Genomic DNA, 112,419 nt, shown 5'->3' on the forward strand with positions numbered 1-112,419 from the left:
AGCCAGAATACGGGTGCATCCCTGCTCAACCAGTTTGTCGAGACCATTCGAAAGCACCGGATTGGCAAATTCAAGATAGCCGTAATCAACCGGCCAATCAGGAAAGCGCGGGCGCAGGCGCTCGGCCAGTTTGGCAAACTGGTCTACAGCTTCCTTGTTGCGACTGCCATGGCCGCAAATCATCAGGCCTAGTTTTTCTTCGTGATTGGAACTGGTCATTCTGGTCCCCTGTGGTTTTCTCATCATGAGCCGCAATGGCTCCTTGTCTGGTTTTCAGCAGGGGGTTGAAACAGTCCGGCCGCGAACGATCCGATCTCTTTCTTCCAACCTGCAGGTCAGTCTTGGCATCCGGCTTGGATCGGCCTCACTGACTTGATTTTCAGCCCCCGTCATGGGAGGCGCTGCAAAGCATTGGGCCGGGTTTTCATCTCCCGGCAGTTGGTTTGGTGTCATCTCATCAAAAGATCTGACCATTCTCCATTTTTACGGTTCGCGTCACGACCTTTTCCCGAAAGGCGCGATCGTGGCTGACGATAATCATTGCCTGTGGCAGCGAAAGAAGTATTTCGATAAGCCGAATGCGTGTCTTCTCATCCAGATCGTTCGTCGGCTCATCAAGCAGCAGAATATCTGGCTTCATGGCGATGACCGTTGCCAGCGCGACCAGCCTTTTCTGTCCGCCAGATAGCCGATGCGTGACCCGCTCTTTGAGGTGAGACAGGTTCAAAAGCGCCAAAGTCTCCTCAACGATAGCATCCGCCTCAGCGCGGCTGTAGCCCAAATTGAGCGGACCGAAGGCGATGTCTTCCTTGACGGTCGGACAGAAGAGCTGGTCATCAGGATCCTGGAACACCAACCCGACACGACGGCGTAGCTGGATGAAGTCCTCTTCGGTCACAAAATCCTGCCCGAATGCGGTGATGCGTCCATCGTGGGACTTATAAAGGCCCACCAGCACCTGCAAAAAGGTACTCTTGCCGACCCCATTGTCGCCGACCAGTCCGACCCTTTCGCCTTCTTCAAGCGCGAGTGACGCGCCGCTCAGACATGGTGCGCCGCCATGATAGGCATAGCTCAGCTTATCTGTTTCAAGCAGCAACGACATGCAACATCTCCAAGGCCAAGAGCGACAGCACGAAAAGGCACGCTATCATCGAAAAGGTAAAATCGCGTCTTGTATAGTCGAAATCCTTGAGCAAATGAAATTGTCCGTTAAATCCCCGGCATTTCATTGCCATAAGAATGCGCTCGGAGCGCTCGAAAGACCGAATGAGCAGCATGCCGACAAGATAGCCGACGCTCTTGTAGGTGTGCAGATTGTTGCCGGGAGCAAATCCTCTGCATTTCATCGCCGTTTTGAGCCGCAGATATTCGGCGTGCAGCACCTCGATATAGCGCACAGTAAACAGCAACAGATGTACGAGCCTTTCGGGCACCTTCAATTTGGCCAGCGCTTGCCCGAAGGTAACAGCATCAATGGTTGCCAACAGCGCCAGAGAGGCCATAACAATGGCATTGGCGCGCAACAGAATGACAATGGCCTGCCTCAAGCCTTCATAACTGGCAGAGAAGCCAAAGACAGATGCCATTTCTGTACCGGGCGTCGTAAAAGGCAGCATGACAAGCAACAGAATGATGAAACTATCCACCGTCAAAACCCGTTTGAGGGAGGTGACAAAAGGCATTCTTGCTTGCAGCAGCAGAAACAGACCACCCAAAAAGGCAATCCCCAGGGGAAGGAGTTTGTCCAATTGGACCACGCAAATGGAGAAGACAAACACGGCGACAATTCTCACGCGCGGATCCAGTTCACGGATCCAGAGGCGATGAGAAAAGATTGCGCCAATGCTGTTTGCCTCTGCCCTGCCCAGCCCTTTGGCTCGACCTGCATCCCCCAGAATATCGCTCATGCGGTTTCCTTCGCTGTAGCCGACAGTTTCTTGCGCTCACCGCGCGCGGCGACATAAAAGCCGATGCCGAACAATCCGCAGATGTAGCCGATACCACCAAGGATCGCCTGCATATCGTTCTTCTCCGTATATTCAGAGATCACTTTACGCAGTGGCTTGGTCTCGTTGCGCACAGCTTTGGCAAATTCTGGTTTGAAAGTTTCGAGCTGTTGGCGAACCTCTGCCGCAATGAGTTTCTGCAAGGCTTCCGGGCTGAGGCCTGCGGTTGCTGCCGCATCACCATCTGTGCCTTCACTGATCTCTTCGAGAACAGCGGACACCTCTGCTATCGCCTCACTTTCTTTTGCGTCACCCCCGATCGCATCGGGAAGTTCATCAACAGCCATATGGTAAGTGCCAATATGCCCAGCACCAAGATTGGCCTTGAAAGTCAGAGGCACCTTCACGGTTGGCGTATATCGGAATATGCCGTCTTCGTCTGTTTTGGTTTCACCAAGTTTGGCACCGTCATCAGCAAACACTTCAACCGTTGTATCCGACGACATATCACCGTTGGAAAATCCTAATTCTCCCTCGATGGCTTCACCATCCGCATAAGCGGACATAATAACCTTGTGGGCCAATGCTGGAGAGGCAAATGCGCAAACAAGAAGAAGCAGGCCTGCCGTCGCCATTTGTTTCAATCGGATCATCGGGCTCCCCCCTTGTTCATTGCATGCAAAAGTTCCGGCTTCACTTTGTGGATGAGGTAGATGGCCGCAGCCGACAGAAGCCCCTCAATGATCATGATCGGGATATGAGCCACGAAGACAATTTTCGCCTGAAGTGCAAAATTGTCACCTGAGAAGCCAAGTGCCAGAGCAACAAAGAGCGTCGTCAAGGCGATGGCCAATGCTCCGGCAACGCCACCAAATACAGCAGCAAGACTGGACGATGTGGTTCGGATCAAAAACGGATTGACCATCAAACCAACCAATACGGCGGGCGCGGCAATATTCAGGGTATTCACCCCGAGCACCGATATACCTCCGAAGGCGAAAAAGACGGCTTGCAGAAGCAACGCCACGAACAATGCGGGAAATGCAGCCCAGCCGAGAATAATCCCGGCCAGACCGTTCAGGATGAGATGCACGCTCGAAAATCCCAGCGGAACATGGATCAGCGATGCAACAAAAAATGTTGCACTGAGCACACCCGCAGCCGGAATGAGGTCCATCGTCAACTTCCGCAAGCCTACGACGATGCCAACTGCGGACATAGCGGACCCCACAATCAGCACCTCGTTGGAAAGAGCACCATCAACGATATGCATGGCGCACCCTCCGGCTGTGACATGGAAGGCTATTTGAGGTCATAAGCTCTCACCCAAATAACAGCATCCTGAGAAAGCTCCTTGCCTTCAAACTCGGTATCAGGCCCTATACCAAGAGCCGCAAAGCCCCAGAAGCCAGCCTTTGGAATACCGAAGGTGAAATAGCCATTCTCATCGGAAAGAGCGACCACAGCGCCACCCGGAGCAGGATCCACGCTCACTTCGCCTGGAGTGTTGGTTTCCATGTTTGGCGCAGCTGCGATATATTCAATTTCGATTTCAGCACCTGCCACCGGCTTGCCTTGCGAAAGGACGCGCCCGGTAAAAGTGGATCCGGCAAGAATATTGGTCGGCTTGTTGAGCGGGACTATTTCGGTTTTGAGCCCAGCGGGTTCATTCCAATCAGTGGGAAGCCCGCCCTTATTCAGATAGCTCTTAGCGATCTGCTGGATATAGATATCTTCGCTCTCTTCATAATAGGGAGCAGGCCGCACGACGAGCGTATAGTCGCCGCTGCGCTTAACCTTCACACTGGCGTCGAACGCATCTGCGTCATTGGCTGAGCCCTGAAAACGCATGGGCACCAGTGTGTCCATCAGGTCAATCTTCTTGCCTTTATGCAGGGCATAAAAGGCTTCCGGCGTGCCCATATCCATAACATGGCCATTTTCAAACGGATGCCAGAATATGAGTTTCAGCGGAACATCGCCCGCTTTGACCAGATTAACCTGTGGGGTATAGACCAGCTGAAAATGCGCATTAGCGGCGCTGGAAACCATGAGGGCGGAAGCTAAAAGCGCCCCTGTCAGTAATTTATGCATAGAGTCATCTCCTGTCGGCAACAAGCCAATTTGGAGACGCTGTGGGAATGGAAGTATCGGCAAGGGACTGCTGGTGTAAAATAGGGCACCAGACTATCTCTCTACCCAACGCTCACCCCGGCGTCTTGTTTAGAGGCGGCAAGGCTGACTATTCAGCCTGTACCAGTCTGATGGCAGGTCTCCTGGCTCACGGGTCATAGCAATTGACTAAACCTTCCCAACACCCCGGTGTCAGTGGATTTCTCTAATCAATCGCTCGCCGCTTACAGTTGCGGGGGCAGCCATGGAGTCGGTCCCTGATGGGTAAGCCTCACCATGTTCCCTTTTCATTTTCTCATCACGCCTGGACGAGAAAAACCATCGAACAATTCATGTGTAGGATTGCAAGCAAGGCATGTCAACTCGCCTTTGGCCCGCCCTATGATTTGGACACAGAAAAGCTGAATTAAATCAGCAATTTTCCTAATACTCGATGCCTTCCTGTGCCTTGATACCAGACCGGAACGGATGCTTGATCAGCGTCATTTCGGTCACCAGATCCGCAATTTCAATTAGCTCATCCTTTGCGTTGCGACCGGTGATAACAACATGGGTATCATCTGGCTTTTCTTCGCTCAGGAACTCCACGATTTCCTCAATCGGCAGATAGTCATAACGCAAGACGATGTTTAACTCATCCAGCAGCACGAAGCGGTTTTCCGGATCGAGAATCGCTTCCTTTGCCGCGTCCCATGCTGCGCGGGCATTGGCGATGTCCTTGTTACGATCCTGCGTCTCCCAAGTGAAGCCCTCGCCCATGGCCTTGATCGTTACCTGCTCGGGGAACTTTTCCAGCATGCGCTTTTCGCCCGAATCCCAAGCACCCTTGACGAACTGGATGACGGCGATCTTATGCCCGTGTCCGATGGAGCGGAAGGCCATGCCGAAGGCGGCGGTGGATTTGCCCTTGCCCTTGCCCGTATGAACGATGATCAGGCCTTTTTCCTCGGTCTTGGTGGCGAGGATTTTTTCACGCGCGGCCTTTTTCTTTTTCATCTTTTCTGCATGGCGAGCGTCGAGCTCTTCCTGCGTCATACCGTCTGTCTTTTTCATAGGAACTCCCCTTCCTGCTGAGTGGCTGGTTTCTTGTTTTCTTCCAGATTGAATCGGGCACTGTTAGACTTGGGCGTCCAGAGGCCTCGATCAAGCGCCTCCAAAAAGCGATCAATCATATCATCATAAGCGGGCCGGTTCTTGTCCTTGAGGAAATCGGCAACAGCATCATCCTCGATATAGGCCTCATAGAGCTGATCGAAATGGTGATCGCCAACGGCGTTGGTCGTCGCGGCAAAGGCAAACAGGTAATCAAGCGTTGCTGCGATTTCGAACGCGCCCTTATAGCCATGGCGCATCACACCGGCGATCCATTTCGGGTTCGCCGCCCGCCCACGCACAACGCGTGCGATTTCCTCATCCAGCGTGCGAATAACGGGGCGCTCGGCGCGGGAATGATCATTGTGATAGACCTTCGGTGCAGCGCCACGGAAGCTCTCGACACTGGCAGCAAGCCCGCCTTCAAACTGGTAATAGTCGTCCGAGTCGAGCAGATCATGCTCGCGATTATCCTGATTCTGGATCACCGCATCGACTTTTGACAAACGGCGCTTGAGACTGTCGGCGGCACGGTCACCATATTGCCCGGCGCCATAGGCAAATCCACCCCATGCCACAAAGGCCTCGGCAAAGTCCGAGCGCTTGTCCCAGATTTTCTCGTCGATCAGCGCCTGAAGCCCCGCCCCATAAGCCCCCGGCATGGACCCGAACACACGGAACGTAGATTGCCTGCGGGCCAGATCAGCGTCAACGCCCTGCGCTTCGGCCTCGGCCCTTTCGCGGCGCACACGGGCGGCCAGCGGGTTGGCGTCCTCGTCTTCATCTAACTCGGATACCTGCCGCACGGCGCTATCGAACAGATCGATCTGATGGGGAAAAGCATCGCGGAAGAAGCCCGAAATGCGCAAGGTCACATCCACGCGCGGGCGCCGCAATTCTTCAAGCCGCAGCACCTCTATGCCTGTCACACGTCCCGATGCCGGTTCCCAGACCGGACGGACACCCAGCAGGGCCAGCGCCTGTGCAATATCATCGCCACCTGTGCGCATGTTGGACGTGCCCCAACAGGTCAGTACGATGGCTTGAAGCCATTCCCCCTCATCCTGAAAGTGGCGTTCCATCAGCCGCTCGGCAGAGAGTTCTCCGATGGCCCAAGCCGTTTTGGAAGGCACGGAGCGCACATCGACTGCAAAGAAATTGCGTCCCGTTGGCAGAACGTCCGGCCGGCCTCTTGTGGGGGCTCCCGAGGGACCGGGCGGCACAAACCGTCCGCCAAGGCCGGCCAACAGATGACTGGTTTCTTCGGGCCCGCAGGCATCAATCGCTGCGCTGAGGTCTCCCTCTACCCAATTGAGCACAGCCTTTGTTGCCTCAAACCCGTCAGGGCAGACCACCTCACCTGCAACCAACGCCTTGGCGAGCAGCTCGATCCGCTCGACCGTATCGCCGCAATGGCGCCACAGGGCGTCTGAAAGACGGGCAAGAAGATCAGGGCGCGGACCGTCCCATGCTTTGGCAAAATCGCAATCCAGAGGATCGAAGCGGACGCCAGCCACTGTAAGGTCGAGATCCGCAGCTATGGCGCGGTGGAGAGACTGCTGAGCGGGTTCGTTGCCGCGCGGCACGCGCGCTATGGCGACCAGCAAATCGGTTCGGTAGCCCCCTTCAGGCGAGGCACCCAGAATATGCAAGCCATCGCGGATTTGCAGCTCTTTCAGGTCGCACAAATGGGTGTCCAGTTGCTGCAGTGCGGTCTGGTTGTCATCATCCGCCCCCACGCCAGCATCCTTATCAAGGCCGGTTCGGCTGGCCAGAAAGCGGATTTCCTCCAGCAGCTTGTCCGATCGGCGCGGATCCACCCCTTGCGCGGTGTAGAATTCATCCACCAGCGCTTCCAGCTCTTCGCCTGCGCCATGGCTTTCGGCGCGGGTGAGCGGCGGTGTCAGATGATCAATGATCACCGCGCTGGTGCGGCGCTTGGCCTGACAGCCTTCGCCGGGGTCATTGACGATGAAGGGATAGAGATGCGGCACAGGCCCGAGCACGGCTTCGGGATAGCAAGCTTCACTGAGCGCGAGGGCCTTGCCCGGCAGCCATTCAAGATTGCCATGCTTGCCTGCGTGAATGACCGCATGAACGCCATAGACACGCCGCAGCCAGAAATAGAAGGCGAAGTAATTGTGCGGCGGAACCAAATCTGGATCGTGATAGGTATCTTTGGGGTCGATATTATACCCACGGGCGGGCTGCACACCGATGGCCAGATTACCAAAGGTGAGGATCGCTAGCTGGAACGCTTCGCCGGTGACCATAGGGTCATTATCTGGCGGCCCCCAGCGGGTCACGACGCCGTTCTGAACGGCCTCAGGCAGTGCCTCAAACATGGCCCTATAGTCGGCCAGAGTCAGCTGGTTCTCGCTCTGGCGGATGGCCTTGCCCAGTGCGTTGGTCGGCCCTTTGAGGATCTGCTGCATCAGCGCGTCGGCATCTTCGGGCACAGGGCCAACCTTATAACCCGCATGTTGCATCGCCCTCATCAAGGCGACAACGGAGGCTGGACTATCCAGCCCAACCCCATTGGCGATGCGGCTGTCCTTGTTGGGATAGTTTGCCAACACCACGCCAACCTTGCTGCTTTTGGGTTCGGAACTGCGCAAGCGCGCCCAGCCTTTCGCCAAGGCAGCGACATACGCAATCCTGTCGCCATGTGGAACCAATTCGACGGGCTTATAGTACGTCTTGCTATCCAGCGCGCCCTCTTCCTTGAAGGCTATGGCGCGGCTAAGAATGCGTCCATCCAACTCGGGCAGAACCACATGCATGGCCAGATCTCGCGCAGAGAGACCGCGCGGGCTTTCTTCCCACGCCAGCTTGCTGGAACCAGAGAGAATGACCTGGAGCACCGGACAATCATACTGATCCAGAATGGTAGGCTCGTAAGCCTGCCCGGCCTTGGATAGAGCAAAAGCGGTGCAATTGAGCAATACAGCGGGTGGCAACTGGGCTAAAGCGCCTTGTAGGAATTCCTGCGCCTCGAAGTCCTTCAAGCTCGGTAGAAAGATCGGCAAGGCATGCAGCCCGTTTGCCTCAAGCGCTTCTGCAAGCGCATCAATCGGCGCCGTCATAGCGCTTTGCACGTAAGACCGGTAAAAGAGAATTGGCACCACAGCTTTTTGCGTTTCATTGGCTACATCAGCCAAATAGCGCTGTAGACCCTCCTCGCCGCTAAAGCTCTCCCCGTGTTTGAGAATGCCCACGCGCGGCAAAGGCACAGGATGGGGCACAGCCTCTATGTCCCCCGCGATCAACGCCTCGGCAAACCGAAGCGCAAGGGCCATATTCTCTGCTCCCCCCTCAACGCAATAGCGCCAGAGTTGCCGCACAATGGTCACCGGTTCGCTCGACCATTCTGCCAGGCTTTCATCCCACTTGTCATCGCCGGGCATGACGAGCAATTTGACATCATAGCCGCGCGAGAGCTTCTTGAGCTGCTCTAACCCGTAACGCCAATATTCAACACCGCCAAGAAGGCGCAGCACGATGACTTTTGCGTGGCTCGCGGTTTGATCCACATAGAGATCAACCGAATAGGGATGCCCCAGCGCCATAAGGTTGGCCAGACGCACCGAAGCGGCCTCATCAGGGCGAGACCGTGCCGACATGGCAAATGCTGAAAGTTCGCTATCAGCAGAAGACAGAATGAGGATATCACCGGGGGTCTGCCCCAGATCTACGGCTTCTTCGCCGTCATCAATCCGTCCTGCATCAGGCGCCAGTATATGCATGTGGGTACGGTCCTTATTGTCTTTGGCCTTATTATCGTTGGTCTTCTTTAGCCCAGTGTCTTGTTGGCGCGATCAAGATCGAAATCCTTAAGACCAATGACCACCAGCCCAGTCGAGCTCTCAGCCCCCGGATCAAACCAGCTTTCCACGCGGCGCCCGACCGCTTGCACCACAACGCGTGCTTTTTTGCCTTCAATCGCCGCATAGCCTTTGACGCGCAGGACACCGGACTGAGCCAGAACATCTGATACGGCCTGTTTAAGCGCATCCATCGAGGCAAAGGCGCGCGGCGCGACTACTGCGGAATGGAAGTCATCATGGTCGTGATGGTGGTGATGATGGTGGTGGTCATGATCATCATCGTGCTCGTGATCGTGATCATGGTCGTCATTGTGATGGTGATGATCATGCGCGGCTTCTCGGCTGTCGAGATCTTCTTCCGCGCCCGCTTCAAGGCCCAAAAGCACAGCGGTCGAAACATTGCCATTGGCCGAGTGAATGGTTTTCACCCCATCGCGCCGATGCTCCGCAATGATCGCTTCCACCCTCGCCATGGCATCTTCATCAATGAGATCAGCCTTGGAAATCACAATCATGTCCGCGCATTTGAGCTGATCATTGAAGAGCTCATCAATCGGATTTTCGTGATCGATTGAGTCATCCTGTTCCCGTTGACGCACAACGGCCTCTTCATCGACGCTATAGTGGCCTTCGCTCAGCGCTGCGGCATCGGCGATGGTAATCACGCCGTCGACGGTCACTGAAGCGCGCACGCTGGGCCATTGGAAGGCCTGAACAAGAGGCAGAGGCAATGCAAGACCAGACGTTTCGATAACGATATGCTCCGGACGCGGTTCGCGCTTGAGCAACATTTCCATGGTCGGCAGGAATTCGTCGGCCACCGTGCAGCAGATGCAGCCGTTTTTCAGTTCGACAACATCGTCTTCGGTGCAATTGGGATTGCCGCAGCTGGAAATCATTTCGCCGTCGAACCCCATATCGCCAAATTCATTGACGATGAGAGCAATTTTCTTGTCCCCGGCCTGTTCAATCAGATGGCGGATAAGCGTGGTTTTGCCGGAGCCGAGAAAGCCGGTCACAACGGTGGCTGGAATTTTGGGCGATGACAGAGGAGCCTTGAAAGACATGATGAGCCTCTAGGAGTCGTTTGAGAATTCAGAAGGGAAAGGATGTAACCGGGCGATGGTGTTCTTGCGAATATGCTGCGGGCGTTCGCGCCATTGCGGCAAGCCGTCTTCAGCCTCGACATAGCTTTTTGCAAAGGCAACAAGATCGTCGACCCTGTCGGCGCTGCTGTCGAGTTCTCCGACGACGAACTGATATTTGTCCTTTGCCAGAAGAGCGACAACACAGCTGCGCTTGCAGCTGCTCATGCAACGGGCGGCCTGAATGACGAGTTGGCCATCCAGATCGGCATCGGCCTTCACAGCGGAATGCACCGCGCCAAGCAGCTTCTCGCCCTCAGGACATTCTGTGGCTAGTCTTTCCGGATTCTGTTTGACTGCCGCGCTGTTGCAAGTGCTGCAGATTTGCAAAATTGCCTTATTTTTCAAAGCATGATCCTAACTTCGCATCAAAGCATGAAGGCTTTTGATACCGAGTTCAACGAAACACGCCGATAGCAGGGAGGGAAAAGCAAGGAAGCAAAAATCAATTTGCCTCATCTCCGATACACCCCGACCGGTTAGTGAGAATAGTGGTGGCTGGCAGGTCTCCTGGCTCACGGTCTTGCGCCCTGCTCCCTTCCCAAACCCTTTGGTTCAGTGGTTACAAAACAAGGCAATCCGCTTACAGTTGCGGGGGCAGCCATGGCATAGGCCCCGAGTTGGGTCGTCCGCACCATGTTCCCTTTTCATCTTCCCTGAGTCTGTCTAGGGAAGAACCATCCGATCTCTTTTTGCGTGATTGGCCCGCTGATGTCAATCTTGTTCAAAATCATTATGGTGCCTGAGGCTGGAATTTCTCCAAAGTGATACTGCGGCAAATTCGAGACCAAGACAAAGAAAAAGCCCGATACCGGATGGATCGGACTTTTCACGATAAATCGAAGCGTAGCGGCTATTTAGAGGCACTCAACAACGCTTTCGGCTTGCCTTCATGCCGGACTAGCGGTTACGCGCATCCAATTCGTCAACAGCATTGACGTTGCCTGCGGAGCGCCCGTTGACATCAAAGAATTCCGTATTTTCAAAAAAGGTATCCGCAATGGTTTTTGCCAATTCAGCACCGATCACCCGTGCGCCCATCGTGATAATCTGGGCATTGTTGGAAAGCGCAGCGCGCTCGGCGGAATAAGTATCATGGCATTGTGCAGCCCGGATGCCGTGCACCTTGTTGGCTGACATGGCAACCCCGATACCGGTGCCGCAGCAAAGAATAGCGCGATCATATTCGCCCTTCACAACGGCAGTCGCGACGCGTTCTGCCATGTTGGCGTAGAATGGATCGGCTTGGCCCGCAACCCTTGAGACCTCGGACACCTCATATTTGCCCTGGCCTGCAAGATATTCTGCCAAAATGTGAGCAAGACCTTCGCCTGCACTATCACCGGCAACAGCAATTTTCATGATATTTCTCCCTATTCTAACTGCTGGTCATGAACAGCGACACACTCTCCCAGGCTTTCGAAACAATCAGAAAGCTTCCATGCAATGAACCCTGACGGGGAGACATTGCCGTGTGGTCGCTGGGTCGTTCTCCGGTTACCGGCACACTTTAAGGCAAGCCGGGCCAGAGAATATGAGGAGGCATGAGCACGCGCAGGGAAAACTGCAGCGCACGCCTCAAGGGGCCGAAGAGCAAACTGCATTTGCTCGGAAAGGAACCCGCACCAATTGACCGCAGCAAGAAAGGGAGAGGTCATGCACCCTCCCGGTTTGCTGCATCAGCAATGGTCAAACTGAGGCCAGCTCCCTCAATGGCAGACAGGGCACCAGCAGAGGGCGCAGTGTCTGTTATAATGTGATCAAACTCTTCAAGGTCGGCGAGTTTGTGCAAGGCGGTGTGATCAAAGCGTGCGTGATTAACCAGCAGACAGCACTTGGTGCCCGAGCGCATCATGGCGCGTTTGCTTTTGACCACCACGTCATCCATATGGAAGACTTCCAGCCCTGAAATAGCTGGCGTGGAGATGAAGGAAATATCAGCGCGCAAATTGGCAAGACAGGTTTCTGTCAGACTACCAAAATAGGCGTTGAATTTGCTCGAATAGCTTCCCCCTAGAGAAATCATTTTGATACCGGATTCTGCCCTGAGGGAATCCAGAATTGCGGCGTTGTTGGTGATCACGGTCAACGGGCGTTTTCTTGGCAGGTATTTGCCCAGAAATGCTGCCATTGAGCCATCATTGACCATGACGGTCATGCCCGGATCGATCAGGTTCAACGCAGCTTCTGCCATCGCCATTTTCGCGCCTTGGCTTTGCCTTTCACGATATCTGAAGTCGCTTTCAAAGCGGGTGCCGGACTCTATGGTCGCGCCACCGCGGATCTTGCGGATCATGCCTTCGGCTTCCAGATCATCCAGATCGCGGTGAATGGTCATTTTCGAGACAACAAACTGCTCTGACAGCTTGTCGACCTCAACCTCACCCTGGGTGACCAGAAGGTCCATGATCGCCTTTTGACGGTCCTCGCGCTTCATACGGGCTCCTTTCGAATCCATCTGTTGTTACGCAATGGGCGACTATCGGACAGACTCGAGAAAAATTCAACATAACACCTATTTCACAACAAATAACACATTGCAAATGTTATTTTGAGATTTTTTATTGCATTGTTTTTCACAAAGGAGTAGTCCAAAGGCAACATGGAGGGAAAAATATGTCTGCCTATTCTTCTAAGACAGCGCTTGAACACGCACGCCGCGATGCATTGGCCTTTTCTCTGGCCAACTGCATTCGGGCACTGAGCATCGATGCCGTGGAGGCCGCCAATTCGGGCCACCCCGGTGCGCCCATGGGCATGGCTGATGCGGCTACGGTACTCTATAAGAACCATCTCAAATTCGATGCCACTGCGCCTGATTGGCCAGATCGCGATCGTGTGGTTCTTTCCAATGGCCACGCCTCGGCCATGCTTTATAGCCTGTTGCATCTGACCGGTTATGAAGACATGACCAAGGAACAGCTGAAAAACTTCCGCCAAAAGGGAGCCATCACGGCGGGCCATCCTGAATATGGCCACGCCAAAGGCATAGAAACGACCACCGGTCCGCTTGGTCAGGGTATAGCCAGCGCCGTGGGCATGGCCCTCGCCGAACAGATCATGGCCAAGGATTTCGGCCCGGATCTTGTTGATCACCATACTTATGTGTTCATGGGTGACGGCTGTCTGGAAGAAGGCATCGGACAGGAAGCCATTTCCCTTGCAGGGCATCTCGGTCTTGGCAAACTGATCGTGCTATATGACGACAATGGCATCACCATTGATGGCCCGACATCGGTTTCCTTCTCTGATAACATACCCAAACGCCTGTCGGCCTGTGGCTGGCATGTCCAGAGCTGCGACGGGCATGATGCAGCCTCCATCGATGCGGCCCTGACCCTTGCCAAAGCAACCACAGACAAGCCGTCTTTGATTGCCATGAAGACGGTGATCGGGCTCGGCTCGCCAAACAAGGCAGGCACAGAATCCTGCCATGGGTCTCCACTTGGTGCGCAAGAAGCCGCCGCAGCCAAAGCAGCGCTTGACTGGACAGCGGAGCCCTTTGAAATTCCGGGCAATCTGTTGCAGGAATGGCGGATTATCGGCTCCAAGGGCAAGGAAGTACGGATGGCATGGGAAAGCCGTCTGGCACAGTCTGATGAGGCGCTGCAAGCTGAATTTCTGCGCCGCACGGCCCGCACCCTGCCCGCCGAGTTCAAGGCCGCTGTAGCGGATGCACGCAAAGCACTGTTTGACAAGCCACAAAAGGTCGCCACCCGCAAAGCCAGCCAGATGGCCCTTGAAGCGCTGGCGCCAGTATTGCCGGAATTGATCGGAGGCTCAGCTGACCTGACCGGTTCCAACCTGACGCGCGTCCCCGCAGTCGACAGCCAGTTCAAAAGAGGCGAACCCGGCCGCTATATCGGCTATGGCGTACGTGAATTTGCCATGGCCGCAGCCATGAATGGCATGATGGCGCATGGAGGCATCATTCCTTATGGCGGCACCTTCATGGTCTTCTCCGATTATGCCCGCAACGGCATTCGCCTGTCAGCTCTCATGGGGATCGGCACCATTTATGTGATGACCCACGATTCCATCGGCCTTGGGGAAGATGGCCCAACTCACCAGCCGGTGGAGCATCTGGCCTCTTTGCGCGCCATGCCAAACCTGTTGACCTTCCGCCCGGCAGATGCGCTTGAAACGCTGGAATGCTGGGAGCTGGCCATTCGGAACCGCAACCGGCCTTCGCTGCTGGCCTTGTCCCGTCAGGCAGTGCCGCAGCTGCGACTGGAGGAAAGCGGCCAAAATCTTGCCGCACGCGGGGCCTATATTCTTAGGCAGGTCGGAGACGGCGAACGCGCCTTGACGCTGCTCGCGACAGGAACCGAAGTCAGCCTTGCGCTGGAAGCTGCTGAAAAGCTTACCAAAGACAAGGGCATCGCCGTGGCTGTGGTCTCCATGCCAAGCTGGGAGCTGTTCAAGGAGCAGGATGCCGACTATCGCGCCAACGTTCTTGGCACTTGCCCGCGTATTGCTGTGGAAGCAGCCGCCAAATTCGGCTGGGCCACCTTTGTTGGTGACGAAGACAATGTCATCGGCATGGACAGCTTCGGCGCCTCCGCTCCGGCAGAAGAACTGTACGAGACATTCGGCATAACAAGCGACGCCATCATCGCGCGCGCCAAAGCGCTTCTCGGACTTTAACGCGCCTTGCGTGGCGCACTGTGTTGTCGCCACGCATACACAAGACTTGAAACGCATGTCCTATGCCCTCGCCACTCCCCCTTTGCGAGAGACGACATGCCAATGGGAGAGAGAGAATGAAATTTTTCGTTGATACCGCTATCATTGAAGACATTATCGAGCTTAATGACTATGGTCTGCTTGATGGTGTGACAACCAACCCGAGCCTGATTGCCAAATCCGGACGAGACTTCAAGGAAGTCATCGCCGAGATCTGCGGCGTGGTCAGCGGACCGGTTTCCGCTGAAGTCGCCTCGATGGACTTTGACACCATGATGGCCGAAGCCGATTGCCTGAGCAAGATCGCCTCAAACGTCGTGATCAAGCTGCCGCTGACGCTTGATGGCCTCAAAGCCTGCCGTACACTGACCGATAAGGGCATCAAGACCAATGTTACCCTTTGCTTTGCAGCCAATCAGGCCCTTCTGGCCGCCAAGGCCGGTGCAACCTACATTTCGCCGTTCGTCGGTCGTCTTGATGATCTCAATCTGGATGGCATGGATCTTATCCGCGAGATCCGCGCTATCTATGACAATTACGACTTCAAGACCGAAATTCTCGCAGCCTCCATCCGCTCGGCCAATCATGTGAAGGAAGCAGCATTGGCAGGCGCTGACGTGGCCACCATTCCACCATCCGTCATCAAGAGCCTGGCAAATCATGCCCTGACGGACAAAGGCCTTGATCAGTTTTCCAAGGATTGGGCTGCGACAGGTCAATCCATTCTGTGATTAGGTTCTTGTGATTGGAGCCCTTTAATTGGGCTAAGATTCAATAACATCCTCCAAGAAGAAGAGATGAAGCGGGGAAAAGCAGCCTCTGTTCCCGCTTCACATTATCGGGCTTCCTTCAATCCTATCCAGTAGGAGCCCCACCTCCCCGTATAAGCAACCAGATCCAATTGTCGTTCTCACGGCAATTGGTTTTTTTGCATCGTCGATTGCAACAATCTGTTCGATCCGAGCATAAAAAATCGGCAGCCCTTAACAAAAGGACTGCCGAGTGAGGTATCTGTCATGGAGAACAGATAGCTTCTTTTTGTGGGGGGTGGGGAATTTCTATCAGCCTTGCATACGCTGCTTAATGCCCTTGGCAAGAGTTTGCAGGATGAGGCAGCAGGAGGTAGCACCAGCATCCAAAACGCCGCGGGAGCGTTCACCAAGGCGAGATGCGCGCCCGACCTTGGCCACCATATCGACCGTGGCATCGCGCCCCTTTTCGGCGGCAGCTGACATCGTATCAAGGCTTTCGGCAAAATCCTTGCCGGAACGCCACGCTTCATCAAAGGCCTCTGTTGCCGGATAAAGCGCATCAAGAAGGGTCTTGTCACCGACATCCGCAGAGCCGATTTCCTTGACGCCCTCAAAGGCGGCATGCATCATTTTGGCAAAGACCTCGGCATCAAGCCTTTCCTGACCTTCCAGCTCATCAGCCATACTCGAGAAGAGATAGCCGTAAAGTGGCCCCATGGAACCACCCAGATCTTCAATTAGGGTTTCGCTGAGGGTATTGAGGGCATCCGGCAAGGAAGGCAACGGATCGCCCAGCTTTGCGCCGGCCGCCGTGAAGCCCTTGCTCATGTTGATGCCATGGTCGCCATCACCGATGGCGCCGTCAATCTCGGATAGCCAGCCACGGTTGGCGTTGATCGCCTCAATGAGTTCAACGACCAGGCCGCCAGCGTCCTTTATAGCAATGGATGCAGTCATGATTAAATCCTCGTCAGACCAAGAGAACGCGCAGGTGCGGACAACAGACGATCAAGCTCGCTATCCAGCCGCATCATCGTCAGGGTGACGCCCTGCATTTCAAGTGAAGTGAAATAGTTGCCAATGAAGAGATGGCGCGTATTCATGCCACGAGCTTGCAACACCTCAGCCAGACGATCATAGAGAATATAAAGCTCCATGATTGGGGTCGCGCCAAGTCCGGAAACCAGCAAGGCAACGTCATCATCTTTTTCAAACGGCAGATCCGGCAGGATGTGGTCAAGCATCAGATCGGCAATTTCATTGGCCGGTTTGATTGGCATAACTGCAACACCCGGTTCACCATGGTGCCCGATGCCGACTTCCATGTGCCCATCTTCGATGGAGAAATTGGGCTTGCCAACAGCAGGTATGGTGCAGGGTGAAAGGCCGATACCGATGCTGCGGGTTGCGTCTATCGCCTTCTGGGCAGAAGCAATCACTTCATCAAGATCAGCGCCTTCGTCTGCGCGGGCACCGCCCACCTTCCACATGAGGATTTCGCCAGCCACACCACGCCGCTTCTTGATTTCATCCTTGGGAGCGGATGGAACATCGTCATTGGCCACGACCGTCTTGACGGTCAGGTCATGTTTTGCGGCCTGTTTGACGGCAAGTTTCACATTCATGTTGTCGCCCGCATAGTTGCCATAGAGGCAAGCAACACCGCGCCCGCCATCAGCAGCAACGAAGGCATCGTGGAAGGCTTTGGCAGAAGGCGAGGAAAAGATTTCACCAACGGCAACGGCATCCACCATGCCATCACCGACATATCCCAGAAAGGCGGGCTCATGGCCAGACCCGCCACCCGTCACGATGCCAACCTTGTCCTTTTGCGGGGCTAGCGGACGCCGCAATACACGCGCATTCTCTGTGGCCGCGAGAATATCCGGGTGGGCTTTCAAATAGCCGCGGACAGCATCTTCCACGACGAAATCGGGATTGTTAAAGATCCGGTTCATTTGCTTTCTCCATCGTACTTTTCATGGGAGAGTTTGATATCGCAGAGGCAGACATATCGCCGACAATGCGCCCCAGCGCCCTGAGGCTACTGCTGGCTTCTGGTCACCCCATAGTGCATCTGTTTCATTTGGTTCATGACGCGCACCATCTCTTCACTAGAGAGAACAGGCGGCTCACCCATCTGGCGCGCGGTGATATACATATGCGCCAGCGTTTCCACCTCGATCGCCAAGGCGAATGCCTGCTTGATTGTTCCACCCAGAGCGATCTGACCATGCTGGCCAAGCAGACAGGCCTTGCGTCCTTCAAGGGCTTCAAGAGCGGAGTCCGAAAGCGCCTGCGTGCCGAACGTTGCGTATGGGGCACAACGGATATCGTTTCCTCCGGCAACAGCGACCATATAGTGGAAGCTTTCGATCCCCATCTGATGGCAGGCAAGAGCTGTGGCATGCGTCGAATGGCAATGCATCACAGCATCGACATCAAGGCGATTGGTAAGGATATCGTGATGAAACCGCCACTCGGACGACGGCTTGCGTTTGCCTTCAAAATTGCCATCCGCATCCATCGCAACGATGTCCTCGGCCTCCATCTCGTCATAAGGCAATGAGGTTGGCGTAATCAGGATCTTGTCACCGCTCCGGGCTGAAATGTTTCCTGATGTTCCCTGATTGAGGCCAATGTCATTCATTCGTCGACATGCCGCAACCATCTCTTGCCGCAGCTCTAATTCTTCCATCGTCCTTCCTCCAGTTTGGACGGAGCGGCTGGTCTTCTAGAAAATCAGCACAGATCTCCTGTTTCCGGCGCCAAGGGCATTCCCCTGCCCTTGTTAGCGCCAGATTGAACGGTTTGTTTCGTTCTGAATTGTAGGTGGTCCTACCCGCTTACTTCAGGTCAGCGTTCAGCTGGCCATTGGCAAGGTGGGGGCCGAATTCATGAGTTTTTCGGTTTCTTCAAAGCTGACGATACCCGCGTCCGAGCCAAGGCCAGTGGAGACCAATGCGCCACAAGCGGAAGCAAATCGTGCTGCCTTTTCGATATCCCAATCGTGGTTCAACCCTGCAATCAACCCTGCCGTAAAGGCGTCGCCGCAGCCGGTCGTATCCTTGACGTCAATATCAAAAGCAGGCAGCCGGAACATGGCGTCCTGTGTCGCCACGATGCAGCCGTCTCCGCCCATGGTCAGGCAGCAATTGGTTGCGCCGGCATCCAGGAAGAATTTGGCCGCATCTTCAGGAACGCTCAGGCCACACATGGCTTCGGCATCTTCGATGCTGGGAACGAAATAGTCGACAAATGGCAGCGATGGTTTGAGAACATCCAGCGTCTCTGCTGTAGCGGACAAAAGGTCAAACGTCGTCTGGCAGCCTGCGTCCTTGGCTGCTTTCAGCAATGCGGTGGTCGGGGCTCCATCCAGCTTGGCCAGCAGTGGCATTCCGCCGACATGCACGAATTTGGCATCCAGAATGGCCGGATAGTCCTTTTCGCCAAGGGTCAGCTCATCAGATGCACCACGGCGATGCAACGCCGGACGGTCACCGTTGGGGCGGACATTAAGAATAGTGGATGATGTGGGCACACCGGTTAGCTTGCGCATTTCGGCGATATCGACGCCGAAGCCGGTCAGCGTGTGCAGAATGAAATCGCCCTTCTCATCGTCACCGATGGCACCAACCGCACGGGTATTGAGCCCGAGTTTGGCACAATCGATTGCCGATCCCCCTGCCGTACCAGCGACGGTCAAGCGGATCTCGTCGATGAAGCGTAGCTGTCCTCCCGGCGGGATTTCTTCTACGGGTCGGCCAAGGATATCCAGAATATACAGTCCAACCACACTTACATCAAAAGCCATGATTTTCCTCCTTGCAGTAGACTTTGCGATTATAGCATCGGCGCGCATTATTCAGCCTCCCGCACCATGGCCATATCTTTGATTTCAGGGTCTCCGGCCAGCTTCTCCCTTAAAGGAGCAAGCGCTGACCGGTATAACATTCAATGCCGGTTTGGCTTTTCAACCATACGCCTCATCAGCGGTTTGACGAGTTGGCGAAAAGAGCCCCGGCCAGGATGATGAAACATCCGATAACAAACGTTTGCCAGGTGCTCGGGATGCCAGCCAGAATGAGGACATTGTCGACCAGCGTGATCAACACGACCCCGAGCATGGCGCCGATGACCGTGCCGCCACCGCCGGTTATCCGCGCTCCGCCCAGAACGACGGCTGCAATCACATTCAGCTCATTGCCAGAGAGATCAAACGGGTTTGCCAGACGGTTACTCGCCACATGGATCACACCTGCGATACCGGCCAGCAGCCCAGCATAGGCAAAGACGAAAACCTGTACTTTGCGATGATCATAGCCAAGCCTCTCGGCGATTCCTGCGCTGCCGCCGACAGCAAAGATGGCGCGGCCCATCAGCGTACGGTTTAAAATCCACCATGTGACCAGTGCAGCAACAACCAGCACCAGAACATAGGCTGGCAGAATGGCGATTGAGCCACTTTGCGTGCCGACCCGCATCAGTTCGGCTTTGCCGAAATTCTCCATTGAGAGAGGAATGTTGACGAACAGTTCCGTGCCGATGAAGGTCAGAAGGAAGCCATGGATGACATATTGCGTGCCGATGGTCACGATGAGAGCCGGAGCCTTGAGGTAGTGCACCAGCAGGCCGTTGCCGACACCAATGATCATGCCCCCTAGAGCTGCCATCAGAATGATGACCGGCATCGGCAGCCATGGCATATAGGCGGCAACGGCTGTGGTGATCCAATACATCATCAGACCGGCAATGGCAGCAAAGGACATATCGATGCCACCAGCGGCCAGAATGACCAGAAAGCCAAGTCCGAACAATCCTGTTACCACAGATGCACGGGCAATATCGAAGATGTTGGAAATCTGCCAGAATTCCGGAGATATCGTGCCGATCACGACACAGACGACCACGATCAAGAGCAGAGTGAATATCGGCGGATAGCGGATCATCCAGCTCGCAATACGGGAGATCTGGCTATCGCTTTTCTCACCGTTGATGCTGTCTATTGTAAAATCACTCATGACCGTTTCCCCGTTGGATTTTCCGCTACCATTGCCTGGTAAAGGGTATTTTCTTCCAGATTTTCCGCTTCGAATGTTTCAACCACCCTGCCCCGACGCATGACGAGGATTCGGTCACAGTTCTGAAGCAACTCGGGCAAGTCATCGCTCACGATGATCACGCCCATGCCCTGACTGGCGAGCTTTTGAATGATGCGGAAAATTGTGTCCTTTGACCCGACATCAACGCCCACGGTCGGTCCGTGCAAGACGAAGACCTTCGGCACGATGGTAAGCCCGCGCCCGATCAGAACGCGCTGCTGGTTGCCACCCGAGAGGGATTGAACCGGATCATTGAGATTGGCGATCACGATCTGCAGGTCCTTGACCAGTCGCTCGGCCATCTTCTTGCTACGTAGCTTGCTGACCATGCCCATCTTGTCACGCAAATCATCCAGGATCTGGGCAATGATGTTGGATTGAATGGGTTTGGTCAGGAACAGCCCTTCCGAAAGGCGATCCTCCGGCACATAGCCGATCTGTTCCTTAATGGCATCCACCGGTCGGCGCAGATGAATGGTCTTGCCATCCAGCACGACTGAGCCCCCGTCAGCCGGTTCAACGCCAGCCAGGGCACGTGCCAGCTCATTGCGCCCCGAGTCCAGCAACCCCGTAACACCGATGATCTCGCCATGAGCCAGAGAGAAGGACACATCCGCAAAGGCGTTGCGCCGCTTCAGCCCATCGACAACAAGCAGATCCTTCTCACCGATCTCCGTTGAACGATAGCGCACGACATCAATCTTGCGCCCGGTCATCCAGTAGCTCAAATCGCTCTTCTGATGCCCGGCAACGTCGCCTTCCTGTACCTTTTCACCATCACGCATGATAATGAAATGGCCACCAATGGACATCACCTCATCGAGCTTGTGGGTCACGAACAGCACAGCGACACCACGACTGCGCAACTGGTCCACGATTTCAATCAGATTGTCGACTTCGCGCTTGGTCAGCGCGGCGGTCGGTTCATCCATGATCACGAGTTTGGCGTCCGAAGCGATGGCGCGCGCAATCGCGATCAACTGCCGGGTCGCAATGGGAAGCCTGGAGACTTCCGTAGAACAGAAACGTGCGTCTGTCGGCAAATTCACGGATTTCAGCGCCCGCGTTGCTGTTTCTTTCAACTTGCCAAGATCAAGACCTCGCGACAGCTTGCCATCTGCGCCCACCAGCTGTTCCGAAAGAGCAATATTCTCGGTGACGGTGAGGTTTGGCAGAAGCGACAGATCCTGATACACGGTCTCGATGCCGTTTCTCAGAGCGCCAAGAGGATCCAACCCCGAAACCTTTTCTCCACTGATCAGGATTTCCCCTTCATCAGCAGGCTGCGCACCGGAAATGATTTTGATGAGCGTACTCTTGCCGCAGCCATTTTCACCCATGAGGTGATATATTTGCCCCGGATGGATGCAAAGATCGATACCGCGCAGGGCATGGACGCCGCCAAAGCGCTTATGAATCCCACGAACTTCCAGAAATGGCGTTTCATCCTGAGATGCTTCCGCATCAACCTGAGAAAACTTGGGAATGGTGCCTATGCTATTCATGCTATATCCCGCAAACCCTCGGTTCCTCGCGATCAGCTCCGGTTTTACGAAAAAGGGGCCAAATCTGAACGGAGAGACGACCGTTCGACACAGACCAAGAGGGTTTTGTGTCTATGAGTAAACCTTAGCGCCGTGTCCTCATGGCGTGGCGCCAATTTTGATGCAGCCCCTCTGCCCTGCTTCCCTTTGTGCTTTCCAATGCGCTCAAAGTGAGAAGTAGGTTCTTGTGATTGGCTGCATCCTTTGGCCTGAAGAGCGTCACCCGTTGCCGGAAGACGCTCTCCCGGGGAGATTTTCGCGAAAGGAACCGTTGCTGGCTGCTGCGCGAAAAAACTCCATCAACCTTCAAGACTCTGTCTTAGAATTGATATTCGTCGACATTGTCCTTGTTGATGTCGAGCCAAGCCTGACCAACAAGAAGAACCCCTTTACCCGGGCCTTTTTTCAGTTTCATGTTGGTGTAGCCAGGTACACCCAGATCCATGCCGTCTTTGAGTTCTTCACCATTGAGAACCAGATGCGCGATCTTGTTCATGATGAAGCCGGCGTCTTTCGGATCCCAAAGGCTGATGCCGGTGACAGCACCACTCTTGAGGTAGCGGCTCGTATCGGTAGGCATGCCGATACCATAGACACAAACCTTACCGGTCAGCCCGGCTTCCTCGATGGCGCGACCGATGCCGATCACGTCAACAGCAGAACCACCCTGGAAGCCTTTGATGTCAGGATACTTTTTCAGAAGTTCCTTGGCTTTGTTATAAGCGGTGTTTGCATCGTTGAACGACTCATTCTTTGCGGAGACGAGTTTCATATTCGGATATTTTTCTTTGGCGTTTGCCGCAGAAGCATCAGCCCACTGTACGTGGGTCAGGCTGCCGAGCGAGCCAACGAAAGATGTCCAGGTGCCTTCTTCGCCCATGCATTTGGCGATCTGGTCGTTGAAGTGCGCACCAAAGGCATCATTATCGAACGCTTCCATGTCGACCTGGGTGTTTTTCAGGTTGGAGGCTTCGTGTGTAATGACGGTGATGCCGCGATCCATGGCGCGTTTCAGAGCACCTTCCATCATGGGCGGATCAAATGGTACGACCGCGATGGCGTCTACGCCTTTTGCGATCAGGTCTTCGACGAGACGGACCTGCTGGGCAGCATCGCCTTTACCCGGGCCGATTTCCTTGGTGGTTACGCCTTCGGTAACTTTACCATATTCTGTTACGCCCACATCCATACGACGGAACCAGGTTTCGCCGAGCAGCTTGACAACGGTAACGATTTCCTTGTCGTCCTGTGCAACAGCCTGACCTCCCGAGAACATCGTTCCCACCATCAGGGCGCACATTGCGAGTTTGTTCAGTTTAGACATTGCGGTAGTTCCTTTCTCTCCCTAAAACCTTAAAGAACTCCCTCTGGCTCAAATGCCCGGCATCGAGGGTGCCTGCCGGACAGACCGGTCCTTCCCCTTTCAAGATTTGGTGAGGCGCCAGACCCTGAGGTCAAACTTGGACACAGCCAAGAAGACCAGCAGAAGAACGCCCCAGGCGAAGTCCCGGAAAAAGTTCGAGATGTTCAGAAAATTGAACATGCTCGATAGAATCTGCAGCGCAGCTGCTGACAGAATCACGCATGAGATGCGGCCATATCCCCCTTCAGGCTTTACGCCTGCCATCACAACGATCAGGATGGCGATGAGGACATAAGAGGTACCATAGTCCCATTTGACGCTCGAAATGCGCGCAGCAATGATGAAACCAGCAACCGAGGCCAACATTCCGGAAATGGTGTAGGCCGTCAGAAACAGTCTCTTTTCATTAAAACCGGCGAAGCGAGCGGCTTTCGGATTACTTCCAAGGAGGAAGAGCCGCGTTCCGAATGGCGTGAAACGCAGAACAGCACCGATAATGATGGCAATGACCAAGAACAGGGCAAAGCACATCGGAACTCCCATGATGGGCGAATGGCCGAAAGCATCAAGTGGCTCGATATAGCCCAGACGTACACCAGACCCGTTGGTCAGAACGACACTCACCCCTGTAAAGGCAAGCGAAGTGCCGAGCGTTGCGATAATCGGCGTCAGATTGGCACGAGACACCAACAGACCATTGACGATGCCACCTACAAAGCCAACACACAGACAGACAAATCCGAAGACGAAGACATATGTCATCGGACTATCGTCAGGTGATATGAATTGAGGGACCAGCAAGGCTGCGGTGATGCCTGAAAGGTTGGCCAACGCGATGCCAGACAAATCAATGCCACCGTTGCCCGAAATCATCGCCAGGGTCACGCCAATTGCGAGAAGCCCGAGCTCGGGGATCTGGATAGCCATCGATTGAAGGTTATAGGCGTTGACAAAGTCAATTCCAGAAATGGAGACCGCGGCGGTTAAAACCAGCAGATTGACAACAACAAGAAAATTGAACTGGCGGTCGGACGTGACGGATTGCCACAGAGACCTGTTCGACACACTATTGGACATGTATTCCTCCCTTATTGTGACGCAAACCCAACAACCAGGTTCGCGGCCCAATGAATTTTGTTCGCTCGGACCTCACCCCGATTGAACCTGCCAATGCCCTTTGCAAGATCCCTTCCCCCACACATTCGACAAGCCAAACATCTCCCGTTAACTGACGAGCCCATCGACTCCCAGTTGGACTTTGACTTGACCGAACTCGGGTAAAACACCTATTACAGCAGCAAAAGCAGTTGTGACGTTTGGATACCGTTATCCTCACGTCATATGGACGGTAACCTTTGTCAGATATTTTTGTCAAGTGTCAAAATAGGAATAGTAACCGCACAAATCCCTTGATTTATTTGGGATTGCAACCACAATGACTTTTGCTATAATAATTTGACAATTGAAAAATATAAGTTCGGGAAGGCCTAAGGGATATGAAATCGCCGACAAAAACACAGTCTGGGAAAACGGCTTCGGTGGGGAAACCACCGGCGGCGAATGGCGTTGCAACACCGGCGACCTATCAGAACGACCCTAGATTGTGGGCGGCATGGCTTTATTACCATGACGAATTAACTCAGAACCAGATCGCGTCGCTATTAGGCGTGTCGCGCGCAACTGTTGTCAATTACCTACAAGAAGCACGTGCTAACCACTATATCAAGATCTCGGTACGTAGTGATCTACTCACTAGCATCAATCTGGCACAGACCCTCAAGGATAAATTCGGCCTGAAAGAATGCATGGTCATACCCGATGATGGCGGCCTGCTTTCCCCGACACAACGCATAGGCAAAGCCGGAGCAAGTTTTGTTGAAGGGGCGCTGGCGCCTGATGATGTGGTTGGGGTTGCCTGGGGCCGCACCGTGCAGGCACTCGCCAACAATCTGACCGACCAGTCCATGTCGAATCTCTACGTGGTTCAGGTCGTTGGTAGCCAGCGCGGCACATCGGACGGCTTCAGTTCAGAGGAGTGTGTATCCCTCATTTCTCTCAAGCTGCACGCAAAGACTGCCAATCTCCATGCACCGGCCGCTCTGAGCAACAAGGAATTGCGCGATGCCTTGCTGAAGGAAACCATCATACAGGAACAGTTCGCACGCATTCGCTCCTGCAACAAGATCCTGTTTGGCGTCTGTTCGGTCAAGGACAACAGCCTTGTCTTTGCCAGTGGATTGACCAACGCCGAGGAAAGCAAATATTACATTGCAAACGGTGCTGTCGGAGTGATTTCCGGGCGCTTCTTTGACGCGAATGGCAACTGGATTCAAGGACCACTGGATGACCGCCTGATGGGCATCACGCTTGATGAGGTCAGGCAGGTTCCCACACGCATCGCCGTTGCTGGCGGCACCGACAAGACCGCCTCCATGCTCGGCGCGTTGCGAGGGGATTTCATCAATGTGCTTGTTACCGACGAACAAACGGCCCTGAGCATTCTCGACAAAGCCTGACAGTCTGGCCATTACAACGTTTCCGTCCAAGAGCGAGCGATGCTATTTGAAAGTCCTTTCACTGAGCGGAAGACTGAATATCCGCTCAGTGCAAAGACGCTGAAATTCTGCTTCTGCATCGGACGCGCGCCGTTTGGGATTGGAGACCAAATAGACATCCACAGGCGGCAGATTTTCATAGGGGGGCAATTGGTACAACAGCCCCCGCTCCACATCCCTTCTGGCAACATGGACCGGCAAAGCACCAATTCCGATATTGGCGACGATCATGCGGCGCACCTCGACAAGGTTGGATGAGACCCCATGCCAGCGAGTCGCGGCCTGAACCCGCGCCCGCAGATTCGCCACAGGCTCCAGAGCCCCCCCTTCCACTTCTGTTTGGAAGGATACGCTGGGCTCGCCGATCAATTCCGCAACATCTATGTCTTTCTGTCTGAAGAGCCGGTGGTTCGGACCACAATAAAGAGCGAAATACTCGCGATAGAGAATCTCCGCATCCAGCGTCTCGGCGCTGTTGTTGACGAGGCAGACGCCGAAGCTGGCGCGATTCTGCCCCACCCGACTGACGATCTCTTCACTATCAGCCACAGAGATAGAAAAGGTCACCTTGTCGTGCAGACGGGCATATTGTGCCAACACTTCGTCGAATTGGGGACAAACCACATGGCTTGCAACAACCAACGTAATGTGTCCTCTGAGCTCATCCTCACCACGATCCAATAGAGAGGGAAGCTGGGACACACTGCCGAAGATCGTAGAGCATTCATAATATAGAATATCTCCGGCCCTGGTTACCCTGAACTGGTTGGGTTTGCGCACAATCAGCTTGTGGCCCGTTATTTCTTCAAGCCTTTTAAGCGCAGCACTGACCGTAGGTTGTTTCAACCCCAAGAAATCTGCAGCTTTGGTGATGCTTTTTTGCTCAACCACAACCATGAAGGTTCGGAGCAGGTTCCAATCAAGATTCCAGGGAAACCGCTGTTCATAGGGCCTCATCATAGATCCAATCTATACTCATCATTGGAATTATTTATTTGCTTGATGATACATCCCATGCAACCTTCAAGACAAGGTGGCAAAAATTTAGTCACTGCTAAAAATTAGGCAAAACGCCAGGGAACAGTTTTCGCTTCAAACAGGAGAATCTTAATGATCAACCGTCGCAGCTTGTTGAAGTTTGTCGCAGCCACCGGCACGCTCGTGCTGGCAAGCCTTAGCATTTCCGCTCCGGTTCTCGCCGACGAACTCGACACCATCAAGGAAAAAGGCGTAATTCGCATTGCCATGAGTGGCGCCTATCCTCCATTCAACTTTGTCAATGACGCCAACGAAGTGGTCGGCTTCGACCCGGCCATCGGCACCGAAATCGCCAAGCGCATGGGCCTTGAAGTTGAAATCATCACCACCGCATGGGACGGCATCATCGGCGGCCTCTTGGCCAACAAGTATGACGCGATCGTCGGCTCCATGACAATCACCGAAGAACGCGACAAAGTTGTTGACTTTGTTGGTCCTTACTATGCCACCAAGCGCGCCATCTTCACCAAGGAAGGCTCTGAAATCACAAGCGTATCTCAGCTTGATGATGCCACTCTGGGCGTTACTCTGGGTGAGACCCACGAACAGTGGGCCCGTGAAGCCGGCTACAAGATCCGCACCTATAAAGGCCTGCCGGAATTGCTCATGGAACTGGACAATGGCCGTGTTGATGCGATCGTCAACGACCGTATCGCAGCCATGCTCGCCATCAAGGAAAACGGCTACAAAATGGTTGAACTGCCAGACCTTGATACCGAGGCCTTTGGTGCTGGTATTGCCATCCGCGAAGGCAACCCGGATCTGAAAGCAGCCATGCAGAAGGCACTGGATGACTTGATGGCTGACGGCACCTACCTCGAAATTGCCAACAAATGGGTTGGCGGCGACATTCGCTAATTTCAAAACCAAATATTTTTCAAAATAATATGGTCCGCAGGTTTTCTGCGGGCCAATTTTTCCCGAAAGACTTTTCTCATGCAGACTGACTATGGCAAGCTCAGCTGGGAAGAGGTGCGCGATATCGACAAAGACCGCGTCGTGATTCTCAACGTTTCAGCAACAGAAGATCACGGGCCCCACATGCCTCTTGATACCGATACGGTTCTGGGCATGGCGGTTGCAGAAGGTGTAGCCAAAGCCATACCTGATCAGGTTCTTGTCATGCCGCCCATTTCCTATGGCTTCAATGAGCATCACAAGGATTTTCCGGGTGTTATCTGGATACAGCCCGAAACACTGATTGCATTCGTGACCGATGTAACCAAATCCCTCGCGCATCATGGTTTCCGGCGCATACTGCTGCTCAATTCTCATGGGTCCAATCACCCGGTTCTGGATTTGGCAGCGCGAAAAACCGTCATTGAAACCGGCATTCTTTGTGTTTCGGCCTCTTACTGGAACCTGTGCTCGGACAAGATCAATGCGGTTCGCGCGTCCGATATCGGCGGCATCGCCCATGCAGGCGAATTTGAAGCGGCGATCTACAAATATCTGCATCCGGATCTGGTGCATCTGGAAAAGGCCCAGAACCAGAATCTGCATGATGGCAAGAGCAAATTCTTCAACCTCGATTTGGCGCGTGGAGGTGGCAAGGCGATGTTGATGCGCTGGTGGTCTTCGGTGTCCCCTGATGGCACCATGGGCGATCCTGCGCTCGCAACAGCCGAAAATGGCGAAGCTTTCCTGAAAGCTGCGATTGAAGAAACAGCCGATCTGGTGCGTGAAATCCGGGAGCTACCGCTTCTGGAGCGCAAGGATCATCATTGAGGACTGCACTATATGGATATTGATCTTATCCTCCGGGTCTATCCCCACTTTCTCAAGGCGGCCGTACTGACCATCGAACTGTCGGTTCTCACGGCTATTCTTGGCCTTATCTGTGGTTCACTGGGCGCAGCGGCGCGACTGTCGCGCCTTAAGGCAATCCGTTTCATCGGAGCAGCCTATGTTAGTCTGTTTCGTGGCACCCCTGCCCTCATCCAGTTATTTTTGCTCTATTTCGGTGGTCCGCAGATCGGCATTCAGTTGGATGCCTTTCAAGCCGGCGTTATCGGGCTCGGTCTCAATATCGGGGCCTATATGACAGAAACCATTCGTGGCGCCATCATTTCGGTTCACAAGGGCCAGACAGAAGCGGCCAGAACGTTGGGCATGAGTCGTTGGCAGGCCACGCGCTATGTGATCTTGCCGCAAGCCTTTCGCCTGATGGTGCGCCCGCTGGGCGTTAACATCAATGCGCTCATCAAGGGCACGGCCCTAGTTGCGGCAATCTCGGTTGTCGAGCTTACCTATACCGCTCAGCGCTATATCGGCTCAACCTACAAGCCATTTGAAATGTTCATTCTGGCTGGTGTTCTTTACATGATCATCATCTATGCAACCGGACGCGGCATCAGCTGGCTCGACAAGAAGGTGCGGATTCAATGATTTTTCAAGATTTGATTGGAGGCCGTCATGGGGCTTGATTTTTCGGTCGTACCCGGCTTCTTCGACGTCATCATGCAAGGCGTCTTCTGGACAATTGCCATTACGGTGGCGGCAGCTGTTCTCAGTTTCTTTGGCGGCATCTTTTTCGCCGTTATCGCGCTTTATGCGCCGCGTGTGATCAGTTGGCCGATGAAGGGCTTTGAATGGCTCTTCATGGGAACACCACTACTGCTTCAGCTGTTTCTCATCTATTTCGGTCTCATTCAGATCGGCATTGACCTTCCTGCCTTTGTGGCCGGATCGCTAGGGCTCGGACTGCATTTCGCGGTTTATAACTCGGAACTGATCCAGACCAGTATTCTGGCGGTGGACAAGGGCCAGATGGAAGCTGCGCGAACCCTCGGACTCAGCCGCGGCCAATCCCTGCGCTATATCGTGATCCCGCAGGCTGTGCGCGATGTCATTCCGCCGATCGGCAACAATATGATCGCTCTTTTGAAGGACTCGGCGCTGGTCTCGGTTATCGGCGTTACGGAGCTGACCCTGTCGGCGCAGCTGGCCATCGGGCGCACATACCGGCCGTTTGAATTCTACGCGGTTGCCGCGGTTTGCTACTACATCATCAATCTGGGCATGGAAGCGGTGTTGCGTCGTCTCGAACGCCGTGTTCAAGCCTCTCGTTAAGCCTGTCGGAAGGATCATTCCATGACGCATCATCGTCCCTTTGTCGATATTTGCCACGCCCAGAAATGCTTTGGTGAGCTGGAAGTTCTCAAGGATATCAGTCTGCAGGTCGAGCAGCAGCAAATCGTTGCCATCATCGGCCCCAGTGGCTCGGGCAAATCCACGCTCCTGCGCGCAATCAACGATCTTGATCCGCTGACCTCCGGCGAGGTCTGGCTGGATGGGGTTCAGGTCAACAAGCTGTTGCCACACGCCCAATATGAAAAGCATATCAATCAGGTACGCCAGCAAATCGGCATGGTGTTCCAGCATTTCAATCTGTTCCCTCACCTGACCGTGCGGGAAAATATCACGCTGGCACCCAAGCTGCTCAAGGGTGTTTCCGATGATGAAGCCAATGCGCTCGCCGAGCAGCAGCTCGAGCATGTCGGGCTCATCGACCGGATTGACTATCACCCCTCGCAATTGTCTGGCGGCCAGAAGCAGCGCGTGGCTATTGCGCGCGCGCTCGCCATGAAACCCAAACTGATGCTGTTTGACGAAGCAACGTCAGCGCTTGACCCGGAACTGGTCGAAGAGGTCAACCAGGTCATGAAAATGTTGGCTGAGGAAGCCATGACCATGATCATCGTCACCCACGAAATGGGATTTGCCGAGAGCGTTTGCGATCGGGTTCTGTTCATGGATGGCGGTGTCGTCGTCGAGGAAGGCGCCCCTGAGGTTGTCTTCCACAATCCGACGCAAGACAGAACCAAGAATTTCCTTAGAAAGCATCTCGAAGGCGCAAAATGAGCAACAAGACGTCTAATCTCTTCTACCAATCCCGTGCTCCAAGGCCATTTCTGGACCGCGCAGAAGGGATCTATATGTATGACCAATCCGGAAAACGCTATATCGATGGCTCTTCCGGCGCCATGGTTTCCAATATCGGGCATTCCAACCCCAATGTGCTGGAAGCGATGAAAGCGCAGATGGACAAGTCCACCTTCGGCTATCGCCTGCATTTCCGCACGGAACCGTCCGAAGATCTGGCTTCCATGGTGGCAGAACGCATGCCGGGCAATCTGGATCGCGTGTTCTTTGTCTCAGGCGGCTCAGAAGCCGTTGAAAGCGCCATCAAACTGGCGCGCCAATATGCCATCACGCAGGGCCAATCGAGCCGCTGGAAGGTCATTTCCCGTTTTCCGTCCTATCATGGCAGCACCTTCGGAGCGCTGGCTCTGACCGGTTATGATCCGCTTGCCCGCCCATTTGACCCCATGATGCGGGATATGCCCAAGATCGCGGCGCCTGCATGCTATCTGGATCGGGACAACCTGACGGATGAACAAAGTGGTCTGAAATATGCCGAACTGCTGCGCGATGAAATCATCAAGCAGGGCCCGGAAACTGTTCTCGCCTTCATCATGGAGCCGATTGGAGGCGCTTCTACCGGCGCTCTGGTTGCCCCAGACAGCTATTACGGACGCATTGCCGAAATCTGCAAGGAATTCGGCATCCTGCTGATCTATGACGAAGTCATGACCGGTGTTGGCCGCACGGGGTCTTTCCTTGCTGCCAATCACTGGGATATCGAACCGGACATCGTGGCGATGTCCAAAGGCTTTGCCGCCGGCTACGCGCCGCTTGGGGCTGTGGTTGCCCGCGAAACCATGGTCGAAGCGTTGCTCGATGCCGGCGGCTTCCTGCACGGCTATACCTATGCTGGCAATCCGCTTGCCTGTGCGGCCGGTGTCGCTGTGCTCAAGGAAATTGATCGGCTAAGCCTCATCGACAATTGTGCCGCCATGGGCGCCCTTCTCAAGTCCCGTCTTGAAGGCCTTATGGAGCGCTATCCCTTTATTGGCGATGTCCGTGGCAAGGGCTTGCTGCTGGCGTTTGAACTTGTCAGCGACAAGGACAGCATGACGCCGCTCCCCAAGGAATATAACTGCTATCTCGAACTGGTCGAGTTGGCTTATGAGCGTGGCCTCATCATCTATTCGCGCCGCACGCGTGGAGGAGTGGAAGGAGATCACTTCCTCGTTGCTCCGGCCATGATTGTCAATGAATCCCAGATTGACGAAATCATGGGTATCCTCATCGAGAGCCTTGATGCTCTTGCGGCGAAATTCGATTTGCCAGTGAATGCCTCATGAGACTGCCTCAAAAAGAGCACTCCATTGAAGATGCCGTCGCCCAAATCAGCGACGGCGCTTCCATCATGGTGGGCGGATTCGGCGTGCCGGGCACGCCTTTCAACCTGATTGCCGAGTTGGTACGGCAGGGGCAGAAAGATCTGACCCTCGTCAAGAATGACGCCAACGAGGCTGGCATGGGCATCGACCATCTGCTGGCCAATGGGCAGGTGCGCAAGCTGATCGTCACCCATCTGGGGCTCAATGGCCACGCCATCGAGATGATGAATAGTGGCGCGCTGGAAGTGGAATTCTGCGCACAGGGCATTCTGGCTGAACGCATTCGGGCTGGCGGCGCTGGCCTTGCCGGTTTCATCTCGGATATCGGCATCGGCACGGAGCTTGCCGAGGGCAAGCAGATCGTCTCCGTAGACGGCAAGGATTTTGTTCTGGAAACAGCCCTGCGCACGGATGTGGCGCTGGTGCATGCAGAACAGTGCGATGCTTACGGCAATTTGTGCTTTGCCAAAACCGCACGCAATTTCAACCCGTTGATGGCAATGGCAGCCGATTGCGTTATCGCCGAAAGCCAGAATTGCCTGCCTATCGGCGATCTTGATCCGGATGCCATCCATACCCCTGGCCCCTTTGTCGATCATGTGGTCGCCCTTAAAGACTTGCACAAGGAATATGCCATTGTCCGACGCTAGACAAAGAATGGTTGCCCGCGCGGCCCGTGCGATTGAGCCGGGCATGCTGGTCAATCTCGGGATCGGTTTGCCGACTCGTGTCGTCAATTACCTCTCTTCGGACATGGAAGTGGGGCTGCATACGGAAAATGGTCTTGTGGGTGTCGGCCCGACGCAGGATTACGACCATGCAGATCGCGATCTGATTGACGCCGGTGGGGCTTATATCAGCGCCCTACCCGGAGGTGCCTTCATCGACAGCGCGGTGTCCTTTGCCATCGTACGGTCCGGCAGGTTGGACCTGACCATGCTGGGCGCCTTCGAGGTGGCCCAGAATGGCGATCTGGCGAACTGGAAAATTCCGGGCAAATTTTCTCCCGGCGTTGGCGGCGGCATCGAGCTGGCACAAAAGGCTGCCCATGTCATGGTGCTGACAACCCATACAGACCGCAAGGGCAATCCCAAGCTGCTTGAGCGATGCTCCTTGCCTCTGACCGCGAAGGGATCGGTTGAGCGCATCTTCACAGATATGGCCGTTGTGGATGTCACCCCTGAAGGCTTTGCCCTTAAAGAACTGGCAGAAGGCGTCTCGCTTGATGACGTTATTGCAGCGACGGGTGCGCCGCTGATCATTCCGGAAGGTGATATTCCCACCTTCTGATCCGATCACACAAAATATTGGAGGGAGCGACAATGGAAAAGGACATTGCACTCAAAATTCTTTCCGCAGTTGAAGCCAACTTTGACAAGCAAACGGATTTTCTTTCCGAACTAGTCAGTCATCCTTCCACGCGCGGTCAGGAACAATCGGCCCAGGCCTATATGGCTGACGCTTTGTCAGAACGCGGTTATTCAGTGGATCGCTGGCAGATCAATGTTGATGATATCCGCCAATTGCCGGGCTTTTCACCTGTCATCGGTTCCTATGATGATGCGGTCAATGTGGTCGGCACCCATAAAAGCGCAACCAGCAAGGGGCGTTCCCTGATCCTTAATGGCCATATCGATGTGGTGCCCGCGGGTCCACTTGATATGTGGGAAACGCCGCCCTTCTCTCCCAAGGTTGAAGGGGACTGGCTTTATGGGCGCGGCGCTGGCGACATGAAAGCCGGTTTGGTTGCCAACCTGTTTGCTCTTGATGCCCTGCGGTCTGCCGGTTTTGCCCCAGCCGCAGATGTGTTTTTCCAATCGGTGGTCGAAGAAGAATGCACCGGCAATGGCGCTTTGGCATGTTTGCAACGAGGCTACAAGGCTGATGCAGTCCTCATCCCCGAACCCTTCGATGAAACACTGGTCAAGGCCCAGACAGGCGTCATCTGGTTTCAGGTCCATCTCAAGGGGCTGCCCACCCATGTGGCCTATGCGGGCGATGGGGCCAACGCCATCGAAGCGGCCGTGCCTCTGATCAATGCCTTGCACGCGCTTGAAAAACGCTGGAATGCGCCAGAGCATCGGCATCATGATTTCGCCCATCATGATCACGCCCTCAACCTCAATGTCGGCAAGATTGTCGGCGGCGATTGGGCCAGCTCTGTACCGGCATGGTGCGTGTTTGACGTACGCATGGGCGTGTTCCCCGGACAGGACTTGGAGGCAGCCCGCGCTGATATCGAGACCACCTTGCTGCAAGCAGCTGAGGAAAACAGCTTCCTGAGAGAGAATAAACCCACAGTTGTTTACCACGGGTTCATGGCTGAAGGGTATGCCTTATCAGACGATAAGAGTGAACAGGCATCCAGTGCAATCAAGGCGCTTGGCGCAGCCCATAAGGCCGTTACCAACAAGGACCTTGAGCAGATGGCGATCACCTGCACCACGGACACGCGGTTCTTCGGACTTTATGCCAATACACCAGCGCTCGTTTATGGCCCGCATGCCGAAGCCATCCATGGTTTTAATGAGCGTGTCTCGCTGGAAAGCATCAAGCGCGTAACCATGGCTACGGCCCTGTTCATCGCCGACTGGTGCGGATTGGAAGCTCAATAACATATGCTGGCGGCCCCGCCGCTGGCGTCAAAGCCGATCAAAAATCAAAGCGTTGCCCTTTTCGCCCAAGGCTGGCATGTAAGCAACGCCGAGGGAGACAAATATGCGCCAAGCCGTCATTGTTTCAACAGCCCGCACTCCCATTGGCAAGGCCTATCGTGGCGCATTCAACAATCTTGAAGGGCCAAGTCTTGCAGCCCATGCGGTAAAGGCGGCCATGGAACGCGCGTCGCTTGAGGGCGATGCGCTGGAGGAAATCACCTTCGGCTCGGCTTTGACCCAAGGCAGCACGGGCATCAATGTGGGGCGCCATATCGTGCTTGCGGCAGGGTTGCCGGACACGGTGGCCGGCTCCACGATCGACAGACAATGTGCATCTGGCCTTAATGCCATAGCCATCGCGGCGCACATGATCATCAACGAAGGTGTCGATGTCGCCATTGGCGGCGGACTAGACAGCATCTCTTTGGTACAGCTGGAGCAATATTGGAACCAGTATCGTTATCGCGATCCCAATGTGCGCGACAGCTATTATATGTCTATGATCGAAACAGCCGAGCTGGTGGCCGAGCGCTATGGCATCACCCGCGCAGCACAAGACGCTTATGCCCTGCAAAGCCAACAACGCACGGCCCAAGCGCAGAAGGACGGGCGATTCGACGAAGAAATCACTCCCGTAGAAGCGGTCAAGGTTTCTCGAGACAAAGAAACCGGTGTTTCTCAGGAAGAGCGCGTGACGCTGTCGCAGGATGAGTGCAACCGGCCGCAAACCACGCCAGAAGGACTTGCACGTCTCAAACCCGTACTGGGGGCAGACAAGAGCATCACGGCAGGCAATGCCAGCCAGCTCTCCGATGGCGCGGCAGCCTGTGTTCTGATGGAGGCTGAGGAAGCCAAACGACGCGGATTGAAACCTCTTGGCATTTTCCGCGGCTTTGCTGTGGCAGGCTGTGCAGCAGAAGAAATGGGCATCGGTCCCGTGCGTGCCATCCCGAAATTGCTGGCCCGAAACGGCCTGAAGGTTGAGGATATCGACCTCTGGGAAATCAACGAAGCCTTCGCCTCGCAGCTTCTTTATTGCCGCGATAGCCTTGGCATCGATAATGACAAACTGAATGTCAATGGCGGTGCCATTTCCATCGGGCATCCTTACGGTATGTCCGGAGCACGCATGGCAGGGCATCTTTTGATCGAAGGCCGCCGTCGGGGGGCGAAATATGGCGTGGCAAGCATGTGCATTGGTGGCGGCCAAGGGGCAGCCGGTCTGTTCGAGATCCTTGCCGACTAGGCTGCAATCTAACGCGGATTGGGGGGCCTTGCCTCCTCTTCGCTTCACTTGCGCAGCAGTACGGCACGCTCGATCATGAATTTTTCCGCTTCGATCATATGCTCACGCATGATGGCACTGGCCAGCAGAGCATCCCCCATTTTTAGCGCACGCAGCAATTTGACCTGATAGTTCACGCCCATTTCCCTTTGCCCCCAGGGTGTCGGCTCTGAATAGATAGCGCGACATTCGGACTTATCCTGCAACAGGCTATGCAAAAAACGACAGACGAATCCCATCAGGCGGTTCTTGCTGAGATTGGCCAAACCGGAATGGAAGTCCAGCTCGGCCAAGCGCTGACGATATTCGTCTTCGGCTGATACGGGTTCATCCTGATAGAGATAAATCAGCGACTGCAGATGGACAAACTGCTCGTTAGACAAGGTTCCCGCCACCTCTGCGGCCAGCACGGGCTCAAGCTGCTTACGCAAGGCATAAATATCAGAGATGGATGGCGGCTCGGCGAGAAAAAGATTGTCCAGAAACCGGATGGCGTCTTCCGGATCGATGGAGGAGACGAACAAACCGCCCCCCGGCCCTGTCTTGGTGACGATGAGGCCCTCAATCTCAAGGATCTTGAGCGCTTCACGCACCGTGCCTCTGGACGCATTGAGGGTTTCGGGGGTCACCCAGTCTGCCGGAATACGATCCCCAACCCGCAGGTCGGCGGTCACGATCTGGTCCCTCACCTTATCGGCAATCACATCGGGGCGCTTGCGTCGACGGCTGGACAGAGTGTGATGGGGCGAAACGGCTCTCCGCCCCAGATCGTCTTCGATAGACATCTAGTCTTTGTTCTCCGGATTGAAACAGGCGCTGAGGTGATCGGCCTTTTTGCCCGCTGCGTCAAGTTTGGGTGCCTCGTTTGTGCACATATCCAACCGTCTTGGACAACGCGCATAAAAGGCACAGCCCGGTGGCGGATTATAAGGGTCGGGCAGCTCGGTGTTCGCATCTTCAGGCAACATCGACTTGCGCCCGGGTACGGGAGCGGACTTTAACAAAAGACGGGAATAGGGATGATGTGCCTCTGCAAAGACATCCGCAGCATCGCCCAGTTCGACCATGCGCCCAAAATACATGACCGCAACGCGATCACTGATGCTTTCGACGACAGACAGGTCATGGCTAATAAAAATGTAGGTCAGGCCGAATTTTTCTTTCAGATCATCGAGGATATTCAGCACCTGAGCCTGAACGGATACGTCCAACGCCGAAACCGGCTCATCTAGCACGATCAGTTCGGGGTCAGCCGCAAGGGCACGAGCGATGCCGATACGCTGCGCCTGACCGCCGGAGAATTCATGCGGATAGCGGTCAAGGAATTCCGGGGCCAGATTGACCGCTTCCATCAGCTCCACCAGCCGCGCTTCCCTCTCTTCTGCATTCAGCTTCAAGAGCTGGATCAATGGCGCTTCCAGAATGGTGCGGATCTTTTTGCGCGGATTGAGCGAGGCAACAGGATCCTGAAACACATATTGCACCTTGCGGGCCATCTGCCGACGGTCTTTCTTGACCTCAGCCACCATGTCCTTGCCCGCAAAAGTGATCGCACCGCCTGTTGGGAGATCGAGCCCAACAACCAAACGAGCAAGCGTTGACTTGCCACAGCCGGATTCGCCAACGATGCCTAGCGTTTCGCCCTCGCGGACCTTGATATTGACGTTCTGCACCGCATGGACAGCTGGCAAGACTTTGCCGAACAGGCTTTTGCCACCACCAAACAGGCGGCTGACATCACTGATTTCGAGAAGCGTATCGGCTTGGTTCATGGTCATGCTCTCAGACATCGCGCTCTCCTTGCTTTGCCTTGTCGCCGGACACCGGATAGAGACAACGCACCGAGCGCCCCTCACCCAGATCTGTCAAAGCGAGGTCGCCCTTGCGGCAATCGTCTTTGGCATAAGGACAACGCTCGGCAAAGGCGCAGCCATCAGGCAGTGCGTTGACAACGGGCGGGCGTCCCTCGATCGCGTCAAGGCGCCGGTCCGGTTGCCCAAGCACAGGCACGCAGGCTATGAGCTTTTCTGTATAGGGATGGGTCGGAGAGGAAAGAATTTCCTCCGTCGTACCCGTTTCCACGATCTTGCCGCCATACATCACCGCAATCCGGTCGCACATGGTGGAGACCACACCGAAATCATGGGTGATGAAGAGAATGCCGACATTGCGTTCCTGCCGCAATTTATTGAGTAGCGAAAGCACCTGCGCTTGCACAGTGACGTCGAGCGCGGTGGTTGGTTCGTCGGCGATGATCAGCTTGACGTCGTTGGCCAGTGCCATGGCTATGCAAACCCGCTGACGCATACCGCCCGACAATTCATGCGGATAGACCTTTAAACGCTCGGCGGGGTTCGGGATACGAACCGTCTTGAGCAGTTCTTCAGCCCTTGCCATGGCATCCTTGTGCGAGATCACCTGATGGGCTCGGATGGCTTCCACCAACTGATCACCTATGGTAAAGAGCGGATGCAAGGTTGAGAGCGGATCCTGAAACACATGGCTGACGGCGAGCCCACGCAATAGGCGGATTTCTTCGTCGCTCTTGGAAAACAGATCCTCGCCCTCAAGCAGCGCAGCACCACCCACGATACGGCCGGGAGGCGTTGGCACCAGACCCATGATGGACATGGCAGTCACGGACTTGCCCGAGCCGGATTCTCCTACAAGGCCAAGGCACTCCCCTTGGCGCACTTTGAGATCCACGCCGCCAACAGCCTTGTAGACATCTGAACCGACATGGAACTCGGTTTTAAGCCCCTGCATATCAAGGGTCGCGTCTTCCTGCGGGGCAACGTCTGGCACCTGGTTGCGCATGACGGCAGTCCGCATGACAGGCCGCGCCAGAGCACCTGATTTCAAACGCGGATCCAGCACATCGCGCACACCATCGCCCAGCAGGTTGATGCTCATCACGAGGATGAAGATCATCACACCGGGAATGATGGAAACATGCGGTGCCGTAAAGAGAATCTTGCGCCCATCCCCCAGCATGGAGCCAAGGTCAGCCTGCGGCGGCTGTGCCCCGAGACCGAGGAAGGAAAGACCGGCAGTTTCAAGGATCATCCAGCCAATGGTGGTGGACATGGTGATAATGATCACCGGCAGCACATTGGGCAGGATCTCGCCAAACAGGATCGACGCATTCGACTTGCCCGAAAGCCTTGCCGCGTCGACAAATTCCCGCCGGGAAAGTCCGACGGTGATGCCCCTGATATTGCGGGCAAAGAAAGGGATATTGACAACGGCAATGGCATATAGCGCGTTGAGCAGCCCCGGCCCCAGCGCAGCCACGATGGCCAGCGCCAACAGGATATAGGGAAAGGCCATGATCATGTCGATGCCGCGCATAAGGAGATTATCCGTACGCCCTCCGGCATAGCCAGCAACCAGACCGATCAGAGAGCCGATGCAGGCGGCGATCAATGTGGCTGAGACGCCCACAGCGAGACTAACACGCGTCCCCCAGATCAAACGGGAAAGGATGTCCCGCCCCAGCGCGTCTGTTCCCAAAAGATGACCATCAGCGAAAAGGGGTTGCAGGCGATTGGCAGGCTCTGTCACATCGGGGTTGACCAGTGGCAACAAGGGAGCTGCCAGCGCCACAACAAAGACGAACGCCAGCACAACGAGCCCAGCGGTTGCCAGCGTGTTGTTCAGCAGCAGACGCAAAGTGCTCGGTCTGCCGCCGGATTTCTTCTTTTTGGTGGGTGTTTCGATCGTGGTCTCGGACATCAGCGCAACCTCGGATCAAGAATGGACTGGATGACATCGACCAGCAGATTGAATAGCACATAAGCGGCGGCAACAACGAGCACCCCGCCCTGCACCAGCAAAAGGTCGCGCGTGGAAATGGCCTTGACCAGCATGGAGCCGATGCCCGGCCACTGGAACACCGTTTCGATATAGACCGCACCGCCGAGCACGAAACCGGCCTGAATACCAATCACAGGAATGACGCTGACCATGGCGGCCTTGAAGGCATGAACATAGATGACGCGCCGTTCCTTGATGCCCTTGGCGCGGGCCGTGCGGATATAATCCTGCCGCAGCACTTCAAGCATGGAGGTGCGCGTGAGGCGCGCAATAACGCCCGTGGCGACAACAGCCAATGTAATGGCTGGCAGTGTGAGATGATGGATGAGATCAGGCAGATCGCCGCCGCCATAGATCGCATACATGCCGCTTGGCGGGAACAGCCGCCATTTCACGGCAAAGGAAAAGATCAGGAGCAGGCCAAGCCAGAAAGACGGCATGGAAATGCCAATGAGCACCGTGAAGGTTAAGCCCTTGTCAGCCCAGCTATATTGTTTCACCGCCGAGATAACCCCGGCCAACAGCCCGAAAATGGAACACAGCACCAGCGCAGGCCCGGCCAGAATAAGAGTGGCGGAGAAGCGCTCTAGTACTTCATCGATCACAGGCCGGTTGAGCGTGTAGGAACGGCCGAAGTCGCCCTGCAGCATGTTGCCCAGCCAAATAAAATATTGTTGCACCATCGGCTTGTCGAGGCCGAGATCCTGATTGAGCTTGGCAACATTCTCAGGCGTGGCAAAAGAGCCAAGGATCGCCAGAGCCGGATCGCCCGGAATCAGAGCCATGATGACGAAAACAATGATGGATAGTCCGAACAGAACCGGAATCGCAGCAAGCAGTCTCTTTGCGACATAGGCACCCATGGCCCTACTCCGAGTTTTTGAAAATGGCCGCCCCGCCCTGTCGTCAAATATGACAAACAGGGGTCGAAATGCGGGACAGCGGATCGGCGTTGGTCAGATTATGGCTCCCCCTTCGCCATATGTTGGAGACGGGGGAACCGGAGCTCTCACGGTTTGGCAACATCCTGCAGCATCAGGAAGAAGGATGGCTGCAGCTTGAAGTTCTCGACAGTGGCGCTGGTTACAGCATTCTGTTTCCAGTTGGCCACGAAGACCCAAGGGGCATCTTCATGAACGATCTGTTGCATTTCCTTATAGAGCTTGGCGCGCTCTTCCTGCGACGTGGAGGTCCGTGCACTTTCTAGCAGTTCGTCCACTTTCGGGTTGGAATAATAGCCCGAGTTGAACCCGCCCTTATCCGGGAAGGCTTCCGTGCGCAGGGCAAGGAACGGCAAGGTGTCCGGGTCATTGGTCATCCAAGCCATTTCAGCCATATCGGCTTTGCCTTCAAGACCCGGATTGACCTTACCAAGGAAGGTGTTCCATTCGTAGGTCTCGATTTTAACCTTCATGCCAACGGCTTCAAGATCGGCCTGAATGGCGGTGCCCATGGCAGTCGGGTCGAGCATGCCGGATCCACCTTCGGTGACATAGAAGGTCACTTCGGAGCCATCATAGCCAGCCTCTTTCAGCATGGATTTGGCTTTTTCCGGATCGTAAGGGTAAGGCTCAAGAGTCTCGTCATAAGCCCATGCAAAGGCCGGAGGCGTCGGACCTGCGGCCACTTCAGCCGTGCCCTGCAAGATATTGTCGACCAGCGCGGTCTTGTTGATGGCATAGTTGGCTGCCTGACGGATTTCCTTTTTCGCGAAAGGGCCTTCCTTGGCATTGAGAATCAGGAACCACAGATGTGGGCCTGCCTGCTCATGCACGGCGAAGGCATCATTGTCACGGAATTGGGCAAGATTATCAGGTGGCACCTCAACCATCACATCCAGACCACCAGCGAGCATTTCGGCGACACGGGTGTTGGCGTCCGTGATCGGACGGTAGATGACGGCTTCAAGCGCAGGAGCACCATCCCAATAGTCGGCATTCTTTTCCAGAACGACCTTGGCGTTGGATTCCCATTCGGCGAACTTGTAGGCGCCTGTGCCTGCCGGATGACGGCCCACTTCCTTGCCATATTCCTCAACGGCGGCCGGAGAAATCATCAGGCCTGTCGGGTATGCAAGGTTGGAAAGGAAGGGCGCATAAGGCGCGTTCAGTTCGAACTTGACGGTCAGAGGATCAACTGCGGTCACTTCCTTGACCGAAGAGAAGAAGAAAGCAAGCGGGAACGGCCCCGTGTCATGATAGGGGTGATCGTCCTTTAGCATGCGATCGAAATTGAATTTCACGGCTTCTGCGTTGAAGTCCGTTCCGTCGTGAAATTTAACCCCTTCACGCAATTTGAAGATGTAGGTCATTCCATCGTCGGAAATGGTCCAGCTTTTGGCCAGAGAAGGCTCCACTTCGAGCGTGCCATCCTTATAGCGCACCAGACCGTCATACATATTGACCAGAATACGGAAATCATTGACTGCCGTATCGGCGGCCGGATCAAGGGATTTCGGTTCTGCAATTTGTCCAACAATCAAAACATTGGGTGGGGTTTGTGTATAGCCCGGAGAGGCAAACAGCAATGAGGCCGCGGCAAGTGCTGCGGCTAGAAATCGTTTCATGACGTTCTCCCTCAATTATTATCAGGAACAATTAGGGCGCAGAATTGTTTATTTTTCAAGCATTGATTATGATAAATTAGGACCAATCGGATAATTGATTATAATTTATGCAAACTCGTTTAAATTGAGCAGTCCCAACTTTCAATTTGAACAGTCCGCAAACAGAAAAGAGGCTGGCATGTCTGATATCTCCCCCAAGATCAACTCCGAGCGCCTGAAACGCCTCTTCGACAGCATCAACAAATTCGGACTCAATGTTGAAACCGGCGGCTATAATCGCATCGGCTTTTCGGACGCGGATCTGTCCGTGCGCAAGTGGTTTAGCGAGCAGATGAAAGGTGATGGCCTTGCGGTCCATAGCGATGCTGCGGGTAATCTGTTTGGTCGATTGGGGGATGCGGACAAGCCCTGCGTCATGGCGGGCTCTCATCTGGACACAGTGCCTGAAGGCGGTGCCTTTGACGGCGCGCTAGGCGTAGCTGTGGCGCTCGAATGCGCCCGCAGCATCAAGGATGCCGGAATAGAGCCGACGGTGCCGCTTGTCGTGGTGGCCACTTCAGAAGAAGAAGGCCGGTTCGGCGGCATGCTCGGGTCTCAGACGATCAGCGGACAGCTGCCCGCCGGTTGGGTCGAGGCAGCAACCGATGCCGAAGGGGTCAAGCTCACTGAAGCGATGACGGTTCAGGGCTATGCCCCCGAAGCTCTCGAAGAAGCGGCTTGGAACAAAGACAGCATTCGCGCCTTTCTGGAGCTGCATATCGAGCAAGGCCCCGTGCTTGAAAGCGAAAATCTTTCAGTCGGCATCGTAGAAGGCATCTCTGGCGTTCTGGTGCTTGGCGTCAATCTGAAGGGCGAAGCCAATCACTCCGGCACAACGCCGATGCATTTGCGCGCCGATGCCTTCACCGGCCTAGCAACCATTGGAGCGGCCATCCCCGGAGTGATTGATCGATTGGGAGGGGAGCAGTCGCGGATCACCATCGGCAAGGTCGACATCAAACCGAACTTTCCTCATACGATTCCCGGTGAGGCAGATTTCACGATTATCATTCGCGATACCTCTGCAGACATTATGGCAAACTTGCGCAAGGCCATTGAAACGGTCGTGGAAACTGTCGCAGAGCGCAACCGCCTTTCCTTCACCATCAAGGAACGCAGCTATCTACCGCCGCAAGAGCTGGATGAGAACATCCGCGAGGCTTTTGTGGCAGAGGCCAAAAAACGGACACCTTCCTATACTGTCATGCCGTCTGGCGCGGGCCATGATGCGCAGACCATGCAGGCATTTTGTCCTTCCGGCTTGATTTTCGTACCCAGTCGCAATGGCATCAGCCACGCGCCGCAAGAATGGACAGAATGGGCGGATATTGAAAATGGTGCACAATTGATGCTCGACATGATCGTCCGCCTCATAACCAAGAAGGATTAGCATATGTGCCAATTCTGCGACTATACCATCCACGCGGCACATCATCATTTTGGCTGGGATAATTCCATTGAGCCGGTAGCGCGTATCATGCCGGGTCAGACGGCTGAATTCACCTGCATTGACGCATCGGCCGGACAGATCATCCGCTCCAGCACGGTTGATGATCTGATGGCACGCGATGCCTCCAAGGTCAATCCGGTGACGGGACCGGTCTATATTGAAGGCGCAGAAGCTGGCGACATACTGAAGGTCAAGATCGAACAGTTCGTCCCTTCAGGCTTTGGTTGGACGGCCAACATCCCCGGTTTTGGTCTATTGGCGGATCAGTTCACCGAACCAGCCCTGCATATCTGGAACTATGACGGCGAAGGTCTGACCCCTGCCCTTTATGCGCCCAATGCACGCGTTCCGCTCAAGCCTTTCGCAGGCACCATGGGCAATGCGCCAGCGGCCAGCGGCCGCCACGACATCATCCCGCCGCGTCGGGTTGGCGGCAATCTGGACATCAAGGATCTGAGTGCAGGCAGCGTGTTGTATCTGCCGGTCGAAGTGAAAGGTGCGCTCCTCTCGGTTGGTGATACGCATGCTGCACAAGGCGATGGTGAAGTGTGTGGCACAGCCATTGAAAGCCCGATGAATATCGTTCTGACCTTCGACCTCATAAAGCAGTCACCACTCAAGATGCCACGTTTCACCACTCCGGGTCCTGTGAGCAATCACCTCGACAGCAAAGGCTATGAAGTCACCACCGGGGTTGGCCCTGACCTGATGAGTGGCGCCAGAGATGCTGTTGCTGGTATGATCGATCTGATTACAGCCGAGCATGGCATGTCTGCGGTGGACGCTTATATGCTCTGCTCGGTTTGTGGCGATCTGCGCGTCAGCGAAGTGGTGGACGCCCCCAACTGGGTGGTATCCTTCTACTTCCCGCGCGTGGTTTTTGACTGACACGGACGATCAGGCTTGCGGGCCGAGATCATCGTTGTCCGCATCCTTGGTCAGATATTGTTCGGCCTCATCAACCGGCTGCTTGGTAAAGCCTACGATCCCCTCGGTTGTTGGCTCGAAGTCGCGCTGTATCTCAACGTGACTGCCAACATAGGCGGTGATCAGCTCTGAAAGCGAACGCAAGGCATGCATATGGATGCGCTCATAGCCGTGGGACGCATCGACACCAAAGGTAATCAGCGCAGTGCGCACATCTGCCCCCGCCTCTATGGCACTGGCCGAATCCGAACGGTAATATTTGAAGATATCCTTCTGGTAGCGAATATCATTTTCCTTGCAGAGGCTGACCAGCTTGCGATTGAGATGATAATCAAACGGGCCGGTCTGATCTGCCATGGCGATGGTCACACCAAATTCGGAAGAGTTCTGCCCCGGCGCAGAGGTGCCATTGTCTACAGAGATCATGGAAGCGACTTCCGGCGTCAGAACCGACGATGCCCCCACCCCGACTTCCTCGGCAATGGTGAACAGAAAATGGATATCGACCGGCGTCACCTGATGGGCGTCCTTCATGGCCTTGAGCGCAGTGAGCGCCACGGCTACACCGGCCTTGTTATCCAGATGACGTGAAACGATGAAGCCGTTGTCGATAAATTCTGTCTGCGGATCAATGGCGACGATATCGCCAACCTCGATACCGAGACGCTCGAAATCCTCGAAATTGCGCGCCAAAGCATCAACACGCAGCTCCACATAATCCCAGCCGATTGGAGCCGTGTCGACTTCTTCATTGAAGGTGTGCCCGGATGCTTTGAGAGGCAAGATCGTGCCGCGATAGGCCCCTTCTTCGGAAAAAATGGTCGCCCGTGCGCCTTCGGCAAACCGCGCTGACCAGTGACCAACCGGCACAAGCGCCAGTCGGCCATTTTCCTTGAGGGCCTTGACCTGTGCTCCCAGTGTATCCAGATGCGTGACGATGGCTCGAGCCCCCTTACGGCGCGACCCTTGCCTTATGGCACAAATCGCACCGCGTCGGGTAAGAGAGGCCTCAAGCCCCAGTTCCTTCAACTCGCTCGTCACAAAGCGGACAATCGAGTCGGTGTAGCCAGTAGGGCTGGGGATGGACAGAAGCTTATCAAGGGTTTTCTGCAGATATTCCGTGTCTATCGCCAGCATTGTCATCACTCACGCTCTTTCCATTGCTCAAACCTTCGGTCAGGTTGAGTTTGTTTCTCGATTCTGAAGCTCCTGTCGCGCAGATGCAGGCATGGACCTTGGGAAAAGAAGATCGACAAACCGCTCTGCCGTGGGCTGAGGCTCATGGTTGGCAAGGCCTGGCCGCTCATTGGCTTCGATGAATACATAATCCGGTTGTCTGTGATCTTTGACCATAAAGTCAATACCCGTTACGGGGATATCAATGGCTTTGGCCGCCTGAATGGCAGCATAGACGAGCTGCGGATGCACTTCTTCGGTCACATCGACAATCGTGCCGCCGGTGTGCAAATTGGCGGTTTTACGCACCATTAGCTCCACACCAGCCTCGGGAATGGCATCCATTTCGTAGCCAGCCAAAGCGACGCAGCGTTCCGTTTCCGCATCCTTGGGAATAACGCTCTCTCCACCGGTAGCGGCAGATCGTCTACGGCTTTGCTTTTCAATCAGCTGTTCAACGGTGCTGCGTCCATCGCCGATCACGCGAGCGGGCAGACGCAAGGCTGCGGCAACGAGCTTGTCGTTGATAATGACCAGTCGCAGATCATGGCCCTGATAGCATTCTTCCAGAAGAACATCCTCACAGACCTGAGCGGCTCTCTCGATGGCTTCGCGCACTTCTGCAGGCTTGGTCAGGCCGACGGAAATGCCTTTGCCCTGCTCGCCTCTTGCCGGTTTGACCACCAGCTGCTCATGCTTTTCCAAAAAGGCCTTCAGAGCTTCATCATCACTATATTCAAGCTGTTCGGGCACGCGCACACCAGCGGCTTCCACCACATTGCGTGTCATGCGCTTGTCGTCACAAATGGACATCGCCACAGCGCTGGTCAAATCGGTCAGGGATTCGCGACAGCGGACAGAGCGCCCGCCGTGGCTGAGACGGAAAAAACCATTGGCAGCGTCGTTGACTTCCACATGGATTCCACGGCGCAGCGCCTCATTGACGATGATCTTCGCATAAGGGTTGAGCTCGGTTTCCGTCTGTTCGCCAACGAACAGCTTTTCGTTGATCTCGTTCTTGCGCTTGACCGCAAAGACATTGACCCTGCGAAACCCCAATTTCTCATATAGGGCAATCGCCTGCTCATTATTGTGGAGCACCGAGAGATCCATATAGGAAGCACCGCGTGCCTTGAATTGTTCGGCCAGGCGACGCACGAGAGATTCACCCAATCCGGAATGCGGAGCACTCGGCGAGACAGCCAGACACCAGAGCGATGACCCTTTATCGGGATCATCGAAGGCCTTGGCGTGATCAACGCCCATGACAGACCCCAGTATTTCGCCCGTTTGTGCATCTTCAGCCACCAACATAGTTACCGTTCCGGCATCCCTGTGGGACCAAAAGAATTCTGGAGGCACCGTAACCATTCCACGCTCGGCAAGAATGGTATTGATCGCATCAGCATCGGCTTGCGTGGAGAGGCGACGAATATGAAACGTCGTTTTGCGTTGCCGTGCTGGCCGATACACAGAAAGATCCAGCCGATAGGTGTGGGATGGGTCGAGGAAATATTCCTGCGGAGCCTGCGCCAGTACCACATGCGGGTCGCGAACGTAAAATGCGATATCGCGCTGATCCGGCCGCTCCTTACGCATCTCGTTTATCAGATCCTCAGGGGTTTCAAACGTGTTGCCGAAGATCAGACGCCCCCAGCCGCAATCCAGAGCGACATTCTGATGCGTGAGCTTGTGGGATGAGTAGAGTGTACTCATCCCTTCCTGCCTGATACGGCGCAGTCGGTGCTGCCCCAATGGTTTGGACTTTTCACGATCAGTAGACATGGCCCTAATCCTCCAGTGCCTGCAACCACATTTCCAGAAGCGCAACCTGCCACAGCTCGGACCCACGCAGCGGTGTGATATGATCCGATGGTGCGGCGAACAATGTATCCAGATAAGACTGCTGGAAGATGCCACGATCCTTAGCCGCCTGCGAAGTCAGAGCATCTTTGACCATTTCCAGATACGGCCCTTCGATATATTTGAGCGCCGGAACAGGGAAATAGCCCTTGGGCCGGTCAATCACTGCTGAAGGAATGACTTTTCGCGCGGCTTCCTTGAGTACGCCCTTGCCACCATGGGCAAGCTTGTGACGGCTTGGCATGCGGCCAGCCAGCTCGACCACTTCATGATCAAGGAAAGGCACACGCGCCTCAAGCCCCCAGGCCATGGTCATGTTGTCCACGCGCTTGACCGGATCGTCCACCAGCATCACGTTGGTATCAAGGCGCAGGGCCTTGTCGACCGGATCAGGCGCGCCCGGACGAGAGAAATGCTCGGCGACAAAGGCCAGGCTGGCATTGTGATCGGCCAGATAGTCCGGATTGAGATGGCTCGCCATGGCTTTCTGGTTCCGGTCAAAGAAGGAAAGTGCATAGCTTTCTACCGGACTGGAGGTCGCCTGCAGCGGTGGATACCAGTGATAGCCGCCAAAGACTTCGTCTGCCCCCTGCCCGGACTGCACGACCTTGATCGATTTGGCGACTTCGCGGCTCAACAGATAGAAGCCGATATTGTCATAGGAAACCATCGGTTCGGACATCGCCTTGATGGCGCCAGGCAGATTTTCCATCATCTCGCTGGAGGGGATGTGGATCTTGTGGTGGTTGGTACCATAATGCTTGGCGATCAGGTCCGAATATTCAAATTCGTTGCCCTTTTCGTTATTGGCATCTTCAAAGCCAATCGAATAAGTGGAAAGGCCCGTCTGCCCCTGTTCGGCCAACAGGCCAACGATCATGGAGCTGTCCACGCCACCCGAAAGCAGCACACCAACCGGCACGTCACATACCATGCGACGCTGAACCGAGGTGCGCAGGCCATCGAGCAACAGGTCACACCATTCTTCTTCGCTGCGCTCTTCATCTTCCTGAGAGCGTTCAAAGGTAGGCACCCAATATTGTTTCTCACTGGAAGTGCCATCAGCCTCGACAATGCGAATGGTTGCAGCGGGCAGCTTACGCACACCTTCCAGAATGGTGCGCGGCGCCGGCACGACAGCATGCCATGTCATATAGTGGTGAAGCGCCACTCGGTCGATCGAACGATCTACATCGCCACCAGCCAGAATAGACTGCAGCGAAGAAGCAAAGCGCAGATGCTTGTCGCTTTCGTTTAGATAGAGCGGTTTGATGCCAAAGCGGTCGCGCACCAGAATGGTTCGCCCGCTCAGCTCTTCATGGATTACAAAGGCAAACATGCCCTGAAGGCGCGGAATAGCGTCCTCGCCCCACTCGGCCCATGCCTTGAGAATGACCTCGGTATCGCCAGAGGATTTGAATGTGTGCCCCTTGCCTTCCAGCTCGGACCGCAACTCTGGGTAATTATAGATACAGCCATTAAAGACCATCGCAAGGCCGGTTGACTGATCAACAAACGGCTGCGCCGATGCATCGGACAGGTCGATGATTTTCAATCGTCGATGGCCCATGCCCATGTTGTTTCTGAAAAAAGTCCCTGATGCGTCTGGCCCTCTTGAGGCCAGGCGGTCTGTCATCGACTCGATTTTTTCAACATTAGGACTGGATCCATCGAATCTGACTTCGCCGCAAATACCACACATAAGCTCTATCATTCTCCTTCTGATTGTTTGACTAGTAATTATTAGTACACTAATCTTTAATATACAACAGTTTGGACAAAATTTGGTTCCATCAAAAAATAGATAGTAAAAATGACGCCGAATGAAGAAATGCGTGTCGTGCTTCAATCCATCCGCACGATCGCCAGAGCCCTTGATATCCATTCCCGCTTCCTGAACAAGAAAAGCGGGCTGACCCTGCCCCAACTCATCATTCTGCGCTGTGTGCGCGATTTGGGAGACCCCACCGGGAGTGCCATATCGAAACAGGTCGATCTGTCACCGCCGACCGTGCTGGGTATTCTTGACAAACTGGCCGCAAAAAGGCTTATCGAGCGTATTCGGCCCGCAAACAATCGCCGCGTGGTGATCTCAACCCTAACCGATGCAGGAAAAGCCCTTCTGGAGCAGGCGCCTTCGCCGCTGGGGGACACATTTGCAAGGCATTATTTCGATCTACCCGACACTGAGCGCGAACGGATCATGACGACCCTGCTGCATGTCGCCGAACTGACCAAAGACGATGGATTCGAGCAGAAAGCCAAGCTGGTCGATACCACCAAAGGGCATGAGAATCTGCACGCCTGAGAGCCCATCTCGCCTACAGAGCCCAAAAGAAGGCTCTCATATGTGGTCATAAAAAGAGGGGCAGGATCTGCAAAGACCCGCCCCGAGTTTAACCAGCCCTTATCGAACCAGTCCGTGTTTTTCTATTCTATCAGGCCTCAAAAGCTGGGATGATCTTCTCGCCATATTCAGCGATGATCTGTTCTTCCTTACCGTTGTCCAGATAGATATTGAACTGGGTGACGCCCGCGTCCTTCAAAACACCAAGCTTGGCGATATGTTGCTCGGCAGCGCCCAGAACACTGAAGCCCTCAATAATTTCATCAGTAATGAAATCAAGATACGGATTATCGCTCTGGCCATGCTTAGAATAGTCATAGCCCTTTCGGTCCTTGATATAGGCGGTGAGCGCTTCGGGGATATCGTCCCGCTCTGTGCCGTATTTCTCAACGATGTCAGCCACATGGTTGCCCACCATGGCAGGGAACCAGCGGGTTGCGGCGATGCATTCTTCCTTCGTGCCGAAATAGGCTGGCGCGGCGGACATGACCTTGAAGTTGGACATGTCGCGGCCAGCTTTTTCGCCCTCTGCGATGGCCGTGCTTGCCAGCCATTTGACAATGCTTGGCTCGGCGATCTGCAGGATGAGACCATCCCCAACCCGTCCGGCGGAGCTTAACGCTTTTGGACCATAGGCAGCCACCCAGATTGGCAGTTCATAACCCTCAGCCCAAGGAAATTTGACCGGCTCGGGGCATTCGCCATATTGCGCTTCGTCACCGCGCACCAAGGCCTTGACCACATGGGTGAATTCTTCCAGACGCTTCAGCGGTGCGGGCTTGAGCCCCATGACACGCACTGCGCTATCGCCTCGGCCAAGGCCAATGTCGAACCGGCCTTCCGACTGCTTGGCAAGAGAGCCAAACATCGAAGCAGCAAGCGACCAGTCACGGGTGTTCGGATTGGTCACGCATGGACCGAAGCGCATTTTGGTCGTGTGCTCCATGCACATGGCCATCGCCATGTAGCTTTCGCGCCAAAGGATGTGGCTATCGTAAAACCAGCAATAGGTAAAGCCGGCGTTCTCGGCCTGTCGCACAAGGGCGCGGGCACGCTTGGGCTCGACGAAGCCTTTAAAGCAAATACCGAATTCCATCTCTCTCTCCTGTCCTTGTTCTTCAAGTCTTTTCAAAGGTCGGTTTGGTGATTGTTCTGTTTATCAGTGAGCCGGGGCCTGAATCTTCACACCGGCATGGGTGAAGGGCACCTGCTTGGAAATATTGATGCGAATGAGAATGGGCGTGATCGCCTCGATGCAGCGAGCAGCTTCAGCGTCGCCAGCATTGTAAGCGACGACACCGAGCGTCTCGACCAGCGCCATGACCTTCTTGCGGGCGGGAAGCGAATTGCCACACACCAGAATATCGCAGTTGATATCCCATTCGAGGGTCTTCAGCGTGGTTGCGGACACATTGTGCAAGGCCCCGACGACGGGAATATCCGGCCCAAGCAGCGCTTGGGCTGCTTCTGTCGCCGAGCCTTCGGGCGGCATCTCGACCTTTTTCGGGTCGCCCTCTTTCAGAGGCACGACGATATCGACAAGGATCTTGCCTTCCAGATGCGGCTTGAGCGCTGCCAGCGTGGCGTTGTGGCCAGCAAAGGGCACCGCGAGAATGACCAACTCATCAGCCATCATAACGGCTTCCTCGTTCGCAACACCCGTAATTGGAGCGGCGGCGGCGTCCAACTGCGCGCGCAGGGCAACGCCGATTTCCGCGGCACGCGTGGCATCACGCGAGCCCAGAGCCACTGGCACACCGGCGCGCGCAAATCTCAAGGCAAGCCCCTGCCCTTGCGGCCCTGTGCCGCCAATGATTGCGATCGTCATCTGAACATATCCTCTTGTTTTCCTCTCAACAGATCCTCGGCCTTGCTCCGGGACGGGCTCCAGTCGAGCCCACGGAACAAAACGAGGGGTGTTTTTGCAGCCTTCTTGACCACGAGACCGGAGGCAGCTGCCAGCTCATCAGCAAAGGCCGCCTCAGTCACTTTCATTGTGCGGCCCCATGCATCTTCGTTGCCCTGCTCACGCAAGGTGGCAGGCACACCAGCCAGCCCTATGGCCACATTGACCTGCGCGATGCGCCAAGGCCTACCAAAGGTGTCTGTCATCACCACACCAATGCGACAGCCGAAGCGAGCTTCCAGCGCGTCCCGCATGGCAACCACGCTCGCGTCGGGGTCCGGCGGCAGCGTCATGGCGGCATCCGTTTCTGCAATGTTGGATTCATCAACAGCGGCATTGGCCGAAATGAAGCCCAGCCTGTGGCGGCAAATCATGGTGCCTTCGCTTTGACCGGGGTGGCGGAAGGCACGCACAACTTCGGCGCTTTCCCGCAGCACGATTTCCACCTTGCGCGGGTCCTTGCCCAGCTCTTCGGCGTAACGCAATGCTTCGGGCGATGGCGTAATGGTCGAAAGCGGATAGATACAGCCTTCAGCTTTGGAAAAGATCTTTTGCGCTACGCAAAGGATGTCCCCTTCAACGGGCATATGTCTGCTTGCCAAAAGGCAATCGCCAACAATCGCCGCCAGATCGTCGCCCTCGACAATATCAGGCACATTGGGGATGGCGGTGATGCAAAGAGAAGACGCCATGCTATCTGTCATGCTTCCTCCCTGCTCATGATGCCGAGGGTCCGGTTGTCATCGAGATAATCCAGATCGGCCAGGGTATCAATATCCCGGCGCAGGCTCTTGAGCGGCAGGATGACCGGCATGAGCCCACGGTCCGCAGCCAGACTGAAATGTCGTGTGAAAGACTCTGGTCCGAAGGCAAAAGGCATCGGACTTGGCAGGGTTACGACCAGCGCATTGGTCCCCAAATCCTGTGACGGACAAAGGGCTATCGTCCCCTCGTCTACCGGATATGAAAGCAGCCGCATAATGTCTGAAGCCGATGGGTCGGCTAGATCACCGGGAAGAATGCACAGGCGCTTATAGCCGCGCCAACTGGCTTTTGCCGCAGCTTCTTCCACCGCAGCGACCAGACCGGCTCCAGCCTCTTCCGCCAGATAGATGATCCCGAGGTCAGCGGCGATGTCTTCGATAGTCTTGCTGCTCGAGACGACCGCGATTTCAATGACCTTGTGAGGATTGCCAGCCTTTTTGATGCTTTGGACGGCCCCCATGACTTGCGCCACAACACCCTTGAACAAAGCCAGAGCCAAAGCCGAGCGCTCCCTATCGCTCAACACAGTTTTGAGGCGTGACTTGGCTTGCGTGGGTGCCTTCATGGGAATGAGGACCAGCACTCGTTCGCTCATGCCGCCGCTCCATTCTGCCCTTGATCTCTGTCGAGTTGGACAATTTCTGAGGCGAGCCGCATCTTGTCAGACATATCCTTCATCATGATGTCCGTGCAGTGAGGCTCGATGGAAAGGTCCAAGATCTCTGCAGACAGAGCCACATCCTGATGATCAATCAGCAAGATATCGGCGAGCCCCAGATAGCGGGTGGCCACACCAACAGCGTCTGCGCGCATCCCCAGAGCGCTCATCATTCTGTCAGCAGGTCCCTTGACCACCTTTCCGGCAATTAGCGGACTGACAGCGATGGACGGCACTGCACGCTTTTTCAAGGCCTCGCGAATGCCCTTGATGGCAAGGATCGGTTCGATGCTGACCAGCGGGTTTGAGGGTGCAATGACCAGCAGTTCTGCGCTCGCAATGGCTTCCAGAGCTTCAGGTGTTGCGCTCGCCTCTTCGATACCAGCAAATTCCAGCGCCTTGACAGCGGGGGCGCATTTTTCCTTGACGAAATATTCCTGGAAACTGAGCCAACCCTGTTCCGTCTTGACCCGCGTTTGAACCACATCGTTGGTTGGCAGCAGGATTTTGGATTTGACGCCGAAGGCCTTGGCCACATCGGCGGCGATATCGCTCGGCCTATCCCCCTTCATTCTGCGCATGGTGCGGTAGATATGCAGGCCGAAATCCCTGTCCCCCAACATCATCCATGTATCTTCGCCCAAGCTTGTCAGAGTCTCTAGCGCGCGTGTGCCTTCGTCCGCCAGCCCCCAGCCCTGCTGACGGTTGATCCTGCCCGAGAGGGTATAGGTCATGGTGTCGATATCCGGTGATACCCACAGACCGTGAAACGCCTCATCATCAGCCACGTTGCCGATGATAGTGAGATCGACGTCCTCCAGCGAAGCAAAGCCTTCGGCCATCTTCGCCCCGCCGACCCCGCCGGCCAGCAGGGTAACCTTTAGCTTCTGTTTCTCGCTCATTCGGCCGCCTCCAGCCCCGAGGAGGCATCCGGGAACATCTTGAGGAAGTCGAGAGGATCCTTGTCACCCCGCTCGATCAGCGGTGCAAGCGGTTGCGGGTCATGATCGTCGTAAATATCCAGAATACGATAATCGCTTGAGCGGCGCGCTGGCGTGCGCCCCGACGCCCGTACGATCTGCGTCAGTTCATAGGCCGTGATCTCTTGCCCATGATCAGCTCCGGCGGCGCGCGAGATGCTCTCTTCCATCAAGGTTCCGCCCATGTCGTTGGCGCCACGGTTGAGCATGGCCATGGCATGGTCTGGCCCCAATTTGGTCCAGGAGACCTGAATATTGTCAATGAACCCATGCAGCATGATGCGGGAAACCGCATGCATCTTGTCGATTTCATCCGTGCTCGGCCCCATGCGCACCTTGCCCGGATTTTCGGAATAGAGAGCGGTGCCCACATGCTGATAGGACAGCGGCACAAATTCGGTAAAGCCGCCGGTATCTTTCTGAATGGATCGCAATAAATCGATATGTGCAGCCCAATGCTCCGGCGCGTCGATATGGCCATACATGATGGTGGCAGTTGTCTTGATGCCAACCTCATGAGCGGTGCGGATGATCTCGACCCATTTCTCCGTGCTGAGCTTGTCCTTGGTCAGCTGTTTGCGGATCTCGGTATCAAGAATTTCAGCGGCCGTGCCCGGCATGGTGCCCAGACCGGCATCTTTAAGCCCTTGCAGAAACTCTCGGTAAGGCTTGCGGCTTTTCGATGCGCCATACCAGACTTCAAAGGGCGAGAAAGCATGAAGATGCATATCCGGGAGCTCGGCCTTGATGGCGCGGCAGAGCTCTTCATAATAGGTGCCGGGAAGCTTGGGGTGGAGCCCACCCTGAATGCAGACTTCGGTCGCGCCACGGTCCCAGGCCTCATGGCAGCGGCGTAGCACCTCTTCCACCGAGTGCCATTGGGCATCTTCTTCGTCGGCGCGTTTGGCAAAGTTGCAGAACTTGCACCCCATATAGCAGACATTGGTGAAATTGATGTTCCGGTTGACGGCAAAGGTCACCAGATCACCATTGGCTTTTTGGCGCAACAGATCCGCGGTGTGATAGATCGCCTGCTTGTCGGCATGCCCATTTGCCTTGAACAGCGTGACAGCCTCCATTTGCGTAATCTCACGCCCTTCCAATGCCTTATCAAGAACATCTCTGACGGGATGGGAGATAGCAGACGCATCAATCTCAATATCATTCTCAATATAATTTACTATTTCATTGGTCATGATCTTATTCTCCCTGCATCAGGTGTCGTTGTTCTTGAGCCAGACCGTCGCGTGCAGCCATTGCAGCGACGCGGTCTTGCAGTTGAGGGCTTAAAAATGCGGAGCCCCGTTTCAAATAGTCGGGATAAATGGGAAGGCGTTCCTTGAGCGCAAAGCCAGCGCTTTTGCAGCTCTCGGCCAAGACATCGATTTGCGGCCAGACATGCTGGGGATTGATGAAATCGATGGTAACCGGTGAGATGCCACCCCAGTCGTTGATACCTGCATCGAGATAGGCGATGTGGCGGGCGCTAAGATTTGGTGGCGCCTGCAAGCTGATATCGGGCGACAGAATGAGCCGAGCGGCAGCGATGGTTCTGAGCATATCCTCAAGGCCGGGTTCCTTATGGTGCGCCATGGCGATATCTGGTTTGGTCTGGAAATTCTGGATAATGACTTCCTGAATGTGACCGTGGCGCTTGTGACTCTCATTGATGGCGTGGAGTGCCTCTATGCGCTCTTCCCATGTTTCGCCGATACCAATGAGCAGGCCGGTGGTAAAGGGCACCTTGCGTTCCCCTGCCCTCTCCAGCGTACGCAGGCGCTGCAAGGGCACCTTGTCCGGACAGGCATAATGCGCCCCGCCCTTATGCATCAGACGACGGGAGATGGTTTCGAGCATCATGCCCATGGAAGCGGAAACCGGGCGCAGCTTTTCCAATTCTTCATCGCTGAGCGTGCCCGCATTGACGTGGGGCAGCATGGCGGTTTCTTCCAACACCAGCGCGCACATATCCGCCAGATAGTCGGTCATGCTTTCATAGCCCAGCAGAGAGAGTGCAGCCCTTGCGCGCTCATAGCGCAATTCAGGCTTTTCTCCCAAGCTGAAGAGCAATTCCTTGCAGCCTTGCGCCTCACCTTTGCGTGCCGTTTCCAGCACCTGTTCGGGCGACATGATATTGGCGTCGGGATGGTCGGGATGCTTGACAAAGGTGCAGTAGGCGCAGGTATCCCGGCACATGTTGGTGAGCGGAACAAAAGCCTTGCGCGAATAGGTCACAGTGCGGCCCCAACGCGCCTCACGAATGACACAGGCCCGCGCCATCAGGCTTTTCAGATCGGCCTTTTGCAGATATCGCGCTTTATCATAAAGCTCGCGGGTTCCCGTTGAGAGGGCCGCATAAACTTCATGAGATCGACTGTTGCGTTCACTCTGTACCAGCATCTTGTCGCACATGCCCTTTTTGAAAAATCAAACTGTTTCGAACAATCTCCTGACAGGGTTACCTGCCCTGAAATTGAGACAAAGCGGTCCTGTTCGCGCAAAACCGGTCCATATGCCCCGGAAAGCCTGCACGGTATCAGATGTCTTTTATTGTTCGGTGCCTTTGGGGCTCTCTCTCTCCGCATCCGAGACAAACCCGGATGCGGATCAAGTCAGACCACTTTATTGCTGAGCTGGCTTACTTCAGAGCCAGATCGGTAATCTTGTGGGTCCAGGCGCCTTCTGGTGCCTTGGAGATAACCGGAGCAGAACCGCCGCTCATCAGGGTCTTGACGGTGCGCTCATAGTCGGCCGGATCAAGAGCGCCGTTGGAGCCTGCGGTCAACTTGGCAACTTCGGCCATCATACGCTTCTGGTGCTTTTCGGTCTGGGCACCGGTTTCGTCATATTCCAGAACAATCTCGGCGGCTTCATCGGGATTGGATTCCGCCCATTTCCAGCCTTTCATGGAGGCTTTCACGAAGCGGGCTAGTTTGTCGACTTCGGCATCGTCAGCCAGCTTGTCTTCGAGCACATAGAGGCCGTCTTCCAGCGTTGCAACGCCCTGGTCTTCATATTTGAAGGTGATCAGTTCATCTTCAGAGATGCCAGCATCAATCACCTGCCAATATTCGTTGTAGGTCATGGTGGAGATACAGGAAGCCTGTTTCTGGAGCAAAGGATCGACGTTGAAGCCCTGCTTGAGGACGGTTACGCCATCATCACCGCCTTCGGTGGGAATGCCCAGAATGCTCATCCAGCTGAGGAATGGATACTCGTTGCCGAAGAACCAGACACCAAGGGTTTTGCCCGGGAAGTCTTCAGGGGTCTTTACGCCGCTTTCCTTAAGGCAAGTCAGCATCATGCCGGAGGATTTGTAAGGCTGAGCGATGTTCACCAGCGGCAGGCCCTTTTCGCGAGCAGCCAGAGCGGATGGCATCCAGTCGACCACGACATCAGCACCGCCACCAGCAAGGATCTGCGTGGGAGCAATATCTGGACCGCCCGGTTTGATGGTGACATTGAGGTCTTCTTCTTCATAGAAGCCCTTTTCCAGCGCAACATAATAGCCGGCAAACTGGGCCTGAGTCACCCATTTCAGCTGAAGGGTAAAGTCATCTGCCGCGTTGGCTCCGGTGGCTGCAAAGATCGAGGCAGCTGCACATGCGCCAATCGCAAAAGTCTTGAAAGTGTCTCTCATCTTCTATTCCCTTTGGTGTTCCATTAAGGATTTTGGTTAAGGTGTTGCTTTTCTTAGGTTATTAAATGGGGTCTTTTAGCCCCTTTGAGAGGGATGCCAGAAAGTCACCCCTTTTTCGATTACGGCCACAGCTCCATAAAAAAGAGAGCCGGCGATAGCCGCAACCGTAATTTCTGCCCAGACCATATCGAGCCCGAGCTTGCCGACCTCGGTTGAGATACGAAATCCCATGCCGACAATCGGAGAGCCAAAGAATTCAGCCACAATCGCGCCGATGAGCGCCGAGGTGGTGGAAATTTTCAGACCATTGAAAATGAATGGCATTGCCGCAGGCAGGCGCAGCTTGAGCAATGTATCGGCGTAGCTCGCCGCATAAGTCTTCATCAGATCGCGCTGCATGCTGCCTGTATCTGAAAGTCCCTGCACGCAGTTAACCAGCATGGGGAAGAAAACCATCACCACGACCACGGCTGCCTTGGAATGCCAGTCAAAGCCGAACCACATGACAAGGATTGGCGCAATACCAACAATGGGCAACGCGGCCACGAAGTTGCCAACCGGGAGCAGGCCAAGCTGCAGGAAAGGGACGCGGTCGATCAGGATCGCCGTCAGGAAAGCCGCTCCGCAGCCCATGATATAGCCAGTCAGCGCGCCCTTTACAAAGGTCTGCACGAAATCGAGCCACAGGATGTCGATAGATGCAGCAAAGCGCGTGGCGATGGCCGATGGCGGCGGCAGGATGACCGACGGGATTTGAAGTCCACGCGCCAGCAGTTCCCACGCCACGATGATAGTGACGCCGAAAATAAAGGGCACCAGAAACCGCACAAGAAGCGTGTTATGGGCCGAGGATCGGGACAGCTTCACATTGATCCATGAAGCCACGATCCAGATGACAATTGCAGTCAAAACCAGAGTCATCGCACCATCCCCATTTTCTTAAGAACAGATTTCTCAGCCAATCCGACGAGCGCCACAAGGCCGGCTGCCAGCAGGGCTGCGGCGAACAGCGCTGCCCACATCTGGATGGTCTGGCCATAATAGGACCCCGTCAAAAGACGTGCACCCAGCCCGCGTATCGCACCGGTTGGCAATTCACCCACGATGGTACCGACCAGCGAGGCCGCTATACCCACCTTCATGGAGGTGAAGAGATAAGGCACTGAAGACGGCAGGCGCAGCTTGTAGAATGCGTCGCTCTTGGAGGCGTTGTAGGTCTTGAGCAAATCCATCTGCATATGATCGGGCGCGCGCAAGCCTTTCACCATGCCAACCAACACAGGAAAGAAGCTCAGATAGGCCGAGATAATCGCCTTGGGGATCAAGCCCTGAATGCCGACAGAGTTGAGCACGACGATGATCATCGGTGCGATGGCCAGAATGGGCACAGTCTGGGAGGCAATGGCCCAGGGCATGACGCTCATGTCCATGGCGCGGATATAGATGATGCCAACCGAAAGCGCTATGCCCAGCAACGTGCCAGTGATAAAGCCCAGCAAGGTCGCCTCAAGCGTGATCCAGCCATGAAAAATAAGAGACCGCTTGGAGGTAATCTTCTTGCCAACCGTCGTTTTCCAGAGCTCGGTCATCACCTGATGCGGCGCTGGCAGAACCGGACGCTCCTGCGCCCAGGTGTCTTTGACCAGTTCCGAGAAAGAGATCTCGACCTTGGCGCGGGCGGCCTGATCATAGGCCCATTTGGCGTTCATCTTCACTGCGGCGGCATACCAGATCGCAACGATGACCAGAACGACAGTGAAAACAGCAAACAGCTTACGCATCATTCGCTCCATCGCCATGACCAGCTCTCAGGCCCTCGCGCACGCGATGGGCAATGTCGATGAATTCCTGACTGTCACGGATGGAAAGCGGGCGGTCCTTGGGAAGCGTGCTCTCGATGACATCCGTGATACGGCCCGGACGTGGGCTCATGACAACAATCTTGGTAGAAAGATAAACAGCCTCTGGAATGGAATGGGTCACAAAGCCGATGGTCTTGCCCGTGCTCGACCAGAGCTTGAGAAGCTGTTCGTTGAGATGGTCTCGTACGATCTCGTCCAATGCCCCGAAGGGTTCATCCATCAGCAGGATATCAGCATCGAATGACAGTGCGCGCGCAATGGAGGCGCGCTGCTGCATGCCGCCGGAAAGCTGCCATGGGAACTTGTTGCCAAAGCCTTCCAGATCCACCAGCTTGAGCACCCGTTCGACCCGCTCATTCTGCTCGGCTCTGGTGAAGCCCATGATCTCAAGGGGCAATTTGATGTTGCGCGCAATCGTGCGCCATGGGTAGAGGCCAGCGGCCTGAAACACATAGCCGTAGGCGCGGTCTTTTCGCGCCAGTTCGGGCGTCGTACCATTCACCGTCAGCTCGCCGGAGGTGGGATTTTCCAAAGCAGCGATGGCACGCAAAAAGGTTGTCTTGCCACAGCCGGACGGGCCAATGAAACTGACAAAATCGCCCTTGTCTATTTGTAAATTGACATCCTTGAGCGCATGGACCGGCCCATCATTGGTCTGAAAGGTCAGACAGAGGTCTTTGGCTGAGACCACATGGAAGTCGGAGTGCATCATCGTTGCTTGTTCCCGTTCGGAGTATGCTTGTTATCGTCATTCTTCAATCTATCCTGCGGACGCATAAGGCACCCGCAGGCTATTTGTTGACTCAGCGTGCGTCAGAGCTACGCTTAGACGCCACTTGGCGGAATGCCTGAGCGGGCGATCGGACGCGGCGAAACCAGTTCCTTCCAGGTGGAAAGCGCCTTGTTGACTGCCGTGTAAGGCTGGCGCGCTACGAATTCGCCGTGACCCTCTTCAGTCTTCAATGTGCTTTCCTCGACCATCACCTTGCCTCGCGACAAGGTGAAGCGTGGCAGGCCAGTGACTTCCTTGCCTTCGAAGACGCTGTAATCGATGGTGGATACCTGATTGGCCGCAGTGATGGTTTTGGAGCGCTTGGGATCCCAAACCACGATATCGGCATCAGCCCCAACAAGGATAGCGCCCTTCTTCGGGTACATATTGAGGATCTTGGCGATGTTGGTTGAGGTGACAGCAACAAACTCATTCATCGTCAGACGACCGGTGCCGACACCATAGGTCCAAAGCATCGGCAGGCGATCTTCAAGGCCGCCGGTGCCGTTCGGGATCTTGGTGAAATCACCCACGCCGTAGCGCTTCTGATCGGTTGTAAAGGCGCAGTGGTCTGTTGCCACACAGGAAAGAGAACCGGCCTGCAAGCCTGCCCAGAGGCTATCCTGATGCATCTTGTTGCGGAATGGCGGGCTCATCACACGACGGGCGGCGTGATCCCAGTCCTTGTCGAAATATTCGCTCTCATCAAGCGTCAGATGCTGAATGAGCGGCTCACCATAGACGCGCATGCCTTTCTGTCGGGCACGGCGGATGGCTTCGTGGCTCTGCTCGCAGGAGGTATGCACCACATAGAGCGGGACGCCTGCCATATCGGCCAGCATGATGGCGCGGTTGGTGGCTTCCCCTTCCACTTCCGGCGGACGGGAATAAGCATGGGCTTCTGGTCCGACATTGCCCTCTTCCAGCAGCTTGGCAGACATGGAGGCAACCACATCTCCATTTTCAGCGTGAACCAGCGGCATAGCCCCCAGTTCGGCACATCGCTGGAACGAAGCGAACAACTCGTCATCATTGACCATCAACGAGCCTTTATAGGCAAGGAAATGCTTGAAGGTGTTGATGCCCTTCTCACGCACGACGGTCTCCATTTCATTGAAGACCTGCTCGCCCCACCATGTGATGGCCATGTGGAAGGAATAATCGCATGTAGCAAGGGTGGATTTGTTATCCCAGCGCATCAGGGCGTCCATCAGGCTCTGTCCCGGATCAGGCAAGCAGAAGTCTACCACCATGGTCGTTCCGCCGGAAACGGCAGCACGCGTGCCCGAGGCGAAGTCATCGGCGGAATAGGTGCCCATGAAAGGCATTTCCAAATGCACATGCGGATCAATGCCGCCCGGCATCACATAGCAACCGGACGCATCCAGAATTTCATCGCCGGAAAGATCAGGACCGATTTCGGTGATGACACCGCCCTCGATTTTCACATCGGCTTCATAAGTCAGATCGGCGGTAACGACCGTGCCGCCTTTAATCACTTTGCTCATGTGCTGTTCCCTTCAATTTTCATGCCAAGAAGCAATCTGCTCTGGATACAGTTCGGGCGTTCCCGGTAAGCGAACGATCTGCCTCTTGCCTTGGTGTATTGAATGCTCCGGCGCTTCTTTGCCTATGCCGGAACCCTTTGTTCTGGTAATTGCATGGGCGGATTCCACCGGGCTTTAGCCCTGTTCATAGTTGGGAATCCGCGCCTTCTTTATTGGCTTCTTTTAATGCCTTGGTCTTGTTATTCCGCGATCTCGGCTGTTTCCAGAACCGCCTGCAGCAGCACATCGGCCCCGGCGGTGGCCCATTCCTTGGAGATATCTTCGGCTTCGTTGTGCGAAAGACCGTCAACGCAAGGACACATGATCATGGTAGCTGGCGCAACCTTGGCAGCCCAGCATGCGTCATGACCGGCGCCAGAGACGATATCCATGTGGGAATAGCCCAAATCGATGGCTGCGTTGCGTACGCGATCCACCAGCGTGGGGTCGAAAGTCACCGGATCGAACTGGCCAACCTGTTCCACCGAGCAGCCAACGCCCAGCTCTTCGCAGATAACAGCGGCCTTTTCCTTGATGGCATCACGCATGCCATTGAGCTTTTCGATATCAACCGTGCGGATGTCGACCGTGAAGGTAACGGTGCCCGGCAGCACGTTGCGCGAGTTTGGCGAGAAGGTTACCTGCCCCACGCCACCCACGGCGTTCGGCTGAGCGGCCATGGTCACCTCTTGCACCATCTCGAAGATGCGTGCCATGGCAAGGCCCGCATTGACGCGCATGGCCATCGGGGTGGACCCTGTGTGCGCTTCCTTGCCAGTCAAGGTGAATTCAAGCCACCACAGCCCCTGACAATGGGTCACAACGCCGATTTCCTTTTCCTCGGCTTCGAGGATAGGCCCCTGCTCGATGTGATATTCGAAATAGGCATGCATCTTGCGGGCGCCCACTTCTTCTTCGCCGACCCAATCGATGCGCTTCAATTCCTCGCCATAGGTCTTGCCTTCCAGATCCTTGCGGCCATAGGCATAGTCTAGCGAATGAACACCAGCAAAAACACCAGAGGCCAACATCGGCGGGGAGAAGCGCCCGCCCTCTTCGTTGGCCCAGTTGACCACACAAATCGGATGTTTGGTCTTGATGTCAGCGTCATTGAGCATGCGCACCAATTCCAGAGCGGAGAGCACACCCAGAACGCCATCATATTTGCCGCCCGTCGGCTGGGTATCAAGGTGGGAGCCGACATAGACCGGCAAGGCATCCGGATCGGTGCCCGGACGGGTCATGAACATGGAGCCCATCTTGTCCACGCCCATGGTCAGGCCAGCATCATCGCACCACTGTTTGAACAGTGCGCGTCCTTCGGCATCCTCATCGGTCAGGGTCTGGCGATTGTTGCCACCGGCAACGCCAGGACCGACTTTTGCCATATCCATCAGAGACTGCCAAAGACGGTCTCCATCTACTCGCAGATTCTTCTTCATGATCTGGTTCCCCTGTCAATTCATTGCGCCCAACGGGCTATTCTGGAAGTGCGCCCCATCCGGTTATCCGGTTATATTTCAGGCGCTTATAGTCTTTTCTTTACACCAGGAGCGTATGGCCCCGCCGCTCTCCCTAGCTTGGGAAAGTGAATACAGCGCCCTCGGTCAGTCCCTCGGGCCAACGCGTCGTGGTGGTCTTCAATTTGGTATAGAAATGGATGGCTTCCGGCCCGTAAATGCCGTGAGAGCCGAAGCTTGAGCGCTTCCAGCCGCCAAAGGAATGGAAGGCGACCGGAACCGGAATGGGCACGTTGATCCCGACCATGCCGACTTCGATCTGGCTGGCGAATTTACGGGCAGCATCTCCATTGCGCGTGAAGATCGCAGTGCCGTTGCCATATTCATGAATATTGATCAGCTCGACCGCAGTCTCAAAGCTTTGCGGCTCCATGACAGAGAGCACCGGCCCGAAAATTTCGGTCTTGTAGATGTCCATCTCCGGGGTCACCTTGTCAAACAGGGTACCACCAACGAAATAGCCATTTTCATAGCCTTGCAGCTCAAAGCCACGGCCATCGACAACCAGATCTGCGCCCTGCTCTACACCGCTATCAATCAAGCCGACGATGCGTTCCTTGGCTGCAGCCGTTATCACGGGGCCCATTTCGGCAGCCTCATCGCTAGCTGGCCCGATCTTTAAGGCCTCTACCTTTGGCTTGAGACTGGAAACGAGACGGGTGGCGGTTTCTTCGCCAATCGGCACAGCGACGGACACCGCCATGCAACGCTCTCCGGCAGACCCGAAAGCTGCGCCCATGAGGGCATCGGCCGCTTGATCCATATCCGCATCCGGCATGACGATCATGTGGTTTTTAGCACCACCCAACGCCTGCACCCGCTTGGCACTATCGGTGCCCCGTTTATAGACATATTCGGCGATCGGTGTGGACCCGACAAAGCTGACGGCCTTTACATCTGGATGGTCGAGCAAACAGTCCACGGCGCTTTTATCGCCATGCACCACATTGATCACCCCTTCCGGCAAACCAGCTTCCATCAGCAGTTCACAAACAAAGTTGGCAGCGGACGGATCGCGCTCGGATGGTTTCAGAACAAAGGTGTTGCCGCAGGCGATAGCCATCGGGAACATCCACATGGGCACCATGGCCGGGAAATTGAACGGCGTAATGCCGGCGACAACGCCAAGCGGCTGACGCTCGGAATGGGTATCAATGCCGGTACCGACATTGCGGGAAAACTCGCCTTTCAGAAGCTCAGGTACACCGCAGGCAAATTCAATCACTTCCAACGCACGAGCCACTTCGCCAAGGGCATCGTCATGGGTTTTACCGTGCTCGCGACTGATTTCGCGAGCGATGTCGTCAGCCCTTTCGCGCACCAAAGCCTGATAGGCAAACATCACGCGCGCCCGCTTGGCTGGCGGCGTTGCTGCCCAGCCGGCAAGCGCTGCCTTGGCGGCAGCCACAGCCGCATGCACCTCATCATCAGTCGATAGAGCCAACGCGCCAATCTGTTCTCCCGTAGCAGGATTATAGATCGCACTCAGGCGCTCCGATTTGGAAGATATACTTATCCCGTTGATGATATTCTCGACGTGATACATCACGCGCGCCCCTCAACTCTGTTTGAGCCCACTATTCCCCTTAAAACGTTTTTGGCTGATTGCATTTTGTTTTGCGATTTTTTTTGCCAAACGCCTCTTTCGTGGTAAGAACGCTTGCATTATCCGCACGATCGGTCAATATTTTTCCTGCACGATCGGTCAGGTTTTTGAGTGTTTGCCAAACATTCATGCAAATGCTCAAAAAACGAACAAGAAAAGTCAAAAATTGCAGCAGGTATTTTTGGATACTTTTAGTTTTATCTACAGGACAATCAAAAGTACTTCTTAATTTTTCAAATAACTACAGCGCCCGCACAGACTAACAAAACAGGCAAGTTCATGAGACCCCAACAATACACGAAGCAGAAAAAAAACAGGGCGCAGAATATCGAAAATATATTGACTGCTGCAGAAATAATTTTTGCGCAGTTCGGATATAACGGGGCATCCATAAGTCGTATAGCCGAAGAAGCCGGACTCCCCAAGTCGAATGTCGTTTATTACTTTTCTACCAAAGAGTTACTGTACCGAACAGTGGTAGAGGACATCTTCAATGTGTGGCGTGCTGCAGCTGATGAGATCGTGGAAGATGCCGATCCGAGAGAAGCTTTGGGCAGCTATATCGACACCAAGATGGAGTTGGCCAGAACGCGTCCCTATGGCTCCATGGTCTGGGCCAATGAGATCATTCAGGGTGCCCCCATCGTGCAGGACTATCTGGAAACAGAGCTACGCTCCTGGACGGAAGAGCGCGTCAACGTCATTCACAAATGGATCGCGGCGGGAAAGATTCGCCCGATCAGCCCAAAGCATCTGCTTTTCACCATCTGGGCGACCACCCAGCATTATGCAGATTTCAAGCACCAGATCTCCACCCTCAATGAGGGCAGTGATCTTAATGATGCACAATGGGAAGAAACCAAGCAGGCCGTCAAAGAGCTGCTTTTGTTCGGCATCTGCCACTAAGACAGAAAGGGCGTGGGAGAGACTCCCACGCAAGCGTGATGGTTCGGCCTTACTTCCGCGGTCCGCGACGGGAGCCATAGTCCAGTTCTGCCGTTTTGGGGCCAAAAATCTTGAGCGGTTCAGGCGCATCAAACGGGTCGAGATGGACCTCAATGAAAGAAGCACAGTCCTGCTTGACGCATTGTTCAAGCACTGAGGCCAGCTCGCCTTCTGTTTTCACCGATGCTGTAAAGGCTTCCATTTCGGGTGCGAAAACCTTCATCAACGCCGTATAATCCCAGTTGGCCACATCATTGTAAGTAGCCTTCATACCCTGAATATAGCGCTCGATGGTGTAGCCACGATTGTTGATGAGGAAAATGATCGGCTTCAACCCTTCGCGCAGAATGGTTGAAAGCTCCTGTGCGGTGAGCTGGAAAGAACCATCGCCAATAAACAGGATCTGCCGACGCTCTGGTCTTGCCATCATCGTGCCGAGCAAAGCCGGCAACGTGTAGCCAATCGCCCCCCAGACCATTTGCGATAGATAGCTTACGCCTTCGGGCAATTTGACCCCGGTTAGGGCGATGTTAGAGGTGCCGTTTTCTGCCAGAATGACATCGCCCTCTTCAAAGAAATTCCCCATGATGGGCCAGAAACGGCTTTGCGTCAGCGACCTGCTCGCTTCTACCCCGACGGGCTGCACCGTCTGGTCTTGCACGGCGACCGAGGGCTCGGGCCGCTCTTCAATGCTATCGGCAAGACGGGAGATCAGTTCACCCGCCATGACGCCTTCAAACACCTCACCGCCAATCGTCGAGCTGTGGCCTCTGATGGAGACGACCGTTTCGGCAGGCATCTGATCGATAAATTGCAGGGTGCTGGCTTCCACGAAACTTGGTGCGGTCACGAACAGGCAATCCGATTGCTCAATGATTTCGCGCACCTGAGGCTCAGAGGCGGCGCCATTGTAAATGCCAGCAAACAAAGGAGAGGCTTCGCTTAAGATAGCTTTGCCCGAGCGGAAAGACGCATAAGGGATTTTGTATTTTTCCACCAGACGAACAAACGCATCGGTGTAGCCGGTGCGGTCCACATCCATGTCGATCAGAACAGCCGGGCGCTCCGCCAGCTGCAAATGCTTGAGCACCAGTGCCAGCGCACTTTCAAGGCTCTCGCTGTCACTCTGAGGAATGGACAGATCCAACGGACCTTGTGGCGCATCGATCAACAGATGGGAAATGTTGGATGGGATCTGGATGAAGACAGGCTGACGTTCAATCCAGCAAATTTTGAGAATACGATCAATTTCAAAGGCAGCGTTGGCGGGTGTAAGACGTGTTTGCGCCACAGTAAATTCGCGTACGCTGTTCATGACATTGTCAAAGTTGCCTTCGGCCAGTGAGTGGTGAATGCGCAGGCGGCCTTCCATCGCGTAAAGCGGAGGGGCACCGGAAATGAAAACCATCGGCACATTCTCGGCGCAGGCACCAGCCACCCCACAAAGAGCGGAAAGATCGCCCACCCCATAGGTGGTGATCATGGCCGATATCCGGTTCAGGCGCGCATAGCCGTCAGCCGCGTAGGCGGAATTGAGTTCGTTGCAATTGCCAACAAAGTTCAGCCCATCCACTTCGTCGATCTGATCAAGCATTTGCAAGGTGAAGTCGCCGGGCACACCGAAAATATGTCCTATGCCCATTTCCTGCAAACGCGTGAATAGATAATTGCCAATGCTCGTCTTCTTAGTCACTTGCGGCCTCTAAACTTGTTCTGTTCAAATATCTCATAGAATTCTCTAGCCAGAACGGCTGAAGCGATCATGCTCACTGGAGGCAGCATTGTCCAGAAGCAATCGATCGCTTCAGCGCTTTGTTTAGCATCGCCCGTGCGTTTTAGGAAACGGCCTTCAGCAGGGCGCCCACATGGGCCGGACCGGTTGGGCGAATTCCGTTCGGATTCAGGGCCTTGATGGAATAGTAGCCACGGGTGATATGGTCCATATTGACAGTGTCGATGACGCCCGGCAGCCGCAAGATCCGTTCCATATAGGCCGAGAGCCTTGGATAGTCCTTGATCTGTTTGCGATTGGTTTTAAAGATGCCATTATAGGCGGCATCAAAGCGGATCAGGGTCACAAAAGTGCGGATATCCGTCTCGGTGAAGCGATCGCCAAAGAGGTAATCTCCTTCAAGGCGGGCTTCGAGATTGTCCAGCGTTTCAAACACGCCATCAACGGCCTCATCATAAGCTTCTTGGGTTGTTGCAAAGCCAGCTTTATAAACCCCGTTGTTGAGCGTGTCGTAGATCACCGGATTGAGCGCATCGATCTCTTCGTGCAGATCTTCAGGATAAAGGCGCAGGTCAGAAGGCACCATATGCTCGAAGGCCGTATCGAACATTCTCACGATGTCCGCGCTTTCGTTGTTGACCATGACGTTACGCTTCATGTCCCACAGAGCAGGCACTGTTGCACGACCGGAGAAATGCGGATCAGCGCGGGTGTAGAGCTCGTGGATGTAGGTGGAGCCGAAGAGCGGATCTTCATCAGCTCCAGGATAGCCGCCGAAAGACCACCCCTGATCCGTCATGGTCGGGTTGACCACAGTAATCGGGATAAGCTCTTCCAGCCCCTTGAGCTTGCGTGCAATCAGGGTGCGAGAGGCCCATGGGCAGATCAGCGCCACATAGAGGCGATAGCGTCCGGCTTCCGCTTCAAAGCCCCCTTCCCCGGTCGGGCCAGGAGCGCCATCGGGCGTGATCCAGTTGCGGAAGCTTGAGGTCTGGCGAACAAAGCGCCCGTCCTTATCGGATTTCTGTACTGGCTGCCAGTCTTTTGTCCATTTTCCGTCGATCAGCATGAGTGTCTCCTGTTCTTTCTGTTCGCTTTGTTCTTGTTACTTCTTTTCGCGACTGTTGTTCTTTTTATCTGGTGTTTGAGTGTTTGTGTGTTTTTGCCCAGAGGGCGGCTCAGGCACCGTGGAAGATGAAAGACCGCATTGAGACGGAGCCAAGATCAATGCTCTCGGTCATGAAGGTCAGATCGTCTTTTTTATCTGATGCCCCAGCGATGGTGAGCGCAGGCAGATAGTGGTCTACGGTCGGATGGGCGAGCCGCAGCAGGGTTCCCAGCTCTTTAGGGTCCGCAAGCGCCTTGAAGTCGCCGTTCGAAAGCTTGTCTGTAAACAGCGTATCAAATTCCAATGCAAAGTCCTGTGCCTTGCCACCAAAACGCATAGCCCGCAGATTATGCACCACGTTGCCTGAGCCGAGGATCAAGACGCCACGGTTGCGTAACTGGGCAAGAGTCTTGCCGATTTCCAGATGCCATGACAGAGGTTTGGTCATGTCTATGGAAAGCTGGAACACGGGTACATCGGCTTCTGGATAGAGATGCTTCAGAACAGTCCAGGCTCCATGATCAAGCCCCCAAGTATCATCTTCCTGCGCATGGTGGCTAGCCAGTAGCGCAACCACATCACGCGCCAGTTTCGGATCACCCTGAGCCGGATATTGCTGGGCGAACAGTTCATCGGGGAAACCATAAAAGTCATGAATGGTTTTGGGCAGATTGGACACATCAACGAGCGTCGAGCCCTGGGTCATCCAGTGAGCAGAAACCACCAGAATGGCCTGGGGGCGTGGCAAGGTTTCGCCAAGCTGATTCCAGCTTTTGCTGTAGATGTTATCCTCGATAGCGTTCATCGGGTTGCCATGGCCAAGAAAGACCAACGGCATGCGGTCAGACGCCTTAAGACTATCACGAAGGCTTTGAAGGGAATGGGTCACGCTCATTGTCTTTCTCCTTTGATGCGGATTTCTCTTTCAAGGGGGAGCCGTTTTGCGGCTCCCCATTTGCTGGTTTTTCTTATTGTTTTTATTATTCTATTTGTTTTTAGATCAGTGTGTTTTGCTGGGCGATTTATTTATTCAGAGAGCCACTTTGGCGCGATCTGGGTGCCGTAGCCAAGAACATAACCGAAGTTGATGTTGAGGAACCCAAGCGGCTCAAGATAGCGGGCGTTAGAAAGCGGACCAGCATCTTTCGGTTCCAGACCGATTTCAACGGCGAGGCCCGTAACAACAGCCTTGGCTGCGTCATCATCGGAAGCAATGAATGTCTGAAGCGCTTCGCCATTCAGTTGGAGGCCAGATGCGTAATGCTGGGCAAACACGGTGTTGAAGGCCTTGACCACTTTGGCTGTGGGGGCAAGAGCGGACAATTCTTCAGCTGCAGAGCTGGTAAAGCCAACCTGAAGGCCAGAGAAGTCGTCGGTGATCGGGTTGGATACGTCGATCAGGACCTTGCCGGAAAAGTCTGCTTCGGCAACGATTGCCTTGGAAGCAGCGAACGGGGTTGCCAGGATCACCACATCGGCAGCAACAACAGATGGCTTCAATGCACCGGCATTGACTTCAACGCCCTGTTCCTTGAGCTTGGCCGCCGCTGCAACGCCATTGTCGGAGTCAACGACCGTAATGCTGTGGCTGGTTTTTGCCAGTACGCTTGCCAGACCTGAACCGATATTCCCTGCACCTACGATTGCAATATTCATTTTACTCACTCCTTGTTTTCGCTGCCGTCTGTTTTCTTATTTTGTTAGGCGGCTTGTTTCGTCTGAAGTGAATATGCTCATTTCCATCTAAGAATGAAATGGTAATTATATTGAATGACTATCTTGACTTTGTTCCTAATAAATGTTTTTAGAACGGGCTGTTGATCTTGATGTCTTCCAAGGCGAAATCGATGATCGCCCTGACCTTGCGCGGCAACACCGTTCCATCCAGATAAACGGCGCTCAATGGGGTCGAGAGCCCCTGATAATCACTCAGCAAAGGCACCAGCCGCCCTTCAGCCAGATCATCCGCAACGATAAAGCGCGGGCAATAGGCAATGGCGTCCCCTGCCACGGCCCAATCCCGAGCGACTTTGGCGCTGTTGACGACAAAACGGCGCTTGATGACAACGTCAATATTTTCTCCCTCCTTCACAAAAACCCATCGGGTCGGATCGCGCCGGTTGGCGTCCACCATACAGATATGGTCGAGTAGGTCTTGCGGTGTGGATGGTTCGCCATGCGTTTCCAAATAGTCAGGAGAGGCCACAATGGCTGAGCCCATATCTCCCAGTTTGCGCATTTTAAGTGAGGAGACACTGGGCGTGCCGATGCGAAAGGCCAAATCAATGCCATCGCGAGCAAGATCCACATAAGCGTCGCTGAGGCGCAGATCGATATTCATCTGCGGATGATTGCCGACGAAGCGGCGCAGCATATCGCCCACATAGATTTCGCCAAAGGAAACAGGAGCGGAAATGCGCACGAGGCCAGAGAGACCTTTGGATTCCTCACGCACTGAACCAATCAGATCGTCCAGTTCATCCAGCAAGGCCGGTGCTCTCGCCAACAGATCTTCCCCCACGGGTGTGAGGCCCACCTTCCGCGTGGTCCTTTGCAAGAGACGCGCACCGATCCGCGCCTCCAGTTCGGCGACATATTTTGACGTCAAGCGGTTGGATATGCCCATGCGCTCGGCAGCATCGGTGAAGGAACCGGTTTGCGCAGTGGCAACAAAGGCCTTGAGACCATCGACAAGATCCATGAGACACTCTCCTTTAAGAACAACATGGCGACAATAAAGCCACATAGTCGTTACAGCAAAGGAAATAATCTCTTTCTGTTTTTACAGATGTCGCCGCTAGCCGACCTTACGCTCGACGTTATTATCCTTGAGCAAGGAGGCAACAAAGGCCTTCTGCGCCTGAGTTTGACGCTTCTTGTCTATCGCGGCTTTAATTTTGGGAGCGGCTTCCTCGTAGCTCGCTTTTTGGGCTGGATAGATGGCTTCACAATAGAGGATATGGAACCCGGCTTCGCTTTCCAGAATGCCACTCGTTGTGTCTGCATCCATTGCAAACAGAGTTTGGTCCAGTTCAGCATAGAGCGTGTCTTTAACCACACGCCCCAGAGTGCCGCCATTCAGAGCGCTGGGACATTCGGAATAGCGCAAGGCAGCTTCGGCAAACCGCTCTTGGGTTCCATCCAGTTCCTCCAGCACGCCATTGATGCGCTCAAGAGAGGCATCGCGCCGGTTCTCCTCGATATCCTCATTGATCGTGATGAGGATATGACGGGCGTCACGTGTCTCACCGATTGAGAACCGTTCTGGATGAGCGTCATACCATGCTCGCACTTCGGCTTCTGTGGCATGCGGCACTTGCCAGGCCACTCTTTCAAGCGTTGCATCGGCTTTTAATTCGCGGGCCAAAGCCTGCTCTAGGCCAGATTGAGTTAAACCATTGAGGGTAAGGTCTGCGATGAAGTCTGTCTCAGCCTCATAACGCCCCTTTATGCTGGACATGGATTTTTGCAACAAGGAATCCGGAATGACGACATCGGCAGCGAGTGGACTGGATAGCACCAGTTGCTCCATCTGAAGGGCCCGCTCCACCTGTTGCTGAATGCGGTCTTGTGCGGTTTGGGGCAGCTCGTCAAAGCGGCATTGATGGGCCGCCAACGATGCCGTCATGCGGTGATAGGCCAGAAGCATTGCTTTCTCGCTCATGCGGTTGGCTCCAGTTCTTTTGCCATAGCCCTATCCAGCGCCATCTCCGGCACTTGCAGCGTGCGGCCGGGGAAACGCACATGATAGGCAACGGTGCCAAAAGTTTCGATGATGGCGTCATCCCGAATGACTTTGATGATCTCTCCTCCGTCGCCAACAGAGGCCACCACTTCGCCTGCAATGCCAAGCAAAACCTTTGCCTTGACCTTGTCACCAAATTCAAACCGGTTCGGCACCCATGGAGCGTCCGCAGGGATTAACTCTTTGTCACGGCAGCCTACGATCAGATCTTCCATCGTAAAGTGCACCGTATAAATCACCTGATCCTGTAGAAAGGTGCCCACATCCCGCACGATGCCGGTCGCCCCGCGACGAACCAGAAGCGTACCCTTATCCGAGCCAGGATGAGTGCCATCATTGCGCAGGTTGCGAATAACGCGCACTTCTGCGCCATAATCAAAACGTGGTGGTGGGAGTGTTTCCAGCATGTCAGCTCAACACGTCTTCGAGTGGAACGAAAGTCGGCTGGTTGGTTTTGAAAACCTTAAAAACCTTCTCGGTCAGCGCGTCCGACTGAACGAAATCCATGTAGGCTTTTTTCAGTTCACCGGTGTAGAAATCCCACCAAGACTGTCCGGCTACAGGCATGCGACTTTTCATTTCCAGATAATCGTGAAAGCGCTGCAAGATGTGCAAGCGATTGACCATGACCACTTTGGGATCATAATCAATCTCGAAATAGTCGAGAAATTCCTCTGCGCTTCCCAAGTCAGAGAGTTCTGCGTCCAGCTCTTCGTTTCGCATCGTCCGTTTCCTTTCCTGTACCGCTATGCCTGATCAATGGGCGATTTCACTTGCCATAATCTGTTGATGAAAAGTCATGAGGTCCTGACGGGCCGGGGTGCGCTTATAGGTTTCGGCAAAGGAGCGTACCTTCTCCAAAATGCTCTTAGCCTGACCGGTGGTTAGCGCTATGCCCATGGTGCCATAGATATGCAGCACTGCCTTGGTGCCAGAATGCTTGCCCAAGACCAGTTCATGCTGGCGTCCCAACCATTCAGGATCGAGCCCCTGATAGGTTTCCTTGTTCTTCACCAGCCCATCGACATGAATGCCACTTTCGTGGGTGAAGACACTGGCCCCCACAAGGCTTTTCTGATGAGGGACAGGACGTCCAGATGCCCGGGCCACCATCTGCGACAAGGCACTAAACTGGCGCTGATCCACACCGGTCTGTACGTGGTAAAGCCTATCGACCGCGGCTGCGAACTCCTCAAGCGAAGCATTGCCCGCCCGCTCACCCAAGCCATTGACCGTGGTGTTCACATGGGTTGCGCCCCCAACAACAGCAGCCAGAGAGTTCGCTGTCGCCAGACCATAGTCATCATGGGCATGCATTTCCAATTCAAGGTCGGAGTTGGACCGCAACTGACGAAAGATTTCAGCCGTACCGAAAGGCTCCATGATGCCGACTGTATCGGCAAATCGGAAGCGACGGGCGCCAGCTCTGGCAGCCGTTTCCATGGCCTCCAAGACAAAATCCAGATCTGCCCGTGAGGAATCCTCTCCTCCAACCATGACCTCGAAGCCAGCATCAAGCGCCTTGGGGACCATGGTTGCGATCTGCCTGAGCACATAGTCTCGCGATTGTCCGAGCTTGTGAAAAATCTGCCCATCGGACATGGGAATGGACAGATCAATCATGTCCACACCAAGATCGCGGGACGCATCCAGATCGAAGTCACACATGCGACACCAGACGATCAATCGCGCATTCAGCCCCTGCCCTGTAATCTGCCCGGCGATAGCGCGGATGGTTTCCTGCTCGTCGTCGCCCATGGCTGGAATCCCCACTTCCAGTTCGGGCACCCCGGCAGCCACAAGCTCCCGCGCAATGGCGCATTTCTCGGCGCGTGTGAAGGCAACGCCAGCGCTCTGTTCCCCATCACGCAGGGTCGTGTCATCAATTGTCACTTGCCTCAGCAAATTCATCCCGAACCACCCTTCCAGTCAAACGAGATTGATCCAAGCTTTCATGATCGGTGCGCGACGCCAGCACCAAACAGGCATCAGGCGGCGAAACTCTTGCCGCAGGCACACATTCCGGCGGTATTCGGATTATCGAAAGTGAAGCCTCCGCCTTTTTCAGTCTCGGCGAAGTCGATTGTGGTCCCGATAAGAACTTCTGCATTCTGCGGTACGACATAAAGCTTGAGCAGACCACACTCGACAATGTGGTCATCGGGCTCAGGATTTGAGACCAGCGCCAGACGATATTTCACACCGGCACAGCCAGCCATATCGGCTGCGATGCGCAGGCCTGTCAGCGGCTTGCCGGATTTTTCGATGAGGCCTTGCAGGGTTTCTTGTGCTTTGTCGGTGAGTGTCAACATGATAGTGCCTCTCAGCTCGGGTTCCATTTCTTATCAATGAAATTGCAAGAGCCGTGCCAGCAGCCATTCACTCTCCTATCTTATTGAATTATATCATTTTTACACAACACAACGACCTACATACATTGTCGCAAAACTGACAAACCACACCTGACACACAGTATTAAAATGACAATGCCGCCATGACGGCGGCATTGTTGTACCTATTGATTTATCGAAGAATCTATCAGGCGGCTTCTTTTGTCGTATGGGAAAAGCATCCTTTCGGACAGATTTTCGAACAAGCTTCGCAGCCTATGCAGTCCCCATTATTCTTCAACGACATGACCATGCTGGTATCATCGGAAAATCCATCATCATCGTCATCATCATCGCCGAACGGATCATCATCATCGAGATCCTCGTCTTCATCATCCAGATCGAGACTTTCCCGCTCCACCAGTTCGAACACATCCCTGGCGCACACTCTGTAGCAGCGGCCACACCCGATGCATTTCTTTGCATCGAGAGCCTTGACGAACTGGGGAGTCCATTCGGTGCCGTCCAGCGTCAATCCGACAATTGCAGTCATTTCTTGCTTTCCTCTCAAACTGTCGCCTGCGCGGCCTTGCTGGCAGCTTCGGCTTCTTCCCACGCCTTACAGGCGGCATATGTTTCTTCTGCCAACTGCGGTAATTCTTCGAATGCGGCGGGTAGTCGATCTTCAACCAGATCATGCAACGCCATCGCTTTCTCCGAAGCGATGCGTTTGGCTCTTCTGGCTGCTTTGGTCAGTGCTTTAAGCTCTGCTTCATCCATGGTCTGATCCCCTATTTGCTTCTGAATGCCCAGCGTTTTCTGACGGTCTGGACGTCACAGCTTGGCAACATCGCGATGGTCTTCGATAAGCGCCGACGCCTTCGTGATAATCTTTTCGGCCTCTTGCTGCATATGCTCGAGCGACTTGAAGCCGAAGCGGTGGACATCGCGCAAATTCTTGTCAAAGACGATCAGCTTGCCCACCGCGATAATCACCCGTCCGAACCCTTCATAGGTCAGATGAATGAGGGGAACGGCCATCAGGCCCGTTTTGGCTTCGATGCTGGTCGAAAGCGCGTTATACCAAGCCTTGATCCTGACAATGATGTCTTCGTCAGGGTCCCCGATCACGGGCACCTGCCGCTTGCGCTCTTTGGTCAGGATGTAGGGGTCGATGATTTCATGCGCACCCGATTTGTCCCATATACCGTAGGAATCCACGGCCCTGATCTGACGTACCATCTCCAAAATGAAAGGAGATACCAGTGCCGGATCATCCTGTTCGACTACCATGTGGTCCCAATCGCTCATATCGTCCTCATTCGCTCCAACCTTCGGTTTCCATGTCATCAAACCGGCGCGGGTCATCGCGCAGGCCCTTTACGCTTTCCAACGCACGCAGCACCCAGAATGCCGGGTCTCCCTTCAGCTCTTCTTGAAAGAGACCGAGCTGATGCTTGATCATTGTGCCGTCTTTCACCTTTATGGGCTGAACACCCGATTGCTTAAGTTGGGCAATGGCAGACGCTCCAACAGCCCGGCAATAAACCGCAGCCACCCCTTCGAGCGCCGCTATACGTGCCTGCAGCTTGTCTTCACTGCCATCCTTTGCGGCTTGCTCAAACGCGATGCTCTGATGAAAATGCGCCTCATCGCGGGTCACCAAATAGACTGCAAAGCTCTCGCAGGTTCCGAAATGCTGGTCCACGTGGTGTTGATCGCTGGTGGCGAAGGCGATTTTCAGTGCTCCGTCTTCAAATCCGTCATCAATGGTGCCATCCACCAAAGTGAGCATGCGGCTGATCTGGGCCATGGCTCTCCCCCTCCCTGTCCTGAACCTGTGCGTAGATGGATCTGTATGGCTCAACTGCGCCCTGTTCGGTTTCGATAAGCAAGTTTGCCAAATCAAACAGGGTCTGCTTTGATCCCTTGTAACCGACCCAGCAACGCGACGACGCGCCCATACGATCATATTGCGGGAAACCGGCTCTCAGCAGTGGCAGCCCCAGTCGTTCGGCACTGGCGGCACAATGAGCGTTTCCGATCAGCAGATCTGCACCGCCAGCCTGAGCAAATTTCTCTAGCTCCTGCAGATCTCCGATTTTGACCTCTTTGGCGAAGACTTGCTTGAGTAGAGCGGTATTGGAAGGCGCAACAGCGGCAACCAATTCACATCCCATACCCGCTAGAAGATCACTAAAGGCCTTGAGCAAATCCGGATCGGCAGCCACAGCTGCCCGTCCCATCCCCAGATTGAAATGGGTATCCAGCATCGCGTCCTGCAATTGCTGGCGATGCCGTTCTATGCGTTTGGGCACTGGGCGACCTGTCAGGTCATGCAGTGTCAGAATGAAACGATCCATTGCTTCGAGCCCCATCAGATGGTCAAAGCGATGGTCCGGGACTCCCGTGCGTTCCAAAAGCAAATCAGCAGCGGGTGCCATGCTTGCGCCGATCACAATCGTTGCAGAAGCCTTGTGCAATATTTCAAAATCGCCGACACAGGTGCCACCCGTGGTCAGAGGATTGAAGTCCTTCTCATCCAGATGCCCATCAAGGCTAGTGGAAAGATCAGGCAGAACAATTGGCAACAGACCAAAAGCTTCCACCATATCCTTGATCTCGTCGATATCTGCCGGGGTCAGCGATGCATTGACTAGAATATTGACCTGTCGGTTGGATGGCACGCCGCCCTTTTTCTTCGCCTCAGGCACAAGGCGATTGATCATTTCATAAACGGCCTTGGCAAAACCGGCTTCAAGGGAGCCCACATAATCTGGGGTTTCAACCGGCACGACAGCGGTTTTGAAGCATTCGGGATGAGCTTTACGGAAGGTCGCCACGGCCCCGTTGACGTCGGCCCCCTGTGTTTCCGAGAGGCCGGTTGTCGGGATGCCGACAAGAGCTGGCTGAAATTTGTCATAGAGGGTCTTCAAGCCCTCGACCACATTCTCATCAGACCCCATAATGGTGCTGACCTGATCCATCGCCGTTGTCTGCAAGGCAACTGGTTCGCGAAAATGGCCGATCAGATAGATTTTGCCATAAGCGGTACAGCCTTGCGCGCCATGCAGCATGGCAATCGTGTCACGAATACCCAGAAAGGCAAGCGCCGCCCCTAGCGAGCTGCTGGCCTTGAGAGGGCTGACGGATAGAGCTTTATTGCGTTTGATGATATCTGCCATGTTGCTTACTCCGCCGCGGCCACATTGAGAGATTTCTGCCAAGGCGCAGGCGCGCGCACAGCTTGCCAGATGGGGCTATCCACCGCTTGCAGGATCTGCTCGGCAAAGGTGATCATGCCCTCATAGCCCGCATAGGCCAGTTCACGCTCCTGATTGATATGCAGGAAGGGAATCCGTGCCTTGAGGGCGGTATACATGTTGCGTCCACCAGCGATGAGGATATCTGTTCCAGTATCGTTGACCATGTCTATCAACGCCCGTGCGCCCTGGCTTTCGTCCAGCATGACGGTCTTGTCTCCCATCAGCTCGCGAATCTTGGCCTTATCCTGCTCGGTGGACTTGCGGGTCGATGTAGCCACCACATCCATGCCCAGGTCCTGAAGGGCCGAGATAATGGACCAGGCCTTCACGCCACCGGTATAGAGCAACACACGCTTGCCCTCGAGGCGCTCCTTAAAGGGGGCCAATCGTGCATATACGCTCGCCTCTTCGCGCTTGATCAGCGCTTCTGTGCGTTCTGTAAGGGATGGATCGTCGATCAGACGGGCAAAGTCTCTCAGCGCGATACCCATATCGCGAATGCCATAGAAACTCCCCTCAAACCATGGGGTGCCGAAGCCTTCCTTGAGCTTGCGGGCGACGTTGATCATGGCCTTGGAGCAGACCATCATATTGACTTCGGAGCGGTGCATGGTCTGCACTTCACGAAAGCGCGCATCCCCTGAAAGGGAACCGAGAATGCGCAGCCCCAATTCATCAAACAGTGGCTGCACATGCCACAATTCGCCCGCGATGTTATATTCACCGATCAGCGCTATATCATGGACGGTGATGCCTTCACGCTCGAGATGAGCGGGCACAGGATCCGGCTCTCGGGTTCCGATCACATGGCGCACCATTGTCTCGCCGGCAATGCGGTTGCCAAGGTTTTTCGTGCCATAGAAACCGGCAGCATCGACAGGCACAACCGGCACCCCCCAGCGCTGTTGTGCAGCCTTGCAGACAGCTCCGATATCATCACCGATAAGAGCAGGAACGCAGGTATTATAGACGAACACAGCTTCAGGATTTTGCTCATTGATGGCTTGTTTAATCGAATGGAACAGGCGCTTCTCGCCGCGTCCCATGATCACATCTTGCTCGGTGAGATCGGTGGTGAGGCCCAGCTTATAGAGCTTCGCACCGGAAGACCGGCTGCCCCGATTGTCCCAAGCACTGCCTGCGCAGGCGATGGAGCCATGAACGATATGAGCAACATCAGCGATGGGGAGCAGCGCGATCTGGGCGCCGTCAAAACAACAGCCACCAGCAGCAGCCCCCGGCTTTGGTCTGGCACAGCCGGATTTGGATTTGTGGTTATGTTCGCAGGCGGGCTCATCAAGCAGTTGAGCAATTTCACTTTGTTTCATTGGCCACAAACCTCACTAAAAGAAATATCTGCCTTTCTAACTAGCAAGGTCTGTGCCACACCCTAATATATTGAAATAGTTACAAAATATAGATTTACCCAATGTAGCAAAAGCGACAATTTGGCAGGTGTTACAACAATGTCGGCAAAGCGCCCGCCCCAAAAACATAAGGAAACCGAATCCAGTTCTCGAGCACTTCAAGGTCTTTGTCCGCCAGATAACGGTAATTGCGCTGATGGTCCATATAGACGGCTGTAGCGATCTGCGGCCATATCTTCTGTTCGACCAGCATGTTGAAATACCAGGCCATGGGGAAACCGGCATTCTTGTCATATTCCTTGAGGAAGTGCGACAGGTTGGTTCCGCTCATGTTGGCGACATTGTCGCTCGGCAACGGCAGTTTTTTAACGGGAACGGGCGTTGCTTCCGTTTTGCGCTCGCCAAAGCGATCCAGAAAAGGCAAGAGCTTGAGGACAAAGTGATCGGAAAATCGCTGCTTGCTGGAGGCTGTGGTTTTGCCCCACTCTTCCAGAAAACGGATATAGCGCAGATCAGACCCTTCCGAAGAAAGCTGGTTGCTCACAAGAGCCCTGATATCGGTGATGGAATGAAAGACATAGCGCGGTGGAGTAATCTCGGTAGGGGCGACACGGGCAGCAAAAGCCCCTTGCGGATCAAGCAGATCTTCCAGATCATCTGGCACCAGATCATTGACGAACAGGGGACGATCAATCACCTCCGTCATTTCTTCTACCTTAAGCTGAACAAAGTCGGCTGCCCCCTTGCCTGTTGGCGCCACAAAATAGTGGCATTTGCCGTCAAGACGTGTGGTGTAATAGTCCGCTCCGCCATATTGCTCATAAAGGGCAAACATATCGTGATCTGATTCCGCCTCGGCCCATTGCCTCAGATTGGTAGCGATGCGGTTGCCCTCATCGTCGACCAGCCCGCCCAGACGATACCAGCCACTAAGCGTTGTGCGATAGCGAAAGGAAAGATCAGGCAAAATGGTGCTGATGGCCTCGACCAGTGAAACATGATGGGTTCCGGGTTTGATCTTGCTGCAAATCTCCTTGAGCTGCGCAATCCGCGGTTCGAATTCCTTGACTGGCTCTGCCATGGTCTTTTCCAAAAGATCTTCCATCATTCCTCCCACTCTTCAACTTCTGCCACAACGATGCCCGTCGCAGTCTGCTCGGATGAAGTGAAGCTGATGCAGCCCTCTCCGCCCACGACCAGATAGAGATTGAATGTCTTGTGTTCTCTGATCGGCTGCGCTGTTGTGATGTCGTCATCCTGACAATAGGTGAAATGAACCTTGGGCCATTTGCTCCGCAGATAGGCGGAGATTTCCTCGCCAGGCCCCTGTGCAGAGACTTCCCCCGCGACATCATCAAGTAGCGCAGCGTCGATCATTCTTCCATTTCCTCCAGAAAAGGCGTAAGGCTTTTGGCCTCTTGTCCCATGACACGTGCCAGCCATGGTGGCGGATTTTCGGCCAAAACATGCTGCAGATCAGCCAGAATATCCCGCGCCTGCCTGCTGGCTGGCAATTTTATGGGATGGATACCAGCACGAACCACTTTGGCAGCAGCAGGGCCGCCGATGGAAATCACATAGAGAACTTCGCAATCAGCGATCAGAGAGGCGCGCCATTTGTTCTTGTCCTCGGCATCCTCTCCATCACGTGTAGAACGGATATCAATCAAACGGGCTTCCCGGCCCGAAACCTGATAGACCAGAAAACGGCGACAGGAACCAAAATGACCGTCCATTTCTTCAGCCGAATTGGACGCGCAGGCAACGCGTATGGAACCGGGCATATCGCCATCTTGGTAAAGATCGACAGACACATCCTCGGGCGTCTCCTCCACGCCATCTCCCTTGAGGATGCGCAGTGCCGCCTTGAGCTGATCGCCAGGTATCTTGATGAAGGCTTCCCCGCCGGCCTGACGAAAATGCTTCATTCCGAGATTGGCAAATTTCTCCTCAGTCATCGGCAAGCCGACCGCCGCACCAAGAATGGAAATCAGGGCACCGGCGTCAATGCCGGGCAAGTCATTTGCCGCAAGGCCAATGCGCAAGGCGATCTCGCGCGACAACGGGGCGGTCATGTTGGACCTCCGATCCAGATTCAAATGTGTTACACAAAAAAGGGACGCGAACTCAGTGAGGAACAACAGGCTGCAGGTGATGTTCGCGTCCCTCCCCTCGACGACTACTCAGCCGGAACGATGCAGTCTTCCTCAAAACAGCCTTCCATACACTGGGGGCTGTCATGAATGCCTTCGCATTCATTGCAGAGGGCGGGATCGATGTAATAGACACCTTTACGGGGGGAAATTGCATTAGACGGACAGGTTGATTCACAGTCGCCGCAAGCGGTGCAAACATCTGCATTGATCATCATTGCCATGGTCTATCTCCTTTCAGGCGAGACAAAGTCCGGTAGGAATGGCTAACCGCGCTTGAAGCGCAGTGTGGTCGGGAATTCGGGTGGCGGGGAAATCGGATCAATGAAGAACTTGTCTCCGTTGGAAAGCTCCACCGTACCGCCCCATGCTTCATCCGTGTTGGTCTCAACGGAAGCAATCACTTCCTCAAGGTCCTTCTTGGCCACATAGAACAGCAGATCACCCTTGTCGTTGTATCTGAGCATTACGTTTGGCATTTCGGTCTCCTTTTCACCCTGTGCGCCCTCCGCCACGCATAAGGTGACGGAGGGAACATGGATGCGATATGTGGCCGATGCTTAGCGCACCAGATCGTAGTTGAAGTCGGTAACACCCATTTCCATGGTGTCCTTGTCCAACTTTTCCAGAACGGCGTTGGTCAGCGTCGTCAGGATGGTCATTGCGCCCTCATAGCCCAGAGTGGTCGAGCGATGCAGGTGATGACGGTCAAAGATCGGGAAGCCGATACGTACCAGAGGCACCTGGAACTCCGGCCCCTTCTTCAGGGTGTCGCGTTCAATGAACTTGCCGTAGGAGTTGCCAATCATGAAGTCCGGCCGGTTGGTGAAGATCAGGGACCGCAAGTGCCACAGATCCTTGCCGTTATGCACTTCGCAATCCTTGCCATAAGGGCTGTCGGCCAACATCTTGTCCATGGCTTTCTTCCAGCGCTTGTTGGCGTGGTTGCAAAGGATGTGCGTTGGTTCGGCACCCAGCTCGAGCAAGAAGGCCGTCAGGCCCATGACAAAGTCTGCATCTCCCCAGATGGCGTATTTCTTGCCATGGAGCCAGGCGTGACTGTCGGTCATCATGTCGACAAGGCGACCGCGTTCGATTTCCAGAGAAGCCGGAATGTCCTTGCCGGAAATCTCGGCAACCTTCATCAGGAAGTCATCGGTTCCCTTAAGCCCCATCGGAATGTTGATGGCAGGGGTTTCATGCTTCCATGTGTTCTTGGTGTATTTGCGGGTCTTGACCAGCTGCCATGGCTGCAACAGCAACGTATCCTTGGCATTTGGTGCGTCTTTCACCTCATCCTGCGTGGTGCCGCCTGAATACATGCGGTATTTGCCATCAGCAGGCGTATCCAGCACTTCGGAAGGATCACAGAGCAGCGAATAGTCGACGCCCATTTCCTTCATGTAGCGATGCAGCACACGGTAGTTGCCAAGATAGGTTTCAAAGCCCGGCACAATGTTGATTTTGCCGTTCGAGCCAACTTCCTTGTCTTCCATGCTATTAAGCGTGAAATAGCGGATGGTGCCTTCGAACATATTGTCCCAACCAGTGGTGTGGGAGCCAACAAAGCTTGGCGTATGGGCGAACGGAACCGGGAAGTCTTCCGGAATATGCCCTTCCTTGCGGGAGTTGCCGATGAAGGCGTTGAGGTCATCACCGATCACCTCGGCCATGCAGGTTGTGGAGACCATGATCATGTCTGGCTTATAAAGGGCACGGGCGTTCTCGAGCCCGTCGAACATATTTTTCTGGCCACCAAACACCGCCGCATCTTCGATCATGGAGTCGGAAACACAGGCGACCGGCTCCTTAAAATGGCGGTTGAAATAGGTGCGGAAGTAAGCCACACAGCCCTGAGACCCATGCACATAAGGCAAGGTATTTTCGAAGCCGAGCGAACAAAGCACAGCGCCAAGTGGCTGACAGGCTTTGGCCGGGTTGATGGTGAGAGCTTCTCGGGAAAAGTTCAGCTCTTTATATTCTTCGGACGTGGTCCATTCGAAGATTTCGTCAACTTTGGACGGCTCATGTTTCTCTTCGAACAGAGCCCGTTTGTCACCCAGAGATTTCTCATACTCCTCTTCCTTGAAGAGAGGATAGCTGGGTTTGATATTATCAACGACTTGGTTCATTTGGTCCTCCTTCGCGCCACCAATCTGTGAACTCACGAAGTGTTGGAGAGAAGTGATGTCTCTGGTGCCGGATCATTCCGCAGCAATCGCGGTTTCATCGCCCATGCGCTTCCATGGTGGGGTCATGCTGTCCCAGCAAGGATTGTTGAGAGTCATGTCCATGTCGCGAGCAAAGATCGCAAAGCCGTCATAGCCATGATATGGGCCGGAATAGTCCCATGAATGCATCTGGCGGAATGGGATACCCATCTTCTGGAAGATGTATTTTTCCTTGATGCCCGAGCCGATGAGATCCGGCTTGACGCGCTTGACGAATTCTTCGAATTCATAGCCCGTTACGTCATCATAGATGAGGGTTGCGTTGCCCACTTCGGCGATGGTGCGATCATAGTCGTCATTATGAGCGAATTCGTAACCCGTGCCGACAACTTCCATACCCAGATCTTCGTAGGCACCGATGATATGGCGTGGACGCAAACCACCGACATAAAGCATGACGCGCTTGCCTTCCAGACGCGGACGATATTTGTCGACCACAGCTTGCCATTGCGGCTTGTATTTCTCGATGACCTTCTCTGCACCTTCCTTGATCTTGTCATCAAACTGGGCGGCAATCGCGCGCAGGGATTCTTCGATTTTGGTTGGGCCAAAGAAGTTATATTCCATCCAGGGCACGCCAAACTTCTCTTCCATATAACGGGAGATGTAGTTCATGGAGCGGTAGCAGTGCAGCAGGTTCAGCTTGGCCTTCGGCGTATTTTCCATTTCCGCCAGTGTGCCATCGCCTGACCATTGAGCAATCACGCGCAGGCCCATTTCTTCAAGCAGAATACGCGAAGCCCATGCGTCGCCACCAATGTTGTAGTCGCCAATGATAGTGACGTCGTAATCGGTGGATTCAAATTCCTTGCCGGTTGCCGGATCTATGACCCAGTCACGGATGGCGTCGTTGGCAATATGGTGCCCGAGAGACTGAGAAACACCGCGGAAGCCTTCGCACCGTACCGGCACGATTGTCTTGTTCAGTTCCTTGCCCTTCTGCTTGGCGACGGCTTCAATATCATCACCGATCAAGCCAATCGGGCATTCGGACTGGATGGACAGACCTTTGGCCAGCGGGAACAGCATGTTGATTTCATCAACGATCTTGTTCAGCTTTTTGTCGCCGCCGAAAACAATATCCTTCTCCTGAAAGTCGGAGGTGAAATTAATTGTTCCGAACGTATCGACGCCAGTGTTTCCGACATAATAGTTTCGGCGCCCAGCGCGGGAATATTGGCCGCAGCCAACAGGGCCATGAGACAGATGGATCATGTCCTTGACCGGCCCCCAAACCACGCCCTTGGACCCAGCATAGGCACAGCCACGGATGGTCATGACACCGGGAAGGGATTTACGGTTGGAGGTAATGCATTTGCTCGACTTCTCGATCTCCTGATCGTTGATCGTCAAATGCTTGGCGCGGTCCTTTTGCGCTTTCTCGGGGTAGACTTCGAGCACCTCTTGAATGAGGGCTTCGGTCTGTTCTCTTGTCATTTCAGACATATTCATTTTCCCGTTCTAAGGTGGGAGCTCATGCGCCCCACACCTTGATCAACAGTTCAAAGTGAATGCTTACAAGGCTCAGGCCACAGCGCTGTCGGCAGTTTTCCCAACGATGCTCTCGTCTTCGACTTCCATGATGCCGAATTCCATCAGCAGATCTTCCAGATCATCCATGGAAATTGGTTCCGGAATGACAAAGCGATCATTGTCGATGATCTTTTGAGCCAGATCGCGATATTCTTGAGCCTGCTTGGCTTTCGGATCATATTCGATCACGGTCATGCGACGGATTTCAGCGTGCTGCACAACGTTGTCGCGCGGGACGAAATGGATCATCCGGGTCCCTAGCTTTGCAGCCAGAGCTTCGATCAGTTCGTCTTCGCGGTCGGTGTTACGGGAGTTGCAAATGAGGCCAGCAAGACGCACGCTACCGGAATTGGCGTATTTCACGATGCCTTTGGAAATGTTGTTGGCGGCATACATGGCCATCATCTCACCGGAGCAGACGATATAGATTTCCTGCGCCTTGTTTTCACGAATTGGCATGGCGAACCCGCCGCAAACCACGTCCCCGAGCACGTCATAGAAGACGAAGTCCATATCTTCTTCATAGGCCCCTTCTTCCTCAAGGAAGTTGATGGCCGTAATAACACCGCGCCCAGCGCACCCAACGCCAGGTTCTGGGCCACCGGATTCAACGCACTTGATGTCGCCGAAACCGACCTTCAGAACATCATCCAGTTCCAGATCTTCGACAGACCCTGCTTCCGCAGCCAGGTGCATAATGGTGGTCTGGGCTTTTGCATGCAGAATAAGGCGCGTGGAGTCTGCTTTTGGGTCGCAGCCGACGATCATGACTTTTTTGCCAAGCTCTGCGAGGCCAGCAACGAGGTTCTGCGTGGTGGTGGACTTACCGATGCCCCCCTTGCCGTAAATTGCGCATTGACGAAGTGCCATAGGTCTTCTCCTTGAGGCTTGTTGAGTTCCGTGGGTTCCGCAAACAAACGGGTTCACGAAACGGTGTCTGCCAAAGGGAATTGCAAGGGGTGTGCCAGTTCTGAAAAGTTTGGTTAACCCGTTGTTTTTTCAATGTTATATTTTTTAATTCAGCAAAATTCGAGCGTTGGAAGAGTGACATTGAAAAAGGGGAATTGTCGCAATGGCGACATGATGTCGTGTGTCTTTGTCAGATCTGCGCGACAAAGCCGTCACTGCTACAGCCGCTGCCTAATCAGGCGACAATTGGACCAGTCTCTCCTATTGTCTGTCGCAAATACGACAAAATCCCAAAACAGGATTATCACGATAATTCAATATCTTATCTATAATTTATAATATGGTTCGTTTTTTGCTTGCCTATCCATCAAGACAAATTGGCACCAACGATTGGCAGGCATGAGATGACACAGGCAAGCATCGAGCAAATTATGGACAAGATCCGCAGTGGTGAGGTCGTCCCCTATCTCGGACCGGGCGTGCTGTTTGATGCGTGCAATCGATCGAGCGGTGAACCAATGCCCGCCGATAGCGACAGCCTTATCCTTGCCATGAACAAGGGACGCCCGATGGCGCCCAAACTGATGTATGAGTTCCCGCGCGCTGCAATGAATCTCGAACTCAAACGCGGGCGTCGCTTCATCGAGCAGTTTCTCACACGTCTATATAAGGCAGAGGACTGGAGCCGTGCGGCGCTGCATGACTGGATCAAGTCTGTGGCCCCACCTTATGTCATCGACATCAACCGCGACTTGCAGCTCCAACAGAGCTATTCTGGCACGCCGCACTATCTCGTGCGTGGGCTAGCCCGTATCGGAGGAACAGATTACAGGTTCACGATCAACCGTTATGATGGCGAGCGCTATGTTCCCATTGGCCCTGAAGAGCTAAAGGACGATCTACCGATCCTTTTCAAGCCACTCGGTTCGCCTGAGCCGACCGCCAGCTTTATCGCTTCTGACGCTGATTTTGTCGACTATCTGACAGAGCTGATGGGCGGGTTCGGTGTGCCATCATTCCTGAAGAGCTATCGCAAAGAAAAGCAATATCTGTTTCTGGGCATGCGGTTTGTGCGCGATACGGAGCGCATGGTCATGTCAGACATCACCTATGATGCAGCATCTCCAGCTGGTTGGGCACTTATAAAACAACCGACTCCCAAGGAAATCCGCTATTGCAACAAGAAAAACATAGAGATTATCGAAATGGATGTTTCTGACTTTCTGGAGAAAACAGCTATTCCCGTTTCGTCGCACGCTATGCTATAACTGTAGAAATTCTAATGTGTGGGGGCACAAGGATGACATTAATCGAGTGGGAAGAAGGTCGGCATCTAGTTGGTGTTGACGAAATGGACTCTGTCCATCAGGAATTTACTCTGATTGTAAACAGGCTGGGTGAAACGCAAGACCCATCCATATTCAAGTCCTTGTTCATACAGCTTCTGGAACATACGCAAGAGCATTTCGCCCTTGAAGACCAACTCATGGAAGAAACAGGCTTCAGAGGGTTTGAAGACCATCGCGAAGAGCATGAGCGTGTTCTCAAGCAGATGAACTATATCAATGAAAAGGTACAAGCCGGCAATCTCGACTTCGGTCGGGCCTTTGTCGAGGATCTGCCACGCTGGTTCGATCTGCATGCCGACACGATGGACAATGCCCTGGCTGTCCATTTGAAGGCAGCTCCAGAAGCGGACAGTTTCGCGGTCTAACAGAATGCCTAGCAAGCCTATGTTCAGGCGCCCTCTGGAGCAAAACAGACATCATATTCACTGCATGTTTCGCAACTGGGAGACCGACAGAGAATAAAGCCCTCTTTGGCGCAAAGCTGACGATAGAAGAATTTTTTCCAGCGCATATTGTTGATGTTTTGCTCGGCGAGCGGACGAAAATTATACAGTAGCATCTCGCCAAGGCTCTTGCGCGTAAACAATCCCAGATCAGACCAGAGATGGTCCGAGCCCATGCAGCCGGTCGCAACGATCTGGGCAATCCATAGTTCCTCATCGCTCCGATGGCTGCGATGGTCGAGCAACAGAGTTTTGACGTCCTCCAGTTCACTTGCGCGGTCCGGTTCAATGTCGCAGCGGGTTTGCAGTCCAGCATTTTTGAACTGGGCAAATGAGCCACTGATCATGGCCTTGAATGTCTCTTCATTTAGTCCCATGAAACGCGGTAGTGCGCCCTTGCCGCTCATCCAACTGGCGAGCATTTGCGCAAGGAAGGGATCATTGCCCTTCCCGCTGGCGCAAGACATCAAGCGCTCGTAGAGCGCCTGATGATCGAGACTGGCTTTGGTAGTCTCGACGATATTCAGCCCGTCATCTCTTGCGATATACATCATGCGCTCTCGTAAGTGATGCGGATATCTTCATCACGCACAATCATCTGACAAGCCAGACGCCAGTCGCTTGGCATATCGTTCACAATGACTTTTTCAAGCTCGTCTCTGCTCAGTTTGCCCAGCTCCTGCAGGACATTCTTCTCCTTGTCCGTCATATGAACGCCCATATGGGTCGGGCCGCCATCGATATCGCTGACCTTGATGACACAGGAGCCGCACTCCCCGTCGCCGCAATCGAAATGGATGGGAACCTTGTATTCTTTGGCCAACTCCAACACGGTCTTCTTATGGCTGCCGGCAGGCGCGTAAATTTCCATTTCATCAAATTCTGGATGCTGAAATATGATCTTTGGCATTCTACTTGGTCCTTCCTTGGTCGAGTAAAAAGGCAAGCTGTTTTTGATATGGTTATCATGCAGCTTGCAGTCTGCCTTGATCCGTTCGGCTCAGGCTGGCTTGATCTTGACTTCGCCTTCACCGATGATCTGGGCCTGACAGGCGCAACGCATGTCCTTGCCCGCCATATTTTCCTTGAGCACCTTGTCTTCCAACACAGTCGGCTCGGACAGATTTTCCATGCCGTCTTCCACTTTCATCAGGCAAGTGCCGCAATCGCCCTCGCGACAGCCATAGATGATGCCCGCCCCCACTTTCTCGGATACTTCGATAACGCGCGTTCCCGCAGGAACATTGACGGACACATCGATATCCGCGAATGTCAGTTTTCCTTTTGCCATGATTGTCTCCTTGGTCCTTTACTAGTCAGAGTTCGGCAAAGTCGATGACTTTGGGCCTTGCCTTACCAGCCAGAAGCTCGGCGATTGCCTGTCCATATTGGCGACAATCGTCCAGCTCCTGTTCTGTTGGGTGAAACTTGATGCGCTTGCCCTTTTCCGGAACACGCATCTTGAGGCCTCGCAGGCGATCTTCGATCATTGGAACGGCTTCGCCCGACCAGCCAAACGAACCAAAGGCCGCCCCGACCTTGCCCCGTGTGTCAATCGCAACGAGCGAAGCCAGCAGATCCCAGATGGGCTTGACCGCATCACCATTAATGGTTGGCGAGCCAAAGATCATGCCATCGGCACCCTCGATCAGATCGACGAAGGGTTCGACCTCTCCGCCTTGCAAATCATAAAGAGAGACCCGCACCCCTTCGATGCTGCTGGCACCTTCATAAACCGAGCGCGCCATATCGGCCGTGGCGCCATAGGCGCTCATATAGAAGATCAGCAGACTCTTCTCTCTGGCGGATAGCTCGTTAGGCAAATGGGACCCGGAAAGCGTTCGATAGCTTTTGACATAGTCCATCGGGCGCTCTCGCAAGATCGGCCCATGTGAAGGAGCAATCATCAATGGGGCCAATGGCTCGATCTTGTCCATGGCCTGCAACACCCATTTCTTGAAGGGTCGCATGATATGCTTGAAGTAATATTCAAAGGAAAAGCGGAAATCTCCGACCAGATCGTTATAGAGCCGCTCATCACAGAAATGCGCGCCGAACACATCACATGAGAATAGAATTCTGTCCTCGACCAGAAAGCTGCATTTGGTTTCAGGCCAATGCAGATAAGGTGTCAGCACAAATTTTACGGTGCGTCCGCCAAGATCCAGCGTGTCACCGTCGTCGGTGAGCGTATAGTGATAGTTGGGCAGCTCATCCTTCAGCGTTGCCTGTAGCAGCTTGAGCCCGCGTTGCGAGACATAGATATGAGCATGCGGCGCACGACGCATCAACTCGGGCAACGCGCCTGCATGATCAAGCTCGAGATGATTGAGCACCACTGCCGTGATCGCATCATAGGTCGTTACGGCTTCAAGGCGCGCAAAGAATTGCTCGGCGAACGCCTCCTTCACCGTATCGATGATGGCCACCCCTTCAGCCCCTTGAATGGCATAGGCGTTGTAAGTGGTGCCGTTGGCAGTCTTGAGGATCAGATCGAAGGTGCGCAGATCAGGATCGAACGCCCCGATCCAGTTCACCCCTGGAGCAATCTCTTCTGGTGGCTTGCTTGCGAAGGTGGAGGACATGGGCTTACAGAATCCCTTCTGCCACGAGTTGCGCGACACGCTCCGGCGGGATGCCTGTCAGGCTGCCAGCCGGGTTCACTGCCTCGCCGAATTCATCAAGGATTGCACCCTCAACCGGACAAATGCTGCCGCACTGGGCGTGGGCATAGTCACCTTCACAATGGTTGCAAGCCTTGGGGTTGATGATAAACTGACTGAGCCCGACGCTGATCGCCTCTGACGGACAAATATCCATGCAGGCATGACAATTGACGCAAAGGTTCGTGATTTCATATGACATGATATACCCCTATGCGCTGATGGTTTTTGAACAATCTGGCCCGAGGGCACCGGAAGTGTGCATCTCTTTGTAAACGGCCATCAAAGCGGGAACGATCGGTTCATCGGCATGTTCGCCATTGGGGATGATCCCTGCGCTTTCCAGCTGGTCCCATGGCTTGAAGCCAACTTTGGAACAGAGCACCACTTCGCAGCCCTTGAGCATCTCGATGGTTTCAGGCAAGGCCGCATCGCCCTCTCCGCAATTGACAGGACCGGTGCAATATTGCGCCGTCTTGCGATGACCTATCAGACGAGCGCCTTTTGGCGAGACTTCATAGATCATGAATTCTCTAGCCGAGCCGAAATGCTGATTGATCAGCCCCTGCCCACTGCTGGCCACCGCCATTTGCACGGACCTTAAGTCGCTCGGCAAGGTGCCTTGTTCGGCACGATCGACAACGGCACCAGAGGCAACCGACGCCAGCGGGGCCTGTTGCTCCATCGTCAGGCCATTGACGGTGAAGAGTGTTTTGCCATTGGCTGCTTTGAGCTGTTCCTTTAGGCTGGATTGCCGCGCCTTCTGGCGCTGCCGCTCAGCCTCTATATCAGCCTGCACCTTAGCCCGCTTTGCCATTGCCGCAGCATAATCGACATCAAGCGCGTCAATCTTGTCGAGTGTGAATTCCTCGCCACGATCCTCACCAAGCAGACCGACAGCATCGGCGCGACATTGACGACAGTGACGCATCATGTTCATGTCACCGCACGCATCTTGCAGTTCGGTCAACTCCCGCTGGGTTGGGGCACGTTGGCCCATCACGCCATAATAGGTGCCATGCTCCGGTTCAGTGATGAGCGGCATGACATTATGCAGGAAGGCACCTTTGGCCTTGATGACGCGACTGACCTCTTTGAGATGCGCATCATTGACGCCGGGAATGAGCACCGAATTGACCTTGACCAGCACCCCGCGCTCGATAAGCATCTCAAGACCCTTCTGCTGGCGCTCGATCAGGATCTTGGCAGCTTTAACCCCGCGCATACGGCGGTTGTTCCAATAGATCCAAGGATAGATTTGGGCTCCGATTTCAGGATCGACCGCATTTATGGTTATGGTCACATGATCAACATTATATTGCAGCAATTCATCCACGCAGTCCGGCAGCGACAGGCCATTGGTCGAGACACAAAGCTTTATGTCCGGCGCCTGTTCACTCAGCATGCGGAAAGTCTCGAAGGTGCGCGCCGGATTGGCGAGCGGGTCACCGGGACCAGCAACGCCCAAAACCGTCATCTGCGGGATGGAGGCGGCCACCGCCAAGGTTTTCCGGACGGCCTGTTCCGGCGTCAAAAGCTCTGAGACAACACCGGGGCGGCTCTCGTTGGCGCAGTCATATTTGCGATTGCAATAGTTGCACTGAATGTTACATGCGGGAGCAACAGCCACATGCATGCGCGCATAGTGATGGTGCGCCTCTTCGGAATAGCAGGGATGGTTCTTGACGCGCTCTCGAATGGCGTCGGGCATCTTATCCAAATGGTCGTTGGAGCTGCCACAGGAAGTTTGTGTACATCCGGTTTGTTTGTCCGCCTGCGTCATTCCATCCAGCATGGGTCCCGATCCTTTCTTCAGCATTGGTCCATAGTTGAAGAAAGATTTGCAAAGGCTGTGCCAGACGCATAATTTTTACTATGTCATTGAAATATATAATTTTTCAGGACGGAATAGGATTTTTTGTTTTGTCGCAGTTCCGACAATCACGCGTCAGGCGTGGGGCGGTTTTTGTGGCATACCGACCAATCCCTTACTCTATCTGTCTGTAGGAGAAAGCCCGGAGGCTCACTATGAAAGCAGGAGAAGGTATCCCGGTCAGATGCGTCTGACCGAGATTCCGAGTATCTTGATGCGGTAGGCAATCTGGCGCGGTGTCATGTCCAGCAGGCGCGCGGCCTTGGCCTGCACCCAGCCAGCCTCTTCCAGAGCAGCGATCACCCGCTCGCGTTCATCCAGCTCTTCATTCTGCCAGGCCTTCTCCGCCGATGTCGTTTCTTCGGCGGCAGGGGTTTTCAAGACCGGCGGCAAAGGTTGAGCCGGTACACCGACAAGTGTCTTTTCCGGCAGGCCGGAGAGAGAAACCACATCGCGATCAATGATTCCATTTGGGCTCATCACCGAGGCACGTTCCAGGCAGTTTTCCAGCTCACGCACATTGCCGGGCCAACTGTGTCGCATGAGAAGACGCACAGCGCTATCCTTGAGCGAAAGTGGCCGACCTTGCTGCTGGCTGATCTTGCCAATCAGGAATCGCGCCAGTTCTGGAATGTCATCCATACGATCCTTGAGAGATGGCATCTGAATGGCCATCACATTGAGGCGATAATAAAGGTCTTCGCGGAAGTCTCCCGCTTCCACGGCAGCTTCCAGATCCTTGTTGGTGGCCGCGATGATGCGCACATCCACCTTGTGGGTCTTGTTGCCACCGACGCGCTCGAATTCGCCCTCCTGCAACACACGCAGAAGCTTGGATTGGAAGGCGGGCGTGATTTCGCCGATTTCGTCGAGAAAGAGCGTTCCACCATCAGCCTGTTCAAAGCGGCCCTTGCGCATGGAGGTCGCGCCGGTAAAGGCTCCCTTCTCGTGACCGAATAGTTCCGACTCCAGCAGATTGTCCGGCAATGCGGCGCAGTTGAGCTTGAGGTAAGGTTCATTGGCGCGCGGCGAATTGTAATGGATGGCGTTGGCAATCAATTCCTTGCCGGTGCCACTCTCGCCGCGGATCAACACAGTGGTGTTCCATTTGGCGACCATGCGCACCTGATCGAACACCAGCCGCATGGCCTCGGTTTCTCCGATGATATTTTCAAACCCATGCTGACGCTTGACCCGCCGACGCAGGCTGTCGCGTTCTTCGCGCAGTTTTTCCTGCTCTTCCTGCACCGAGCTGGACAGCAAGATTGCCTGCCCGATGAGCGAAGCGATCATCTGCATCAGTTTGGCATTGTCTTCGAGAAACTTGTCCGCATAGTTCGGTTGCGCGGCGAACACGCCGACGGGATCATTCGAGCCCAGAAAGATGGGCGCACCGATAAAGGGCCGGCGCGGATCATAGACACCGAGACGATCCAGAAAGCGCGGTTCTTCGGCGATGCGTGGCACAACGATCAATTTCTTTTCGCTCAAGATGGAACCGACAATACCCTCTCCGGGCAAATAGCTGACATTCTTGGTAAAGGTGGCTTCGTCCTGATGAATGTCGATGATCCGTAGCAGTCCGCTTTCCTTGTCGAGCAGACAGATCATGCCATAATGCAATCGCCCTTCTTCATGCAGCAGTCGCAGCACTTCTCGTGCCGTATCATGCAAATTGAGGGAACGGCCCAGCAATTGGCTTACTTTGTATAGGGTTTCCAGTTCTCTTCGATAGAAAGCACAAAAGACGGGCTTTGGGCATAAACCATCTTCGTGATTGATGACTTCATCCGACGTCGTTGGACACTGAATGCTCATGATGCTCGCAATCTTCTAGGGAGGACTAACAGGCAGGCAGGCTGACACAGAGGGTGGAGCCGCGCACGTTGCTCTCCCGGATCTCGATGTCACCATGCAGGTCTGCCACGATCTGTCTGGCAATAGCCAAGCCCAAACCGGCATGGTGAGGGCCTGACTGCCAAGCGGTATAAAATGGCTCGAAGACCTTTGTTCTGGCGGCCCGGTCGATACCGGGGCCGGAATCCTGAATACTGACTTCAACCATTCTATCGGCACCAACGCGCGATATGACGCTAACCGAGCGGGCGGTCGCGCCATTCTCCCCTATGGCGTTGATGGCATTGTCGAGCAACATCCGGAGCAGAACGCGAATGATGACTTCATCACTATAGATCATCGGCAGTTCCGGACTGGCTCGCCAGTCGACCTCAATGCCGCTGGCATCGATCCGGTCGGCTGAAATAATGAGGCAATCCCTTATCGCTTCGTTCATATTGACTGGCGTATGCGGGACATTTTTATCGTTGGGTAGTGAAAGCCTTAAGGTCCGCGCAGCTTCTTGACCGGAATCAAGAGCCTCATCCAGAGCGCAGCCCATAGGCATGCAGCCAGGCGCTTTTGTGCTACACCCCGTGCGTTGCAGATTGTTGGAAAGGGCCGTCATGACATTAAGCGGCTTTTGCAGCAAATAGAGTGCCCCGTCGATCACCTCGCGGGTGCGATACTCCATCTCTGTTTCAGCCATTCTGGCCCGCACCGCATTCAAACGAGCTTTCTCATATTCCTGTTTCTGGAACTCCACCAGCTGGCAGCGCGCGGCGCATTCAACGGTGTAGAAAGGTGCGTGAGCACGATTTGCGAGTTGTTCTGTCATGGCGGCCTGTCGCTTCCGTATCAAATCCATACAAAAGAATGATGCAACAAGCGTGCCGAATGTAATTTGGCGGGTTAGAGCCGTTTTGCGCGGCTTGGTTGTCGTCTTTGCGACAATACAGCGCGTCACTCGCGCAATTTTGTAGCAAATGCATCAGAATTGACCGGGCTGCCCCCCGCAGCTGGCACCGGCAGAAATCAGCCCGTTTTGCACCATTGGACGGGCCAACCTGCCGGTTTGGCATAGTTGATGCAATCTCTCCGTCAAACCCTTTTTCAACCAAGGCGAATGGATTGACCGCATGGAACATACACTGCTGATCCTTCTGGAAACGGCGCTGGTCAACAATGTAGTGCTGGTCAAGTTTCTGGGCCTGTGCCCCTTCATGGGCGTGTCAAACAAATTGTCCGCGGCACTCGGCATGGGCTTTGCCACCACGTTTGTGCTGACGCTGGCCGCAACGGCTGCGTGGGTTGTCGAAACGCTGATCCTTGAGCCTCTGGGGCTTCAATATCTACGCATATTGACCCTGATTTTGCTAATCGCAGCCATTGTGCAATTTACGGAAATGGCCATTCACAAATTCTCACCGGTCTTGCATCAACGGCTTGGTATCTTCTTGCCGTTGATTACCACCAACTGCGCGGTGCTTGGCGTGGCGCTACTCAATATTCAGGAAGACCATACCTTCTTTGAGAGCGTTCTGTTTGGGTTGGGATCGGCTCTCGGTTTTTCTCTGGTTCTCATCCTGTTTTCCGGACTGCGGGAACGCATCAAGCTGGCCGATGTTCCGACCCTATTCAAGGGCACCCCGATTGCCTTTCTAACTGCAGGCTTTCTTTCCTTGTCCTTCATGGGCTTTGCGGGACTGGTATCTCACTAGCAACCGATCATTCATGCGCACAGAATGTAGCACTTAAGAGGATTTGACGATGTTGGCAGCGATAGGCGCTCTTTTGGCTTTGGGTTTGCTTATTGGCGGCGGTCTGGGATTGGCTGCGTATTATTTACGCGTGGAAGGCAATCCGATCGCCGGAGAGATCGAAGATATGCTGCCAGGATCCAATTGCGGCCAATGCGGATTTCTTGGTTGTGCTGACGCCGCCAACGCACTGGCCGACCACAAAGCCGAAGTAACCCTTTGCCCACCCGGCGGCAGGGATCTGGCCACGGCTTTAGCAGATAAACTGGGCGTTGAGGCTGATCTTTCCAGTATGAAAGACACCGGCCCAATGATCGCTTTTGTCTTTGAAGATCTCTGCATCGGATGCACCAAATGCTCCAAGCGCTGCCCGACCGATGCCATCGTGGGAGCCTCCAAGCAGATTCACGGCGTCGTCGATGATGCCTGCACTGGCTGCGAGAAATGTGCAGATGTCTGCCCCACCGGGGCGATTGCAATGCGCAAGGAAAGCACCACCGTTCAAACCTGGCACTGGCCCAAACCAGAGCTTGCTCTGGCGAGTTAATGGATTGACCCAATGAGACTATTCAAGATCAAAGGGGGCATTCACCCCGACGGACGCAAGGAACTGGCCGAGAATGAAAAGATCGAGCAGATGCCCTTGCCCACCCTTATGCGCATTCCGCTCAAGCAGCATACCGGTGCGCCGGCAAACCCAATTGTCGCAAAAGGTGATACGGTCAAGAAGGGACAGGTGATGGCGCTCTCGCGCGGCGCTGTGTCGGCAACCATCCATGCCCCGACCTCCGGCCGGATCATTGCGATCGGACGGTTTGTGGCGCCACATGCCTCCGGCTTGCCAGAACCCACCATCACACTAAGGCCAGACGGTGAGGACGAATGGGATACACTTCCTCCGCCGCTTGATCCCTTTGAAACAGATCCCGATACCCTTGCCAACCGCATTGCTGAAGCCGGGGTTGTCGGCTTGGGAGGCGCCGCCTTCCCCGCTGCCGTGAAGCTGAATTTGCGCAACCGGACCGAACTGCACACACTGATCATCAATGCGGCCGAATGTGAGCCCTACATCACCTGCGATGACCGACTGATGCGCGAGCGCGCAGAGGAAATTATCGACGGCGTTGCCATCATCTGCCACACGATTGGCGTCAAAAAGGCCCTGATCGGCGTTGAAAAAAACAAACCGGAAGCCATCAAGGCACTCAAAAAGCAAGTCGCCAAACAGGATCGCTATGACATCAAGGTCATCGAGGTACCCACGCGCTACCCGACCGGCTTTGCCAAGCATCTGGTACAAATTCTAACCGGGCTGGAAGTCCCTGCCCGGGCGCTTACAGCCGAAGTCGGTGTCATCGTTCATAATGTGGCCACCACTTATGCCATTCAGCAAGCCGTGCGCTTTGGTCGCCCGCTGATATCGCGCATCGTGACGGTGAGCGGCGAAATGATCACCCGCAAGGGCAACTTCGAAGTGCCTATCGGCACGCCCATCTCTCATATCATCGAGCATTGCGGCGGCTTTATTGATGAGCCTGAAAAGCTGCTGCTTGGTGGCTCGATGATGGGCGATCCGGTTTCCAGCACGCGCGCCCCGATCATCAAGGGCTCAAACGGCATTCTGGCGCTGGGGCGCAAGGAAACCTCGCAGAAACCGATCATGCCCTGCATTCGCTGCACCTCTTGCGTAGCTGCCTGCCCGTGCGGGTTGATGCCTTATGAGATGGCAGCCCGCATCAAGGCTGACGAGCTGGAAAGCGCCGTTGATATTGGCCTTCGAGACTGCATCGCCTGTGGCTCATGCTCCTTTGTCTGCCCAGCTAACATCCCGCTGGTGCAATATTTCAACTATGCCAAGGGCAGCCTCACCGCCAAGCAGCGCGCCGCCCACAAGCAGGAAGAAACAAAGCGTTTGGTTCAATTCCATGATGAACGCATGGAAAAGATCAAGAAAGAAAAACAGGCCGCCATGGCACGCATGAAGGCCGAACGAGCTGCCAAGAAACGGCAGAAAGAACAAGAGGAAGCTGCCAAAGCCAAGACAGCCACGCCGGAGGAGGCCTCTTCAGCACCCAAAAGTGAGAAAGTAAGAGCGGAAGCATGAGTGACGTCCAAATTCTGGCTGGTCCCTATTCCCATTCTGGAGCGAGCGTATCGCGCACCATGGGGCTCGTCCTACTGGCGCTGGTGCCCTCCACCGCCTTCGGCTTTATCCAGTTTGGCTGGCCATCCATCTATCTGTTTCTAGTGACAGTCCTTACGGCTATTCTCGCCGAAGCCCTCTGCCTGAAAGTGGCGAAGAAACCGGTCATGCTGCATATCATGGACGGCTCGGGCATCCTCACGGGCTGGCTTCTCGCCATGACCCTGCCGCCATGGGCGCCATGGTGGATCGGGGCTGTCGGCTCGATCATCGCGATCACGCTGGCCAAGCAGGCCTTTGGAGGTCTCGGACAGAATGTCTTCAATCCAGCCATGGTGGCGCGCACGGTTCTGTTGATCTCTTGCCCCATCCAGATGACCCAGTTTCTAGGCCCACAGCCGATTTTTGCAGAATCTGCCCCGGACTTTCTTGGCGGTTTGGCCATTACCTTCGGCGGGCATCCTGAGATTGATGCGATTACCAGCGCGTCCCTTTTGGGCACGATCAAGACCGAACTGGGCCGCGGCGAAGTGCTTCAGCAGATCCTTGCCCAGTCCTTTGACCTCAGAAATATGGTGATCGGCTTTGCACCCGGCTCAATGGGAGAGACTTCTGCAATTCTGGCCCTCATCGGCGGCCTTTTTCTGCTCGCTACCCGCGTCATCAGCTGGCACATACCGGTGGCCATGATCGGAGCCATGTGCGCCCTTTCCGGCCTTGCCCATCTGCTCGATCCAAGCCATTTCCCAAGCCCGCTCGTGCATCTGGTTTCGGGCACCTTTGCCTTTGCGGTCTTCTTCATCGCCACGGATTATGTCACCGCCCCCGGCTCGCCCCTGGGCAAGATCATTTTCGGGGCTGGGGTCGGTACCCTGACCTTCATCATTCGCACCTGGGCTGCATATCCTGAAGGCGTTGCCTTCGCGATCCTTTTGATGAATTCAACCGTGCCTCTGCTTGATACCTATATCAAGCCGCGCATCTATGGCCGCACCCGAAAAGGCGACCCGATCAAGCTGAAAGAAGCCAAGAAGGGAGAGGCAAGATGAGCGACGCGGACATCGATGCAAACAATTTGCAGACGCCGGACTCCTCTCCTTCGGCCTGGCAAAAGAGCCGTGAAAGACTTGCAGCTTTCTATGAGCGCCATCGCGATAACCCGATCTATTTGTCAGTGCTGTTAGGTGGGTTCTGCCTGATCTGCGCGCTTATTCTCGCGTCCAGCCATTTGGCAACACTGGAGCCAATCGCCCTTAGACAAAAGGAAGACCTGCAATCATCACTCGCCAAGGTCATTCCGGCGGCCTTGCATGACAATGATCTGGTCAAGGATGCCTACGCCCTCAAAGCCGCTGACGGCACCGAGACCATGCTCTATCCGGCCTATAGAAACGGTGCTTTTGCAGCGGTCGCCTATCAGGTGAGTGCAGTAGGCTATGGAGGTCCGATCCTATCGCTGATCGGCGTGGACAAGGAAGGCTCTCTGCTCGGCGCTGAGGTTTTGATGCATACGGAAACACCGGGGCTGGGAGATCGGATAGAGTCCTCTCGCGGAGACTGGATCAAGCAATTTACTGGCCGTTCGCTTGGTGATCCTGCACCTGAAAAGTGGAAGGTAAAGAAAGACGGCGGCTACTTTGACCAGCTTTCCGGCGCCACAATCACCCCGCGCGCAGTGGTGTTGTCAGTGCGCAATGGTCTGCAATTTTTCAAGGCTCATCAAGAGCAAATCGTCCACTGCCCGAAAGGCATTTGCGAAGAAGGAAGCGGATCATGACAAAAAGCTATCGCGAGATTACCCTTGAGGGCCTCTGGACCAACACGATCCTCTTTTCGCAAACGCTGGCGCTGTGTCCGCTACTGGCGGTCACCGGAACAGCTACCAACGGACTGGGCCTTGGTCTGGCCACAACGGCGGTCCTCGTAGCCTCAGGCTTCTTGATTTCGCTGCTGCGCAATTTCATCGAGCCCGAGATCCGCATTCCCGCCTATGTGCTCATCATCGCCGGTCTAGTGACCATCGTTGATCTGTTCATGAATGCCTATCTACATAATCTCTACAAGATTCTCGGCCTGTTCATTCCGCTGATCGTGACCAACTGCGCCATTCTGGGGCGGGCGGAAAGCTTTGCCTCCAAGGCTCGCGTCTTACCGTCAGTGCTCGATGGATTGATGATGGGAGTCGGCTTCACCTTTGCACTCATCCTACTTGGTGCCGTGCGCGAAATTCTAGGCTCAGGCACCCTCTTTGCTGGAGCATCCCTGTTACTGGGGCCAAGTTTCAGCTTTTTGGAGATGACTGTCATCCCAGACTATTCCGGATTTCTCATTCTCATTCTACCACCGGGGGGGTTCATCATGCTCAGCCTCATTATTGTCGGCAAGCGGATGATCGATAATCAGTTTGAAAAAGCACGACAAATGGATGACGACCCGATCGAGCCCGTGGGCAAACAGATCACGATATAGGAGACTGCATCATGAATATCGGCGTTGCCTATGTCACTCCGACCCATAAGGTCTGGCTGAAGATGGAGATGCCCGACGGCTGCACCATAGAGGAAGCCATTCACAGGTCCGGGCTTCTGGACCAGTTTCCCGATATTGACCTAGAAACACAGAAAGTTGGTATTTTCGGACGCATAGCCAAGCTCGGAAAAGTGCTCGAGGATGGCGACCGGGTGGAAATCTACCGCCCTATTACTGCGGACCCCGATCTCGTTGAACGGCGCGATCAATAACACCACACCCGAATTGTCATCCCGCCGAATTTACCAAAAGGAAACCAAGAGGTCGGTCGCTCGCGCTGAAGCGCTGTACATCAGGCTGCCCTTCCCTCTCGGGCCCTGAATGTGGTCCAAAGAGCCGAAGAGGTCTCCTCCCTCTCGCCTCTTTGCTTTAGCCTCTAGGCAGGGCGCAATAAGCCGTGCGACCGGCAACCCAGGTGTGACGAATGGCCGGCATATGGCCTTTTGGCCACCCCACCAGCACAAGATCAGCGCGCTTGCCGACCTTGATTTCACCCCGGTCGTCCAGTTTCATGGCCTTGGCAGGGTTGGTTGAAACCAGCTTCCAAAGAGTCTGGCGATCAGCGAGATTATCCGCATCCATGCGCGCGATAGCCGCGAGCATCGCCGGATAATAATAGTCAGAAGCCAGAATATCGCATAAACCGGCTTTCACCATATCTGCGGCATTGGGGGAATCCCCCAGATGGCTGCCACCGCGCACAACATTTGGCGCACCGAAAATGACCATATCGCTGCGTTCCTGAGCGACAGCGGCAACGGCTACGGTCATCGGGAATTCGGAAATCGTGGCGCCGTGACGGCGATAGAAGTCTCGTGTTTCATCCTGCGTATCATCGTGGCTGAGCATCGGAACATTTTTCTCGCGCCCCAATTGCCCGACTTCCGCGATGGCCTCCTTCACACGCGGGCGCATCTGCCAACGATCCTTGATCAAATCCACATAATCTTCAGCAGAAAGCCCCGACCGCTCGGCGCGGGTAGCCATTTTGGCAAGAAATAGCGGACTTGATGCATCCGCAACGCGGAACTGCAAGGAATGCTCAAATGGGCGGTGCTGTTGGGGAACATCGGGGTGGAGCATCGCCATAGACGTATGGTCATTGAAAGCCAGAGACGGCGTGAGAGGCCCTTCCAGAGCGTCCTTGAGCAAATCCATGCCTTCAAGGCAGAAGGTTTCCCAACGCAATTGAACCCGGTTTTCAACCGTAAGCCTGTTCGCCCAGAGATGGAGCGCCGCGATCATTTCCCGGGCACGGTCAACACTGCGTAACCCCGGCTCCCAACTGATAGAAAGGGCGTGATAGGCGGTCGCGATGCCATTCGCAGCCAGTTGTCTGTCGGTTTCCAGGATGGCAGCTTCCATGGGGAAAAAGACATTGGGGCGCGGCATCAATTGTCGCTCAAAGGCATCGCCATGCACATCAATCAATGCGGGAGCAAGAATACGTCCTGTGCCGTCGATCTCTTCTCCCTTTACAGGGCCTCCAATCTCGGAGATGACCCCATCTGCAACAGTGAGCGAGGTCTCCACGATCTGGTCTGGCAGATAAACCTGAGCCCCGATGATTGTAAAGTCACGCATGGGAATTTCCTTGCTGATGCCGATGCACCTACAAGCAACCGATTTGATGTCACTATGATAACAAATTGCACAGATAGTCAGCCCTTCAGCCGGGAATCGCTCCATCCTCCAGAAAAGGAAGAGCAAAATGGCTCCTATGCACCATTTGATGGGCTCATTCGCGTATGATTTACGCCTTGGCATTGCAACAGGGGGAAAGTCTCTTTATCCCATAACAGGGCTTGCCAAACGAGCCGGGGAGCCAACCCGCAAATAAGGAATAAACCAGTATGAAAGCGATTGTATTCGATTTGGACGGCACTCTGGTCGATAGTGTGCCAGATCTGCATGACACAGCCAACAGACTGCTGGCAGCGCATGACTGCGCGCCTCTGGAGTTGACACAAGTGCGCTCATTTGTTGGCAACGGCATTCCGGTACTGGTGGAGAAAATCTGCAGAGCTGCCGACCTTACCTTTAACGAAAGCAATCGTGAGGCCATCATTGGCGAATATCTTTCCACCTATGATCTGGTGCTCGAAGCCAAAAATACCCAGCCTTTTCCGGGAGTCACCTCTTGCCTTGAGAGCCTCAAGGCCAAGGGCCTGGTGCTTGGGCTTTGCACCAACAAACCCGAAGCGCCAACCCGCATCATTTTAAAGGATCTCGGGTTTGAGGCATTCTTTACAAAGGTCATTGGCGGCGACACGCTACCTCAGCGCAAACCGTCCCCCGAACCTCTCTGGGTCAGCTATGAAGGCTTTGATCTGAAAGACTGCCTGTTTGTCGGTGACAGCGAAGTGGATGCCGCTACGGCCGCAGCCGCCGGTGTTGACTGCGCGCTTTACGCTGATGGCTATCGCCAGACACCTCTGGATGAGCTCCCCCATGCCTTTAGCTTTACGGACTTTTCCCAGCTTCTGGCTTATGTCGAAAGCAAGCTCTAAGCGGGCCACCAATAGAAAAATCCGGCTTTCGAGTGCTGAAAGCCGGATCAATTGTCATACCACTCTATTCAGCAGCTTCCAGTGCCCGCTTGATGCGGCGCGCCAAGGCCCTGCGGGCCTTTTCATCGGCAAGCTTGTCGAAGGCTTCCTTAAGATCAATCTGAAGCTCGGCAAACTCGTTATGGGCGTCCCAGCCACAGACGTCACACTGTTGGACACGATGCTTGATGTTCGGCGCATATTCGGCCACGCCTTCGACCTTCAGGTTCACTTCATCATCAATGGCAGGCACGGTGATCATCTTCTCCGGCAGGCCTTTGGCGATCAAATCGGCTTTAAGAGCCTCTGATGCCTGTTGTTCGCCATGACACAGGAACAAACCGTGGCGGATAGGCTGGCGCTCCAAGATCCACTCGATCAGTTCATCGCCATCAGCGTGGCCGGAATATGTTTCCAGCTGACGGACCTTGCCACGGATGCGGATTTCCTCGCCCTGAATGCGGACCTTTTTGGCCCCGTTGCTCAGCAAGCGTCCAAGGGAGCCTTCGGCCTGAAAGCCAACCAGCAACAGCGTGGTGTTGGTTCGCCACATATGGTTCTTGATATGGTGGCGGATGCGCCCGGCATCACACATGCCGCTACCGGCCATGATGATCGCGCCGGACTTGATGCGGTTCAGCCCCTTGCTCTCTTCCACGCTCTGGGTGAAATGAATGCGCGATGTATCGAGCTTGTCGACGAAATTCTCGATATCTTCCAGATCACCGGCATGCTTGACGAACACCTCCGTTGCCTTGATCGCCAGTGGGCTATCGAGGAACACCGGCACATCATGCAATTGCCCGGTATGTTGCAGAATGAGAATATCAGCAAGCAGCTCTTGCGTGCGCTCAACGGCGAAGGACGGGATCAGCAACAGCCCGTTATCCTTGAGGCCGAGCTGAATCTCTTCCAGCAGGATCTGGCGCTTTTCGTCCGGCGTGACATCCGGGCGATTGCGCCCGCCATAGGTGCTCTCGGAAATCACATAGTCATAGTCGCTCGACGCGGCCGGATCGGGATAGAACAGCTTGTGATCAGGCCCCAGATCGCCAGAGAAGAGCAAACGCAGGTTTTTCTCATCAGGATCATCAGACGGAATTTCCAATGCGATGGATGAAGACCCCAGAATATGGCCCGCATTCCAGAATTTGGCCCGGATGCCTTCGATCGTCATCCATTCCTCAAAGGGCACGGGCTCGAAATAGTCCTGACAGGCCTGCGCATCCTCCTGCGTATAGATGGGCTCGATCTGCGGCTTGCCACGCCGCGCATTGCGCCGATTGAGGTTCATCACATCCATTTCCTGGATATGGCCACTATCAGGCAGCATGGCGGCCAACAGGTCTTTGGTCGGCTCGGTCATGTAGGTGGGGCCATTGAACCCTTGCTTATAGAGCTTGGGCAGCAAGCCGGAATGATCGATATGGGCGTGGGTTAGCAACACAAAGTCGATTTCTGCCGGATCGAAGGGGAAGCCGTCATAATTGAGAGACCGGACGGTTTTTGTGCCCTGAAACATGCCGCAATCGACCAGAAACTTGTGTCCCGCCGTCTGCACAAGATAGCATGAGCCGGTGACAATACCCGCAGCACCACAGAATTTGAGCCTTACATCCATTTTCGCACTTCCTCCCGGTCGTTTGATGAGCGACCTTTTGATCTTGGACTTAAAAAGGTTTGCTTTGTCGTTTGTTCTTTCCCCTCGCCTGTCATCCTTTCACGTTGGTGACGGAACGCAACATCTCATTGAAATAATTATATCATATTCCCTTAAAAACGCGTCAACTTGTTCTATCTATAAAGTAGAAGACGCCGCCCGTTTTCATCCATTTGGCAACGACCAGAGAAGTGACTGTTACCTATGCAATCAAATTCACCTCAACATGACCAAACCAATACCAATGACCTGCTCGCCTATGAAGACGTCAACTTCCTTCGCCGCGAAGAATTGCGCGGGGCACGTCTCGAACTCGAATTCACCAAGGCCGACCTTGGCATGCGGGATCATGGCATCTTGTCAACTGTGGTAGTGTTTGGCAGCGCCCGATTCAAAGAGGATCATCCCTACTATCAGCAGGCGCAGGAACTGGGCCGCATCGTTTCCGAGCGCGGTGGCGCGCTTAATCCGACCAATGGCACGCATCATAACGTGATCTGCACCGGCGGCGGCCCCGGCATCATGGAAGCAGCCAACCGCGGCGCTCATGAAGCTGGCGCCAAGAATATTGGCCTTAACATCGTGTTGCCTCACGAGCAGCATATCAACCCCTATGTCACGCCGGGTCTTAGCTTCCAGTTCCAGTATTTTGCCCTGCGAAAGATGCATTTTGCCATGCGGGCCAATGCTCTGGTGGCCTTCCCCGGCGGCTTTGGCACGCTCGACGAGCTATTTGATATCCTGACTCTCAAGCAGACAGGCAAGGCCTCTGGCATGCCCATTATTCTGCTGGGCAAGGGGTTCTGGGAAAACCTCATCAATTTCGACATCCTGATTGAACATGGTACGATCTCTCCCAAGGATGTCGCGCATTTCATCATAGTCGACACCCCGGAAGAGGCATGGCAGGTGATGGTGGATCACGGACTTCAAACCTCTTTGCCAACCAAAGCCGTTTGACACCAACTCTCAGCTGCAAGAATATATAGGCCACCCCGGATTGTTCCGCCCGGGATGGCCTTTTCTTTTGTCGGTTCGGGGAACACAGCAAAGCTAGGAGGCGGTCGCCTCATAACTTGGTAGTGAGATCGGCCCCTCTTCTGTCACGTTGATCGCAGCGGGATAGAGCACCGCTTTTGCCGCTTGCGTGGTTGGATCGGCCATATAGCCATGAGGCAGGATGATTGAGAGCGTCAGATCGCCTTCTTCATCCCGCGTGATATCAGAAGCGAGCCAATCGCAATCCACGTCTTCAAGAAGCATATTTCCACCCGCCGGAATGGCTGACAGGTCCAGTGCCTGCCCGTTGATCGTCAGCACGTCTCCAGCGCAATACAAGGTGAGCGCATCATCGCGTCTCTGTGGTACAAGATTGATTTTCATGATAGCTCCTTAAACCCAGCGACCAACCGCAAAAACAGTGACGTCGGTTTCAACGCGATTGCCGTCAAGATCCCAACAATTCACGGCAATGGTTGAGGCAGACCCAGATCCGTTGGGCTGGGCATGATAGGGTGTAAGACCGCGCGCCGTCATCATGACATTTTCCGCAGCGCCTGAAAATTCCGCCGGATAGGTCCAGATGATAAAGGTGCTATCGCTTGACGTGACCAGCGACGTGCAAATCTGCAGGCCATCAGCAAAGCGCACATAGGTTCCGTTCGCGTTGCTACCGCTTTCAAGGACCGCCCCCAGCCCTGTGTTCGAGACGCTACCAACCCAATTGGTGGCGGACAGCAGCCCACTGCTTGCATCTACCTGCAATGCTGTTGTCCAGGTGCTGCCGTCGGCACTGACCTTGACGGACCAGTCATCATCGCCCGCACAGCCCATTTCTGCGCGTCCGGACCAGTTGGTCTGGAACAGCAAACTGTTTGTATCGCTGGCAGCCGCCTTGTTGACCTTGATCTGATGACCATTTCCAGCATGGTTGAACAGGCTGGCGCCTGCTGAAAGCGCGAGCCTGTTTGTTGCATCAGCAGTGGCATTGATACCAAGTTTGTCGAATGATCCGTTTGCCAGCGCGCTGCCGACTCCAGAGAGAATGAAATCTGACCAGTCTGTGCCGTCAAAACAGAGTAGTTTGCTCTCATCTTCAAGCCAGGCGAGCCAGCCAGCCAGCGGTTGCAGTTCGGTCCATGCCCCATCGAGATAGGCTGCAATGCTGCCATCCCATCCATTCCAGGCATCGCTGGCGCCATCAGCCACGATATAGCGCGCACCATCGCTAGGCTCATCTGGCGGTGCAGAAAGATCCCGATCTGCAACAGAGAGCTGCACGAGCGCATCCAGCATCCGCAGAGCTTCGTTGTGGGTGATGTGCTTCTGGTTCTGATTGCCCACGATATAGGGCAAGGCTAGGTTTGTTGTCTGCTCCATAACTCTACCTTTGGTTGTTATGGATAAACAGTACCAACCCTTATCACAGCGATGATAGATTCAATAGGTCAGGCGGAAAGTGAGCCTTTCCGCCCCCTGAACTGACCTTCGGAAAAGCCCGGATTATTGCTGTTTGTCAGTCTGAGACCAAATATAGCTGAAAGGCAGAAACTACAAACGCATCATAAAAGCCGTTCGACTTATCCGCCTTTTGCCACCTGCAAACTCAAACCCAGCCCTGAAGTTCGTTGATCGTCAGACTTGCCAACATGTCCATGCCTTCTTCGCTGTCATTCAGACAAGGCAGATGGGCAAATTGCTCGCCGCCATGCTCCATGAAGATCTCGCGGTTTTCGCCATCGATCTCTTCGAGTGTTTCAAGACAATCGGCAGAAAAGCCAGGATTGAAGATGGCAATGCGCTTGACACCGGACTGGGCGAGGCTTTCGACGGTCTTGTCCGTGTAAGGCTGCAACCACTCCTCCGGTCCGAAGCGGGACTGGAACGTGGTGCGCATATAGTCCTTGGACCATCCCAAAGCTTCGCGCACAAGGCGGGAAGTCTTCATGCAATGACAATGGTATGGATCGCCATTGTCAAAATAACGTTGTGGAATGCCATGATAGGAAGCCAGAATAACCTCCGGCTCGAAATCGAGCTTTGACAGGCTGTTCTTGAGCGAGGTCGCCAACGCTTCGATATAGGCGGGATTGTCGTGATAGGGCGGCAAAGTGCGCAGGGCCGGTTGCCAGCGCATTTCCTTGAGCACATCAAACACCACGTCATTGACCGTGGCTGTCGTTGCTGCGGCATATTGCGGATAAAGCGGCAGAACAAGCAGGCGCTCGCACCCCTTCTCGGCCAGCGCCGTGATCTTTGATTTGATCGAAGGGTTGCCATAACGCATAGCGTAATCCACTTCCACCGGACGGGCCAAAGTCAAGGCTGCAAAACGCTCGGCCAACTTTTCACTCTGGCTACGCGTGATGGTCAGCAATGGTCCCTCATTCTTCTCATTGTTCCAGATGGAAGCATAAGCCTTGCCCGACTTTTGCGGTCGTGTCTGCAGAATGATGCCATTCAAAATAGGCCACCATTTCCATCTTGGTTCCTCAATCACGCGCTGATCGGAGAGAAATTCCTTGAGATATCGACGCATTGATTTGTAATCAGTGCCATCGGGTGTGCCGAGATTGACAAGCAGGACGCCGACTTTGCCGAACGCAACAGAGGGGTGATTATCGGGCCAATTCTTATTCATGGTGTGGTCCTCATCTCGGTCAAGATTTTCAAAGGTCGCACGTCGGTGTAAAAAGTCACAATGCACCGTGTGGTTCGTGCGCCGGGTATCCATTTTTAGCAATGCCTCCGGCCAGATGCACCACTGATGCGTAAAAATACATGAAATTATCGCAATACTGAATTTGATCTGGCAGGACTGTGTCGAAAGATCTCAAAATATACGCTCCCCTTCCTCCATGATCTCAGGAGTGTGGGGGACACAGAGAGCACAGGGAAGCGGAGCTATAAGTCTGGGTTCACTTTTCTTATGCTTTCCTTACGCAACCGCGTTGAAACCGGATCACTCAAAAAGTGAAAAATCTCATTTTCCTCGCCATATACTTGCAAACCAGAGGCCCCTTAGCGGTCAACAAGGTTCCTGATATGCGCGACTGGGGCTTGTAGAATGAATGACGGAACGGGATTGCCCGCTCCCATATCATAGCGCTCTTCACCCACCTGACGAAAACCAAGCTTGTCGTAAAAGTCTCTCGCCTTCTGGCTTGCCTTGAGAACACTGACCTCGACAATTGTATCCGCATGTAGGCCTGTCATGGCATGATCCAGCAAGTGGCAGCCCAAGCCACGCCGTTGCGTGTCTTTAGCCACGTAAAGCCCCCAGACATAGAGGAAATGATGCCGATGGGCACAGATGATGGAGCCAACGAGCCGGGCTCCGGTATAGGCAAGATAGGCCTTTTCATCCCGTCCGGGTACAAGCGAGTGAACACCATCCCCCAGCATGCTGCGGATCAGCCCGTCTGTCGCGCTACGTCCCACTTCACTGATGTAGGTATCAAGCCAGCATTGCTTGAGAAAGGTACGGAATGCATCACCTTTCTCCTTTGCAAACGGCTTGATCTCCACATCCATGGGCGACCTAGTCCTCGTCATCCTGTGCGGATTGACCACGAAAGCCCTTGGCGAACACATACATTTCAGGGCTTTCCTTGCGGCTTGCCGGTGGCTTGATATGAGCGATGGACTGATAGTCCTTCTTCAGCTCTGCAAGCATTTCATGCTCGGTGCCGCCCTTAAACACCTTGGAAAGGAACACGCCTCCTGGCCGAAGGTTTTCCTTGGCAAATAGGGCGGCAACTTCAAACAGATGCACGGTGCGTAGATGGTCCGTCTGCTGGTGGCCGGTCGTTGGTGCAGCCATATCAGAAAGGACAATATCAGGCTTGTGCCCACCCAGCGCATCCATCAGCATCTGCGGAGCGTCATCATCCAGAAAGTCCTTGAGCAACACTGTCACACCCGGCAAGGGATCCATACCCAGATAGTCGATACCAACCACCAGCGGGTTGTCGCTGTTGGACTGCACCCGACGCGCAGCAATGTCGCACCAGCCACCCGGTGCACAGCCAAGGTCCACCACCCGCATGCCCGGTTTCAGAAACTGGAAGCGGTCATCCATTTCGATCAATTTGAAAGTTGAGCGCGACCGGAAACCTTCCAGCTTGGCGCGCTGCACATAGGGGTCGTTCAACTGACGCTGCAACCAGCGCGTTGACGAACTCTTGCGACCACGAGCAGATTTAACCCTTACCTTCTCAACGCGGTGGCCGCGGCTGTCACGCCCTTCTCCACCGCCGGATTTTTTAGCCATCGTCAAGGCTCCGATTGTTGCGTTCTTCGAAAAGGCGGCAGATCTGGATGGGTCCAGAGGCCGCTTCAATTCGTTTCGTCCTGTTATGTCTTGCACCCATATAGGCGCTTATGGTCGTCAGAAAAAGGCATTCACGTAGCTTTGGCGCGCCCATGACCGCCGCGATGGCCACGGCCGCCCCGGCGGCGTGAACGTTTTTTCTTGCCCGATGTCTTCTTGCTAGCCTGATTGGACTGCGGATTCCAGACGCCATCATCAATCATCATTTCCATCAGAATACCTTCGCGCAAGCCCCTGTCTGCAACACGCAGTTGCGAGCAGGGCCATTCCCTATGAAAGGCTTCAAGAATGGCGCAGCCTGCCAACACCAGATCGGCCCGATCGGCACCAATGCACGGGTTATTCATCCGCTCCTGAAAATTCATATCAAGTACGCGCCCAATCATATCCCGCAATTCGGTTGCTGTCAGCCAAGTGCCGTCAACCTGCCTGCGATCATAGCGCTCGAGCCCCAGATGCACGCCGGCAAGCGTAGTTACCGTGCCCGAAGTGCCGAGCATATGGATATGCTTGGTCTCGATGGCCTTCGCAAGAGCATCACGCTCTTCGAAATCACCCAGCATGCCGCGCACTTCTTCCACCATGGTTTCAAAATGGGCGCGGGTAACGACCTTGCCGCCATGTTTCTCCGACAGGGTGACAACGCCAACCTGAAGCGAAGCCCAGCAGCGTATGCGCTCAGACAGATGCCGCATGGCGCGGCGCGTCTGTCGATTGCGCTTTTCGCCAGGATGCACGGTGCCCTCTTCTGAAAGCGGATCTAGATCCAACCAGACGATTTCAGACGATCCTCCTCCGATATCAAACAGCACAACGCCATCGGCTTCGGGATGGACCAGTGATGCGCAGCCGGAAACAGCCAGACGCGCCTCTGTTTCCCGATCCACAATCTCCAACCGCAACCCCGTTTCACGGTGGACACGATTAAGGAAGGCTCCTCCGTTCGTCGCCCGCCGACAAGCTTCTGTCGCTATCAGACGGAAGCGCTTGACAGATCGGTAGTTGAGTTTGGATTGACACACCTTCAAGGCTGCGATGGCCCTGTCCTGCGCATCTTCGCTCAGACGGCCGGATTGGGACAGACCTTCCCCGAGGCGCACGATGCGCGAGAAGGCGTCCACAACGCGAAAGCTTTGGCCATAAGGT

At 54.6% G+C, this 112,419-nt stretch carries 111 protein-coding genes, 1 pseudogene and 2 riboswitches (2 of these 114 cut by a window edge); of the genes and pseudogenes, 29 read left to right on the forward strand and 83 right to left on the reverse strand.

What is annotated here, in order from left to right:
• The 12 genes from ACKPCT_RS07875 to ACKPCT_RS07930 all read right to left on the reverse strand — a co-directional run.
• Nucleotides 1-219 carry the start of a sirohydrochlorin chelatase gene (locus tag ACKPCT_RS07875; protein WP_319568885.1) on the reverse strand. The gene continues 990 nt to the left of window position 1, outside the view, so 219 of the gene's 1,209 nt are visible here — the first part of the coding sequence; it begins with the start codon at nucleotides 217-219; the stop codon falls past the left edge of the window.
• Between the two features lie 238 nt (nucleotides 220-457).
• Nucleotides 458-1,105, reverse strand: a complete 648-nt coding sequence (locus ACKPCT_RS07880; RefSeq protein ID WP_319568886.1) for an energy-coupling factor ABC transporter ATP-binding protein — start codon at nucleotides 1,103-1,105, stop codon at nucleotides 458-460.
• On the reverse strand, nucleotides 1,089-1,910 hold the full coding sequence (cbiQ, locus tag ACKPCT_RS07885; protein WP_319568887.1) for a cobalt ECF transporter T component CbiQ: 822 nt from the start codon (nucleotides 1,908-1,910) through the stop codon (nucleotides 1,089-1,091). The genes ACKPCT_RS07880 and cbiQ overlap by 17 nt, the downstream gene beginning before the upstream one ends.
• Nucleotides 1,907-2,602, reverse strand: coding sequence for a cobalt ABC transporter permease (locus tag ACKPCT_RS07890; RefSeq protein ID WP_319568888.1), 696 nt, complete (start codon nucleotides 2,600-2,602; stop codon nucleotides 1,907-1,909). Before ACKPCT_RS07890 ends, cbiQ begins: the two co-directional genes overlap by 4 nt.
• A complete protein-coding gene (cbiM, locus tag ACKPCT_RS07895; RefSeq protein WP_319568889.1) occupies nucleotides 2,599-3,222 on the reverse strand; it encodes a cobalt transporter CbiM in 624 nt (207 codons plus the stop codon). Before cbiM ends, ACKPCT_RS07890 begins: the two co-directional genes overlap by 4 nt.
• Nucleotides 3,223-3,251: 29 nt before the next feature.
• Nucleotides 3,252-4,043, reverse strand: a complete 792-nt coding sequence (locus tag ACKPCT_RS07900; protein WP_319568890.1) for a DUF4198 domain-containing protein — start codon at nucleotides 4,041-4,043, stop codon at nucleotides 3,252-3,254.
• A gap of 155 nt (nucleotides 4,044-4,198) precedes the next feature.
• Nucleotides 4,199-4,420, reverse strand: a riboswitch (cobalamin riboswitch).
• An 85-nt stretch (nucleotides 4,421-4,505) separates the two neighbouring features.
• Nucleotides 4,506-5,135 (reverse strand): cob(I)yrinic acid a,c-diamide adenosyltransferase, encoded by a 630-nt coding sequence (gene cobO, locus ACKPCT_RS07905; RefSeq protein ID WP_244544565.1) that lies wholly within the window; start codon nucleotides 5,133-5,135, stop codon nucleotides 4,506-4,508.
• Complete coding sequence (cobN, locus tag ACKPCT_RS07910; protein ID WP_319568891.1) at nucleotides 5,132-8,920, reverse strand: cobaltochelatase subunit CobN; 3,789 nt, start codon at nucleotides 8,918-8,920, stop codon at nucleotides 5,132-5,134. Before cobN ends, cobO begins: the two co-directional genes overlap by 4 nt.
• A 47-nt stretch (nucleotides 8,921-8,967) precedes the next feature.
• Complete coding sequence (gene cobW, locus ACKPCT_RS07915) at nucleotides 8,968-10,068, reverse strand: cobalamin biosynthesis protein CobW (protein WP_319568892.1); 1,101 nt, start codon at nucleotides 10,066-10,068, stop codon at nucleotides 8,968-8,970.
• A gap of 9 nt (nucleotides 10,069-10,077) precedes the next feature.
• Entirely contained in the window at nucleotides 10,078-10,494 is a 417-nt protein-coding gene (locus ACKPCT_RS07920) for a DUF1636 domain-containing protein (RefSeq protein WP_319568893.1), read from the reverse strand.
• Between the two features lie 135 nt (nucleotides 10,495-10,629).
• A riboswitch (cobalamin riboswitch) is annotated at nucleotides 10,630-10,843 on the reverse strand.
• Between the two features lie 203 nt (nucleotides 10,844-11,046).
• Nucleotides 11,047-11,508, reverse strand: a complete 462-nt coding sequence (locus ACKPCT_RS07925; RefSeq protein ID WP_090068620.1) for an RpiB/LacA/LacB family sugar-phosphate isomerase — start codon at nucleotides 11,506-11,508, stop codon at nucleotides 11,047-11,049.
• A gap of 292 nt (nucleotides 11,509-11,800) precedes the next feature.
• Nucleotides 11,801-12,583 carry a DeoR/GlpR family DNA-binding transcription regulator gene (locus tag ACKPCT_RS07930; protein ID WP_319568894.1) on the reverse strand — a complete coding sequence of 261 codons (783 nt, stop codon included), beginning with the start codon at nucleotides 12,581-12,583 and terminating at the stop codon, nucleotides 11,801-11,803.
• A gap of 179 nt (nucleotides 12,584-12,762) precedes the next feature.
• On the opposite strand from ACKPCT_RS07930, the gene tkt reads away from it, so the two are divergent.
• Nucleotides 12,763-14,793: a transketolase gene (tkt, locus tag ACKPCT_RS07935; RefSeq protein ID WP_319568895.1), complete on the forward strand. Its 2,031-nt coding sequence runs from the start codon at nucleotides 12,763-12,765 to the stop codon at nucleotides 14,791-14,793.
• Nucleotides 14,794-14,909: 116 nt separating this feature from the next.
• Nucleotides 14,910-15,563, forward strand: a complete 654-nt coding sequence (gene fsa, locus ACKPCT_RS07940) for a fructose-6-phosphate aldolase (RefSeq protein ID WP_319568896.1) — start codon at nucleotides 14,910-14,912, stop codon at nucleotides 15,561-15,563.
• A 330-nt stretch (nucleotides 15,564-15,893) separates the two neighbouring features.
• On the opposite strand, the gene dhaL is transcribed toward fsa, so the two are convergent.
• From dhaL to ACKPCT_RS07980, 8 genes are all read right to left on the reverse strand, one after another.
• A complete protein-coding gene (gene dhaL, locus ACKPCT_RS07945) occupies nucleotides 15,894-16,541 on the reverse strand; it encodes a dihydroxyacetone kinase subunit DhaL (RefSeq protein WP_090068612.1) in 648 nt (215 codons plus the stop codon).
• 2 nt (nucleotides 16,542-16,543) lie between these two features.
• Nucleotides 16,544-17,542 carry a dihydroxyacetone kinase subunit DhaK gene (locus tag ACKPCT_RS07950; protein WP_090068610.1) on the reverse strand — a complete coding sequence of 333 codons (999 nt, stop codon included), beginning with the start codon at nucleotides 17,540-17,542 and terminating at the stop codon, nucleotides 16,544-16,546.
• A gap of 86 nt (nucleotides 17,543-17,628) precedes the next feature.
• Complete coding sequence (locus ACKPCT_RS07955; protein WP_244544564.1) at nucleotides 17,629-18,282, reverse strand: class II aldolase/adducin family protein; 654 nt, start codon at nucleotides 18,280-18,282, stop codon at nucleotides 17,629-17,631.
• Nucleotides 18,283-18,447: 165 nt separating this feature from the next.
• Nucleotides 18,448-19,398 (reverse strand): carbohydrate kinase family protein, encoded by a 951-nt coding sequence (locus ACKPCT_RS07960; protein WP_319568897.1) that lies wholly within the window; start codon nucleotides 19,396-19,398, stop codon nucleotides 18,448-18,450.
• A 175-nt stretch (nucleotides 19,399-19,573) separates the two neighbouring features.
• Entirely contained in the window at nucleotides 19,574-20,533 is a 960-nt protein-coding gene (locus ACKPCT_RS07965; protein ID WP_394705198.1) for an ABC transporter permease, read from the reverse strand.
• Between the two features lie 68 nt (nucleotides 20,534-20,601).
• Complete coding sequence (locus ACKPCT_RS07970; RefSeq protein WP_090068604.1) at nucleotides 20,602-22,191, reverse strand: sugar ABC transporter ATP-binding protein; 1,590 nt, start codon at nucleotides 22,189-22,191, stop codon at nucleotides 20,602-20,604.
• A gap of 358 nt (nucleotides 22,192-22,549) precedes the next feature.
• On the reverse strand, nucleotides 22,550-23,554 hold the full coding sequence (locus tag ACKPCT_RS07975; RefSeq protein ID WP_090068602.1) for an autoinducer 2 ABC transporter substrate-binding protein: 1,005 nt from the start codon (nucleotides 23,552-23,554) through the stop codon (nucleotides 22,550-22,552).
• A gap of 99 nt (nucleotides 23,555-23,653) precedes the next feature.
• Nucleotides 23,654-24,670: an ABC transporter permease gene (locus tag ACKPCT_RS07980; protein ID WP_090068599.1), complete on the reverse strand. Its 1,017-nt coding sequence runs from the start codon at nucleotides 24,668-24,670 to the stop codon at nucleotides 23,654-23,656.
• A gap of 419 nt (nucleotides 24,671-25,089) precedes the next feature.
• Here ACKPCT_RS07980 and ACKPCT_RS07985 point away from each other — a divergent pair, with 419 nt between their 5' ends.
• Nucleotides 25,090-26,109 (forward strand): sugar-binding transcriptional regulator, encoded by a 1,020-nt coding sequence (locus tag ACKPCT_RS07985; RefSeq protein WP_090068597.1) that lies wholly within the window; start codon nucleotides 25,090-25,092, stop codon nucleotides 26,107-26,109.
• 42 nt (nucleotides 26,110-26,151) lie between these two features.
• Here ACKPCT_RS07985 and ACKPCT_RS07990 read toward each other — a convergent pair whose 3' ends face one another.
• The gene (locus tag ACKPCT_RS07990) at nucleotides 26,152-27,108 is read right to left on the reverse strand and encodes a LysR family transcriptional regulator (protein ID WP_319568898.1); all 957 of its coding nucleotides are present in this window, start codon (nucleotides 27,106-27,108) and stop codon (nucleotides 26,152-26,154) included.
• Between the two features lie 150 nt (nucleotides 27,109-27,258).
• Here ACKPCT_RS07990 and ACKPCT_RS07995 point away from each other — a divergent pair, with 150 nt between their 5' ends.
• From ACKPCT_RS07995 to ACKPCT_RS08040, 10 genes are all read left to right on the forward strand, one after another.
• Nucleotides 27,259-28,044 (forward strand): transporter substrate-binding domain-containing protein, encoded by a 786-nt coding sequence (locus ACKPCT_RS07995; protein WP_090068595.1) that lies wholly within the window; start codon nucleotides 27,259-27,261, stop codon nucleotides 28,042-28,044.
• A 78-nt stretch (nucleotides 28,045-28,122) separates the two neighbouring features.
• The gene (locus tag ACKPCT_RS08000; protein WP_090068593.1) at nucleotides 28,123-28,914 is read left to right on the forward strand and encodes a creatininase family protein; all 792 of its coding nucleotides are present in this window, start codon (nucleotides 28,123-28,125) and stop codon (nucleotides 28,912-28,914) included.
• 12 nt (nucleotides 28,915-28,926) lie between these two features.
• Nucleotides 28,927-29,574 carry an amino acid ABC transporter permease gene (locus ACKPCT_RS08005; protein ID WP_090068591.1) on the forward strand — a complete coding sequence of 216 codons (648 nt, stop codon included), beginning with the start codon at nucleotides 28,927-28,929 and terminating at the stop codon, nucleotides 29,572-29,574.
• Between the two features lie 27 nt (nucleotides 29,575-29,601).
• Complete coding sequence (locus ACKPCT_RS08010; RefSeq protein WP_090068589.1) at nucleotides 29,602-30,258, forward strand: amino acid ABC transporter permease; 657 nt, start codon at nucleotides 29,602-29,604, stop codon at nucleotides 30,256-30,258.
• Nucleotides 30,259-30,279: 21 nt separating this feature from the next.
• Nucleotides 30,280-31,050: an amino acid ABC transporter ATP-binding protein gene (locus tag ACKPCT_RS08015; RefSeq protein WP_319568899.1), complete on the forward strand. Its 771-nt coding sequence runs from the start codon at nucleotides 30,280-30,282 to the stop codon at nucleotides 31,048-31,050.
• On the forward strand, nucleotides 31,047-32,396 hold the full coding sequence (locus ACKPCT_RS08020; protein WP_319568900.1) for an aminotransferase family protein: 1,350 nt from the start codon (nucleotides 31,047-31,049) through the stop codon (nucleotides 32,394-32,396). The genes ACKPCT_RS08015 and ACKPCT_RS08020 overlap by 4 nt, the downstream gene beginning before the upstream one ends.
• A complete protein-coding gene (locus ACKPCT_RS08025; RefSeq protein ID WP_319568901.1) occupies nucleotides 32,393-33,085 on the forward strand; it encodes a CoA transferase subunit A in 693 nt (230 codons plus the stop codon). The genes ACKPCT_RS08020 and ACKPCT_RS08025 overlap by 4 nt, the downstream gene beginning before the upstream one ends.
• A complete protein-coding gene (locus ACKPCT_RS08030) occupies nucleotides 33,072-33,725 on the forward strand; it encodes a 3-oxoacid CoA-transferase subunit B (RefSeq protein WP_244544562.1) in 654 nt (217 codons plus the stop codon). The genes ACKPCT_RS08025 and ACKPCT_RS08030 overlap by 14 nt, the downstream gene beginning before the upstream one ends.
• Before the next feature lie 32 nt (nucleotides 33,726-33,757).
• Nucleotides 33,758-35,050 (forward strand): ArgE/DapE family deacylase, encoded by a 1,293-nt coding sequence (locus tag ACKPCT_RS08035; protein ID WP_319568902.1) that lies wholly within the window; start codon nucleotides 33,758-33,760, stop codon nucleotides 35,048-35,050.
• Nucleotides 35,051-35,153: 103 nt separating this feature from the next.
• A complete protein-coding gene (locus tag ACKPCT_RS08040) occupies nucleotides 35,154-36,338 on the forward strand; it encodes a thiolase family protein (protein WP_319568903.1) in 1,185 nt (394 codons plus the stop codon).
• 44 nt (nucleotides 36,339-36,382) lie between these two features.
• On the opposite strand, the gene ACKPCT_RS08045 is transcribed toward ACKPCT_RS08040, so the two are convergent.
• The 5 genes from ACKPCT_RS08045 to ACKPCT_RS08065 all read right to left on the reverse strand — a co-directional run bounded on the left by ACKPCT_RS08045 (nucleotide 36,383) and on the right by ACKPCT_RS08065 (nucleotide 42,759).
• Nucleotides 36,383-37,162: a FadR/GntR family transcriptional regulator gene (locus ACKPCT_RS08045; RefSeq protein ID WP_319568904.1), complete on the reverse strand. Its 780-nt coding sequence runs from the start codon at nucleotides 37,160-37,162 to the stop codon at nucleotides 36,383-36,385.
• Nucleotides 37,163-38,167 (reverse strand): ABC transporter ATP-binding protein, encoded by a 1,005-nt coding sequence (locus ACKPCT_RS08050; RefSeq protein ID WP_319568905.1) that lies wholly within the window; start codon nucleotides 38,165-38,167, stop codon nucleotides 37,163-37,165. It abuts the gene before it with no gap.
• Nucleotides 38,160-40,112: a dipeptide/oligopeptide/nickel ABC transporter permease/ATP-binding protein gene (locus ACKPCT_RS08055; protein WP_319568906.1), complete on the reverse strand. Its 1,953-nt coding sequence runs from the start codon at nucleotides 40,110-40,112 to the stop codon at nucleotides 38,160-38,162. The genes ACKPCT_RS08050 and ACKPCT_RS08055 overlap by 8 nt, the downstream gene beginning before the upstream one ends.
• A complete protein-coding gene (locus ACKPCT_RS08060) occupies nucleotides 40,112-41,056 on the reverse strand; it encodes an ABC transporter permease (RefSeq protein WP_090068572.1) in 945 nt (314 codons plus the stop codon). The genes ACKPCT_RS08055 and ACKPCT_RS08060 overlap by 1 nt, the downstream gene beginning before the upstream one ends.
• Before the next feature lie 146 nt (nucleotides 41,057-41,202).
• On the reverse strand, nucleotides 41,203-42,759 hold the full coding sequence (locus tag ACKPCT_RS08065; protein ID WP_319568907.1) for an ABC transporter substrate-binding protein: 1,557 nt from the start codon (nucleotides 42,757-42,759) through the stop codon (nucleotides 41,203-41,205).
• A 178-nt stretch (nucleotides 42,760-42,937) separates the two neighbouring features.
• Between ACKPCT_RS08065 and ACKPCT_RS08070 the strand changes: the two genes are divergently transcribed.
• Together ACKPCT_RS08070 and ACKPCT_RS08075 are read left to right on the forward strand one after the other, a co-directional pair.
• Nucleotides 42,938-44,188, forward strand: coding sequence for a Zn-dependent hydrolase (locus ACKPCT_RS08070; RefSeq protein WP_319568908.1), 1,251 nt, complete (start codon nucleotides 42,938-42,940; stop codon nucleotides 44,186-44,188).
• Nucleotides 44,189-44,191: 3 nt separating this feature from the next.
• Nucleotides 44,192-45,136 (forward strand): acetamidase/formamidase family protein, encoded by a 945-nt coding sequence (locus ACKPCT_RS08075; protein WP_319568909.1) that lies wholly within the window; start codon nucleotides 44,192-44,194, stop codon nucleotides 45,134-45,136.
• Between the two features lie 9 nt (nucleotides 45,137-45,145).
• On the opposite strand, the gene ACKPCT_RS08080 is transcribed toward ACKPCT_RS08075, so the two are convergent.
• From ACKPCT_RS08080 to ACKPCT_RS08090, 3 genes are read right to left on the reverse strand one after another with little or no spacing between them, the layout of a single operon-like run.
• Nucleotides 45,146-46,318, reverse strand: a complete 1,173-nt coding sequence (locus ACKPCT_RS08080) for an osmoprotectant NAGGN system M42 family peptidase (RefSeq protein ID WP_319568910.1) — start codon at nucleotides 46,316-46,318, stop codon at nucleotides 45,146-45,148.
• Nucleotides 46,319-46,351: 33 nt separating this feature from the next.
• The gene (gene ngg, locus ACKPCT_RS08085; protein WP_090068562.1) at nucleotides 46,352-48,136 is read right to left on the reverse strand and encodes an N-acetylglutaminylglutamine synthetase; all 1,785 of its coding nucleotides are present in this window, start codon (nucleotides 48,134-48,136) and stop codon (nucleotides 46,352-46,354) included.
• 4 nt (nucleotides 48,137-48,140) lie between these two features.
• Nucleotides 48,141-49,916, reverse strand: a complete 1,776-nt coding sequence (locus tag ACKPCT_RS08090) for an N-acetylglutaminylglutamine amidotransferase (RefSeq protein ID WP_319569401.1) — start codon at nucleotides 49,914-49,916, stop codon at nucleotides 48,141-48,143.
• A gap of 111 nt (nucleotides 49,917-50,027) precedes the next feature.
• On the opposite strand from ACKPCT_RS08090, the gene ACKPCT_RS08095 reads away from it, so the two are divergent.
• On the forward strand, nucleotides 50,028-50,522 hold the full coding sequence (locus tag ACKPCT_RS08095) for a MarR family winged helix-turn-helix transcriptional regulator (RefSeq protein ID WP_319568911.1): 495 nt from the start codon (nucleotides 50,028-50,030) through the stop codon (nucleotides 50,520-50,522).
• Between the two features lie 130 nt (nucleotides 50,523-50,652).
• Here ACKPCT_RS08095 and ACKPCT_RS08100 read toward each other — a convergent pair whose 3' ends face one another.
• From ACKPCT_RS08100 to ACKPCT_RS08165, 14 genes are all read right to left on the reverse strand, one after another.
• Nucleotides 50,653-51,657: a TIGR03842 family LLM class F420-dependent oxidoreductase gene (locus ACKPCT_RS08100; protein ID WP_090068556.1), complete on the reverse strand. Its 1,005-nt coding sequence runs from the start codon at nucleotides 51,655-51,657 to the stop codon at nucleotides 50,653-50,655.
• Between the two features lie 63 nt (nucleotides 51,658-51,720).
• Nucleotides 51,721-52,389 (reverse strand): NADPH-dependent F420 reductase, encoded by a 669-nt coding sequence (gene npdG, locus ACKPCT_RS08105; protein ID WP_090068554.1) that lies wholly within the window; start codon nucleotides 52,387-52,389, stop codon nucleotides 51,721-51,723.
• Entirely contained in the window at nucleotides 52,386-53,171 is a 786-nt protein-coding gene (gene cofE / locus ACKPCT_RS08110) for a coenzyme F420-0:L-glutamate ligase (RefSeq protein ID WP_319568912.1), read from the reverse strand. The genes npdG and cofE overlap by 4 nt, the downstream gene beginning before the upstream one ends.
• Complete coding sequence (gene cofC / locus ACKPCT_RS08115; RefSeq protein WP_319568913.1) at nucleotides 53,168-53,827, reverse strand: 2-phospho-L-lactate guanylyltransferase; 660 nt, start codon at nucleotides 53,825-53,827, stop codon at nucleotides 53,168-53,170. Before cofC ends, cofE begins: the two co-directional genes overlap by 4 nt.
• A complete protein-coding gene (gene cofD, locus ACKPCT_RS08120) occupies nucleotides 53,824-54,792 on the reverse strand; it encodes a 2-phospho-L-lactate transferase (protein WP_319568914.1) in 969 nt (322 codons plus the stop codon). The genes cofC and cofD overlap by 4 nt, the downstream gene beginning before the upstream one ends.
• Nucleotides 54,789-56,066 (reverse strand): 5-amino-6-(D-ribitylamino)uracil--L-tyrosine 4-hydroxyphenyl transferase CofH, encoded by a 1,278-nt coding sequence (cofH, locus tag ACKPCT_RS08125; protein WP_090068548.1) that lies wholly within the window; start codon nucleotides 56,064-56,066, stop codon nucleotides 54,789-54,791. Before cofH ends, cofD begins: the two co-directional genes overlap by 4 nt.
• Nucleotides 56,067-56,070: 4 nt before the next feature.
• Complete coding sequence (gene cofG, locus ACKPCT_RS08130) at nucleotides 56,071-57,270, reverse strand: 7,8-didemethyl-8-hydroxy-5-deazariboflavin synthase CofG (RefSeq protein WP_319568915.1); 1,200 nt, start codon at nucleotides 57,268-57,270, stop codon at nucleotides 56,071-56,073.
• Nucleotides 57,271-57,508: 238 nt separating this feature from the next.
• The gene (locus ACKPCT_RS08135) at nucleotides 57,509-58,510 is read right to left on the reverse strand and encodes an ABC transporter substrate-binding protein (RefSeq protein ID WP_319568916.1); all 1,002 of its coding nucleotides are present in this window, start codon (nucleotides 58,508-58,510) and stop codon (nucleotides 57,509-57,511) included.
• A 75-nt stretch (nucleotides 58,511-58,585) separates the two neighbouring features.
• Entirely contained in the window at nucleotides 58,586-59,431 is an 846-nt protein-coding gene (locus ACKPCT_RS08140; protein WP_319568917.1) for an ABC transporter permease, read from the reverse strand.
• Nucleotides 59,428-60,309 (reverse strand): ABC transporter permease, encoded by an 882-nt coding sequence (locus tag ACKPCT_RS08145; protein ID WP_210186627.1) that lies wholly within the window; start codon nucleotides 60,307-60,309, stop codon nucleotides 59,428-59,430. Before ACKPCT_RS08145 ends, ACKPCT_RS08140 begins: the two co-directional genes overlap by 4 nt.
• Nucleotides 60,284-61,084 carry an ABC transporter ATP-binding protein gene (locus tag ACKPCT_RS08150; protein ID WP_090068543.1) on the reverse strand — a complete coding sequence of 267 codons (801 nt, stop codon included), beginning with the start codon at nucleotides 61,082-61,084 and terminating at the stop codon, nucleotides 60,284-60,286. The genes ACKPCT_RS08145 and ACKPCT_RS08150 overlap by 26 nt, the downstream gene beginning before the upstream one ends.
• A gap of 113 nt (nucleotides 61,085-61,197) precedes the next feature.
• Entirely contained in the window at nucleotides 61,198-62,652 is a 1,455-nt protein-coding gene (gene hydA, locus ACKPCT_RS08155; RefSeq protein ID WP_090068541.1) for a dihydropyrimidinase, read from the reverse strand.
• Between the two features lie 239 nt (nucleotides 62,653-62,891).
• A complete protein-coding gene (locus ACKPCT_RS08160) occupies nucleotides 62,892-64,133 on the reverse strand; it encodes a Zn-dependent hydrolase (protein ID WP_319568918.1) in 1,242 nt (413 codons plus the stop codon).
• Nucleotides 64,134-64,266: 133 nt separating this feature from the next.
• Entirely contained in the window at nucleotides 64,267-65,757 is a 1,491-nt protein-coding gene (locus ACKPCT_RS08165; RefSeq protein ID WP_319568919.1) for a CoA-acylating methylmalonate-semialdehyde dehydrogenase, read from the reverse strand.
• A gap of 339 nt (nucleotides 65,758-66,096) precedes the next feature.
• On the opposite strand from ACKPCT_RS08165, the pseudogene ACKPCT_RS08170 reads away from it, so the two are divergent.
• Both ACKPCT_RS08170 and ACKPCT_RS08175 read left to right on the forward strand, forming a co-directional pair.
• Nucleotides 66,097-66,225, forward strand: a pseudogene (locus ACKPCT_RS08170) (hypothetical protein); the annotation flags it as partial.
• A gap of 87 nt (nucleotides 66,226-66,312) precedes the next feature.
• Nucleotides 66,313-66,723 carry a TetR family transcriptional regulator C-terminal domain-containing protein gene (locus ACKPCT_RS08175; RefSeq protein WP_244544580.1) on the forward strand — a complete coding sequence of 137 codons (411 nt, stop codon included), beginning with the start codon at nucleotides 66,313-66,315 and terminating at the stop codon, nucleotides 66,721-66,723.
• Nucleotides 66,724-66,772: 49 nt separating this feature from the next.
• Here the strand turns inward: ACKPCT_RS08175 and ACKPCT_RS08180 are convergent, their stop codons facing one another.
• The 24 genes from ACKPCT_RS08180 to nifH all read right to left on the reverse strand — a co-directional run bounded on the left by ACKPCT_RS08180 (nucleotide 66,773) and on the right by nifH (nucleotide 87,097).
• Nucleotides 66,773-68,455, reverse strand: a complete 1,683-nt coding sequence (locus ACKPCT_RS08180; protein ID WP_319568920.1) for an alpha-keto acid decarboxylase family protein — start codon at nucleotides 68,453-68,455, stop codon at nucleotides 66,773-66,775.
• Between the two features lie 142 nt (nucleotides 68,456-68,597).
• Entirely contained in the window at nucleotides 68,598-69,563 is a 966-nt protein-coding gene (locus ACKPCT_RS08185) for a glutathione S-transferase family protein (RefSeq protein WP_319568921.1), read from the reverse strand.
• A 109-nt stretch (nucleotides 69,564-69,672) separates the two neighbouring features.
• Nucleotides 69,673-70,497: a 4,5-DOPA-extradiol-dioxygenase gene (gene ygiD, locus ACKPCT_RS08190; RefSeq protein WP_090068526.1), complete on the reverse strand. Its 825-nt coding sequence runs from the start codon at nucleotides 70,495-70,497 to the stop codon at nucleotides 69,673-69,675.
• Between the two features lie 131 nt (nucleotides 70,498-70,628).
• Nucleotides 70,629-71,258, reverse strand: coding sequence for an NADPH-dependent F420 reductase (locus ACKPCT_RS08195; RefSeq protein WP_407652461.1), 630 nt, complete (start codon nucleotides 71,256-71,258; stop codon nucleotides 70,629-70,631).
• Between the two features lie 148 nt (nucleotides 71,259-71,406).
• The gene (locus ACKPCT_RS08200; RefSeq protein ID WP_090068522.1) at nucleotides 71,407-72,303 is read right to left on the reverse strand and encodes a LysR family transcriptional regulator; all 897 of its coding nucleotides are present in this window, start codon (nucleotides 72,301-72,303) and stop codon (nucleotides 71,407-71,409) included.
• Between the two features lie 96 nt (nucleotides 72,304-72,399).
• The gene (gene nifM, locus ACKPCT_RS08205; protein WP_319568923.1) at nucleotides 72,400-73,266 is read right to left on the reverse strand and encodes a nitrogen fixation protein NifM; all 867 of its coding nucleotides are present in this window, start codon (nucleotides 73,264-73,266) and stop codon (nucleotides 72,400-72,402) included.
• Nucleotides 73,263-73,754, reverse strand: a complete 492-nt coding sequence (locus ACKPCT_RS08210) for a nitrogen fixation protein NifZ (protein WP_319568924.1) — start codon at nucleotides 73,752-73,754, stop codon at nucleotides 73,263-73,265. The genes nifM and ACKPCT_RS08210 overlap by 4 nt, the downstream gene beginning before the upstream one ends.
• 1 nt (nucleotide 73,755) lies before the next feature.
• The gene (gene nifW, locus ACKPCT_RS08215) at nucleotides 73,756-74,070 is read right to left on the reverse strand and encodes a nitrogenase-stabilizing/protective protein NifW (RefSeq protein ID WP_090068516.1); all 315 of its coding nucleotides are present in this window, start codon (nucleotides 74,068-74,070) and stop codon (nucleotides 73,756-73,758) included.
• Nucleotides 74,071-74,103: 33 nt separating this feature from the next.
• Nucleotides 74,104-75,258, reverse strand: coding sequence for a homocitrate synthase (gene nifV / locus ACKPCT_RS08220; protein WP_319568925.1), 1,155 nt, complete (start codon nucleotides 75,256-75,258; stop codon nucleotides 74,104-74,106).
• 77 nt (nucleotides 75,259-75,335) lie between these two features.
• Nucleotides 75,336-75,659 (reverse strand): HesB/IscA family protein, encoded by a 324-nt coding sequence (locus ACKPCT_RS08225; RefSeq protein ID WP_319568926.1) that lies wholly within the window; start codon nucleotides 75,657-75,659, stop codon nucleotides 75,336-75,338.
• Between the two features lie 226 nt (nucleotides 75,660-75,885).
• Nucleotides 75,886-76,230, reverse strand: a complete 345-nt coding sequence (gene fdxB, locus ACKPCT_RS08230; protein WP_090068510.1) for a ferredoxin III, nif-specific — start codon at nucleotides 76,228-76,230, stop codon at nucleotides 75,886-75,888.
• A 14-nt stretch (nucleotides 76,231-76,244) separates the two neighbouring features.
• On the reverse strand, nucleotides 76,245-76,457 hold the full coding sequence (locus ACKPCT_RS08235) for a CCE_0567 family metalloprotein (RefSeq protein WP_319568927.1): 213 nt from the start codon (nucleotides 76,455-76,457) through the stop codon (nucleotides 76,245-76,247).
• A gap of 54 nt (nucleotides 76,458-76,511) precedes the next feature.
• Complete coding sequence (locus ACKPCT_RS08240) at nucleotides 76,512-76,988, reverse strand: NifX-associated nitrogen fixation protein (protein ID WP_090068506.1); 477 nt, start codon at nucleotides 76,986-76,988, stop codon at nucleotides 76,512-76,514.
• 7 nt (nucleotides 76,989-76,995) lie between these two features.
• Nucleotides 76,996-77,490, reverse strand: coding sequence for a NifB/NifX family molybdenum-iron cluster-binding protein (locus ACKPCT_RS08245; RefSeq protein ID WP_210186625.1), 495 nt, complete (start codon nucleotides 77,488-77,490; stop codon nucleotides 76,996-76,998).
• On the reverse strand, nucleotides 77,444-78,862 hold the full coding sequence (nifN, locus tag ACKPCT_RS08250) for a nitrogenase iron-molybdenum cofactor biosynthesis protein NifN (protein WP_319568928.1): 1,419 nt from the start codon (nucleotides 78,860-78,862) through the stop codon (nucleotides 77,444-77,446). Before nifN ends, ACKPCT_RS08245 begins: the two co-directional genes overlap by 47 nt.
• A 5-nt stretch (nucleotides 78,863-78,867) precedes the next feature.
• Entirely contained in the window at nucleotides 78,868-80,271 is a 1,404-nt protein-coding gene (gene nifE / locus ACKPCT_RS08255) for a nitrogenase iron-molybdenum cofactor biosynthesis protein NifE (RefSeq protein WP_319568929.1), read from the reverse strand.
• Between the two features lie 130 nt (nucleotides 80,272-80,401).
• Nucleotides 80,402-81,418, reverse strand: a complete 1,017-nt coding sequence (locus ACKPCT_RS08260) for a hypothetical protein (RefSeq protein WP_319568930.1) — start codon at nucleotides 81,416-81,418, stop codon at nucleotides 80,402-80,404.
• On the reverse strand, nucleotides 81,415-81,687 hold the full coding sequence (locus tag ACKPCT_RS08265; RefSeq protein WP_090068497.1) for a DUF6129 family protein: 273 nt from the start codon (nucleotides 81,685-81,687) through the stop codon (nucleotides 81,415-81,417). Before ACKPCT_RS08265 ends, ACKPCT_RS08260 begins: the two co-directional genes overlap by 4 nt.
• Nucleotides 81,684-82,385, reverse strand: a complete 702-nt coding sequence (gene nifX, locus ACKPCT_RS08270; protein ID WP_319568931.1) for a nitrogen fixation protein NifX — start codon at nucleotides 82,383-82,385, stop codon at nucleotides 81,684-81,686. Before nifX ends, ACKPCT_RS08265 begins: the two co-directional genes overlap by 4 nt.
• A 104-nt stretch (nucleotides 82,386-82,489) precedes the next feature.
• Nucleotides 82,490-82,687, reverse strand: coding sequence for a 4Fe-4S binding protein (locus ACKPCT_RS08275; RefSeq protein ID WP_090068493.1), 198 nt, complete (start codon nucleotides 82,685-82,687; stop codon nucleotides 82,490-82,492).
• A gap of 42 nt (nucleotides 82,688-82,729) precedes the next feature.
• Nucleotides 82,730-82,942, reverse strand: a complete 213-nt coding sequence (nifT, locus tag ACKPCT_RS08280) for a putative nitrogen fixation protein NifT (protein WP_090068491.1) — start codon at nucleotides 82,940-82,942, stop codon at nucleotides 82,730-82,732.
• An 81-nt stretch (nucleotides 82,943-83,023) separates the two neighbouring features.
• Nucleotides 83,024-84,595, reverse strand: a complete 1,572-nt coding sequence (gene nifK / locus ACKPCT_RS08285) for a nitrogenase molybdenum-iron protein subunit beta (RefSeq protein ID WP_319516622.1) — start codon at nucleotides 84,593-84,595, stop codon at nucleotides 83,024-83,026.
• A 72-nt stretch (nucleotides 84,596-84,667) separates the two neighbouring features.
• Nucleotides 84,668-86,140: a nitrogenase molybdenum-iron protein alpha chain gene (nifD, locus tag ACKPCT_RS08290; protein ID WP_090068487.1), complete on the reverse strand. Its 1,473-nt coding sequence runs from the start codon at nucleotides 86,138-86,140 to the stop codon at nucleotides 84,668-84,670.
• Between the two features lie 78 nt (nucleotides 86,141-86,218).
• A complete protein-coding gene (gene nifH / locus ACKPCT_RS08295) occupies nucleotides 86,219-87,097 on the reverse strand; it encodes a nitrogenase iron protein (RefSeq protein ID WP_319568932.1) in 879 nt (292 codons plus the stop codon).
• A gap of 443 nt (nucleotides 87,098-87,540) precedes the next feature.
• Here nifH and ACKPCT_RS08300 point away from each other — a divergent pair, with 443 nt between their 5' ends.
• The gene (locus ACKPCT_RS08300; protein WP_090068483.1) at nucleotides 87,541-88,404 is read left to right on the forward strand and encodes an SIR2 family protein; all 864 of its coding nucleotides are present in this window, start codon (nucleotides 87,541-87,543) and stop codon (nucleotides 88,402-88,404) included.
• A 32-nt stretch (nucleotides 88,405-88,436) separates the two neighbouring features.
• A complete protein-coding gene (locus ACKPCT_RS08305; RefSeq protein WP_175527886.1) occupies nucleotides 88,437-88,850 on the forward strand; it encodes a bacteriohemerythrin in 414 nt (137 codons plus the stop codon).
• A gap of 23 nt (nucleotides 88,851-88,873) precedes the next feature.
• Here the strand turns inward: ACKPCT_RS08305 and ACKPCT_RS08310 are convergent, their stop codons facing one another.
• The 8 genes from ACKPCT_RS08310 to ACKPCT_RS08345 all read right to left on the reverse strand — a co-directional run bounded on the left by ACKPCT_RS08310 (nucleotide 88,874) and on the right by ACKPCT_RS08345 (nucleotide 96,138).
• Nucleotides 88,874-89,482 carry a nitrogen fixation protein NifQ gene (locus ACKPCT_RS08310; RefSeq protein ID WP_319568933.1) on the reverse strand — a complete coding sequence of 203 codons (609 nt, stop codon included), beginning with the start codon at nucleotides 89,480-89,482 and terminating at the stop codon, nucleotides 88,874-88,876.
• Nucleotides 89,479-89,838: a 2Fe-2S iron-sulfur cluster-binding protein gene (locus tag ACKPCT_RS08315; RefSeq protein ID WP_319568934.1), complete on the reverse strand. Its 360-nt coding sequence runs from the start codon at nucleotides 89,836-89,838 to the stop codon at nucleotides 89,479-89,481. The genes ACKPCT_RS08310 and ACKPCT_RS08315 overlap by 4 nt, the downstream gene beginning before the upstream one ends.
• 90 nt (nucleotides 89,839-89,928) lie before the next feature.
• A complete protein-coding gene (locus ACKPCT_RS08320) occupies nucleotides 89,929-90,219 on the reverse strand; it encodes a 2Fe-2S iron-sulfur cluster-binding protein (RefSeq protein ID WP_319568935.1) in 291 nt (96 codons plus the stop codon).
• A 25-nt stretch (nucleotides 90,220-90,244) separates the two neighbouring features.
• Nucleotides 90,245-91,513 (reverse strand): FprA family A-type flavoprotein, encoded by a 1,269-nt coding sequence (locus ACKPCT_RS08325; protein ID WP_319568936.1) that lies wholly within the window; start codon nucleotides 91,511-91,513, stop codon nucleotides 90,245-90,247.
• A gap of 4 nt (nucleotides 91,514-91,517) precedes the next feature.
• Nucleotides 91,518-91,793 (reverse strand): 4Fe-4S binding protein, encoded by a 276-nt coding sequence (locus ACKPCT_RS08330; protein WP_319568937.1) that lies wholly within the window; start codon nucleotides 91,791-91,793, stop codon nucleotides 91,518-91,520.
• 9 nt (nucleotides 91,794-91,802) lie between these two features.
• Nucleotides 91,803-93,386, reverse strand: coding sequence for a nitrogenase cofactor biosynthesis protein NifB (gene nifB, locus ACKPCT_RS08335; RefSeq protein ID WP_319568938.1), 1,584 nt, complete (start codon nucleotides 93,384-93,386; stop codon nucleotides 91,803-91,805).
• Between the two features lie 258 nt (nucleotides 93,387-93,644).
• The gene (gene nifA / locus ACKPCT_RS08340; RefSeq protein WP_319516613.1) at nucleotides 93,645-95,282 is read right to left on the reverse strand and encodes a nif-specific transcriptional activator NifA; all 1,638 of its coding nucleotides are present in this window, start codon (nucleotides 95,280-95,282) and stop codon (nucleotides 93,645-93,647) included.
• A 25-nt stretch (nucleotides 95,283-95,307) separates the two neighbouring features.
• Nucleotides 95,308-96,138: an ATP-binding protein gene (locus ACKPCT_RS08345; protein WP_175527884.1), complete on the reverse strand. Its 831-nt coding sequence runs from the start codon at nucleotides 96,136-96,138 to the stop codon at nucleotides 95,308-95,310.
• Nucleotides 96,139-96,439: 301 nt separating this feature from the next.
• Here ACKPCT_RS08345 and rsxA point away from each other — a divergent pair, with 301 nt between their 5' ends.
• The 7 genes from rsxA to ACKPCT_RS08380 are packed head-to-tail and all read left to right on the forward strand — an operon-like array spanning nucleotide 96,440 to nucleotide 101,944.
• A complete protein-coding gene (gene rsxA / locus ACKPCT_RS08350) occupies nucleotides 96,440-97,021 on the forward strand; it encodes an electron transport complex subunit RsxA (RefSeq protein WP_090068463.1) in 582 nt (193 codons plus the stop codon).
• 49 nt (nucleotides 97,022-97,070) lie between these two features.
• Nucleotides 97,071-97,607, forward strand: a complete 537-nt coding sequence (locus ACKPCT_RS08355; protein ID WP_319568939.1) for an RnfABCDGE type electron transport complex subunit B — start codon at nucleotides 97,071-97,073, stop codon at nucleotides 97,605-97,607.
• Nucleotides 97,608-97,619: 12 nt separating this feature from the next.
• On the forward strand, nucleotides 97,620-99,164 hold the full coding sequence (gene rsxC / locus ACKPCT_RS08360) for an electron transport complex subunit RsxC (protein WP_319568940.1): 1,545 nt from the start codon (nucleotides 97,620-97,622) through the stop codon (nucleotides 99,162-99,164).
• Entirely contained in the window at nucleotides 99,161-100,252 is a 1,092-nt protein-coding gene (locus tag ACKPCT_RS08365) for an RnfABCDGE type electron transport complex subunit D (RefSeq protein ID WP_319568941.1), read from the forward strand. The genes rsxC and ACKPCT_RS08365 overlap by 4 nt, the downstream gene beginning before the upstream one ends.
• On the forward strand, nucleotides 100,249-100,980 hold the full coding sequence (locus ACKPCT_RS08370; protein WP_319568942.1) for an RnfABCDGE type electron transport complex subunit G: 732 nt from the start codon (nucleotides 100,249-100,251) through the stop codon (nucleotides 100,978-100,980). Before ACKPCT_RS08365 ends, ACKPCT_RS08370 begins: the two co-directional genes overlap by 4 nt.
• Complete coding sequence (locus ACKPCT_RS08375) at nucleotides 100,977-101,672, forward strand: electron transport complex subunit E (protein WP_090068453.1); 696 nt, start codon at nucleotides 100,977-100,979, stop codon at nucleotides 101,670-101,672. Before ACKPCT_RS08370 ends, ACKPCT_RS08375 begins: the two co-directional genes overlap by 4 nt.
• Before the next feature lie 11 nt (nucleotides 101,673-101,683).
• Nucleotides 101,684-101,944: an RnfH family protein gene (locus tag ACKPCT_RS08380; protein WP_090068451.1), complete on the forward strand. Its 261-nt coding sequence runs from the start codon at nucleotides 101,684-101,686 to the stop codon at nucleotides 101,942-101,944.
• A gap of 157 nt (nucleotides 101,945-102,101) precedes the next feature.
• Here the strand turns inward: ACKPCT_RS08380 and ACKPCT_RS08385 are convergent, their stop codons facing one another.
• A complete protein-coding gene (locus ACKPCT_RS08385) occupies nucleotides 102,102-103,316 on the reverse strand; it encodes an alpha-D-ribose 1-methylphosphonate 5-triphosphate diphosphatase (RefSeq protein ID WP_319568943.1) in 1,215 nt (404 codons plus the stop codon).
• Between the two features lie 269 nt (nucleotides 103,317-103,585).
• Between ACKPCT_RS08385 and gph the strand changes: the two genes are divergently transcribed.
• Complete coding sequence (gene gph, locus ACKPCT_RS08390; protein ID WP_319568944.1) at nucleotides 103,586-104,242, forward strand: phosphoglycolate phosphatase; 657 nt, start codon at nucleotides 103,586-103,588, stop codon at nucleotides 104,240-104,242.
• 64 nt (nucleotides 104,243-104,306) lie between these two features.
• Here the strand turns inward: gph and ACKPCT_RS08395 are convergent, their stop codons facing one another.
• Entirely contained in the window at nucleotides 104,307-105,902 is a 1,596-nt protein-coding gene (locus ACKPCT_RS08395; RefSeq protein WP_319568945.1) for an MBL fold metallo-hydrolase, read from the reverse strand.
• Nucleotides 105,903-106,145: 243 nt separating this feature from the next.
• Between ACKPCT_RS08395 and ACKPCT_RS08400 the strand changes: the two genes are divergently transcribed.
• The gene (locus ACKPCT_RS08400; protein WP_090068445.1) at nucleotides 106,146-106,901 is read left to right on the forward strand and encodes an LOG family protein; all 756 of its coding nucleotides are present in this window, start codon (nucleotides 106,146-106,148) and stop codon (nucleotides 106,899-106,901) included.
• 93 nt (nucleotides 106,902-106,994) lie between these two features.
• Here the strand turns inward: ACKPCT_RS08400 and ACKPCT_RS08405 are convergent, their stop codons facing one another.
• The 6 genes from ACKPCT_RS08405 to ACKPCT_RS08430 all read right to left on the reverse strand — a co-directional run.
• Entirely contained in the window at nucleotides 106,995-107,324 is a 330-nt protein-coding gene (locus ACKPCT_RS08405) for a hypothetical protein (RefSeq protein WP_319568946.1), read from the reverse strand.
• Nucleotides 107,325-107,333: 9 nt separating this feature from the next.
• Nucleotides 107,334-108,320: a DUF2793 domain-containing protein gene (locus ACKPCT_RS08410; protein WP_319568947.1), complete on the reverse strand. Its 987-nt coding sequence runs from the start codon at nucleotides 108,318-108,320 to the stop codon at nucleotides 107,334-107,336.
• A 226-nt stretch (nucleotides 108,321-108,546) separates the two neighbouring features.
• On the reverse strand, nucleotides 108,547-109,581 hold the full coding sequence (gene hemH / locus ACKPCT_RS08415; protein WP_090068438.1) for a ferrochelatase: 1,035 nt from the start codon (nucleotides 109,579-109,581) through the stop codon (nucleotides 108,547-108,549).
• A 380-nt stretch (nucleotides 109,582-109,961) separates the two neighbouring features.
• The gene (locus tag ACKPCT_RS08420; RefSeq protein ID WP_319568948.1) at nucleotides 109,962-110,474 is read right to left on the reverse strand and encodes a GNAT family N-acetyltransferase; all 513 of its coding nucleotides are present in this window, start codon (nucleotides 110,472-110,474) and stop codon (nucleotides 109,962-109,964) included.
• Between the two features lie 7 nt (nucleotides 110,475-110,481).
• Complete coding sequence (locus tag ACKPCT_RS08425) at nucleotides 110,482-111,213, reverse strand: RlmE family RNA methyltransferase (RefSeq protein ID WP_090068954.1); 732 nt, start codon at nucleotides 111,211-111,213, stop codon at nucleotides 110,482-110,484.
• 131 nt (nucleotides 111,214-111,344) lie between these two features.
• Nucleotides 111,345-112,419 carry the 3' portion of a Ppx/GppA phosphatase family protein gene (locus ACKPCT_RS08430; protein ID WP_090068434.1) on the reverse strand. 467 nt of this gene lie beyond the right edge of the window, so 1,075 of the gene's 1,542 nt are visible here — the last part of the coding sequence; its start codon lies beyond the right edge, outside the window; it ends in the stop codon at nucleotides 111,345-111,347.

The sequence above is a fragment of the Cohaesibacter marisflavi genome, from assembly GCF_963665895.2.
GTDB lineage: Bacteria > Pseudomonadota > Alphaproteobacteria > Rhizobiales > Cohaesibacteraceae > Cohaesibacter > Cohaesibacter marisflavi.

Excerpts from the sequence above, each read along its gene's own strand:
- ACKPCT_RS07890 (WP_319568888.1), bottom strand. The coding sequence starts at position 2,602 with ATGATCCGATTGAAACAAATGGCGACGGCAGGCCTGCTTCTTCTTGTT.
- ACKPCT_RS08300 (WP_090068483.1), top strand. The coding sequence starts at position 87,541 with ATGACACAGGCAAGCATCGAGCAAATTATGGACAAGATCCGCAGTGGT.
- ACKPCT_RS07925 (WP_090068620.1), bottom strand. The coding sequence starts at position 11,508 with ATGAAAATTGCTGTTGCCGGTGATAGTGCAGGCGAAGGTCTTGCTCAC.
- ACKPCT_RS07990 (WP_319568898.1), bottom strand. The coding sequence starts at position 27,108 with ATGATGAGGCCCTATGAACAGCGGTTTCCCTGGAATCTTGATTGGAAC.
- tkt (WP_319568895.1), top strand. The coding sequence starts at position 12,763 with ATGTCTGCCTATTCTTCTAAGACAGCGCTTGAACACGCACGCCGCGAT.
- ACKPCT_RS07985 (WP_090068597.1), top strand. The coding sequence starts at position 25,090 with ATGAAATCGCCGACAAAAACACAGTCTGGGAAAACGGCTTCGGTGGGG.
- cbiM (WP_319568889.1), bottom strand. The coding sequence starts at position 3,222 with ATGCATATCGTTGATGGTGCTCTTTCCAACGAGGTGCTGATTGTGGGG.
- nifX (WP_319568931.1), bottom strand. The coding sequence starts at position 82,385 with ATGACCGCCCCGTTGTCGCGCGAGATCGCCTTGCGCATTGGCCTTGCG.
- ACKPCT_RS08275 (WP_090068493.1), bottom strand. The coding sequence starts at position 82,687 with ATGGCAATGATGATCAATGCAGATGTTTGCACCGCTTGCGGCGACTGT.
- fsa (WP_319568896.1), top strand. The coding sequence starts at position 14,910 with ATGAAATTTTTCGTTGATACCGCTATCATTGAAGACATTATCGAGCTT.
- ACKPCT_RS08210 (WP_319568924.1), bottom strand. The coding sequence starts at position 73,754 with ATGCTGGAAACACTCCCACCACCACGTTTTGATTATGGCGCAGAAGTG.
- rsxA (WP_090068463.1), top strand. The coding sequence starts at position 96,440 with ATGGAACATACACTGCTGATCCTTCTGGAAACGGCGCTGGTCAACAAT.
- ACKPCT_RS08385 (WP_319568943.1), bottom strand. The coding sequence starts at position 103,316 with ATGCGTGACTTTACAATCATCGGGGCTCAGGTTTATCTGCCAGACCAG.
- ACKPCT_RS08035 (WP_319568902.1), top strand. The coding sequence starts at position 33,758 with ATGGAAAAGGACATTGCACTCAAAATTCTTTCCGCAGTTGAAGCCAAC.
- ACKPCT_RS08045 (WP_319568904.1), bottom strand. The coding sequence starts at position 37,162 with ATGTCTATCGAAGACGATCTGGGGCGGAGAGCCGTTTCGCCCCATCAC.
- ACKPCT_RS08355 (WP_319568939.1), top strand. The coding sequence starts at position 97,071 with ATGTTGGCAGCGATAGGCGCTCTTTTGGCTTTGGGTTTGCTTATTGGC.
- ACKPCT_RS08070 (WP_319568908.1), top strand. The coding sequence starts at position 42,938 with ATGTCTGATATCTCCCCCAAGATCAACTCCGAGCGCCTGAAACGCCTC.
- ACKPCT_RS08265 (WP_090068497.1), bottom strand. The coding sequence starts at position 81,687 with ATGATCGACGCTGCGCTACTTGATGATGTCGCGGGGGAAGTCTCTGCA.
- nifK (WP_319516622.1), bottom strand. The coding sequence starts at position 84,595 with ATGAACCAAGTCGTTGATAATATCAAACCCAGCTATCCTCTCTTCAAG.
- ACKPCT_RS08075 (WP_319568909.1), top strand. The coding sequence starts at position 44,192 with ATGTGCCAATTCTGCGACTATACCATCCACGCGGCACATCATCATTTT.
- ACKPCT_RS08395 (WP_319568945.1), bottom strand. The coding sequence starts at position 105,902 with ATGGATGTAAGGCTCAAATTCTGTGGTGCTGCGGGTATTGTCACCGGC.
- ACKPCT_RS08330 (WP_319568937.1), bottom strand. The coding sequence starts at position 91,793 with ATGTCATATGAAATCACGAACCTTTGCGTCAATTGTCATGCCTGCATG.
- hydA (WP_090068541.1), bottom strand. The coding sequence starts at position 62,652 with ATGAGCAAAGTGATTAAAGGCGGCACGGTCGTTACCGCCGATCTGACT.
- ACKPCT_RS08370 (WP_319568942.1), top strand. The coding sequence starts at position 100,249 with ATGAGCGACGCGGACATCGATGCAAACAATTTGCAGACGCCGGACTCC.
- nifE (WP_319568929.1), bottom strand. The coding sequence starts at position 80,271 with ATGAAACAAAGTGAAATTGCTCAACTGCTTGATGAGCCCGCCTGCGAA.
- ACKPCT_RS08100 (WP_090068556.1), bottom strand. The coding sequence starts at position 51,657 with ATGGAATTCGGTATTTGCTTTAAAGGCTTCGTCGAGCCCAAGCGTGCC.
- ACKPCT_RS08090 (WP_319569401.1), bottom strand. The coding sequence starts at position 49,916 with ATGTGTGGTATTTGCGGCGAAGTCAGATTCGATGGATCCAGTCCTAAT.
- ACKPCT_RS08050 (WP_319568905.1), bottom strand. The coding sequence starts at position 38,167 with ATGTCTGAGAGCATGACCATGAACCAAGCCGATACGCTTCTCGAAATC.
- nifA (WP_319516613.1), bottom strand. The coding sequence starts at position 95,282 with ATGAGCATTCAGTGTCCAACGACGTCGGATGAAGTCATCAATCACGAA.
- nifT (WP_090068491.1), bottom strand. The coding sequence starts at position 82,942 with ATGCCAAACGTAATGCTCAGATACAACGACAAGGGTGATCTGCTGTTC.
- ACKPCT_RS08000 (WP_090068593.1), top strand. The coding sequence starts at position 28,123 with ATGCAGACTGACTATGGCAAGCTCAGCTGGGAAGAGGTGCGCGATATC.
- ACKPCT_RS08020 (WP_319568900.1), top strand. The coding sequence starts at position 31,047 with ATGAGCAACAAGACGTCTAATCTCTTCTACCAATCCCGTGCTCCAAGG.
- ACKPCT_RS08365 (WP_319568941.1), top strand. The coding sequence starts at position 99,161 with ATGAGTGACGTCCAAATTCTGGCTGGTCCCTATTCCCATTCTGGAGCG.
- fdxB (WP_090068510.1), bottom strand. The coding sequence starts at position 76,230 with ATGACTGCAATTGTCGGATTGACGCTGGACGGCACCGAATGGACTCCC.
- ACKPCT_RS08135 (WP_319568916.1), bottom strand. The coding sequence starts at position 58,510 with ATGAGAGACACTTTCAAGACTTTTGCGATTGGCGCATGTGCAGCTGCC.
- nifB (WP_319568938.1), bottom strand. The coding sequence starts at position 93,386 with ATGCTGGATGGAATGACGCAGGCGGACAAACAAACCGGATGTACACAA.
- ACKPCT_RS07965 (WP_394705198.1), bottom strand. The coding sequence starts at position 20,533 with ATGATCCGCTATCCGCCGATATTCACTCTGCTCTTGATCGTGGTCGTC.
- ACKPCT_RS08015 (WP_319568899.1), top strand. The coding sequence starts at position 30,280 with ATGACGCATCATCGTCCCTTTGTCGATATTTGCCACGCCCAGAAATGC.
- ACKPCT_RS08345 (WP_175527884.1), bottom strand. The coding sequence starts at position 96,138 with ATGACAGAACAACTCGCAAATCGTGCTCACGCACCTTTCTACACCGTT.
- cofE (WP_319568912.1), bottom strand. The coding sequence starts at position 53,171 with ATGACAGATAGCATGGCGTCTTCTCTTTGCATCACCGCCATCCCCAAT.
- ACKPCT_RS08200 (WP_090068522.1), bottom strand. The coding sequence starts at position 72,303 with ATGGATCTTGTCGATGGTCTCAAGGCCTTTGTTGCCACTGCGCAAACC.
- ACKPCT_RS08325 (WP_319568936.1), bottom strand. The coding sequence starts at position 91,513 with ATGTCCTCCACCTTCGCAAGCAAGCCACCAGAAGAGATTGCTCCAGGG.
- cofC (WP_319568913.1), bottom strand. The coding sequence starts at position 53,827 with ATGAGCGAACGAGTGCTGGTCCTCATTCCCATGAAGGCACCCACGCAA.
- ACKPCT_RS08060 (WP_090068572.1), bottom strand. The coding sequence starts at position 41,056 with ATGGGTGCCTATGTCGCAAAGAGACTGCTTGCTGCGATTCCGGTTCTG.
- cofG (WP_319568915.1), bottom strand. The coding sequence starts at position 57,270 with ATGCTGGTACAGAGTGAACGCAACAGTCGATCTCATGAAGTTTATGCG.
- ACKPCT_RS08320 (WP_319568935.1), bottom strand. The coding sequence starts at position 90,219 with ATGGCAAAAGGAAAACTGACATTCGCGGATATCGATGTGTCCGTCAAT.
- nifN (WP_319568928.1), bottom strand. The coding sequence starts at position 78,862 with ATGGCAGATATCATCAAACGCAATAAAGCTCTATCCGTCAGCCCTCTC.
- ACKPCT_RS07995 (WP_090068595.1), top strand. The coding sequence starts at position 27,259 with ATGATCAACCGTCGCAGCTTGTTGAAGTTTGTCGCAGCCACCGGCACG.
- ACKPCT_RS08305 (WP_175527886.1), top strand. The coding sequence starts at position 88,437 with ATGACATTAATCGAGTGGGAAGAAGGTCGGCATCTAGTTGGTGTTGAC.
- nifH (WP_319568932.1), bottom strand. The coding sequence starts at position 87,097 with ATGGCACTTCGTCAATGCGCAATTTACGGCAAGGGGGGCATCGGTAAG.
- ACKPCT_RS07930 (WP_319568894.1), bottom strand. The coding sequence starts at position 12,583 with ATGAAGCGCGAGGACCGTCAAAAGGCGATCATGGACCTTCTGGTCACC.
- ACKPCT_RS08375 (WP_090068453.1), top strand. The coding sequence starts at position 100,977 with ATGACAAAAAGCTATCGCGAGATTACCCTTGAGGGCCTCTGGACCAAC.
- ACKPCT_RS08260 (WP_319568930.1), bottom strand. The coding sequence starts at position 81,418 with ATGATGGAAGATCTTTTGGAAAAGACCATGGCAGAGCCAGTCAAGGAA.
- ACKPCT_RS08245 (WP_210186625.1), bottom strand. The coding sequence starts at position 77,490 with ATGGCCCAGATCAGCCGCATGCTCACTTTGGTGGATGGCACCATTGAT.
- ACKPCT_RS08410 (WP_319568947.1), bottom strand. The coding sequence starts at position 108,320 with ATGGAGCAGACAACAAACCTAGCCTTGCCCTATATCGTGGGCAATCAG.
- ACKPCT_RS08165 (WP_319568919.1), bottom strand. The coding sequence starts at position 65,757 with ATGTATCACGTCGAGAATATCATCAACGGGATAAGTATATCTTCCAAA.
- hemH (WP_090068438.1), bottom strand. The coding sequence starts at position 109,581 with ATGAATAAGAATTGGCCCGATAATCACCCCTCTGTTGCGTTCGGCAAA.
- ACKPCT_RS08080 (WP_319568910.1), bottom strand. The coding sequence starts at position 46,318 with ATGACAATGCTGGCGATAGACACGGAATATCTGCAGAAAACCCTTGAT.
- ACKPCT_RS08095 (WP_319568911.1), top strand. The coding sequence starts at position 50,028 with ATGACGCCGAATGAAGAAATGCGTGTCGTGCTTCAATCCATCCGCACG.
- ACKPCT_RS07960 (WP_319568897.1), bottom strand. The coding sequence starts at position 19,398 with ATGGCTTTTGATGTAAGTGTGGTTGGACTGTATATTCTGGATATCCTT.
- ACKPCT_RS08010 (WP_090068589.1), top strand. The coding sequence starts at position 29,602 with ATGGGGCTTGATTTTTCGGTCGTACCCGGCTTCTTCGACGTCATCATG.
- ACKPCT_RS08420 (WP_319568948.1), bottom strand. The coding sequence starts at position 110,474 with ATGGATGTGGAGATCAAGCCGTTTGCAAAGGAGAAAGGTGATGCATTC.
- cobO (WP_244544565.1), bottom strand. The coding sequence starts at position 5,135 with ATGAAAAAGACAGACGGTATGACGCAGGAAGAGCTCGACGCTCGCCAT.
- cobN (WP_319568891.1), bottom strand. The coding sequence starts at position 8,920 with ATGCATATACTGGCGCCTGATGCAGGACGGATTGATGACGGCGAAGAA.
- ACKPCT_RS07880 (WP_319568886.1), bottom strand. The coding sequence starts at position 1,105 with ATGTCGTTGCTGCTTGAAACAGATAAGCTGAGCTATGCCTATCATGGC.
- ACKPCT_RS07950 (WP_090068610.1), bottom strand. The coding sequence starts at position 17,542 with ATGAACCGGATCTTTAACAATCCCGATTTCGTCGTGGAAGATGCTGTC.
- cofD (WP_319568914.1), bottom strand. The coding sequence starts at position 54,792 with ATGAGCGAGAAACAGAAGCTAAAGGTTACCCTGCTGGCCGGCGGGGTC.
- ACKPCT_RS08315 (WP_319568934.1), bottom strand. The coding sequence starts at position 89,838 with ATGCCAAAGATCATATTTCAGCATCCAGAATTTGATGAAATGGAAATT.
- nifV (WP_319568925.1), bottom strand. The coding sequence starts at position 75,258 with ATGAATTTGCTGAGGCAAGTGACAATTGATGACACGACCCTGCGTGAT.
- ACKPCT_RS08065 (WP_319568907.1), bottom strand. The coding sequence starts at position 42,759 with ATGAAACGATTTCTAGCCGCAGCACTTGCCGCGGCCTCATTGCTGTTT.
- nifM (WP_319568923.1), bottom strand. The coding sequence starts at position 73,266 with ATGAGCGAGAAAGCAATGCTTCTGGCCTATCACCGCATGACGGCATCG.
- rsxC (WP_319568940.1), top strand. The coding sequence starts at position 97,620 with ATGAGACTATTCAAGATCAAAGGGGGCATTCACCCCGACGGACGCAAG.
- cofH (WP_090068548.1), bottom strand. The coding sequence starts at position 56,066 with ATGACCAATGAAATAGTAAATTATATTGAGAATGATATTGAGATTGAT.
- ACKPCT_RS07900 (WP_319568890.1), bottom strand. The coding sequence starts at position 4,043 with ATGCATAAATTACTGACAGGGGCGCTTTTAGCTTCCGCCCTCATGGTT.
- cbiQ (WP_319568887.1), bottom strand. The coding sequence starts at position 1,910 with ATGAGCGATATTCTGGGGGATGCAGGTCGAGCCAAAGGGCTGGGCAGG.
- cobW (WP_319568892.1), bottom strand. The coding sequence starts at position 10,068 with ATGTCTTTCAAGGCTCCTCTGTCATCGCCCAAAATTCCAGCCACCGTT.
- ACKPCT_RS08380 (WP_090068451.1), top strand. The coding sequence starts at position 101,684 with ATGAATATCGGCGTTGCCTATGTCACTCCGACCCATAAGGTCTGGCTG.
- ACKPCT_RS08025 (WP_319568901.1), top strand. The coding sequence starts at position 32,393 with ATGAGACTGCCTCAAAAAGAGCACTCCATTGAAGATGCCGTCGCCCAA.
- ACKPCT_RS08150 (WP_090068543.1), bottom strand. The coding sequence starts at position 61,084 with ATGATGCACTCCGACTTCCATGTGGTCTCAGCCAAAGACCTCTGTCTG.
- ygiD (WP_090068526.1), bottom strand. The coding sequence starts at position 70,497 with ATGAGCGTGACCCATTCCCTTCAAAGCCTTCGTGATAGTCTTAAGGCG.
- ACKPCT_RS08310 (WP_319568933.1), bottom strand. The coding sequence starts at position 89,482 with ATGATGTATATCGCAAGAGATGACGGGCTGAATATCGTCGAGACTACC.
- ACKPCT_RS07955 (WP_244544564.1), bottom strand. The coding sequence starts at position 18,282 with ATGGAAGAATTAGAGCTGCGGCAAGAGATGGTTGCGGCATGTCGACGA.
- ACKPCT_RS08225 (WP_319568926.1), bottom strand. The coding sequence starts at position 75,659 with ATGTTGACACTCACCGACAAAGCACAAGAAACCCTGCAAGGCCTCATC.
- ACKPCT_RS08425 (WP_090068954.1), bottom strand. The coding sequence starts at position 111,213 with ATGGCTAAAAAATCCGGCGGTGGAGAAGGGCGTGACAGCCGCGGCCAC.
- ACKPCT_RS08160 (WP_319568918.1), bottom strand. The coding sequence starts at position 64,133 with ATGAAGAAGAATCTGCGAGTAGATGGAGACCGTCTTTGGCAGTCTCTG.
- ACKPCT_RS08140 (WP_319568917.1), bottom strand. The coding sequence starts at position 59,431 with ATGACTCTGGTTTTGACTGCAATTGTCATCTGGATCGTGGCTTCATGG.
- ACKPCT_RS07970 (WP_090068604.1), bottom strand. The coding sequence starts at position 22,191 with ATGAATAGCATAGGCACCATTCCCAAGTTTTCTCAGGTTGATGCGGAA.
- ACKPCT_RS08145 (WP_210186627.1), bottom strand. The coding sequence starts at position 60,309 with ATGGCGATGGAGCGAATGATGCGTAAGCTGTTTGCTGTTTTCACTGTC.
- ACKPCT_RS08240 (WP_090068506.1), bottom strand. The coding sequence starts at position 76,988 with ATGAGCGATTGGGACCACATGGTAGTCGAACAGGATGATCCGGCACTG.
- dhaL (WP_090068612.1), bottom strand. The coding sequence starts at position 16,541 with ATGACTGCATCCATTGCTATAAAGGACGCTGGCGGCCTGGTCGTTGAA.
- ACKPCT_RS08055 (WP_319568906.1), bottom strand. The coding sequence starts at position 40,112 with ATGTCCGAGACCACGATCGAAACACCCACCAAAAAGAAGAAATCCGGC.
- ACKPCT_RS07980 (WP_090068599.1), bottom strand. The coding sequence starts at position 24,670 with ATGTCCAATAGTGTGTCGAACAGGTCTCTGTGGCAATCCGTCACGTCC.
- nifW (WP_090068516.1), bottom strand. The coding sequence starts at position 74,070 with ATGCGAAACGAAGAGCTGGACGCAGAACTCTCTGACTTGGGAAGCGCA.
- ACKPCT_RS08405 (WP_319568946.1), bottom strand. The coding sequence starts at position 107,324 with ATGAAAATCAATCTTGTACCACAGAGACGCGATGATGCGCTCACCTTG.
- ACKPCT_RS08185 (WP_319568921.1), bottom strand. The coding sequence starts at position 69,563 with ATGCTGATCGACGGAAAATGGACAAAAGACTGGCAGCCAGTACAGAAA.
- nifD (WP_090068487.1), bottom strand. The coding sequence starts at position 86,140 with ATGTCTGAAATGACAAGAGAACAGACCGAAGCCCTCATTCAAGAGGTG.
- ACKPCT_RS07975 (WP_090068602.1), bottom strand. The coding sequence starts at position 23,554 with ATGTCTAAACTGAACAAACTCGCAATGTGCGCCCTGATGGTGGGAACG.
- ngg (WP_090068562.1), bottom strand. The coding sequence starts at position 48,136 with ATGTCTACTGATCGTGAAAAGTCCAAACCATTGGGGCAGCACCGACTG.
- ACKPCT_RS08040 (WP_319568903.1), top strand. The coding sequence starts at position 35,154 with ATGCGCCAAGCCGTCATTGTTTCAACAGCCCGCACTCCCATTGGCAAG.
- ACKPCT_RS08400 (WP_090068445.1), top strand. The coding sequence starts at position 106,146 with ATGCAATCAAATTCACCTCAACATGACCAAACCAATACCAATGACCTG.
- gph (WP_319568944.1), top strand. The coding sequence starts at position 103,586 with ATGAAAGCGATTGTATTCGATTTGGACGGCACTCTGGTCGATAGTGTG.
- ACKPCT_RS08005 (WP_090068591.1), top strand. The coding sequence starts at position 28,927 with ATGGATATTGATCTTATCCTCCGGGTCTATCCCCACTTTCTCAAGGCG.
- npdG (WP_090068554.1), bottom strand. The coding sequence starts at position 52,389 with ATGACGATCGCAATCATTGGCGGCACAGGGCCGCAAGGGCAGGGGCTT.
- ACKPCT_RS08195 (WP_407652461.1), bottom strand. The coding sequence starts at position 71,258 with ATGAATATTGCAATCGTAGGTGCAGGGAATATCGGTTCAGGTCTGGCA.
- ACKPCT_RS08235 (WP_319568927.1), bottom strand. The coding sequence starts at position 76,457 with ATGGATGAAGCAGAGCTTAAAGCACTGACCAAAGCAGCCAGAAGAGCC.